We start from the raw sequence: 115343 nt of genomic DNA on the forward strand, positions 1-115343 counted from the left end.
TCAGAGCCGGGTTCCTAGACAGCTCCCACTCGACACGGAGGTCTCTCTTCACGTCAACAACGGTCCTGGTCAGTACATCTAGGCGCGGGAACCACCGTCCTGACGGGCTCACGAGCTCCGTCCGCCCCTTCCACCTGTCCGGACGCGTCGCATCGCCGTCGCGTCCTCATGTCCCGTGCCCGACGGGCAGACCAGAGAGTGATGTCCCATGAGCACCGACGTGACGAGCCTGCGGCGAGTCGACGAGCCGCCGTCGCAGACGGTCTCGACCGCCGGCACCCAACGCGCGGACATCCAGGGCTTGCGGGCGATCGCCGTCGCGGCCGTCCTGCTCTACCACCTCTGGCCTCACCGGTTGACCGGTGGGTTCGTCGGCGTCGACGTCTTCTTCGTGATCTCGGGCTTCCTCATCACCTCGCACCTGCTGTGTCGCCCTGTGCGGTCCGTCAAGGACCTCCTGGGGTTCTGGGCGCGCCGGGTGCGTCGGCTGATCCCGGCAGCGAGCGTCGTCCTGCTCGCGTCTCTCGTCGCCACGGTCGTCTGGCTTCCCGCGACCGTGCACACGACGGTCGCGCGCGAGGTCCTCGCCTCCACGTTCTACCTGGAGAACTGGGTGCTCGCGTGGTCGTCGACGGACTATCTCGCCGCGGAGGGAGATGGCCTCACCGGTGCAGCACTACTGGTCCCTGTCCGTGGAGGAGCAGTTCTACATCCTGTGGCCGATCCTGCTGGGGGCCGGCGCCTGGTTCGTCGCCAGGCGCCGGTCCAGCCTCCGGTGGTTCCCGCTGGCGGTCGTCGGGACCGTGGTGCTGGCGTCGTTCGCCTGGTCGGTCCACCTGACGGGCACGAACCCGCCCGCCGCGTACTTCGTCTCCACGACGCGCTTCTGGGAGCTCGGCATCGGAGCGGTGCTCGCCGCGTTCGTCGCCTGGCGGCCGCTACGGCTCCACCCCACGGCTCGGGTGGTCCTGGCGTGGTCGGGGCTGGGGATGATCGCCGTGGCCGTCTGGTCCTTCTCCGCCTCGACGCCCTTCCCCGGTGCTGCCGCCGCCCTCCCGACGCTCGGTACCGCGATGGTCATCGCCGCGGCTCCCGACGACCTCCGGTACGGCCCGGGGCGCGGCCTCGCCCACCGCTGGGTGCAGTGGCTCGGTGGGGTCTCCTACTCGCTCTACCTGTGGCACTGGCCGCTGATCGTCGTCGCGCCGTTCGTGCTGGGACACCCGTCGACCTGGTCGGAGAAGGTGGTCCTCGTGCTGGTGGCTCTGCTGCTGGCAGAGCTGTCGAAGCGGTGGGTCGAGGACCCGCTGCGCGACGACCCCTGGATCAAGGGGCGCCTGCGCAGGACCTTCGCGCTGCTCGTGGTGTCGGCCCTGGTGGTCGGAGGCGCCGCGGTAGCGCTCCACGTCAAGACCGTGGCCGACGCACGGTCGGCGGCCGCGGCGGCGCAGGCCGCGGCGGAGCGCGCCCAGCAGTGCCTGGGCGCAGGTGCCGCACGAGACAGGACGTGCGAGCTCGAGGGGGAGGAGCTGGTCACCTCGCCCACGTTCGCCAAGACCGACAAGCCGATCGTCTACGCCGACGGGTGCTGGAACAGCCCGCCCTTCGAGCTGCACAGGACCTGCACCTACGGGAGCTCGGCGCCGTCCGCACGCGTGGCGGTCGTCGGCAACTCGCACGCTGGACACTGGGTCCCGGCGATGCTCCCTGCCGTCGAGGAGAACGGGTGGCAGCTCACGACCTACCTGCAGTCAAGCTGCTACACGGTCGACGTACCGGTCGTCTTCGACGACCAGCGGGCGACCGACGGGTGCCTCGAGACGAACCGGTGGGCGGTCGACGAGGTGTCCGACGGCACGTTCGACCTCGTCGTGATGTCCGACCGGACGTACGCCGAGCTGGTCGGGGTGCCCGCCGACCAGAAGGGCGACGTCGCTCGCGCCTCGTACGCGACGGTGCTGGGCCGGATCACGGCTTCAGGCACCCCTGTCCTGGTGGTCCGCGACACCCCGGTGGCCAAGGTGGACGTCCCGACGTGCCTCGAGACGGCCGAGGGCGACACGAGCGCGTGCGGCATGGACCTCGCCGACGGGATCGAACGTGACCCGCTGGCCGAGGCAGGTGCCGCCGACGCCTCCGGCCTCGTCAGCGTCCTCGACGTCAACGACCTCGTCTGCCCCGACGGCTACTGCGCGCCGGTGCTCGGAGGGGTCGTCACCTTCTTCGACCACGGGCACCTGTCGGCGACCTTTGCCGCGACGCTCGAGCCCGAGGTCACGGCCGCCATGGAGCAACGCATCGCGGGATGATCGACGAGGGGCCCGCTCAGCGTCCGGTGCCGCCGAGCATCCTCGTCGCCCGCGCGCGCACCCGCCCGGCGAGGGACCTCTTGATGATCCGCGGCGCGGCGTCCCCCTCGTCCTCCGTGAGGTCCCAGTAGGCAGACTTGGTGACGGTCGACGCGTCGGGCTTGTAGTACGGCTTGACGAACCCGAGGTGGGGCCGTTCCCAGGCGATGTCGCGTCGCAGGACGCGGGCGGGGGTCCCGGCCGCGATGACGTTGTTGGGGATGCGTCCCTTGACCAGCGAACGGAAGCCGATCACCGACCCGCGGCCGATGTCGGCACCGCCCAGCGCCACGGCCTCGCGCCCCATCCAGACGTGGTCGCCGACCGTGATGTCCCGGGCAGGGTTGACGCGGAGCCCCGTGCGGATGTCGAAGATGGGGTGCCCGTCGTCGCCGCGCAGCTGGTTGCCGCTCGCGAACATCACGTCGTTCCCCACCGCCACCGTGGTCCCCTCGACCGCGGAGATCAGCACGGTCGTCGTCGTCGTGACCCCGTCGCCGATCCGCACCGTGGAGTCCTCCGCGATCCGGACGTTGTAGTCGGTCCAGCTCTGCCGGGGGTTGGCCCCCAGGTAGAACGTGCCGTTGTTGGCATCGAAGGTGAGCTGCAGCCTGCTGACCATCGCACCGGGAGCCACGACCACACGGTTGTTCTTGCCCCGGATGACGATCTTGACTGTTCCGTGCTGGCCGGAACCCGAGGACTCGACACGGTTTCCTGCCTCGTCCTCGTAGGGTTCCAGGGAGGTGAGGGTGATCGGCATGGGTGGCAGTCTAGGGCCTGTCCGGAGGCCGGTCGCCGCGGCCGTAGACTACCGCGCAGCGCACGACCGCAACGAAGGAAGACATGGAATCGCGAAGAGCTGCCGACCCCGCCCACCTGCTCGTCGGAGTGGTCCTGGGGGCCGACCCCGCGACCGTGGCGACGTTCCTGGCCGGTATCGAGCCGGACCTCGAGGGGCTGGGGGATCGGGCACGGGTCCTCCTCGTGAGCTCGGACGCGGAGGTCCGGGCTCTGGCCACGCGCTGGGCCGCGGCGCACGCCCCGACCGTCGAGCTCGTCGACGGGCCTGACGACCTGATCGAGGGGCGGAACGCCGTGCTCACGGCCCCGCTGCCGACGGGATGGCCGGCCGCGCAGACCTGGGTCCACGTCCCCGACGTCCGAGACCTGCCTCTTCCCGGGGCATGGAAGCGATACCTGGAAGGAGCGACGGCCTTTCCGGAGGCAGCGGTGCTCCGCGGGGTGTCGGCCGAAGACGCCGGCTCGGAGGCTCTGCACCTCGTGGACCTGCGCCGGCAGCCCGAGCTCGCCCCGACCCTCCTGCGCGACTCGGCGGTCCGTGCCGACCTCCTGGGCTCCGCCGGGCCGCGCCTGGACGCGCGCCTCGCCGCGGGATTCGCCGACGCGCGGCTGCTGGCCGGGGCGCTGCGGGCAGCGTCGGCTCCCACCGTCGCGTGGGTGCCAGGGGCCGCCTACGTGTTCGGGGAGCGGGACGACGAGCTGACGGGCGGACGGTCGTCGTTCGCCGACCCGCGACGGTTCGTCGAGTCGCTCCGGGACGGGCACCTCGTCGTCCTGGGGGACGACGCCCCGCCGTGGGCGCAGCACATGGTGCTGTCGGACCTGCAGTGGTACTTCCGGGCCGACGAGGCGCTGAGCGGGCAGATGAACGCTGAGATGCACCATCTCTCGACCGAGTTCCACGCGTTGCTGTCCCAGGTCTGCGCCCGGCTGAGCACCGACGTCCTCGACGAGGCCCAGGTCCCGCCCGTGCGACGGGCGGCGATCGAGCACGGGCTCCGGGGAAGGACCTGGCACGAGGAGACCGCCCTGCTCGAGGCACGTGACCGACCGCGGAGACTCGTGCGCCTCGCGTACCTGTTCACGGGCGACCTCCCGGCCGAGGAGGTTCTCGTGGACGGGGCGCCCTCGCGCCCTCGATGGGCCAAGACGCGGTCCCACGCCTACGCGGGCCGCACCCTCGTCAGTGAGCGCATCCTGTGGGTGCAGCACGGGCAGGACGTGCGGCTGGAGCTCGACGGAGCCACCGTCCGGGTGGCGCGGACGCGACCGCGCGAACCGCGGCGTCGGTGGACGGCCGCAGCCGTCGCGGCGGCCTTCGCCCCGAGGAAGGAAGCGCCGAGCCTGACGCCCGGGCAGCAGGCACGCAAGCTCGCGAGCCCGTCGTGGTGGCGCGAGAAGCTCGTGCTGATGCTGGCCGGGACAGGTGCCGTGCGCCGGCGCTTTGCCGGGGCCTGGGTCCTGCTGGACCGGGTCGAGAGCGCCAACGACAATGCCGAGCACCTGTTCGCCCACCTGCGCCGGACCAGGCCGGACCATCGGGCGTTCTTCGCCGTCGAGCGGGGGACCGCGGACTGGAAGCGTCTTCGCGCGGACCACGGCGCGCAGGTCCTCGCCTACGGCTCCCTCCGGTGGAAGCTCGTGTGCCTCAACGCGACGCACGTCCTGTCCTCGCAGGCCGGCCCGTACGTCTCGAACCCCGAGGCGCTCCGGCCCTTCGGACGGCGGTCGTGGAAGTTCGTCTTTCTCCAGCACGGGGTCATCGCGACCGACCTGTCGCGCTGGCTCAACCGGCGCACCTTCGATCTCTTCGTCACCTCGACGCCCGCGGAGTTCGCGTCGATCGCGGGGGACGGAGGGTTGTACAGGTACACGCCCCGCGAGGTGGTCCTGACGGGTCTGCCTCGGCACGACCGGCTCGTCTCGCTCGACCGGTCGGGGTCCGTCCGCCAGGACCGTCTGCTCCTGGTCCCGTCGTGGCGGGAGTACCTCCTGGTGGGCCAGGCGGACGCGACCGGACGGCGCGCGCTCCGGGAGGACTTCGAGCAGACGCACTACGCCCGCGCCTGGTGGGGGCTGCTGCGCTCCGAGGAGCTGCGCGCCTTTGCGTCCGACCACGGGCTACGGATCGCCTTCATGCCGCACCCCAACATCCAGCCCTACCTCGCCAGCCTCGACGTGCCTGACCACGTCGAGGTGCTCACCTACGCCGGCAACGACATCCAGGAGGTGCTCGTCAGCGCGCGCGTGGTCGTCACGGACTTCTCGTCCATCGTCTTCGACACCGCGCTGATCCGCAGGCCCATGGCGTACTACCAGTTCGACCAGGCCGAGGCGTTCGGGGGGACCCACACGGTCCGCCAGGGGTACTTCGGCTATCCGGAGGACGGGTTCGGCCCGGTGGTCGAGACCGAGGAGGCACTTCTCGCCGCTCTGCGCGACATCGCCCAGGACGGGTTCGAGCTCTCCCCGCTCTACCAGGAGCGGGCCGCAGCGGCGTTCCCCGCCCCGGACGACGGGGCGTGCGAGCGCGTTCTGCACGCCGTCCACGAGCTGGATACGCCGACGAGCGATGCCCCTGTCGCGGTCCCCCCGTCGCCGCCCAACCGACCGACCCCACGTGTTCCTGCCGTCCCCGGGACCGGGGGGCGAGAGGCCGCCGGAAGGGCCTTCGGCAGCCTCTAGGATGTCCTCGACGTCCGATGCGAGACGCGAGTACTCGAACATGGGGAAGACCGAAGTGATGCAAGCAGTGGGGAGCGCGGTCGAGACGGACCCCGCTGGGGAGTCGCACCAGATCGACCCTGACAGATCCCTCCCGTGGCTGACCGTGGTCACGGCGGTGTACGGAGCCGAGGACTACCTGGCCGACTTCATCCACTCCCTGGAGCAGCAGGGGGAGGACCTCGCGGGCGTCCGCGTCGTCGCCGTCGACGACGGGTCGCCCGACTCGAGCGGCGCACTCCTCGATGCGTGGGCGGAGCGGTCGCCAGGACTCGTCCAGGTGATCCATCAGGAGAACGGGGGAGCGGCGGCGGCGCGCAACGCGGGTCTGGCCCTGGTCGAGACCCCGTGGGTGACCTTCGCCGACCCGGACGACATCCTGGAGAGCGGCTACTTCCGCTCGGTCCGCGCCTTCCTCGAGGCGAACGGTGAGGTGTCCATGGCGGTGACCAAGCTGGTCTTCCTCCACGAGGCGACCGGGCAGCTCACCGACTCGCACCCGCTCCGGTTCCGGTTCGAGCGCGGCAACCAGGTGGTGGACATCTCCCGGTTCCCCGACTACTTCCACCTGTCGGCAGCCACCGGGTTCTTCCGGCGCGAGGTGATGGAAGGCCTCGACCTCCGTTTCGACGAGCGGATCCGCCCGAACTTCGAGGACGGGCACTTCATCGTGCGCTACCTGCTCGGAGCGCGGTCGTCGGCCGTCGGGTTCGTGGCCGACGCCCGCTACAGGTACCGCAAGCGAGCCGCCGGCTCGTCCCAGATCGACACCGCGCTCACGCACCCCGAGCGCTTCACGAACGTTCTCCGGTTCGGCTACCTGGACGCAGCGAAGCGCGCCGTCGAGGCGACGGGAGAGGTCCCGCGCTGGCTCCAGACGCTGCTCGTCTACGAGCTCCAATGGTTGCTCTCGGCCGACGAGGGGATGTTCGGGCGCAGCGCAGCCACCGTCGGGGTGGCAGACGAGTACATCGATCTCATGTTCGAGATCCGCAGGTACATCGGCACGGACGCCATCCGCTCGTACGCGATCACGCCGATGCCCCTGATCCGGCGGCTCGTGCTCGAGCGCGGGCTGGTGGCCGAGGACTGGGTCACGCCGAGGGTGACCCTCCAGACCGTCGACACGACGGAACGCTGGGTCCGGCTGACCTATCACTTCGTGGGTCGACGGCCCACCGAGGAGATCCTCGTCTCAGGCCGGGTCGCGACGACGACCAAGGCGAAGTACCGCAGGATCGAGCACGCCGAGCGACCGATGATGTGGGAGCGCATCATATGGTTGCCCATGCGGGGGACGATCGAGATTCGGCTCGACGGGGTGGCCATGCCGCTCGTCCGGCAGGGTCAGCACCTCGTGCCGACCGTGATCCGGGCCGGGGACGTCGACAAGCTCTTCGGGAACATCCCGAGGTTCCGCAAGCCCAAGGCGGGCGTCAAGAACCCCAAGCGTTCGACCGGATGGTGGGAACGCACCTTCGGTGAGAAGGCACGAACGGCTCGCGGAGCCGCCCGGACCCAGCGGATCGCGGAGTCGAGGCTGGTCCGTCGGTTCTTCGCCGACGCCTGGGTCCTCATGGACCGTGACAGCAATGCGTCCGACAGCGCCGAGCACCTGTTCAAGCACCTGCGGGCGAAACACCGTGAGATCAACGGGTGGTTCGTGATCCGGAGGGGGACGGCGGACTGGAAGCGTCTTCGTCGCGAGGGCTACAAGCGCGTCGTGCCGTACGGGTCCTTCGCATGGAAGCTCCTCGCGCTCAACGCCACGTTCATGGTCTCGTCGCACGCCGACGCGTTCGTGTACCGCCCTCCGGAGATGAAGGACCTCGGGCCGCTCCGCTGGCGCTTCGTGTTCCTCCAGCACGGCGTGACCAAGGACGACATCTCGAGGTGGCTGCGGGGGAAGCCGATCCGTCTCCTGGTCACCACGACGACGGGCGAGCACGAGTCGTTCGTGGGCGACGGCAGCTCCTACGACCTGACGGCACGCGAGGTCGTGCGGGCCGGACTCCCGCGACACGACCGGCTGGTGAAGCTCGGGAAGGAGTGGGACGGTCGTCGCGACACCATCCTCGTCATGCCGACGTGGCGTCACTACCTGGTCGGAGAACGCGACGTGACGGGGGCGCGCGCGGCCGACGCCTCCTTCGGGTCGTCGGACTTCGCGACCGCGTGGCGCGCCCTGCTGACGTCGGACACGCTCCGTGAGCTCGCGGTCCGTACCAGGACCAAGGTCGTCCTCATGCCTCACCCCAACCTCTCGCCCTATCTCGGGGCCTGGGGCCTGCCCGACTGGGTCACGGTCGGCAGCTACGAGAGCGTCGACGTCCAGGAGATGATCGCGCGGGCGAAGGTCCTCGTGACGGACTACACGTCGGTCGCTTTCGACGCCGCGGTCATCAGGCGACCGAGCGTCTACTACCAGTTCGACAGGGACCGGGTCTTCGGAGGTGGGCACACCATGCGGGTGGGGTACTTCGACTACGCCCGCGACGGGTTCGGACCGGTGCACACGGACGCCGAGTCGGTCCTCTCCTCCGTGGAGACGATCGTCGGCGACGGCGGCAGGCCCCAGGACGAGTACCTGGCCCGGATGGAGCAGGCCCTTCCCCACCGCGGCGGCAGCAACAGCGAACGCGTCGTGAAGGCGATCGCGAAGATCGAGAAGGACATGCGCTGGGTCTGAGGCGCGGACATGACGACGGGCCCGACTCCTGCAGGAGTCGGGCCCGTCGTCATGTCGGCAGCGTCACCGGTGCGGCGAGCGGAGTCCCGGCCCGACGTGGGTGCACGTCGGGCAGGGCAGGCTCACCGCAGCGAGGTGGGCGGGCAGGTCAAGACCTTGCCACGTACTGGATCGAGACGTACTCCCAGGACGAGGTGTCCCGAACCCGCCACGTGCCACCTGAGATGTAGGCGCTCGGCACGACGGCGACTGCCGTGAACTCTGCGCACTCGTCGTATCCGATCGCCGGCGTTTCCCAGATGCTCCCCGGGACGTAGGCGTCGCCGTCGTCGTAGACGACGCCGTTCGACCCGACGAACTCCACGTCGAGGTCCAGCCACGGATAGGCGGTGCCCTCGCCCGAGTAGCAGACGGCGGCAGGAGCCGTCAGGAGGTGGGAGCTGCCTGCGTAGGGGGTGTTGCTCGTGCTCCCGAACACGCCGATCCACGACGTCAGCGGGAACAGGTGCCCGGGACGGTAGGGGTCGGTCCGCGTCGAGTCGACGAAGAGGAACACCGGCGTCGAGTACCTCGTCCCGGCGACGTTCGAGACCTTGACACGGTACTGCTTGCTCCCGTGGACGGTCTTCGCCGTGAAGGACAGGGTGGACGTCGTCCTGCCGACCATGTTCGTCCAGGTCGTCCCGTCGTCGCTGACCTGCCACTGGTAGCTCAGGCCACCCCCGGTAGCGGTGACGGTGAACTTCGCGTTCTGACCGGTGCTGACCCATGACGCCTGCGGCTGGCCCGTGATCCTCGGGGTCGCGATGCCGACCGGCCAGGCGACCTTGGCGGTGGGGGTGCTGGTGCGGGTGGCGGTGATGTAGGCGGTGCGCTTGCCGGTGGTGGTGACGGTGATGGTCTTGCCGTGGTGGGCGGTGGTGAGGGTGAGGGTGTTGCGGGTGGCTCCGGTGATGGGGGTGCCGTTGGCCTTCCACTGGTAGGTCGTGGTGGTGGCGGCGGGGGTCCAGGTGGGTGCGGTGGCTCGGAGGGTGGAGCCGACGCGTGCGGTGCCGGTGATGGTGGGGGCCTTGGTCGTGGTGAAGGGCTTGACGACGGTGGCGGTGGCGGTGCTGGTGCGGGTGGTGGTGGTGTAGCCGGTGCGCTTGGCGGTGACGGTGAACGTGATGCGCTTGGCGTGGTCGGCGGTGGTGAGGGTGTAGGTGGAGCGGGTGGCGCCCTTGATGGCGATGCCGTTGCGCTTCCACTGGTAGGTGTAGGTCGCGGTGGGGGACCAGGTGCCGCGTGAGGCGGTGAGGGTGGAGCCGACGCGTGCGGTGCCGGTGATCTTGGGTGCGGGGGCGGTGGTGAAGATGCCGGCGGTGACGGCGGTGGTGGCGGTGCTGGTGAGGGTCTTGGTGGTGTAGCCGGGGCGGGTGGCGGTGACGGTGAGGGTCAGGCGCTTGCCGAGGTCGGTCGCGGTGGGGGTGTAGGTCGCGGTGGTCGCGCCCTTGATCGCGAGGTTGTTGGCCTTCCACTGGTAGCTCAGGGCCGCTCCGGGGGCCCAGGTCCCGGGCTGGGCGGTGAGGGTGCTGCCCACGCGTGCCGTCCCGGAGACCACCGGGACCGGCGACGCCGAGAACACGGCCAGGGCCACCTTGGCGGTCGAGGCGCTCACGACGGACTGCGTCGCGTAGCCGGGGAGGGACCCGGTGACGCTCACGCTGAAGGAGGCTCCGGCGTCGGAGGCGCCCAGGACGATCGACGGGCCGGTGGCACCGAGGATCGGCTGGCCGTCACGCAGCCACTGGATCGAGAGCGCTGCCGCGGGCGACCAGGAGGGGATCGTGACCGTGAGGGTCGACCCGACGGCCGCAGAGCCGCTGATGACCGGGACGGTGGTGACGAGCGTCCCGTCGGAGACGGGTGCCGTCGGGGCGCTCGAGACCGTCACGGGAGCTGCGCCGTCGAGCGTGCCGGTCACGTCGGCGCGGAGCACCACGCCGGCGAGGGTCGCGGGGATCGAGAGGGTGGCCTCGGTCGCACCCTCGATCGCGATCTCGTCCGCGAACCACTGGTACGTGAGCGCCGTGGCGGCCGGGGTCCAGCCGTCGCTCGTGACCGTGACGGTGGCACCGACCTGCGGTGTCCCCGTGACAGCGGGAGCCTGCTCCGGTGCGACGACGGTCGGGGTCTCGTCGACCGCCGGCTCGGTGGGAGCGGCCTCGCCCGGTCCTCCTGCGGCAGGCGGCTCAGGAGCGGGAGGGGCCTCGACGGCAGTCTCGACCGCCGCGGGCTCGGCGGTCGGCTCTGCCTTCGCGGCGCCGGCAAGGGCGACGGGACCGACGAACAGCGACAGGGCCGTGACCGTCGCCGTGAGGATCCGCGCGCGGTGGCGCGCGGAGGAGGTTCGTGACATGCGGGCTCCACTTCGAGTAGCCGCCCCACCGTGGGTCGGCGACCAGAGACTAGTGGTACTGGAGTGCCTGCGGATACCGAAATGTCCCTTCTGGGCGAGCAGGGGCGGGTGAATTATCCGGTGGTCGACACCCGGCCCGCACAGGGCGGCAGGCCCGCCGGACGAAAGAGGGGCCGACTCCCGACGGAGCCGACCCCTCTTCGAGCCCAGGACGGGCGAGCAAGCGCTACCGCTTCGACTTGCGGTAGCCCGCCGCGACGGCCTGCGCCTCGGTGTCGAAGCACGCCTCAGGGATGGTCACGGCGTAGAACTGGCCTCCCGGTACGTGGTAGATCCACTCGCCCGAGCTGGAGTGGTTCCCCTTGACACGGCAGCTGCTGACCTTCGCGGTCGGAGCGCTCACGCGGCTCGCCGTCGCGTAGGTGGAGCGCGATCCCGTGACGGTCACGGTGATCCGCTTGCCCACGTCGCTCGCGGTCAGGCGGTAGGACGTGCTGCGCGCGCCGGGGATCGTGACGCCGTCCCGCTTCCAGGTGTAGGTCAGCGACGCGCTGGGCGACCATGCCGGGGTCCACGCCGAGAGCGTGGTGCCCAACCAGGCGTTGCCGGAGACCACCGGAGCGGACGTGGACGCGAACGCACGGGTCACTGCCGCGGTGGGGGTGCTGGTGCGGGTGGCGGTGATGTAGGCGGTGCGCTTGCCGGTGGTGGTGACGGTGATGGTCTTGCCGTGGTGGGCGGTGGTGAGGGTGAGGGTGTTGCGGGTGGCTCCGGTGATGGGGGTGCCGTTGGCCTTCCACTGGTAGGTCGTGGTGGTGGCGGCGGGGGTCCAGGTGGGTGCGGTGGCTCGGAGGGTGGAGCCGACGCGTGCGGTGCCGGTGATGGTGGGGGCCTTGGTCGTGGTGAAGGGCTTGACGACGGTGGCGGTGGCGGTGCTGGTGCGGGTGGTGGTGGTGTAGCCGGTGCGCTTGGCGGTGACGGTGAACGTGATGCGCTTGGCGTGGTCGGCGGTGGTGAGGGTGTAGGTGGAGCGGGTGGCGCCCTTGATGGCGATGCCGTTGCGCTTCCACTGGTAGGTGTAGGTCGCGGTGGGGGACCAGGTGCCGCGTGAGGCGGTGAGGGTGGAGCCGACGCGTGCGGTGCCGGTGATCTTGGGTGCGGGGGCGGTGGTGAAGATGCCGGCGGTGACGGCGGTGGTGGCGGTGCTGGTGAGGGTCTTGGTGGTGTAGCCGGGGCGGGTGGCGGTGACGGTGAGGGTCAGGCGCTTGCCGAGGTCGGTCGCGGTGGGGGTGTAGGTCGCGGTGGTCGCGCCCTTGATCGCGAGGTTGTTGGCCTTCCACTGGTAGGTGAAGGTGGCTCCGGGGGTCCAGGTCCCGGGCTGGGCGGTGAGCTTGCTCCCGACCCGGACCGCTCCCGCGACGACCGGGACCGGCGACGCCGAGAACACGCCCGCGGCGACGACCTGCGCGGCGCTCGTCCGGGCCACGGTCTCGTACCCGTACCTGGATGCCCTCAGCGTGACGGCGAGCTTCTTGCCGTGGTCCGCAGCGACGGGAGTGTAGGTGGAGGCGGTGGCCCCGGGGACGGGCTTGCCGTCGACGAGCCACTGGTAGGTGAAGCTCGCGCCCTCGGTCCAGCGACCGGTCATGGCGTCCACGCGCGAGCCGACCCGGACTGTCCCGGCGAGCGTGGGATCGGGTGAGGTCGTGAACGCGGCGAGGGTCACGGGTGTCGTGGGGGTGCTGGCAGCGGTCACGGCCTCGTACCCGGGACGGGACGCCGTGACCCTGACCGAGATGCGGGCGCCGACGTCGGTCAGGAGCGGGCGGTACGTCGGTTCGCCGTAGGCCGTCGACACACCGTCGCGGAACCACTCGTACCTCAGGTCGACGGGAACGGGCCAGGTGGGGGTGGTGACCGACAGGGTCGAGCCGAACGCTGGCTTCCCGACGATCGTCGGGACGAAGTCGCCCAGGACCCTCGCGCTGACCGGGGGCGTCGGGGCGGTCCTCACGGTGACCGGGTCGGCGCCGGTCGCGGAGCCCGTGACCTCGGCGAGGAGCGTCGCGCCCATCAGGTCGTCGGTCACGAGCAGGTCGGGGCCGGTGGCGCCGGCGACCGGAACGGTGGTGCCCTCGTGCTCGGCGAACCACTGGTAGGTGAGCGTCACGTCCTCCGGCAACCACGGCAGGGTGTAGACGGTGACCGTCTCGCCCGGGACCGGGATCCCGCCGATCACCGGTCGGTCGGTGGGCGGCACCACGACGGGGGCCGGCGGGGGGACCGGGTCCGCAGCGGACGAGACCTGTGCGCTGCCGACAGGTTCGGGGCCGGCAGGTGCCGCGACGGCCGCGGGGGCCACGAGGATCGACAGTGCCGTGACGGCCGCTGTCAGCAGCCCGGGGAACCGGCGGGAGGACGAGGGACGAGACATGCGGGCTCCACTTCGTGTGGCCGTCCCACCGTGGGTCGGCGACCCGAGACTAGCCGTCGCCCACCGCCCGTGGGCGCCCGTGGACGGGATCGGCCCGCCTCGAGCGGGTGAAGTTCTTCCGCGGGCCCGACGGCGGAGCCCGGCCCGCGCACGGGAGGTCCCCGCCGCCGTCGGGCCTGGACGCACGACAGGCCGGCACCCCCGTGGGGTGCCGGCCTGTCGCGAGGCGGGGAGCGGAGGTCAGGCCTTCGCGGCGGCCTTGAGGTCGTCGACGAACGTCGGGTTCGCCTCGAGCCACTCACGCACCGAGGCGTCGTTGTCGGAGCCGCCGTTCTCGTTGAACATGATGTTCTCGAGCGAGAAGAGCTGCTCGTCGGTCAGGGTCAGCGCGGAGATCCAGGACGCGACGTCGGGGTGGTCCTCGGTGAAGCCGGTGCGTGCGACCGTGTGGATCTTCTCGGCCTCGCCCATGGCGCCCTTCGGGTCCTCGAGGTCCTTGACGGGGAACGCGTCGTAGGCCCAGTGGGGACGCCACAGCGTCACGGCGACGTTCTCGCCCGCGTCGGTCTTGCTCTTGAGCTCGGCAAGCATGGCGGGCGTCGAGGAGATGACGAAGTCCATCTCGTCGAGTCCGTAGCCCGGGATGGCCTCGTCCTGGGTGATGCGGGTCAGGCCCGCGCCGGACTCGATGCCGACGAGACGGTTGTCGAACTGGTCGGCGTTCGCGGCGAGCTCCTCGAGGCTGTCGACCGGGGCGTCCTCGTTGACCGCGATGGTCAGCTTGGCGTCGTCGTACCAGTAACCGAGGTCCTCGAGGTCGTCGCCGTACTGCTTCTTGTAGTCGGCGTGCGTGAGCGGGAGCCACATGTCGAAGTTCAGGTCGAAGTCGCCCCCGGCCATGCCCGTGTAGACGATCCCGGGGTCGGCGGTCTCGGTGCTGACGTCGTAGCCCTCGTCCTCGAGGATCGCCTTGAACAGGTGGGAGACGGCGATGCCCTCGTCCCAGCCCGAGTGGATCGCGATGGTGATGTCCTTGTCGGCCTCGCCCGAGCCGCCGGCGTCGGTGCCCGAGGCGCAGGCCGAGAGCCCGAGGCCCAGGGCCAGCGTGGAGGCGACGACCGCGGTGCGACGACGGGCCTGGTGGTGACGTGCGGGAGACATGGTGTCCTTCCTTCGCGGGCAGGCCGCTGGCGCGGCGAGACCCGTCTGGGTGGTGGTGGTGCAGGGAGTGCGGGGCCGCCCGGGCGGGACCGGGCGGGCGGAGGCTCAGACGGCCGTGGCGGCGAGCGCCTTGGCGACGGGCGAGCGGGTGCTGAGCGCTGCGGTGACACGGTCGAGGAAGACCGCGAGGATCACCACGGACAGGCCCGCCTCGAAGCCGAGCGAGATGTTGATGCGCTGGAGCGCCGCGACGACGTCGCCTCCGAGGCCGCCCGCGCCGACCAGGCCGGCGAGCACGACCATCGAGAGCGAGAGCATGATGACCTGGTTGACGCCGGCCATGATGGTCGGCATGGCGAGGGGGAGCTGGATCTGGCGCAGGATGCGCCCGGGGGTGGAACCGAACGCGTGGCCGGCCTCGACGACCTCGGAGTCCACCTGCCGGATGCCCAGCTCGGTGAAGCGGACGCCGGGGGCGAGCGCGAACACGACGGTCGCGACGATGCCGGGGACGGCGCCCGTGAGGAAGATCATGACCATGGGGATGAGGTAGACGAACCCCGGCATGGTCTGCATGAAGTCGAGCACCGGGCGCACGACGCGTGAGACCTTGTCGTTCCGGGCGGCCCAGATGCCCAGCGGGATGCCGATCGCGAGCGCGATCACGCTGGCCACGAGCACGAGGGCGAGCGTCGCCATCGCGTTGTCCCACTGGTCGACGCTCGCGATGACGACGAACCCGACGAGGGTCGTGACGGCGAGCCGCCATCCCTTGGCGAAGAACGCGAGGGCGGCCAGGACGAGCGCGACGACGACGAACGGCGGCCCCTGGAGGACCGACGCGAGGGCGTCGTAGCAGGTCAGCAGGACGTCCTTGACGACCGCGAAGAAGGGCTTGAACGTCGCGATGAGCCAGGTGACGAACACGTCGACCCAGTCACCGAGCGGCAGGCGGGGGATGAACGTGTCGGTGGCGCTCACGCGTCCGCTCCTTCCGTGGTGGGGACGTCTCCTGCGATGGTGTCGCCTCCGGTCGTCGGGGACGGTTCGTCCGTCCCGTCGGCGTCGGGCACGTCGGGCTCGTCGAGCGTGGGCGGCACCATGGCCTCGAGCAGGGTCACGCGCGGGATGACGCCCACCAGGCGGTTCTTGTCGTCCGTCACGGCGATGGGCAGCGGTGACTCGGCCGCCGGTGCGAAGAGCTCCGAGAGGGGGGTGTCGACGCTCACGGGCGCGACGCCGTCGTGCACGATCGACTCGATGCTCGTGGCGTGGTCGCCGCTCGACTTGAGGAGCGCGACCGCGTCGTCGTCACGGACGACGCCGCGCAGGACCCGCTGACGGTCGACGACGAAGGCCGCCGACACCTGCGCCTCGCGCATGGTGCGGCTCGCGACGCGGGGGCCGCCGCCGAGGGGGACGACGGCCGTGGGCCGGACCATGAGGGAGGCGGCCGTCAGGACCCGGGTGCGGTCGACGTCGGCGACGAACTGCGCGACGTAGTCGTTCGCGGGGTCGGACAGGATCTCCTCGGCCGTGCCGATCTGGACCGTGCGGCCGTCGCGCATGACCGCGATCCGCTCGCCCAGGTGCATGGCCTCGTTGAGGTCGTGCGTGATGAAGATGATGGTCTTGCCCAGGGTCTGCTGCAGGTCCAGGAGCTGTTCCTGCATCTCGCGCCGGATGAGCGGGTCGAGCGCGGAGAACGCCTCGTCCATGAGCAGGATGTCGGTGTCGGCGGCGAGCGCGCGGGCGAGGCCCACGCGCTGGCGCATGCCGCCGGAGAGCTGCGAGGGCAGGGAGTCCTGCCAGCCGCCCAGGCCCACGAGGTCGAGGGCCTGCTGGGCCTTCTCGCGCCGCTCGGCCTTGCCCATGCCCTGGATCTCGAGGGGGTACGCGGCGTTGTCGAGCACCGTGCGGTGGGGGAGCAGCGCGAAGTGCTGGAAGACCATGCTGACGCGGCTGCGGCGCAGTGCGCGCAGCTCCTTGGCGCTCACGGTCGCGAGGTCCGCGTCGCCCAGCAGGACGTGGCCCGCCGTGGGCTTCCACAGCCCGTTGAGCATGCGGATCAGGGTCGACTTGCCCGAGCCGGACAGGCCCATGACGACGAAGATCTCGCCCTGCTTGACGTCGAAGCTCGCGTCGATGACGGCGGCCGTCCCCAGGGGCTTGACGTCGGCGCGGCTCGCACCGTCCTTGAGGCGCCGGACCGCTTCCTGGGGGCGGCGGCCGAAGACCTTGTAGACGCCCTGGACCCTCACGGCCACGGGCCGGTCGTCAGGCAGGGGGTCGGCGCCGTGGGCGCCGGGGAAGGGCTCGGTGTCGACCGGGATGAGGACGGGTGCGGTCGACGTGGGTGGCTCGGTGCTCGTGCTCGTGCTGGTGCTGCTTGCGGTCATGCTGGCGGGTCTCGCCACCTTCCAGGTGTCGTGGCGGGTCCGGAACGCTCCGCGGAGGGCGCCAGGGTGACCTGGCTGCGACCTCCCGGTGCGCTCAGCGCCGTCAGGCGCGTCACGGTCCACCGGATCGAGGCCTGCTGCCGGGGGCCGCCCGGGTGGGTGGCCACCGCACGTCGCAGCGGGCTCTGACCCGTCGAGGAGCGGCGTGGGGCCGCACCTCGTCGAGTCGATCTGTCTCCAGCACCCTGCCCGATCCGAGGTCGAATTGCTACCGAGCAGCAGGCGTGCATGGCGGATTCGAGGGAGATCCTTTGCTGACTTATCGTTGCAACCGCGCGGCTTTGACCAATTCTGGGATCGTTATCGCTTCGTGACCTTGATTTGGTCAAGCAGATCTGCTACCGCGAGCGGGTGGACCGCGTCGTCGGGATGGCCGAGGTCGCCGCTCTCGAGTCCGGCGCACGGGGCATCCGCGCTGACCGGCGCCGCTCACCGCGCCACCTGCCCGGCGGCGCGGTGAGCACCCCCCGACGGCGCGGTGAGCACCCCCGGCGACGTGCGAGGTGCCCCCGGTAGTCTGGAGCGACACCGTCGGAACCGTCGTTCGGAGCACCATGTCTTCTGCCACGCCCGCCGCCCAGGCCTCGTTCGACGAGGTCCCCGGCCGCTACAAGGTCCGCGACCTGTCCCTCGCCGAGGCGGGTCGCCACCAGATCCGCCTCGCGGAGCACGAGATGCCCGGGCTCATGGCGCTGCGGGCCGAGTTCGGTGCGTCTCAGCCGCTGGCCGGCGCACGCATCGCGGGCTCGCTCCACATGACCGTCCAGACGGCCGTCCTCATCGAGACCCTCGTCGCGCTCGGTGCGCAGGTGCGCTGGGCGAGCTGCAACATCTTCTCGACGCAGGACGAGGCCGCCGCGGCGATCGCCGTCGGTCCGCACGGCACGCCCGAGGACCCGCAGGGCGTCCCGGTCTTCGCCTGGAAGGGCGAGAGCCTCGAGGAGTACTGGGACTGCACCGAGCAGATCCTGCTGTGGCCGGGCGACGAGGGCGCGAACCTCATCCTCGACGACGGCGGTGACGCGACCATGCTCGTCCACCTGGGCCTGCAGTACGAGCGCCTCGGCACGGTCCCCCCGGACACCCTGCCGGGCGAGCCGGACCACACGCACGAGATGAACGTCGTGCGCGCCGTCCTGCGCCGCGCGCTCGCGGCCGACCCGCTGCGCTGGACGGGCATCGCCGAGCAGCTCCTCGGCGTGACCGAGGAGACCACCACGGGCGTGCACCGCCTGTACCAGCTCGCCGAGTCGGGCGAGCTGCTGTTCCCGGCGATCAACGTCAACGACTCCGTCACCAAGTCGAAGTTCGACAACAAGTACGGCATCCGGCACTCGCTGCCCGACGGCGTCAACCGTGCGACCGACGTCCTCATGGGCGGCAAGGTCGCGTTCGTCGCGGGCTACGGCGACGTGGGCAAGGGCGCTGCCGAGGCGTTCCGCGGCCAGGGCGCGCGCGTCATCGTCTCGGAGGTCGACCCGATCTGCGCGCTGCAGGCCGCGATGGACGGCTACCAGGTCGCGCGCATCGAGGACGTCCTGGGCGAGGCCGACTTCTTCATCACGACCACGGGCAACAAGGACGTGGTCACGGCCGAGCACATGGCCGCGATGAAGAACAAGGCGATCGTCGGGAACATCGGTCACTTCGACAACGAGATCGACATGGCGGGGCTCGCGCAGATCCCGGGCATCACGCGCACCGAGATCAAGCCGCAGGTCCACGAGTGGACCTTCCCCGCAGCCGACGGCGAGGAGCCGCGCTCGATCATCGTCCTGTCCGAGGGGCGCCTGCTCAACCTGGGCAACGCGACGGGGCACCCGTCGTTCGTCATGAGCAACTCGTTCTCGAACCAGGTCATCGGCCAGATCGAGCTGTTCGAGGACAGCAAGCGCCCGGAGGGCGAGCGGACGTACGAGCGAGAGGTGTACCGCCTGCCCAAGGTCCTCGACGAGAAGGTCGCGCGCCTGCACCTCGACGCGCTGGGCGTGCGCCTGACCGAGCTCTCGAAGAGCCAGGCCGACTACCTCGGCATCCCGGTCGAGGGGCCGTACAAGCCGGAGCACTACCGCTACTGAGCGGACCCGCGCGCCCCTGAGGGGGCCCGACGGCGCAGGGCCGGGTTCCAGGAGGAGCCCGGCCCTTCGTGGTGGTCGCCCCGGGTGGGGTCGATGCGTCGCCCGGGCCCCGGAGCGTCGCCGCCGGCGGTTCACCCTGTCACCCTGAGCGCTTTCAGGGGTCCTGCGCGACGATGGTCCCAGCAGCGCCGACAGGAGAAGACGATGGCGACGGTCCCGAGCGAGCCCACGATCAGCGACTCCGAGCGAGCAGAGCTCGAGGCCCTGCGTGCCGAGGTCCGGCGTCTGCGCGCCGATCGCGCCGCGCCGCCGGTCGAGCCCTCCGGTCCGGTCGGTCGGCGTCGGGGCGGGTGGCTGCGGTGGACGTCCGTCGCGGTGCTGCTGGTCCTGGCGGGTGTCCTGATGCTCGGCTCGGTCCTGGCGCGGTACGTGCGCGCGGAGATCATGGACACCGACCACTACGTGGCGACCGTGACGCCGCTCGGCGCGGACCCTGCGATCCAGGCCGAGGTCAGCTCCAAGGTCAGCGCGGCGATCCTGGACCGGATCGACCTCGAGACCCTCACGACGCAGGCGCTCACGACGCTCACCCAGAACGCCGAGCGTCTCCCGCCGCAGGTCATGGGGCTGGCGCCGCTGCTCGCGAGCCAGGGCGAGTCGTTCGTGCGCTCGACCGTGGACCGCCTGGTCACGTCCCCGCGGTTCGAGGAGCTGTGGATCGTCGCGAACCGTCAGGCCCACAAGAACCTCGTCTCGGTGCTCACGGGGGAGGGGGACACGTCGGTCACGGCCGACGCGAACGGGCAGGTCACGCTCTCGCTCGGCCCCATGATCGACGAGGTCACGCAGCGGCTCTCGGCGCGCGGCTTCACGTTCGTGGAGAACCTGCCGTCGATCAACCCGCAGTTCGTGCTGTTCACCTCGGACGACGTCGTCACCGCCCAGCGTGCGGTGGCGTTCCTGAACAAGGCGGCGAACGTGCTGCCGTGGCTCTCGCTGCTCGTCGCGGCCGGGGCGGTGTGGGCGGCGCCCCGTGGCCGTCGCCGTCGTGCCGTGGTGCTCGCCGGCGTCGCGTACGTCGTCGCGATGGCGCTCCTCGCGATCGGGGTCACGGTCGGCCGCTCGCTGTACCTGGGCGCGGTGCCCTCGGACACCCTGTCGCCCGCGGCCGCGACGGCGCTCATCGACGCGGTCCTCGTCCCGCTGCGCACGTCGCTGCGCGCGGTGTTCGCGTTCGGGCTGGTAGTCGCGCTCGCCGCGTACCTCACGGGTCCGAGCCGGTCGGCCGTGGCCGTGCGCGGCGGCTTCAACCGGCTCGTGCGCGCCGCGAGCCGAGGGCACGCGGGGGACGGCGGCCGGGCCCCGCACCCGTACGAGGTCTGGGTGGCGAGGCTGCGCTGGCCGCTGATCGGACTGGTCCTGGCCGGTTCGCTGACGGTGCTGGTGTTCTCGCGCTACCCGAGCGGCAGCACGATCCTCGTGATCGCCCTGGTCGCGGCCGTCCTCGTGGTCGCGATCCAGGTGGTGTCCGCGCCCGCCCGCGGTGCGGCGGCGGTGAGCGGACCGGACGAGCCGGGCGGCGCCGTCGGGCAGGAGGGGCCCGCCCCGGAGGAGTCCCGGACGCCCGCCGCGCCGTAGCGCGGCCCGGGACATGGGGGACAACCCCCCTGCACGACGGCGGCGCGCACCCTGGGCACGTGCGCCCCGACCGGGAAGACTGGTGGGACCGCTCGAACCACATCCAGGAGTCCTGCCACCATGTCTGCTGTGACATCCCCCCAGCCGCCGTCCGGCGATGCCGCCCCCGCACGCGAGCCCTCGCCGGGGTACCCGACTCCGCCCACCGGTGCTACCGAGCCGCTGCCCGCCTCGCCGACCAGCGGCTCGTCGCCCCGTCTCGGACGCGTCGCCGCCGACCTCGACCCCCGCTACGTCGACCTGCGCGAGCCCGTGGGCTTCCTCCAGGCCCCGTTCGCCGGCCAGACCTGGCGAGAGTTCGGCTACCTGTGGCTGTCGCTGTTCATCACCCCGTTCGCGTTCACGTACGTGGTCTTCACCGTGAGCTTCACCGCGGGCATCCTGGTCACGGTCGTCGGGCTCCTGGTCTCGGGGGGCCTGGTCCTCGGGGCGCGCGGCTGGGGCGGGATGTACCGCTCGATGGCACGCTCGATGCTCTCGGTCGACGTGCTCGCCCCCGCACCGCACGAGCTCCGCAGGGGCTTCTGGCGCTCGCTCTGGTCGAACCTCTCGGACGGCCCCGGGTGGCGCGCCATGACGTTCATGTTCGTGACGTTCCCGCTCGCACTCACCGCGTTCGTGGTCACGGTCACGTTCTTCTTCGTGTCGCTCGGGGCCGCGACGCACTGGCTCTGGTCGCAGTACCTGCCCGAGCAGCTCGGCGCCGACGGCGAGTGGCACCGCGGTGCCCAGATGGCGCCCGACTGGTACGTCGACACGCCCCTGCGGCAGTCGGCGCTCGCTGCGGTGGGGATCGCGCTGTGGTGGCTGTGGCCGCAGCTCGTGCGCGGCTTCGCCCAGCTCTTCCGCCTCCTGACGATCAACCTGCTCGGTCCCACGCGCGCGAGCCTGCGCGTGGCGGACCTCGAGAAGTCCCGCGGCAAGACCGTCGAGGACGCCGACGCCAAGCTGCGCCGCATCGAGCGCGACCTGCACGACGGCACCCAGGCCCGGCTCGTGGCGGTCGCGATGCAGCTCGGCGAGGCCAAGGAGCAGCTCGCGTCCGGGGGCGACGCGAACGAGGCGCTCGAGCTGGTCGACAACGCGCACGCCTCGACCAAGGAGGCGCTCGTCGAGCTCCGTGAGCTGGCCCGGGGCATCCACCCGCCCGCGCTCGACAACGGCCTCGCGGTCGCCCTGGAGACGCTCGCAGCCAGGTCGCCGCTGCCCGTGACGGTCGACGTCGACCCGCGCATCGACCCGTCGCCCGCCGTCGAGACCATCGCGTACTTCTGCGTCGCCGAGCTCGTGACGAACGCCGCGAAGCACGCCCGCGCCACGGGCGTCTACGTGCTCGTCGAGGAGCAGGGGTCGCGGCTGCGCCTGCGGGTGCGCGACGACGGCCAGGGCGGTGCACGCGTCTCGACCCCCGACGCGCGCGGGCACCGGTCCGGGCTCGCGGGGCTCGAGGAACGGGTTCGCTCGGTCGACGGCACGTTGGACCTCGTGAGCCCGATCGGTGGGCCTACGGTGGTCACGGTCGTCCTGCCGAGCAGGGTCTGACCGCCCCCGTCCGTCGCCGGCCCGGGTGCCTCGACCGAGGCGCTCGGGCCGACCCCTCGACACAGAAGAGGTACCACCGTGCGGCTCGTGATCGCCGAGGACTCCGTCATCCTGCGCGACGGCCTCGTCGCCCTCCTCACCCGTCGTGGCCACGAGGTCGTCGCGGCCGTGGGCGACGGCGACGCCCTCGTCGCGGAGGTCGCGCGGCTCGCTGCCCTCGGCGAGCTGCCCGACGTCGTCATCATCGACATCCGCATGCCTCCGACGTTCACCGACGAAGGGCTGCGCGCGGCGCTCTCCCTGCGCGCCGCGTCGCCAGGGCTGGGTGTGCTGCTGTTCTCGCAGTACGTCGAGACCCGGTTCGTGAGCGAGCTCCTCACGGGCGGCGCGGAGGGGGTCGGGTACCTCCTCAAGGACCGCGTCGCGGACGTGAGCGAGTTCCTCGACGCCCTGACCCGCATCGCCGCAGGTCAGACCGTGCTCGACCCCGAGGTCGTGAGCCAGCTCATGGGCGCCTCGCGCTCGGACGACGGCCTGGCCCGCCTCACGCCGCGCGAGCGCGAGGTCCTCGGGCTCATGGCGCAGGGGCGCTCGAACACCGCGATCGCCGAGAACCTGTTCCTGTCCTACGGGGCGGTCGAGAAGAACGTCACGGCGATCTTCGGCAAGCTCGGCCTGCCGCAGGACGCGGGGGACCACCGCCGGGTGCTCGCGGTCCTGAGGTACCTGCGGGACTGAGCCGCCCGCGGCGCCGCCGGGCACCGGGGGGACATCCCCCGGGGCGATGACCGGCGCGCCGCCCGGCCCTCGGGGGAGGGTCCCATTCCGGGACGTACCGGGATTTTCGAGACTGGTGGGGAACCTTTCCCCCGTTCCCGAGGAGCACCCGTGGCCGTCGTCGACGTCCCTCAGACCCCCGTCCGACCCTCGCGGCCGAGCGTCCCGACGCGCGTCTCGCGCGCCCGCCCGACCGGCCCCGCCGCCCGGGCGAGGAGACCGCACGAGCCGGCGCTGCGCCGTCGGGACCCCGCACCGACCACGGCCCGGCGCGACGTGTTCGTCGACGCCGTCCGCGCCCTCGCGACCCTCGCGGTCCTGAGCGTGCACTGGCTCATGCCCGAGGTCACGTGGGACGGCGAACGCCTGGGCATCGGCAACGCCCTGGCCTACGGCGGCGCGTGGACGCTCACCTGGGTCCTGCAGGTCCTGCCCTTGCTGTTCTTCGCGGCCGGGGCCTCGGCCGCGTACCAGCTCTGGCGCCGGCCCGACGGCGCCGCCCGCCTCCCCGGAGCCCGCCACCAGGGCGACCGGGCGGGCTCCGACGCACCCGGCCTCGTCGCGGCCGGGTGGGACGTGGTGCGGCGCCGCATGCCACGCATCTGGAAGCCCGTCGCGGCGTTCGTCGGCGCCTGGGCCGTGGCCGTCGTCGCACTGCCCCTGCTGGGCGTGCCCGAGGGCGCGGTGCGGCAGGTCGCGCGGATCGCGCCACAGCTCCTGTGGTTCCTCGGGGTCTACCTGCTGCTGCTCGCGATCACCCCGGCCCTGCTGCGCGCCTACCGGGCATGGGGGTGGCGTGCGGTCGCGGCCGTCGTCGCCGCGCCCCTGGTCGTGGACGTGCTGCGCTTCGCCGCGGGCCTCGAGCAGGTCGCCGTGGCCAACGTGCTGCTCGGCTGGGCCGTGCCGTACGTCCTGGGCATCGCCTACGTCGACCTGGTCCGGCGCGACGCGCTGCCCGCGCGCCGCACGCTCGCCCTCGTGGCCGGCGCCGCGCTCGCCGCCATGGTGGCCCTGGTCGTGCTCGGTCCCTACCCCCCGAGCCTCATCGGGATGCCCGGCGACGCGATCTCCAACCTCGGCCCGCCCACGGCGCTCGCCGTGGTCCACGCGGTGCTCCAGGTGAGCGTCGCGCTCGCGGTGCGCGACGCCGTCGTGCGCTGGGCGGGCGGGCGCGGGGCCGCGCTCGTGACCTGGGTCGCGGCCCGGTCCATGACGCTGTACCTGTGGCACCTGACCGCGATGTTCGTGGTGCTCGGCGTCGTCCTCCTCGGGCTCGGGACACCGCTGCCCGCCTCGTGGAGCGCCGACTGGTGGGCCGCTCGTCCGCTGTGGTTCGGGGCCGCGGGCCTCGTGCTCGCAGGGCTCGTGCGCGTCTTCGGACGCCTCGAGACCCCGGCGACGGGACGGGTGACGGTGCCCGTCAGTGCCGAGGGTCGGGCACCGAGTACGGCAGGCGGTGCAGCATCTCGCCCTGCTCGCGAGCCAGCTCGCGTCCCCGCTGGGCGCTGACCCAGTCGCGGCTGCGCCGCTCGGCCAGGACCGCGCACAGGAAGTCCTCGGCAGGAGTCCCGGGCGGCGGGCCCGGGGCCACGAACCGCTCGATCCGGCCCGCGAGGTCCTGGCCCACCCGCACGCGCGAGGCCGGGTTGAGCCCCGCGGCGCGACCGAGGAACTGGCGGACCGCGAGGGCCAGCCCGTCGGGGAGCCGGCGCATGTCGGCGTGCGCGGCCCACCCGGCCAGGTAGGGCGGCATCGCGATCGCCGCGTACGTGGGCCTGCCGCCGCGCACCCGGATCGCGTACGTCCCGGCCAGCATGTCGCCGACCCGCTTGCCCTTGTCGTTCGACAACGACGCCACGACGGCCACCGAGCCGAACGTCATCCACAGCTCACCCACCCCCACGAGCGCACGGATGAACGCGTGCCGGAAGCGGACCGGGCCGCCGTCGTCGCGCACGACCCGGATGCCCATGGCCAGCTTGCCGAGCGAGCGGCCCCGGGACAGGGTCTCGACGGTCGTCGGGATGCCGACCATGACCAGGACCGTGAGGACGATCCACACGGCCGGGGCGAAGTCGATGCTGACGGCGTTGAGCGCGGCCCCCGCGACCGCGAACACGAGGCTCAGCAGGACCGCACCGATCGCCACCAGGTCGATCACGGCCCCCAGGGCCCGCGTCACGAACGACGCGGGTCGTGCGTCGAGGACCACGCCCTCGCCGGTCAGGATGCCGTCTCGCACGCGTGCTCCTCCATGGTCGTCGACAGGGTCGAGGGGTCGTCGTGGCCACACCTTGCCCCACAGCGGGCCGGTGCCCGGGGCGCCACGAGGGGGTCCGGCCCACTGTAGGGCAAGGTGTGGCAGGGTAGCCGCGTGGACCTCGATGCCTTCAACGCCGTGCACAGCGACGAGTGGTCGCGGCTCGCCGAGCTGACCAGGAAGCGCACGCTCGACGGCGCGGAGGCCGACGAGCTGGTCCGCCTCTACCAGTCGGTCGCGACCCACCTGTCGACCATCCGCTCGTCCGCTCCCGACCCGGTCCTCATCACGCGGCTCTCCGACCTGCTCGGGCGCGCGCGGGGACGCATCGCGGGCGCCCACGAGCCCGCGTGGCGTGACGTGACGCGCCTCGCGGTCGTCTCGGTGCCCGCGGCCCTGTACCGGATCCGGTGGTGGACCGTGACCGTCATGGTCCTGTTCCTCCTGGTCGCCGTCGTCTCCGGCTGGTGGGTCGCGACCACCCCGGACGCGCTCGCCTCGATGGGCACGCCCAGCGAGCGCGAGGCCTACGTCAACGAGGCCTTCGCGAGCTACTACGACCCCGGCGCCGACTTCGCGGCGATGGTCTGGACGAACAACGCCTGGATCGCGGCCCTGTGCATCGCGTTCGGGATCACCGGGGTCTTCACGGCCTACCTGCTGTTCACGAACGCCGTGGCGATCGGGTCGACGGGCGGCATGATGGCCTCGTACGGCGAGCTCGACACGTTCCTCACGCTCATCGCCCCGCACGGGCTGCTCGAGCTCACCGCGATCTTCGTCGCGGGGGCTGCGGGGCTGCGGCTGTTCTGGACCATGGTCGACCCCGGCCCGCGACCGCGCCTGCGGGCCCTCGCGGAGGAGGGGCGCGCGCTGTTCACCGTCGTGATCGGGCTCGTGGTCGTGCTGGGCGTCTCGGGACTGATCGAGGGGTTCGTCACCGGGTCGGGCATGGCCTGGTGGCTCAAGATCGTGATCGGGGCCGTCGCGCTCGCCGCCTTCTGGACCTACACGCTCCTGCTCGGTCGACGCGCAGTCGAGGCGGGGGAGACGGGCGACCTCTCGGCCGACCTCGCGGGGGACGTCGCGCCGGTCGCGGGCTGAGCACGGCCCGCCGTCAGCCGGGCGCCACGACCACCTCGTGCGCCGACGCGTCGGGCGCGACGAACCGCAGCAGCTCGCCGCCGCGCTCGTCGAGCGCGGCCCGCTGCGCGCGGGTGAAGGCGTGGCCGAGCGGGGTCACGTCGAGGCGCGCGACGGCGTCGGGCGTCGTCGCCGGTCGCAGGCCGGACCGCCGCACCTTCCACGTCGCGGCCACGTAGCCGTCCACCAGGACCGTCCCGGGCACCTGGCCGTTGACGGTCGTGATCGCCCTGCGCCGCACGTCGTCCACGACGCGCGTGCGGTTCGCGTGGCCCAGCACGAGGTTGTCGAACTCGGCGACGAGCACGAGGGGGGCGACGGCGTCCGCGCCGGGCCGCGGGGCGTCCGGCAGGTCCAGGTGCTCCTTGCCGTCAGGGCCGGTGAACGTCACGAGCTCGGGCCGCAGCCGCCCGACGACGTCGCGCAGGCCCGTCAGTCCCGACCACCTCTGGGCGTCCATGACCGTGGCCGGGCCGAACGCCGCGAGGTAGCGGCGGACGAGCCGGGCGAGCGCCTCGGACCGTTCGTCGGGGTCGCGGAGCCCGCGGCTCGGACGCCCGAACCAGGCGTCGGCCGTGGTCCAGGTCGTCGTGGTGCCGGGGCCGGTCGCGCCCCACAGCCCGCGCGGCGTGACCTGGACGAGGGGGAGGAAGCAGCGTGCGGTGTACGCCAGGTGCTGGGGGTCGACGTCGGGCCAGCGCTCACCGAGGAGCCGGCCCAGCTCGCCCGAGGTGAGCGGGCCGTCGCCCAGCAGGTCCTCGGCAGCCGCGGCGACGTCGTCGAGGTCCGTGCCCACCAGGGCCTTCGCGTGCGCGCTGCCCACGCGCACCCCGGACTCGAGCAGCGGGCGGAGCACGCCGGGGAGCTCCAGGGCGTCCTCGGCCGTGACGAGGTGGACAGTGCCCCGCAGGAGGGCGATGCGGGTCACGGAGCGGTCCAGGAACCGGTCCGCGAGGTCCTCGGTACGGAACCCGTCGAGCCGTGACCACAGTCCCGGGTAGGGCGTCGTGGGGACCTGCGACTGGAGCCCGACCAGGTGGTCGACCTCGGCGACGGCCGGGGTCCGGGCTCCGGCGCTGCCGGTACGGGGCTCCGGCGCGGAGGCCGGTGCGAGCAGGTGCTGGCGCGCCAGCAGGGCCCGGTTGAGCTCGGCGAGGCTGAGCGAGGGCCCGTGGCGGCCGGCAGCGGTCATGGGGTCATCCTGCCGCGCGGTGCCGACAGCGCGCCCCCCGACGGGTCGGGACCCGGTGGGGGCCAGGCCGGTCGGGTTCCTGCCGGTGCGACCGGTCGGTGCCCGTCGGTCGGCGCGGGCGCCTCAGAAGACCAGGAAGCCGAGCGCCGGGATGACGAACGTCGCGGAGAGCGCGAAGATCACGATGATCGCGACGCGCCTGTTGCGGGCTTCGCGGTCGCGCGGGGTGGCCGGTCGGGTCACGGTGGGGCTCCTCGGGAGATGGGGGTTTCCACCCACCAGCCTAGGCGGTGGGGTGGGAGCATCTCGACGGGCCCTGTGACGGAGCGGTGAGGACCAGGGCGCGCCCTGTCCGGACGAGCGCGCCCCGGGGCGGTCTCGTCCGGACGGAGCGGCTAGAGCCGCCCTGCGGCCTTGAGCGCGAGGTACGTGTCCGCGAGCCGTGGCGCGAGCTCCTCGGGCAGGCCCTCGACCACCTCGACCCCCTTCTGGGAGAGCACGGTCCGCACCGCGGTGCGCTCGAGCTCGACGCGGGCGGCGGCCGCGGCGTCGTAGACCTCGGCGACGCCGTCCCGTGCTTCCCGCAGCGCCGCGACCTCGGGGTCCGCGACCGAGGCGACGACCACCTGGTGCTTGGCGGTGAGCTGCCCGACGACGGGCAGCAGGCCCGTCTCCACGGCCGCCGGGTCGAGCGTCGTGAGCAGCACCACGAGCGCACGCTGCGACAGCCGCTGGTGGACCGAGCCGACCAGCCCGGGCCAGTCGGTCTCGAGCAGCGCGGGCTCGATGGGCGCGAGCGCGTCGGCGAGGGCCGGCATGAGCCGGGGACCTGCGGCGCCCGCGACCCTGGCCCGCACGCTGCGGTCGTAGGCGAACAGCTCGACACGGTCCCCGGCTCGCCCTGCGAGGGCGGAGAGCAGCAGCGCGGCCTCGATGCTCGCGTCGAGCCGCGGCTCGTCGCCCACGCGGGCGGCCGAGGTGCGCGACGTGTCCAGGACGAGCAGGACGCGACGGTCACGCTCGGGCCGCCAGGTGCGCACGACCATGTCGGCGCGCCGGGCCGACGCCCGCCAGTCGATCGAGCGCACGTCGTCGCCGATCACGTACTCGCGCAGCGAGTCGAACTCGGTCCCCTCGCCGCGGACCTGGACGGCGGAGCGCCCGTCCATCTCGCGCAGCCGCGCGAGCCTGCTGGGCAGGTGGCGGCGCGACGCGAACTCGGGGAGCACGCGCAGCCGCCCCGGGACGACGAGCGAGACCTGGCGTGCCGCCAGCCCGAGGGGGCCCGCCGAGCGGATCGTGACCCTGTCCGCGAGCCGGTCGCCCCGGCGCGTGGGCACGAGCACGGTCGTCAGGCGGGCCGACTCCCCGGGAGGGAGGTCGACGGCGTGCCGGTTGGCCTGCGCGCCCGCGGACGGGGCCCACGCGTCGCGCACCACGGCCCGCAGGCGTCGGCCGGTCAGGTTGGTCACGACGAGCTGCGAGGTGGCGCGACCCGTGAGGCGCACCGAGCCGGGGACGCGCCGCTCGACCGCGACCTGGCGCGGGGAGGCCGCGAGCATCACGTCGAGCACGCACAGCGCGACCACGACGAGCGCCCAGAGCAGCACGGTGCCGTACGAGGGCACCACGAGGACCGCGACCACGCCCAGGGCCGCCAGCGCGACCGCGCGCCACGTCAGAGCCATGTCATCCCTTCAGGCCGTCGGCGCTCAGCGGGGGACCGGCACGGAGGCCAGCACCGTGTCGAGCACGCTCTCGGCCGTGACGCCCTCGAGCTCGGCCTCGGGGCGGAGCTGGACGCGGTGGCGCAGCGTCGGGTGGGCCAGGGCCTTGACGTCGTCGGGCGTGACGTACCCGCGGCCGGACAGCCAGGCCCACGCACGCGAGGTGGCCAGGAGCGCCGTCGCGCCGCGCGGCGAGACGCCGAGCGAGAGCGAGGGGGAGTGGCGCGTGGCCCGGCACAGGTCCACGGCGTAGCCGAGGACCTCGCGCGAGACCTGCACCTGGGCGACCTCGGCGCGAGCACGGTCGAGGACCTCGCGGCCCGCGACGGGGCGCACGCCCGCGGCGGCGAGGTCGCGCGGGTTGAAGCCCGCGGCGTGCCGTGCGAGGACCTCGATCTCCTGGTCGCGCTCGGGTAGCGGCAGGACGAGCTTGAGCAGGAAGCGGTCGAGCTGGGCCTCGGGCAGCGGGTACGTGCCCTCGTACTCGACGGGGTTCTGCGTCGCGATGACGAGGAACGGGTCCGGCAGCATGCGCGGCGTCCCGTCGACCGAGACCTGGCGTTCCTCCATGGCCTCGAGCAGCGACGCCTGCGTCTTGGGAGGCGTGCGGTTGATCTCGTCGGCCAGCAGCAGGTTCGTGAACACGGGGCCTTCGCGGAAGGAGAACTCGGCCGTGCGGGCGTCGTACACGAGCGAGCCCGTGACGTCGCCGGGCATGAGGTCGGGCGTGAACTGGACGCGCTTGGTGTCGAGGTCGAGCGAGGCCGCGAGGGTGCGCACGAGCAGCGTCTTGGCGACGCCCGGCACGCCCTCGAGGAGCACGTGGCCCTTGCAGAGCATCGCGATGAGCAGGCTCGTCACGGCGGCGTCCTGCCCGACGACGGCCTTGCCGACCTCGGTGCGCACGGCCGCGAGGGCCGAGCGCAGCTCGTGCGACGGGCCCGACGGCGCGGCCTGCGCGGGTGCGTCGGGGACCGGCTGCGGCGTGGGGACCGTGGGCGGAGGGACGGGGGCACCGTAGGCAGGCTGCGGGCCGGGGGCCTGAGCGGGGGCCTGGGGCTGCGCGGGCTGCGGCGGCGCGTAGCGCTCGGCGGGCTGATAGGGGTTCGACCCCTCGGGGTGGTGCGTCACGGGTGGAAGACCTCGCTCTCCAACTGGTCAAGGTGACGCGCGAGCTCGAGCAGCGCTGCGTCGTCGGCGGGTGGTGGGCCGTACAGGAGGTGCGCGACCTGCTCGGCCGGGCGGTGCGTGGCACGGACGATCGCGTCGATCAGGGCCGGGGCCGCCGCGGAGCGGGGCAGACCCAGGCGCGAGGCGATCCGGTCGGCGCTGTGGGCGCGCAGCCCGGCCGCCGCGTGGCCGCGCGAGCGCGAGCGACGGTAGAGCCGCCCACGGCCGCGGGTGGTCTCCGCCGCGCGGACGACGACCGGGAGGTCCTCGGTCACGAGGGGGCCGAGCCGGCGCCCGCGCCAGAGCGCGGCGAGCAGCGCGACCACGAGGAGCTGCACGAGCACGACCGCGACCCACGGCGGCAGGACGGCCGCCCCGACCGCGGGGTCGCCGGTGGACGTCGTGTCGAGGAGGTCGGGCACGAACCACGTGAGGGTCTCGTGGCGGCCGAGGGCACGCAGCGCCAGGGCCGCGTTGCCGTCCTCGTCGATCCGGGCGTTGCTGAGGAGGCCCGCGTCGTCGAGGGCGACGACACGGCGGTCGCCCTCGTGGACGAGGTAGGCGCCGGTGTCCGGCGGGCTGTCGTCGCCCGGGAAGCAGACGAGCGAGCCGGGTCCGGTCGTCGTGAACCCGAACCCCGAGCTGCGGATGCTCTCGGCCGCGACGGCGTCGGGGTCGGTGCACTCAGGGGTCCGCAGGGCGTCGGGTGACGACCAGTCGTCGCCCAGGGTCGCGGACAGGTCGGTCGCGCCCTCGAGCAGGTCGTACCCCGGCTCGAGGAGCACCAGGTCGGCGTCGGTCGCCAGGAGGGCGTCGACCTGCTCGGGCAGGAGGTTGAGGTCGGACGTCACCAGGAGCGTCGTCCCGGCCCGGGCCCGGGAGACCGCGTCCGCGGTCGCGGTCACGTACTCGACCGTCACGCCCTGGTCGCCCAGCACCTGGGCCAGGGCGCGGGCGCCGCCCGGGCCGGCGTTGTCCGGGGCGAGCGGGGTGCTCGAGACGGCCGGACGGGACAGGGCCGCGAGCCCGGCGACGATCGCGACCAGGAGGAGGACGGCCAGGGGCCAGCGGGCGCTGCGCCAGCGTCGCGCGGCGCGGGAGCCTGCCGTGGTGCCGTCGCCCATCACGCGGACCGGGACGTAGGAGGTCGTGACGGGTGCGCCCGACGAGGCGGACGCGGAGACGGGCGGGGGCGGGGCGTCGAGGCGGGCGGTCATCGGGCGCCTCCGGTCGCGGTCGGCTCCTGGTCGGTGGGGAGCGGGGTCGTCACGGCGACCGGCGTGCCGGGGACCGCGGTTCCGGGGCCGGCCTGGCCGGGGCCCCCGGAGCCCGTGGGGCCGTCCGGGGGGACCAGAGGCGTCGGCCGCGTCGCGAGGACCGCGGCGTCGAGCTCGCGCAGGGCCTGGTCGGCGGCGGGGCCCACCGAGACCTTGCCGTACCGGACGTCGTCGAACAGGCGGGCCCCCGCGCCGAGCCGGTCGGTCAGAGCAGGCAGACGCAGGGCGGCGGCGGCGGCGGCCTCGTGGGCCGTGCGCCCCGGCCGCGGGTCCAGGAGCACGCGCTCCTCGAGCGAGCGGACGACCGCGCGGTAGCGCTCGACCACGGCGGTGCCCCAGTCCCCGGCCGCCGCGGCGGAGTCCGCTGCGGCGCGCAGGTCCGCGGCCGAGCGCTCGTCGTCCTCGAACACGGCGACGGACGCGCGGGCCCGGCGCGAGACGCGGACGGGACCGGCGACCACGTAGGCGATCGCCGCGACCACCAGGACGAGCCCGACGATCACGGCCGAGGCCACGACGGGGTTGACGTCCAGGACGCGGACGTCGTCGAACAGCCCGGACAGCCAGTCGAGGAACCGTGCGAGGAGCGAGGGGTCGTCGAGGTAGACGGGGTCGAGCAGCTCCTCCTTGAGCCAGAGGCGCGCGGTGTCGGCGTCGGGCTCGACCGGGACGTCCGCCAGGACGCCCCACCTGGCTCCCGGGGACGCGCCGAGGCTCACCGTGCCGGCAGCGGGCCAGGCGACGAGCGCCGCACCGAGCGTCCCGGTCACGCCGTGCCGTGCTCGTCGCGCTCGTTCGCCGCGGCGGTGAGCTCGACGTCGAGACCCTCGCGGCGCATGCGTACGTCGATGTAGAGCAGCGAGACGACCCCGGCGAGGAAGACCGCGCTGATGACGCCCGTGAAGACCGAGCCCACGGCGATGATCGCGTACATCGCGAACATGCTCATGACCGAGACCATGCCCCCGACGAGCCCGAACGGCTGCGCCACGATCGACGTGATGGCCCAGACCGCGAGGTACGCCAGCAGGTAGATCCCCAGCAGACGCCAGAACGAACCGCGGGAGACCGTCCAGCCGCGCTTGACCCCGCTCGCGAACCCCTGCCCCTCGAGGACCATGGCGGGCGGGACCAGGAGCGTGCGGACCACGAACCACGCGAAGAAGACCCCGACGCCCAGCAGGCCCAGGAGCGCGACCGCGACCCCCAGCCCGACGGAGGCCGTGAAGGCGAGGACCGTCAGGAGCAGGTACACGAACCAGACCGCCCCGACCGCGAGCGACCACAGGATCGAGAAGCCGAGCAGGGCCCAGACCTTGGACCGCGCCTGGTCCCAGACCTCCCGGGCGCTCGCCTTGCGACCGATCACGGACTGTCCCACCGACGTGATGAGGATGCCGTTGACGACGGGCATGGCCAGGCCCAGGACGAGCGAGGACACGAGCGTCGCCCCGAACAGCGGGAACATGTCGGTGAGGCCGACGGCCTCCGCACCGAGCTCGGCCTCGAGCTGTGCGATCTGGGGCGAGAAGATGCCGCTGACCAGCACGCCCAGTGCCAGCCCGACGACCGTCGCGACGGCGATCACGGTCGCGCTCATGCCGAGCATGACCTTGGGGTTGGCGCGGATCGCCCCGAACGCGCCGTCGAAGATCTCCCCGAGGGTCAGCGGGCGCAGCGGGATGATCCCGGGCTTGTTCGCGGGCGGCGCGTAGGGCTTGCCCGCGAACGACGGGGGACCGTACCCGGACTGCTGGGCGCCGCCGCCGTACTGCGAGGTGCCGTACTGGGGCGCGCCGTACTGGCCGTACTGCGGCTGCCCCCAGGCGTTCGGCGTGGGCTGCCCGTACCCGCCGGGCGCGCCGCCCGCGGGCGGCGTCGGACCAGCAGGGGGCGTCGAGCCCGCCGGGGGCTGCGGTGCGCGCTGGCCGTAGCGCGGGGTGTCGTCCGGTGCTGGCGTGCCGGCGTCGTCGGGCGTCGTCATCTGCTCTGCTGTCCCCGCTCGGTTCTGTCGGGCCCGTCGGGCTCGTCTGGGCTCGTGCTGGTGAGGCCGTGCGCGGCGCCTTCGACGGCGTCCGGCCCGGTAGCGGACCACCCTAGTACGGGGGGCTGTCGCCCGTGGCGGACGTGCGGTCCGGGTGAACCCTGGACGCCGTACGGAGGGTCGGCCCGACGACCCCTCCGTCAATGGCAAAATGGGGCCATGAAGGTACGTGTGCTTGTGGTCGACGACGACACCGCTCTCGCCGAGATGATCGGCATCGTGCTGCGGTCCGAAGGGTTCGACCCGGTCTTCTGCGCGGACGGGGACCTGGCGCTGGGGGCGTTCCGCAGCTCCCAGCCGGACCTCGTCCTGCTGGACCTGATGCTCCCCGGCAAGGACGGTACGGAGGTGTGCCGCCTGATCCGTGCGGAGTCGGGGGTTCCCATCATCATGCTCACGGCCAAGAGCGACACGGTCGACGTCGTCCTGGGCCTCGAGTCGGGGGCGGACGACTACATCTCCAAGCCGTTCAAGCCCAAGGAGCTCGTGGCGCGCATCCGCGCCCGGCTGCGCCGCTCGGACGAGCCCGCGCCCGAGCACCTCGCGATCGGCGACGTCGAGATCGACGTGACGGGGCACCGGGTCACGCGCGACGGCCGCCCGATCGCGCTGACGCCCCTCGAGTTCGACCTCCTGGTGGCGCTCGCCCGCAAGCCCTGGCAGGTGTTCACGCGCGAGGTCCTCCTCGAGAAGGTCTGGGGCTACCGGCACGCGGCGGACACGCGGCTCGTGAACGTCCACGTGCAGCGGCTGCGGTCCAAGGTCGAGCACGACCCGGAGAACCCGGAGATCGTCCTGACCGTGCGCGGCGTCGGGTACAAGGCGGGCTCGGCGCGCGGGTGAGCGCTCCGTCGCTGCGTGTGCGGGTGGGGCGGTCCTTCCGTCGCGCCCGACGGCGTGTGCGCGCCGCGGTCGGCCGCCTCACCTGGCAGGCCAGGTCGTCGATGCAGCTGCGGGTCGTCGGGACCGCGCTCGTGGTCGGGGTCATCACGGTCGCCGCCCTGGGCGCGTACCTGTCGAGCGAGATGCGCGACGGCCTGTTCGAGCAGCGGCTCGAGCAGATCAACGCGGAGAGCGCCAGCTCGATCCAGCAGGCGCAGAGCCTGTTCACGGCCTCCTTGTCCAAGACCAAGGAGTCCGAGATCCAGACGTTGCTGCTGGACGTCCACAACGCGCTGCGCACGAGCGGCAGCCCCGACCGCAAGATCTTCCTCATGCGCCCCGAGGGTGCTCTCTCGCGGCTCAACGACGTGAGCACCGACAACCAGCTCGCGAGCCTCGTCTCGGACGAGCTCCGGGCCGCGGTCATGGCCAGCGACGGTCGCGAGCTCCAGTCGGTCGCGATCCCGCGCGACCCCTCGGACCCGAGCTCGCCCGTCGACCCTGGCGTCCTCGTGGGGTCGAAGGTCCAGGTGCCGACCGTCGGCGCCTACGAGCTCTACTTCCTGTACTCGCTCGCGCCCGAGCAGGAGACGCTGTCGTTCCTCCAGCGGACCCTGGTCGTGGGTGCGGCCTTCCTCGTGGGCATCCTGGGGCTCATCACCTGGGTCGTGACCCGTCAGGCGGTGCAGCCTGTCCGCAACGCGGCCCGGGTCGCCGAACGGCTCGCGGACGGCCACCTGAGCGAGCGCCTCCCCGTGAAGGGGCACGACGAGCTCGCGACGCTCGCGCGCTCGTTCAACGAGATGGCGGAGAGCCTCCAGCTCCAGATCGGCCGGATGGAGGAGCTGTCGCTCCTGCAGCGTCGCTTCGTGTCGGACGTGTCGCACGAGCTGCGCACGCCGCTCACGACGATCCGGATGGCGGGTGAGGTCCTGCACGCCTCGCGCGACGACTTCGACCCTGCCTCGAGGCGGTCGGCCGAGCTGCTCCAGACGCAGCTCGACCGGTTCGAGGACCTCCTGGCCGACCTGCTGGAGATCAGCCGGTTCGACGCGGGGGCGGCGCAGCTCGACGCCGACCGCCGGGACGTCCGGGACGTGGTCAACGCGGCCGTCGAGCTCGCGGCGCCGCTCGCCGAGCGCAAGGGCGTGTGGCTGTCGGTGCACCTGCCGGAGGAGGCCGTGACCGCCGACGTGGACCCGCGGCGCGTCGAGCGGATCGTCCGCAACCTGGTGGTCAACGCGATCGAGCACGCCGAGGAGAGGCCGGTCGAGATCACGGTCGCCCAGGACCGCTACGCGGTCGCCGTCGTGGTCCGTGACCACGGCGTCGGGATGACGCAGGAGGAGGCGCTGCACGTGTTCGACCGCTTCTGGCGGGCGGACCCGGCGCGCGCCCGCACGACCGGGGGGACAGGGCTCGGCCTCGCGATCTCGCTCGAGGACGCGCACCTGCACGGCGGCTGGCTCGAGGTCTGGGGGCGCCCGGGCCTGGGGGCGGCGTTCCGGCTCACGCTCCCGCTGCGAGCCGGTATCCGGCTCGAGTCCTCCCCGCTGCCGCTGGTGCCCGAGGAACCGACCCGCGGCCGCGGGTCCCGTCCGCCGACGGGGCAGATCGAACGCGTCGAGGACCCGACCGAGGGGACCACGAGCCCTTCCGCGCTGCCCGTCCTGCACGACGGTCACCTCACGTTCGCCCGTCAGGGCGCGGTCGCCGAACGTCCGGACCGGTCCGCCGACCAGCCCGCCGACCAGCCCGCCGACCGGACGGACGACCGCGTGGTCGACCGGTCCGCCCACGAGGAGCAGCCACGATGACCGAACCACGGCGCAGGAGGCGGTCGGGCGCCCTCGGGGCGGGCACCGTCGCGGCGGCCCTCGCGCTGTCCGGCTGTGCGGCGATCCCGACGTCGGGTCCCGTGTTCCAGGGCGACACCGTGGTCCAGGGCTACAACGCCCCGGGGCTGCGAGCGCGGGGACCCGTGGCGGGCGACGACCCGCTGAGCATCGTGCAGGGGTTCCTGACGGCGCAGGCGGCGGGCCCGGCCGGCAGCTTCGACGTCGCGCAGGAGTTCCTCACGGGCAAGGCGACGGCGTGGGACTGGGAGTCGCAGGTGCTGGTCTACGACGGGGACCTCGACCTGATGATGGACGAGGAGGCCGTGAAGACGGGCCGGGTCACGGTCACGGGCAGCGCGACGGTGGTCGGGGCGCTGGACAAGCGGGGCGTCTACGCCGAGGACGCCCCCGACGGGGAGGGCACCGTCCCCGTGTCGTTCGGCCTGGTGCGCCAGGGCGACGGGCAGTGGAGGATCGAGACGGTCGAGGACGGGCTGCTGCTCACCGAGAGCGGCTTCCAGGCGGCGTTCCGGCCGACCCGCCTCTACTTCCCGTCGGCCGACCGTGAGGTCCTCGTCCCGGACGACCGGTGGTTCTCCAACCGGACCTGGCAGACGAGCGCCGTCAAGGAGACGCTGGTCGGTCCCGTGGAGTGGCTGCGGGGCGCGACGGCCTCCGTCGTCCCCGAGGGGACCGTGCTGAGCCCCGAGGCCGTGCTGAGCGAGGGCGGGGTGGTCGACGTCCGGCTCACGGACGCGATCTCGCTCGCGACCCCCGAGGACCGCGCGCTGCTCAAGGCGCAGCTCGAGGCGACGCTCTTCGACGCGCTCCCCCTGACGGTCAACCTCTACCGCGGTGAGGACCTGCTGAGCACGCCGACCAGCGGCGTGGTGCTCACCAAGGCCGGCGTGGAGGGGAACGAGATCGTCGCGGCGCAGGGCGAGGTCATGGTGCTCGACGGAGGTGTCGACGACGTCGTCCCGCTCTCCCCGGCGGTCCCGCTCGACGGGATCGCGGCCACGGCCCTGGCGCAGGGCAACGATGCCCGTCCCCTCGTGGTCCGTGACGGCACGAGCAGCATCGTGCGGCTCGCGACGAGGAACCTGCCCGAGGCGCTCCTGCTCACGGGGGAGGACCTCCTCGCTCCGAGCATCGACCGGTTCGGCGGGGTGTGGTCCGGGCCCGGCCGCCAGCTCGGGTCGCTCGAGGTCGTCCGCGCGGACCTGGCGGAGCCGGGCGCCCCGGTCGTGGTGTCGGCCCCCTGGCTGGCGGGGCGCTCGATCCAGTCGATCCGGGTAGCCCACGACGGTGCCCGGATCGCGGTGGTCAGCTCGGACGGGGTCAGCACCAAGGTCGACGTCGCGGGGATCCTGCGCGACGACAAGGACGTCCCGACCGGGCTGTCGGAGCCGTTCCGCGTCGGCGCCCCGATCACCTCGGCCTCGCAGGTCGTGTGGGCCGACGAGACGACGCTCGCGGTCCTGGGGACGGACCGCACGGACACCGCCGTCGCGGTGCACCTCGTCGCGGTGGGCGGCGACACCTCGCGGCTGCCCCCCGTGGCGGACGCGGTCGCCATCAGCGCGGGCGACGGCGAGCGCTCCGTCCAGGTCCTCACCCAGGACGGCACGCTGTTCGGCAGGAGCCGGTCGGGGGCCGTGTGGGAGAAGCGGATCGAGGGCGTCGCGCTGCCGACGTACCCGGGCTGACCCACCGCCCCGGCGGGCGCTCGGTGGGGCCCGTGCACAGGCCTCTGCCCGTGCCCGGCGTCCACACCCCGCGCGTGACGCGGACCGCGGGGTACGGGCCGTCCGGGACCATCGGTGCGTGCCGACCCGCCCGCCCGCCCGCCCGCAACCACTCCCTCTCCCGCACGCCCGGCTCCGGCCCGCGACCCGCGCGCCCGCCGTCGCGTGGTCGCGCGCGCTGGCCCGCCTGCTCGTGCCGGTCGAGTGTCCCGGCTGCGGAATGGCCGACGTGTCGCTGTGCTCCGCGTGCGCCCGCACCCTGACGGGGGCTCCGACCCGTTCCGAGGCCGACGCGCCGCGGCTCGACCGGATGGACGGGAGCCCGTCGCTGCCCGTGTGGGCGTCGGCCCCGTACGCCGGGCCGCTGCGTGGTCTGGTCGTGGCGTGGAAGGACAAGGGGCGCCTCGATCTCGCGACCGACCTCGAGGGAGCCGCGTACCGCGCGGGCCGCGACCTCGCGCCCTGGGTGCGTGCCGCCGTCGGGCCGGTGCGTGGCGCGACGGGTGGGCGCGCGCGGGTGCTCGTGGTGCCCGCGCCGTCGTCGTCCGCGGCGCGGCGCGCCCGGGGGCGCGAGCCGGTCCGCGGCCTCGCGCGGGCGGTCGCACGCGGCCTCGTCGACGGCGGGGTCGACGCCGTCCCCGCACCCGTCCTGGCGCAGCGCGGACGGGACCAGGTAGGGCTCGGGTCGAGGCGTCGGGGAGCCCGTCTCGGGGCCGTCCGCCTCGCCCGCAGCGTCCGGTCCGGGGCCCCGGGCCGGGGCCGGACACGCCGCCCCGGGCCCGGCGTCCCGTGCCTCCTGGTCGACGACGTCCTGACGACCGGGGCGACCCTGGCGTCGTGCCGACGGGTCCTGGAGGAGGCCGGCGCGCGGGTCCTGGGGGCGTTCGTGCTCGCCGCGACACCCCCTCCGCGACGACACGCCGCGGCGCGCCAAGTTCATCTGTCATAGATGCTGCCTTTACCTCCCCGCAGGGTTAACCTGGGGACCAGTCGTCACGGGGAACGGTTGGTAGGGGACCCGTGCGGCCGCAGAGCGATCGACCCGAGGCTAGGTCCTCGGGCAAGGAGGTGATAGGTACTCCGGATCCCCCTCGGGGGAACCAGACCCAGGACCACACGGGACGCTCTGGAGAACCGGGAGCGTCCGAGACCCTTTGCGGAGGCTCACATGGAGATCGTTGTCGTCGGCAGGCACACGGAAGTGGCTGACCGCTTCCGCCGACACGTGGAAGAAAAGCTCGCGAAGTTCGAGCAGCTCGCACCGACCGCCCAGCGGATCGACGTCGAGGTCACCCACGAGAACAACCCACGACTGTCCGAGGTGCGTGAGAGGGTCGAGCTGACCGTCCGCGCCAAGGGACCCGTCGTCCGCGCCGAAGCGGCAGCCGACGACCGGTTCGGGGCACTCGACCTGGCCATGAACAAGCTTCAGGAGAGGTTGCGGCGCGTCAGCGACCGTCGCAAGAACCACCGCAACAACAACCCGCAGCCGCCCGTCGACGTCCGGCCGTTCATCCCGGAGGACAAGCACACCGAGCCTGCGCCGGAGCACCCGGCCGCACCGGGCGACGCGGTCGAGACCCAGCTCGGCGACTCGCCCGTCGTGATCCGTCAGAAGCTCCACTCCGCAGAGCCCATGACGATCGACGACGCCCTCTACGAGATGGAGATGGTGGGCCACGACTTCTACCTCTTCGTCGACGTGGAGACGGCGCGCCCCTCGGTCGCCTACCGGCGCCGCGGCTGGAGCTACGGTGTCATCGCGCTCGACACGTCGTGCGCGGGCGGCATGAAGGCCGCCGCCGAGGCGAGCTGATCGCCGCAGACAACTGACCCGACGGGGTGGCGTCGCCGACCAGGCGGCGCCACCCCGTCGGCGCGTCCGGAGCCTGCGCCGGGGGCCTCACAGTCCGCCCGGCGCCGCTTGGAGAGGCCCGCCGTGGGGCGACGGATGATGTCGTCGTCGCCTGCCTCCCGCGGCACGAGGTGGAAGCCGTCCGGCGTCTGCGCGTCGTAGAGCACGACCGCGTCGCGCGAGGTCAGGTCCCGGCGCCAGGAGTCGAGGCGCCGGGCGTCCTCCGGGCCGAGCGGGGCCCCGGCGCGGCGCCGGGCCTCGAAGCGGAGCATCATGAGGGGGTAGGCCCAGCGGTGCGCCACGTCGACGGACCAGGGGATGAGCTGGTCGTCACGGACGATGCGACGGGAGAGCCCCCGTCGCCGACGGAAGTTCGACCACATGGACAGGGTGGTCTCCACGTCGTACTTCCTGAGGTACTCCTCGACGATCCACGCGTACGTGCGCCCTTCCTCGATCCATCGGACGGCTTCGGCTTCATCGCGAATCTTGGACACGGCGGGCACAGGAGGCTCCAGAGGCTCGAGGGATCGGGTATTTCATCCCATTTTGCCCCATCGCCGCGCGTGTCGGAGGCACGGTGCAGGATGGGTCCCGTGAAGACCGAGTCGATGTCGCTCGCCCAGGCCCGTCGTGTCGCCCTCGCCGCGCAGGGCCTGCACACCCCACGGCCCGACGCCGGCGCCTCGCCCCGGCAGGTCACGCTGCGGCACGTGCAGCGCACCGTGGACCGGCTGGGGCTGCTCCAGATCGACTCGGTCAACGTCCTGGCGCGGGCGCACCTCGTCCCGCTGTACTCACGGCTCGGCCCGTACGACGTGTCGCTGCTCGACCGCGCCGCAGGCCGCTCTCCCCGCCGCCTGGTCGAGTACTGGGCGCACGTCGCGTCCTACGTCCCACCCGAGACGTACCGGCTCCTCGAGTGGCGCCAGCGCGCGTACCGCACGGAAGCGTGGGGTGCGATCAGCGGGGTCGAGGCCTCGCACTCGGCCGTGGTGACCCGCGTGCGGGAGATCGTGGCCGAGCGTGGCCCCGTCACGGCCAGCGAGGTCCACGCGATCCTCGGGGACCAGGGCATGGGGGAGTCGCGCAGCACCACCGAGTGGGGCTGGAACTGGTCCCTCGCCAAGCGCGCCCTCGAGCTCCTCTTCTTCACGGGCGAGATCACGGCCGCGCGACGCAACGCCGCGTTCGAGCGCTGCTACGACCTGACCGAGCGCGTCCTGCCGCCCGCGGTCCTCGCCGCCCCGGCCGTGAGCGACGCGGACGCCGTCCGCCGGCTGCTCGAGATCGGGGCGCGGGCGCACGGGATCGGGACCCTGCGCTGCTTCCAGGACTACTTCCGCCTCAAGGGGCCCGCCCCGCGCCGCGCGCTGGCCGAGCTGGTCGAGGACGGGGTGCTGCGCCCGGTCGAGGTCCGCGGGTGGGGCGAGACCACCTACCTGCACCGGGACGCCGCGCTACCGCGTCATGCCCGGGGACGCGCGCTGCTCAGCCCGTTCGACCCCCTCGTGTTCGAGCGCACGCGCCTCGAACGGCTCTTCGGGACGCACTACCGCATCGAGATCTACGTGCCCGCCGCCCAGCGCGTCCACGGGTACTACGTCCTGCCGTTCCTCCAGGGGGACCGCATCACCGCGAAGGTGGACCTCAAGGCGGACCGTCGCGCCGGGCTGCTGCGCGTCCTGTCGGCGCACCGCGAGGAGCACGCCGACGCCGACACCGCGGCGGCGCTCGCGGCCGAGCTCCGCCTCATGGCGACGTGGCTCGGGATGGCGGACGTCGTCGTCGGGCCCGCGGGGGACCTCGCGCCGGCGCTCGCGGCCGAGGTCGGACGCGTGGACGTCCCGGCGGTCGGGTAGTCGCCCCGCCGGTCGGGTTTCGCCGCAGAGCGAAACCACCGCTACCGGACAGAAGCCCTTCCACCTGCTGGACTCGCCTACGATGGTCTGTGGTGTGATCCAGCCGACTGCCGAACGGTGGTCGCTGCGCATTCGCCCCGGACCGTCCGGCCCGGGGGCGCGATCGATACGGGAGTACTGCGTGCCTGCGATCCTCGAGAAGGTCCTGCGTTTCGGCGAGGGCCGGATCCTGAAGAAGTTGTCCGGCCTGGCTGACCAGGTCAACAAGCTGGAGCCCAGCTTCGAGGACCTCACCGACGAGGAGCTGCGCGAGGAGACCGACCGTTTCAAGGAACGGCTCGCCAACGGCGCCACGCTCGACGAGCTCCTCCCGGAAGCCTTCGCCGCAGTCCGCGAGGCGGCCCGTCGCACCCTGGGGCAGCGCGCCTACGACGTGCAGCTCATGGGTGGCGCGGCCCTGCACATGGGCAACATCGCCGAGATGAAGACCGGTGAGGGCAAGACTCTCGTCGGCACCTTCCCGGCGTACCTCAACGCGCTGACCGGCAAGGGCGTCCACGTCGTCACCGTCAACGACTACCTCGCGAAGTACCAGAGCGACCTGATGGGCCGCGTCTTCCGCGCCCTCGGCCTCACGACGGGCTGCATCATCTCGGGGCAGACCCCCGCGGTGCGCCGCGAGCAGTACGCCGCGGACATCACCTACGGGACCAACAACGAGTTCGGGTTCGACTACCTCCGCGACAACATGGCGTGGAGCACCGACGACCTGGTCCAGCGCGGTCACAACTTCGCGATCGTCGACGAGGTCGACTCGATCCTCATCGACGAGGCGCGGACGCCGCTCATCATCTCCGGCCCCGCCTCGGGGGACGCCAACCGCTGGTACGGCGAGTTCGCCAAGGTGGTCCGTCGCCTCTCGAAGGACACCGACTACGAGGTCGACGAGAAGAAGCGCACCATCGGCGTGCTCGAGCCCGGTATCGCGAAGGTCGAGGACTACCTCGGCATCGACAACCTGTACGAGTCGCTCAACACGCCGCTCATCGGGTTCCTCAACAACGCGATCAAGGCCAAGGAGCTCTTCAAGCGCGACAAGGACTACGTCGTGCTCAACGGCGAGGTCATGATCGTCGACGAGCACACGGGCCGTATCCTCGCGGGCCGTCGCTACAACGAGGGCATGCACCAGGCCATCGAGGCCAAGGAGGGCGTGCAGATCAAGGCCGAGAACCAGACGCTCGCCACGATCACGCTCCAGAACTACTTCCGTCTGTACGACAAGATCTCCGGGATGACCGGTACGGCCGACACCGAGGCCGCCGAGTTCCAGGGCACGTACAAGCTGGGCGTCGTCCCCATCCCCACGAACCGCAAGATGCAGCGCGTGGACCAGCCCGACCTCGTCTACAAGAACGAGGAGGGCAAGTTCGACGCCGTCGTCGCGGACATCGTCGAGCGCCACGCCGAGGGGCAGCCGGTCCTGGTCGGCACCACGAGCGTCGAGAAGTCCGAGCTCCTGTCCGCCAAGCTCAAGAAGCAGGGCGTCCCGCACGAGGTCCTCAACGCCAAGCAGCACGAGCGCGAGGCCGCGATCGTCGCCCAGGCGGGCCGCAAGGGCGCCGTGACGGTCGCGACCAACATGGCCGGCCGTGGCACCGACATCATGCTCGGTGGCAACGCCGAGTTCATGGCCGTCGCCGACCTCGCCGCGCGCGGCCTGGACGCCACGGAGAACCCCGACGAGTACGAGGCCGCGTGGCCCGAGGCCGTCGAGCGTGCCAAGGCCGCCGTCGCGGCCGAGCACGACGAGGTCACCGAGCTCGGCGGGCTGTACGTGCTGGGCACCGAGCGGCACGAGTCGCGACGCATCGACAACCAGCTCCGTGGCCGGTCCGGTCGTCAGGGCGACCCGGGCGAGTCCCGGTTCTACCTGTCGATGCAGGACGACCTGATGCGCCTGTTCAACTCGACGCTCGCCGAGAGCATGATGAACCGCGCGGGCTTCCCCGACGACGTGCCGCTCGAGTCCAAGATCGTCACGCGCGGCATCGCGAGCGCGCAGGGCCAGGTCGAGGCCCGCAACTTCGAGATCCGCAAGAACGTCCTCAAGTACGACGACGTCCTCTCGCGTCAGCGCACCGTCATCTACGACGAGCGTCGCCGCGTGCTGCAGGGCGAGGACATGCAGGAGCAGGTCCAGCACTTCATCACGGACGTCATCACGGCGTACGTCGACGGCGCCACGTCCGAGGGCAACCCGGAGCACTGGGACCTCGAGGGACTGTGGACGGCGCTGCGCGCGGTCTACCCGGTCTCGATCGAGGTGGACGAGGTCCTCGAGCAGGCCGGGGGAGCGACGCGACTGACGCGTGAGCTGATCCTCGAGGAGATCCTGTCCGACGCCCGCGTGGCCTACCAGGAGCGCGAGACGTCCCTGGGCAGCTCGAACATGCGCCAGCTCGAGCGCCGCGTGGTGCTCTCGGTGCTGGACCGCAAGTGGCGTGAGCACCTCTACGAGATGGACTACCTCAAGGAGGGCATCGGACTGCGCGCCATGGCGCAGCGCGACCCCCTGGTCGAGTACCAGCGCGAGGGCTTCCAGCTCTTCCAGGCCATGACCGAGGCCATCAAGGAGGAGTCGGTCGGCTTCCTGTTCAACCTCGAGGTCAAGGTCGCCGAGCCCGGGGAGTCGCCGGTCAACCCGGTGTCCGCAGCCGCTGCCGCGCAGTCGGTGGCCGGTCAGGCGTTCGGCGGCACGGCGGGTGCTGCGGGGGCCGCTGCCGCCGCGGGTGCTGCGGCCAAGGCCGCGGCGGACGCCAAGGCCGCTGCCGAGGTCCAGGCCGCCGCGCAGGCGCAGACCGACGCCGTCCAGGACGAGCCCGTCGAGGACGAGCTCGTGGACGCACCGGTCGCTCCTGCCCCGAGGGCCGAGCCGACGCTCATCGCCAAGGGCCTCGACGGCCCCGGCGAGCAGGTGCCGCTGCAGTACACGGCGCCGAGCGACGACGGCTCGGGCCAGGCCGTGGTCTCGGGTGACGGTTCGCGCCGCGCCCGCCGCGCCCTGCACGGCGAGGCGACCGCGGTCGAGGGCGACGGGCGCACGTTCCCCGGCACGCCCCGCAACGCCAAGTGCCCCTGCGGCTCGGGCAAGAAGTACAAGCTCTGCCACGGGCTGAACGAAGAGCAGTAACCATCCCCGGGGGGCACCCGCGAGCGGCGGTCAGCCGATCTCGAGGACCACGACGCGCCACACGCCGCGTCGGGCCTCGAGTCGGAGGGCCGCCGCTCGCACTCTGTCCATGTCCTCCAGGACGACCGTGGCCTCAGCCGTGGTGTCCCCGAGGCGCACGAGGCGGGCCCGGCGGACCGCGACGGGACGCGCGGCGCCGGTCGGCGCCGTCGTCCCCTGCATGAGCAGCGCGCGTCGCCCCAGAGCGTCGAAAACGTCCGGGGCCAGCCACCGCTGGAGCTGCCCCACCGGCCGTTCTCCCCGCAGGACCTCGACCGCCGCCCGGACGACCGAGCAGCAGATCGACGTCGGGTCCGGCAGCGGCAGGTCCTCGGCTGCCGACACCGGCCGGCCGTCGTCGGCGAGGTCCTCCGTGACGGGGAACTGCGGTGCGCGACCGAACGTCAGGACACGCGGAGCACGCGGCACGGCAGGCGGGAGCGTGGCCGGGGTCGCGAGGAGTGGAGCGGCGCCGGAACGGATCGGTCGGGCGTGGTGGCGGACGGTGGTGGTCGACATGACGTCTCCTGGGTTCGGCGAGGGCCGGTGCGTCGCGGGACGACCGGTCGGACGGTGTACGGCGTTCTTGGTGCGGCGGAAGGTGCCGCAGGCCGGTGCTGAGGTGGTCAGACGGTGCGAGGAGCGACCAGGACCTGACCCGGCCTGATGAGGTCCGGGTCCTGCCCGATGACCTCCGCGTTCGCCGCGAACCAGCGCTGCCACTCGACGGCGATCTGCGCGTCGGTCGCCCCCTGCCCGAGGGACCGCGCGGCGAGCGACCAGAGGGAGTCCCCGCGCAGGACCACGACCGAGACGGTCGACGCTGCGCTCTCCGTGGCCACGGACGCCCCGAGGGTGGGCGCGGGTCCCGGGCCGGGCCGAGGCGCCGCGGGCTGAGGAGGCAGCGTGCGCTGCTCTGCTCCCAGGAGCCCGTCCAGCGGGACGTGCACCGACTCCGGGCTCGCCCCCGCACGGGGCTGGCTCGTCGCGGGAGTCTCGACGGCCGGCGGGGCCGGGTTCCCGGCGCGGTCGGCCTGCGCGCCCGCCTCGGGCTCGGTCGACGCGGCGCGGTCGGCCTGCTCGGTCTGCGCGGTGCGCTGCCCGGAGTGGCCGACGCGCGCCTCGTCTGTGCTCGGCGTCGCTCCCTGCGGCGCCGGTACCGGCGCCGGCGCCGGCGTCGGCGTCGGCACCTGCGGCGGGGAGGGATGCCCGGTGTCCTGGACCGCAGGCGGGGCCGCGGGGCTCTCGGGGGCTGCCAGGCCGGGGGCGACGTCCGACGGGCCGGGGCCGGGAGGTTCGACGCTGGTCCGGTCGGACGGGCCCTGCGCGGTGGTCTGCCAGCCGAGGTCGACGACGGCCGGGCCCACGCGTGCGGAGTCGGCGGGCGGCTCGACCTCTGCCGCGTGCGCACTCCCCCCTCCGAGAGCCAGCCCGGTCCCGATCGAGACCGCGACGCCTGCGCTGGCCAGGCGTCGTACGACCGACGGGGCGTGCCGCAGGACGAGCTGCTCGCCGGCCGACCACCGGCGTCCTGCGGCGCGGGCGAGCACGCACGACGCGGCGAGCATCGAGGTGACCGCCACCCAGGTCGCGAGGAGCGCCCCTGCCCCGACGAGCGGCACCTCCAGGTAGGTCTCGAACCGTGGGCTCGGGAGATCGGCGAGGAGGTCCAGGGTGCGCAGCGTGAGGACGGCGGCGATGCCGCCGGTGGCTGCTGCCATCCCCAGGAGCGCGGCCAGCCGGGGCAGGCGCCGTCGGTCCCGGGGTGGTCGGGACGGGGCGGACCGTGGGTGCTGCGCCATGCTTCCCCCTGAAGATGGTCGACGACGTCTGCTCCGTCCTCGGAACGATCATCGCGTTTGATGCAGTTTGATGGTTCTACATCAAACTAGATCCTTCTGGTGTTGTCCAGAGGTGGCTCGCGGTGCGGACACCTCTGGACGAAACCCCCGGGCGAGCCGCTACCGTGTGGGCGTGCGCTGGGACCTGCTGTTCGCCGACCTCGTGGCGCAGCTCGATGCCGCGGACCTCCCGGCGGACGCCCACGCGCTCGCAGACCTCACGCGCGCCGAGCAGGCCACCGTCCACCTCACGGACCGGCTGCGAGCGAGCCTCGGGCGGCAGGTCGGCCTCGGGCTCGTCGACGGCTCACGCCTGACGGGGAGCGTCCGGGACGTCGGCGTCGACTGGCTCCTCGTGGGGGAGGGGGTGCGTCAGCACGCGGTGCCGCTCCAGGCGATCACCACGCTCGACGGGCTCTCGCAGCACGCGGTCCCGGCGCCCGCCGGGACCCGGGCAGGACGAGGGCTGCCCACCCTCCTGAGGGCTCTCATGCGAGACCGGGTCGTCGTCCAGGTGCACACCCTCGCGGGGCAGGCCGTCGGGCGTGTCGGCCGCGTCGGCAAGGACCACGTGGACGTCGAGCTCGTCGCGGGAGGGGCGCGTGCGAGCCAGGTGGTCCCCTTCTCCGCCCTGGTGTGCGTGAGCGAGACCTAGGCCGAGGGCGCGGAGGGGGCGAACGGGTGCGGGGGGAATCAGGGAACGTCGCGAGGTCACGCGCGCCCGGGGCCGGACGCGCCCGCGTGCGGACCGTGCGTCCTGCTCAGGACTCGAAGTCTCCTGCGTCGATGCGGGTCCGCGTCTGCTCGTACATGCGCTGGATGTACTCCTCGAGCTCTCGCGCCTCGACCCGCCACTGGCCTCTGCCGCCCACCTGTATCGCCGGCAGGTCGCCGCTGCGTACGAGTGCGTATGCCTGCGCCGCGGAGATGTTGAGCTCCTCGGTGACGTCCGCGAGGGTCAGGAAGCGCTGTGCCATGGCCCCAGTCTTTCACGGAGCCGCACACCGACCTGCTTGTCCACAGGCGCCGGGCCCACGGCCCACGCGTGGTGCTCCGGGTCGGCATGATGGCCTCCGGAACCGCCCGTCGGCGCACCGGCGAACCTCGCGCCCGCCCGCCCTCCTCCCACGACGAAACGGACACTCATGACGAGCACGACCGACCGGCTACCGACCCCGACTGTGGCGCGCCTGCGACGACCGGGGTGGCGCGACCCGCGCCTGATCCTCGGGCTCGTGCTCGTCGCGGCCTCGGTCGCGCTGGGGTCCTGGGCGGTGTCGTCGGCCGGCCGGACGGTCGCCGTCTACGCCGCGTCCGGCCCGCTGACCCCGGGGGAGACGGTCGACGCGAGCAGCCTCAGGACGGTCGAGGTGCGGCTCGGCTCCGGCGGCGGGAAGTACTTCCTCGCGAGCCGGCCCCTGCCCGACGGCCTGGTCGCGCTCCGCGTGGTGGGGGACGGTGAGCTGGTGGCCCGCAGCGCGGTCGGCACCGCCGCCGAGCTCGACACCCGCGCCGTGGCGATCCAGGTGGCCGGAGGGTTGTCGGACCGGGTCACGGACGGTGCGCTCGTCGACGTCTGGTTCGTGCCGACGAGCGACGGAGGAACGGTGGTGCGGACGGGCAAGGACGCGAAGGGCGGCGCGTCGGCCGACCCGCGCGAGCTCGCGACGCAGGTCGTGGTCGCCCAGGTCTCCGCCGCCGACGGTCCGTTGGTCTCGGGCGGGGGGACCACGCTCCACGTCCTCGTGCCCACGGACGTGCTCCCGGGCGTCCTCGCCGCCCTGGCCGCCGACGGCGAGATCGCGGTCGTGCCCGTCGCCGGGGGAGCCGCATGACGGCCGACTCGACGACTCCCCTCGCGTCCGTCCTGTGCGCGGTGCGGGGCAGCGGTGAGACGGCCGTCGTCACGGCCCTGACCATGCCGGGTTCAGGGGTCGCGGTGGCACGCCGCTGCGCCGATCTCACGGAGCTCCTGGCAGCGGCGGGTGCGGGCGCCGGGACGGCCGCGGTCATCTCCGGCGACCTGCCCGGGATCGACCGGGAGTCGGTCGCGCACCTGCACGGGTGCGGGGTGCGGGTCGTCGCGCTCGCCGAGGGGCAGGCCTGGCTCGGCGACAGGCTCCGCGCGATCGGCGTGGACGTCGTCCTCGACGAGGACACCCCGACCACGGTCCTGGTCGCGACCGTGCGCGACGAGGCGCACGGTCGTGGACGGGGCGCGGGGGCCGACGAGCCTCCGCCGGGGGACGGCACCGGCAGGGCGAGCGACGCCGACCAGCAGGGGAGCGCACCGCGGTCGGGGAAGGTGCTCGCGGTCTGGGGGCCGACGGGCGCCCCCGGACGGACGACCCTCGCCGTGAACCTCGCGGCCGAGCTGGCAGGGGTAGGCGACGGTCGCGGACGTCGCGGCGCGCGCCGTCGTCGACACGGACGGTCCTCGCCGTCGGGCAGGAGCAGCGCGAGCACCGACGAGGTCCTCCTGGTGGACGCCGACACGTACGCGGGCTCGGTGGCGCAGCACCTCGGTCTGCTCGACGAGTCGCCCGGCCTCGCCGCGGCCACCCGGAGCGCCGGCCAGGGCGCTCTCGACCTCGCCGGCCTGGCGCGTCTCGCCCCGGTCGTCGCGCCACGGCTTCGTGTGCTGACCGGCATCTCCCGGGCTGCCCGGTGGCCCGAGCTCCCGGCGACGTCCCTCGACGCCGTCTGGGAGGTCGGCCGTGCGCTCGCGGACTGGACCGTGATCGACTGCGGGTTCGGGCTCGAGCAGGACGAGCTGCTGTCGTACGACACGCGTGCTCCCCAGCGCAACGGGGCGACGCTCAGCGCACTCGCCGCGGCCGACGTCGTGCTGGTCGTGGGCGGGGCGGACCCGGTGGGTATCCAGCGTCTCGTCCGTGGTCTGGGAGACCTCGCCGATGCGGGTGCGACGACCGGCGCGTCGCGTCTCGTGGTCGCCAACCGCGTCCGGTCGTCCGCAGCCGGGCCGCGTCCCGAGGCCGCGGTCCGCGACGCGCTGGGACGGTACGGCGGGGTCACCGACGTCCACGTCCTCCCGGAGGACCGGGCAACCCTCGACGGGGCCCTCCTCGCCGGCAGGACGCTCGCCGAGCACGCGCCGGAGAGCCCGGTCCGGCGTGCCCTCGTCGACCTCGCCGACCGGGTCCGGGCGGCGGTCGGGGACCCCGCGGGCACGGTCGCGCCGGGCGGACCACGCGAACGCGTCCCGGAACCGGCACACTGATCCCATGCGCATCTACGTTCCCGCCACCGTCGACGAGCTCGACGCCGTCACCGTGACCGGCGACGAGGCCGTCTGGTCCCTCGCTCCGCGAGCGGCCCACGCCGTCACGTCCGCCCTCTCCCGCGAGCTGCCCGACGAGGACGAGGAGGGGCTGGAGTTCGCCGCAGCGCTCGAGGCCGCCGACGACTCGCTCGCGCTGCTCGCAGGCCGGGCGGGTGCCCCCCGTCAGCGCCTCGTCGTCACGGTCGAGGTGCCCGACGAGATGGTCGCCCTGACCCAGCCCGGCGACGGCGAGTCGCCCGACGACCTCGCGCCCAGCGCGGTCGACGTCACGGCGCCCATCCCCGAGGTGCGCATCGTGTGCGTCCACGTCGACGAGCCCGAGGCCGCGACGGACATCGCCGAGGTCTTCGCGGCCGCCGACGAGGACCGCGACGAGGACCTCGACGCCGCGCTCGACCGCGTGAGCGAGCGCGACCTGCTCTGGTACGACTGGTCGGAACTCAAGAGCGTCCCCCGAGCGAAGTGACCGTCACGAGGTAGCGGGCGCCCGAGAACGGGCCTGAGGTCGCCGTCCGCCGGATGACGACCTCAGGCCCGTTCTCGGCCGCCGAGCCTCGCCCCGGCGGGTGGGGTCAGCTCAGGCGGCCCAGGATCTCGTCGTGCAGCAGGCCGTTCGTGGCCACCGCGTTGCCGCCCCACGGTCCCGGCGAGCCGTCGAGGGACGTGAACGTCCCGCCGGCCTCGGTGACGATGGGGACCAGGGCCGCCATGTCGTAGAGCTCGAGCTCGGGCTCCGCGGCAGCGTCCACTGCGCCCTCGGCCACGAGCATGTAGGACCAGAAGTCGCCGTAGGCCCGCGTGCGCCAGGTCTCACGGGTCAGGTCGAGGAACGCGTCGAGCTGCCCGCGCTCCTCCCACCCCGACAGCGACGAGTACGACAGCGACGCGTCCTCGACCTTGGCGACCTTCGAGACGTGCAGCCGGTTCGCGGCCGCGAGCGAGCGTCCGCTCCATGCGCCCGTCCCCTTGGCGGCCCACCAGCGGCGGCCCAGCGCGGGGGCCGACACGAGCCCGACGACGACCTCGTCGCCGTCGGCCAGCGCGATGAGGGTGGCCCACACGGGGACCCCCCGCACGAAGTTCTTGGTGCCGTCGATGGGGTCGATGATCCAGCGCCGCGCGCCGTGGCCCGACTCGCCGAACTCCTCGCCGACGATCGCGTCACGCCCGCGGGCCCGCGAGAGGTGGCTGCGGATGATCTCCTCGGCGGTGCGGTCGGCGTCGCTGACCGGGGTGTTGTCCGGCTTGGACTCCACGGTCAGGTCGAGGGCCTTGAAACGGGACATGGTGTGCGAGTCGACCTGGTCGGCGATCACGTGAGCCAGGCGCAGGTCGTCGTCGTAGGTCGGCATGGCTCACACCGTACCGGTGCGTGCCGCCAGCAGGCGCCGGAACGACTCGACACGCGCCGTGCGCGCCGCCTTCTCCTCCTCCGGGGACGATTCCAGCCAGTCGTCGAGCGCGCAGTCGGGTGCGCCGTCGAGGTGCGTGCAGCCCCGCGGGCAGTCCTCGGCGACCACGTCGAGGTCGTCGAACGCCTTGAGGAGGTTCTCGACGTCGACGTGCGCGAGCCCGAACGAGCGGACGCCCGGCGTGTCGATGACCCACCCGGCGGGGTTGCCGTCGGCGTCGGGCAGGCGCAGCGCGACCGCCGACGTCGACGTGTGCCGGCCGCGGCCCGTCACGTCGTTGACGACGCCCGTGGCCCGGTACGCGTCGGGGACCAGGGCGTTGACGAGCGTCGACTTCCCGACGCCCGAGTGCCCCACGAGGACCGACGTGCGGCCCTCGAGCTCGGCGCGCACGGCGTCGAGCGGTTCGATGCGCCACGAGTCCTCGGAGGTGTCGGAGGAGTTGTGACCGGGCTCGTCGCCGTGCCCGGCCTGCCCGGCCGCGGCCCCGGTGACGTCGTGGACCCGGCGCGTCACCACGACCTTGACCCCGATGGGCTCGTAGAGCTCTCGCAGGTGCGTCGCGTCGGCGAGGTCCGCCTTGGTGAGGCACAGCAGGACGTCCATGCCCGCGTCGTACGCGGCCACGACGCAGCGGTCGATCATGCGCGTGCGGGGCTCGGGCTGGGCCAGGGCCGTGACGATCACGAGCTGGTCGGCGTTCGCGACGATGATGCGCTCGTACGGGTCGGTGTCGTCGGCCGTGCGGCGCAGGACCGAGGTCCGCTCCTGGATGCGGACGATGCGCGCGAGCGTCCCGTCCTCTCCCGACGTGTCGCCCACGATGTCCACCCGGTCGCCGCACACCACGCGGTTGCGGGTCAGCTCGCGCGCCTTCATCGCGAGGATGGTGCGCTCGGTCGGCTGGTCCTCGTCGAGCAGGAGCGTGTAGCGCCCGCGGTCGACGCCCGTGACGAGCCCGGTCTCGGCGTCCTCGTGCTCGGGACGCTGCTTGGTCCGCGGGCGCGAGTTCTTCTTGCTCGGCCGGTCGCGGAAGTCGGACTCGTCGCGGACGCGTCCGGCCATCAGCTCGCCGATCCCGTGGCGCTCAGCATGCGGTCCCACATGGCCGTGAAGCCGGGCAGGGTCTTGGCCGTGGTCTCGACGTCCTCCACGAGCACGCCGGGCACCCGCAGCCCGATGAGCGCGCCCGAGGTCGCCATGCGGTGGTCGTGGTACGTGCGGAACGTCGCGCCGTGCAGGGGGCGCGGGGTGATGACGAGGCCGTCCTCGGTCTCCTCGGCCTGCCCGCCGAGGCGCGTGATCTCGGTGGCGAGCGCGGCCAGGCGGTCGGTCTCGTGCCCGCGCAGGTGCGCGACGCCGCGCAGACGGCTGGGGGAGTCGGCGAGCGCGGCGAGGGCAGCGATGGTCGGGGTGAGCTCGCCCGCCTCGTGGAGGTCGACGTCGATGCCGCGGATCTCGCCCGTCCCGGTGACCGTCATGACGCCGTCGACGAGCTCGGCCGTCCCGCCCATCGCGATGAGGAGCTCAGCCATCATGGCGCCCGGCTGGGTCGTGACGGCGGGCCAGCCCGGGACGCGCACCGTGCCGCCGACCACGAGAGCCGCTGCGAGGAACGGCCCGGCGTTCGAGAGGTCGGGCTCGACGTAGACGTCGCGCGCAGCGACGGGGCCGGGGGAGACGGTCCACGTCAGGGGCACCGAGTCGTCGACCTGGACGCCCACCTCGCGCAGCACCTCGACCGTCATGTCGATGTGGGGCACGCTCGGCAGCGTGGGGCCCGTGTGGCGCAGCGTGACGCCCTCGTCGAAGCGTGCGGCCGCGAGCAGCAGACCCGAGACGAACTGGCTCGACCCCGACGCGTCGACGTCGACCTGCCCGCCGCGCACCGCGCCGTGGCCCGTGATGGTGAACGGCAGCGTGTCCTGGCCCTCGACGGGCACGCCCAGGGAGCGCAGGGCGTCGAGCACGGGACCCATGGGACGCACGCGCGCGCCCTCGTCGCCGTCGAACCGCACGGTGCCGTCCGCGAGGGCTGCGACCGCGGGCACGAAGCGCATGACCGTCCCGGCGAGGCCGCAGTCGATGTCGGCGGGGCCGCGCAGCGGCCCGGGCGTCACGTGCAGCTCGCTCGGGACGTCACCCTCGGTGACGCCCACGCCCAGGTCGCGCAGCGCCGCGGCCATGAGGTCGGTGTCGCGGCTGCGCAGCGCACCGCGCAGGACGCCCGGGCCGTCCGCCAGGGCCGCGAGCACGAGGAGACGGTTGGTGAGCGACTTGGAGCCCGGGACGGCGACGGTCGCGTCGAGCGGTGCGCCGGTCCGGGTGGGGGCGGGCCACGCGGCGTGGTCGGGGGCGGTCTCGTGGGAGCGGGCGGCGGAGAGGTCGCTGGTCACATGCCCCAGGCTATGGCACGGGGCCGGGGGAGGGGGCTCCGGTCCGGTCCTCGGCCGGCCCCGTCCACGGCCCGACGGCGCCGCGCACCCCCGTGGGCGGGCGGCACGGAGCGCCGGGCTCGTGCGGGGTCAGCGGGGGACGGCACCCTTGACCGTGTCGGCCGCAGCGCTCGCGGCCGAGGAAGCGGCGCGCCGGGCCTTGCGGGTCGCGCGGCGCGAGGTCTCCGCGACCGAGTCCGTGGCCTTGTGGGCCACGGACCCGACGCGGTGCTTGGCCGCGTCGACCTGGTGCTTGGCGTTCTTGGCCAGGTCGAGGTCCTTCCGGGCGCGGTCGACACGCCAGCGGACGCCCGGCCGTCCCTCGTAGTCGGCCCCGGCGATGAGGGCTGCACCGATCGCGCCCAGGTTCCCCACGAACTTGCGGGTGCGCTCGTCGCGCGGGACGTCGCTCGGGGTGAAGGGCTGGTTGACGATCGCGAGGGGCACGCTCAGGGCCGCGAGCGTGAGCGCCGCGGTGCGGGGGGCCTTGCCGACCGCGAGGAACAGACCGGCCACGGCCGTCGCGGCACCGTGGGCCCGGACGAGGGTCGCGACCTGCTTCTCGCTGAGCGGCTCCTCGACCCCGAACTGCTGACCGACGAGGCTCACGCCCCGACGGGCCGCGCGGACGTGCTCCGCGGGCTTGAGGGCGGCCTGCACGCCGTCGTAGATGAACCAGGAGGCCAGCATGGGCCTCGCGACGTGACGCAGCAGCATCGGTGGGTCTCCTTCGTCGAGCGGTTGCCGGTGAGAGCGGCGGACACCAGGGCGCTGGTGCGGCCCCGGGTGCGTCCAGCCTGTCCCATCGCTGCTCAGCATGCCACCGGGCGTGCACCGCACGGGTGACGCGCGCCGGTGTCGGATGATCAGGACCGTCCGCCGGTCGAGCGCACGGGGCGAGCGGCGCCGTCGGGCGTGCGCGGGCAGAGGCGCGGCGGGGGCGCAGCCGGGACCCGCCCGGCCCCGCCCCCGCCGGGGGGCCTCAGGTCAGAGCGCGCCGCCGGCGGCCTCGGGGGCGTCCGCGGACTCGCCGCCGTCCCCGATGGTCTCCCGTGCCACGTAGTTCTCGAGGTCGAACAGGTTCTCCCCGGCGCGCCGGGCGACCGTCAGCAGCGTCGTGGCCGAGGCGACCTCCTCGACCTGCTCCTTGAGGAACCACAGCAGGAACTGCTCGCCCAGGGCGTCGCCCTCCTCGCGGGCCGCGCGGAAGATGGCCTCGATCTGGTCGGTGACCTGCTTCTCCTGGTCGAGCGCGAGCTGGAGGGGCTCGAGGACGGAGTCGAAGTCGTTGCGGACGGCACCGGTGCCGGGGATCGAGATCTCGAGGTCCCGGTCCAGGTGGTACTGGACGATCATCATGGCGTGGTTGCGCTCCTCGACCGACTGGCGGTAGAAGTGCGCGGCGAGCTGGGGCAGGTCGTGGGAGTCGAACCACACGGCGATCGCGATGTACTGCTGGTGGGCGTCGAGCTCGTGGCCGACCTGCTCGCGCAGGAGCGTGCGGAACCGGGAGTCGGGAGTCGTGGTCGTCATGCGCCTCACGCTAGCGAGGAACGCGCCCGAGCACACCCCATGGTTGCCTGGCCTCACCGAGCCGAGGCTCACCTGACGCCCGCGCCTCCACGCGCCGCGCCGGGCTCGCCCGACGCGCGCACCGACCCGCAGGATCTCGCCCGGAGCGCGCCGTGCGTCCGGGGACGGGCCGCTGCGGGAATGTCGGACCGCGCCCGGCGGTTGTGCTGATCGTGACATGTGTACTGGAAGCAGAAGCGGACGTGAGCGTCCCCGTCGCACCGAGCCTGGAGACGGTGCCCTTCGGTGCGATCGCTCCGTCTGCGCTCTCGGCGGACGCCCGACCGGCAGGAGGACTAGGCTCGTTGTCGATGACGGACCAGATCAGCAGCAGCAGCGCAGGCGACCTCTCGGGCGCCGACGACGCCGAGGACACGAACCGGGCCCCCTCCACGGAGGACGACGCGGCCCGCTCCGCGCGCTTCGAGCGGGACGCGCTGGTGTACCTCGACCAGCTCTACTCGGCGGCGCTGCGCCTGACGCGCAACCCCACCGACGCCGAGGACCTGGTCCAGGAGACCTTCACCAAGGCGTTCGCCGCGTTCCACCAGTACCGCCCGGACACCAACCTCAAGGCGTGGCTCTACCGGATCCTCACCAACACGTTCATCAACAACTACCGCAAGAAGCAGCGTGAGCCGCTGCAGTCCGCGGCAGAGGACGTCGAGGACTGGCAGATCCACCGCGCGGCGTCGCACACGTCGCAGGGGTTGCGCTCGGCCGAGGCCGAGGCGTTGGACCGGCTTCCGGACTCCGACGTGAAGAAGGCTCTCCAGGAGCTGCCGGAGGACCGTCGGATGGCCGTGTACTACGCGGACGTCGAGGGCTTCCCGTACAAGGAGATCGCGGAGATCATGGGCACGCCGATCGGGACCGTGATGTCGCGGCTCCACCGTGGTCGGCACCAGCTGCGTGACCTCCTGAGCGATTACGCGAAGGACCGAGGACTGGTGGGGGCCAAGACCCCCGGAGGTGAGTCGTGAGTCAGCAGAACGTGGGCACGGAGGCGCAGGACGACGTCATCGTGCCGATCCCTCACTCGACCGAGGGCGAGACCGAGTGCGAGCACGCGCTCAAGCACCTGTACGAGTACCTCGACTCGGAGATGACCTCCGACGACGAGGTGCGCATGCGTGCGCACGTCGCCCACTGCTCGCCGTGCCTGGCCGAGCTGAGCGCCGAGGAGCTGGTCAAGCAGCTCGTGCGCCGTTCGTGCCACGAGCAGGCTCCTGCCGAGCTCCGGCTGCGCATCCAGGCGCAGTTCACCGTACTGCGTACGACGACGGTCGTCGAGGGCGTCTGAGGCCCTCGCGCCCGGGTGCGTGACGCCGTCGGGCGGTCACGTGCCCGCACGCTGGACCGACGCCCCCGTCCGGGTCGGAGCAGTCGCCGGAACCACGAAAGGGCCCGTCCTCACCGAGGTGAGGACGGGCCCTTTCGTCGCACTCGCCCGCTGGGCGCGTGATCGCGGCCCTGGCGGGCTCGTGATCAGGCGTTGGGGCGCTTGCCGTGGTTCGCTGCGCTGCCCTTGCGGCTGCGACGCTTGCGTCCGCGCTTGCTCATGATTGCTCCTCACGCCGGATTCTGTCTGCTCCATGTTCCCACATCTGGGGCTTGTCCTGGTCCAAGACGCGATATATCGTGTGAACAGAAACGCGATACATCGCGTTCATGGAACAGGGCGGGACACCGCCGGAGCGCGAGGAGCGACATGGCGACCGAGAACTGGACCGTGACCGGCCCGCAGACCATCGACGTCGGGCCCGTGGGCCGCCTCGACGCGAACCTGCTCAACGGGCGCATCGACGTCGTCGTCCACGACGAGCCCGGCGTCCGCGTCGAGGTCCACTCGCTCGAGGGGCGCCCGCTCGAGGTCCGCCTCGACGGCGACAGGCTCACCGTCGGGTACTCGCCCACCGGTGGGTGGCAGGGCTTCCTCGACTCGTTCCGCAACTACCGGGGCAAGGACCGGGCCGACGTCTACGTCGGCGTGCCCGCCCACGTCCGGGTCAAGCTCGCGACCGTGCAGGGCGACGGGCTCGTCGCCGGCACCCAGGCCAAGGTCTCGGTCGCCACGGTCGGGGGCTCCGTGATGACGACGCAGACGGCCGGCGCGGTGCGCGTGGACACCGTCACGGGCGAGGTCACGGTGCGCGACCACGTGGGTACCCTCGTCATGGACTCGATCTCGGGCGACCTCACCGCGTCCGGTGCGCTGAGCGACGTCAAGCTCAACACCGTCTCCGGCAACGTCACGCTCGACTCGAGCTCCACGCCCGACGCGATGAACGTCAACGCCATCTCCGCCGACGTCCTGGTCCGCGTCCCCGAGCCCGACGAGCTCGACTACACCCTGCGCTGCGTCAGCGGGCGCCTCGTGGTCGACGGCGTCGAGCACCGCGGGACGCCCGGCGGGGCCTACCGTCAGGCCGGCCCGGCCGGGACGACCGGCAAGAAGCTCCAGGTCAACTCCGTGTCCGGGAACGTCACGGTCCTGCGCGGCGAGCCCGCCGACGCCTGGGGCGGCTCCGCGCCGCACCGGGGCACCCACCCCGTGACGCCGCAGGACGCCTGGTCCTACGACGCCCCGACCGGCGCCGACCCGGCCGCCCCGTGGGGTTCCGCGGACAGCCGCACGACCTGGACGGGCGAGGGCCCCGCGGACGGACCGGCGGACCGCTGATGGCCTCCGTCTTCGCCCACGGTGAGCTCCGCCTCTACCTCCTCGCCCTGCTCGAGTCCGGACCCAAGCACGGGTACGAGCTCATGACCGAGCTGAGCGACCGCTTCGGCGGCACCTACCGACCCAGCGCGGGCACCATCTACCCGCGCCTCGCCCGCCTCGAGGGCGAGGGGCTCGTGCGGCGCAGCGACAGCGGACGCAAGTCCACCTACGAGCTCACGCCCGCGGGCCGCGCCGAGGTCGCGGCGCGCCGCGCCGACGTCGCAGCCCTCGAGGACGGGATCGCCCAGACCGTGCGCACGCGCGCCCAGGCGCTGCGCGCCGACATCGAGGGCTCCATGCAGGGGCTGCGCGCCGAGCTCGCGGCCGCAGCCCAGGAGGCCCGCGTCCGACCCCGGCCCGCGGCCACCCCCGACCCTCGCCGCGGCGAGTCCTACGCCCGCCGTGTCGAGGCGGAGGCCATGGTGCAGCGCTTCCGCGACGACGTGCGCGCCGACCTCCGCCGGGCCGACGCGAGCAGCGCGGTCAGCGAGCTGACGCTCGAGACGCTGCGCACCGTGCTCGACTCGGCACGACGGGCGGTCCGGGGGACGCTGCCGTGACGTCCCCGCCGCACACCGCAGGACCGCACGACCAGCACGACCACATCCAGCACGACGACCGGCACGACACGCACAGCGAGAAGGAGAACGACATGGGCACCGAGTCCTGGGTCATCGCAGCACCGCAGCAGATCGAGGTCGCCGACGTGGCGTCGCTCGTCGTGGGCCTCACGAACGGCGCGATCGAGGTCGTGAGCGACCCGGGCCGCGAGTCCGGCGCGACCGTCGACGTGACCGAGGTGAGCCCTCGGCCGCTGCGGGTCACGACGCACGCCGGCGAGCTCAAGATCGCCTACGACTTCGACGGTGTCGAGGGCGTCGTGGACCGCGTCCGCGGCCTGAAGGACAAGGACACCGCGACCGTGCGCGTCGTGCTCCCGGCCCACCTGCCCGTCAAGATCGCGACCGCGCGTGCCGCGGCGACCGTCAGCGGGACCCGTGCCCCCGTGTCCGTGACCACGGCCGACGGCGCGGTCACCGTGACCGACACCGTGGGTCCGCTCTCCGTCAAGACCGTCGCGGGCCGCGTCGCCGTGACCTCGCACGACGGGGACGTCAAGGTCGGCACGGCCTCCGGCCGCGTCGAGGCCGAGGGCGGGCTCGGGCGGGTCACGATCAGCACCGTCACGGGGGACGTGGTCGTCGAGGCGCGCGAGACGACGCCGCTCGTGACGGCCAAGACCGTCTCCGGGGACGTCACGTTGCGCCTGAGCGAGGGCGCGGGCGTCAACCTCAAGGCCCGCGCGGTCACGGGCAAGGTCGTGCTCGACGGCGCCCCCGTCCCCAGCTCGCAGTCCCGCACCACGTCGGTGGACCACTCCGAGGGCACGAGCGGCGCCTACGTGTCCGTCAGCACGGTCTCGGGGAACCTGACGGTCTCTCGGGGCTGACCCGGCCGGGACGTCCGACCTGCAACGGCCCGTGGCCCCCCCCCCGGGGGGGGGGGCCGGGGCGGTCGTCGTCAGGCAGGCGACCCGCCGGGGCGGCAGGCGTCGGCGCCCGGTCCCGGCGGCCGGCGCCGCACCCGTGGCGGGCCGGACGCCGGACCTACGTGACGTCGTCGGGCAGGCCGAGCCACGCGTGCCACCCCGTGTGCAGCACGAGCCACGCCATGAGGCCGTAGCCCGCCTGGCCGGGGTAGCCGCCGCTGCTCGTCGCGAGGTCGGCGAGCCACTGCTCGTGCGTCACCAGGGGCGTGAACGTGTCCACATAGGGGACCCGGCGGCGGTTGGCGACGTCCGCGAAGGCAGCCGACAGCTCGCCCAGCCGGTCGTTGTCCTCGGGTCGGCCCGGGGGCGGACCGACGACGAACGTGGGCAGCCGACGGTGCTCGGCCACGTCCAGGACGTTCGCCAGGTTGAGTCGTGACCGGGCCACGGAGAGACCGGCGTCCAGGTCGTGGCGGCCCAGGGCGAGGACGAGGCGGTTGTCGGCCTCGGGGTCGTGGTCGAAGCGCCGGGCGGTCTCGGCCTCCCAACGCTGGCTCATCGCGGTCGTCGTCTCGCCCGGGATCGCGAGGGGGAAGACCATCGCCGTCCCCGGAAAACGGGTGCGTGCCACCACGCGGCCCGCCCAGCCGAGGCTCTTGGCGTCGCCGACACCCGCGCTCAGCTCGTCGCCGACCACGCAGATCCGTACTTCAGGTTCTCCCACGGTGATGTGCTCCTCGTTCGCTCGCGCACCATTGTCTGTCACGACGGGCCTCCCGTGCGGGATGTCCGTCGTGACAGACAGGATCCGGATCGCGCGCCGACCCGGGAGCACCCGTCGGTGCCCGCCGTGCGCAGCCGTGCCCCAGGGCCCCGTCCCGGGCTCTCGCGCCCTCTCCCCGGGGGGAGGGGGAAGAACGCCGGGACGGACAGGATGTGGCGAGCGCCACGCCGCGTCAGAGGAGGTTCGCGCCCCACGTGACCTCGTGCGAGGCCCCCGGCGCGAGGCGCACGAGGCGCTCGCCCGTCCGGAACGCGTCCGCGATGCAGGTCATGGGCTCGGCCGCGACGCCGGTGCGCCGGTACGCGGGCGTGACGTGGTCGCCCGTGCAGACCTGCCACGTGTCCATCGACGAGTCCATCCACACGGCGGCCGTGCGACCGTCGGGGGCGCTCAGGCGCATCCACGACAGGCCGTCCTCGTCGCGCAGGACGTCCACGTACGCGTCGTCGAGGTCGATCCCCGCGAGCAGCCGGGGCTCGCGCAGGTCGTGGTCGCCCGCAGCGGGCTCGGTGCCCGTGGGCAGCAGGCGCTCGTCGGTCGTGACGCGCGTGCCGGCGTCCAGCCGCAGGGTGCACTCGTCGAGCGACGCGCCACCGGGGGAGAGCCACGGGTGGAAGCCGACCCCGTAGGGGGCGTCGACGCCGCCCACGTTGGTCGTGCGGGTCACCACGCGCAGACCCGCGTCGCTCAGCGCGTACGACACGCGGGCCACGAGGTCGAACGGGTAGCCCGGGACGGGGACCAGGTGCAGCTCGAGCGTCACGGCCGACGCCGACTGCTCGACGACGGTCCAGCGCTCCCAGCACGCGAGACCGTGCAGGGCGGTGTTCCGGGGGACCTCGGTGATCGGGAGCTGGTACTCGGTACCGTCGAACGTGTAGCGGCCGTCGCGCAGACGGTTGGGCCAGGGGAGCAGCACCGCTCCGTGCGAGGCCGGGGACAGCTCCGACTCGTCGAAGGGCGTGAAGACGTCGCGCCCCCCGACCGAGTACTCGCGGACGGACGCGCCGACCTCGGTGACGGTGGCACGGTGCTCACCGTGCTCGATGCGGACCTGGATACCGGAAGGTGGTGTGATGTTCACGATCACACACGTTACTGCGTGCGGAACGACGCACGAGCAGGGACAGTAGAACCCGGTCGTGCCGCCCGCCCGGGCCCGCGACGCAGCGACGCACCGCCCCCGGCCACCGGGGACGGGAGCACCACCCGCAGGACGAGGAGAAACACATGGAACGACGAGTGCTCGGACGCACCGGCAGGCTGGTCTCGGTCGTCGGGCTCGGCACGTGGCAGCTCGGGGCGGACTGGGGCGAGGTCAGCGAGGCCGACGCCCGCGCCGTCCTCGACGCCTCGGCCGAGGCCGGAGTCACGTTCTTCGACACCGCCGACGTCTACGGCGACGGCCGCAGCGAGGAGATCATCGGCTCCTACCTCGCCGACAACCCCGGCTCCGGGATCACGGTCGCGACCAAGATGGGACGCCGAGCCCCCCAGGAGCCCGAGAGCTACACGCTCGCGAACTTCCGCGAGTGGACCGACCGGTCGCGCCGCAACCTGCGCACCGACCGGCTCGACCTCGTCCAGCTCCACTGCCCGCCGTCCGCGGTCGTCAAGGACGACCAGGTGTACGACGCGCTCGACACCCTCGTGTCCGAGGGCGCGATCGCCGCCTACGGCGTGAGCGTCGAGACCGTCGACGAGGCGCTCGCGGCCATCGCACGGCCGGGCGTCGCGACGGTGCAGATCATCCTCAACGCGTTCCGCCTCAAGCCGCTCGACGAGGTGCTGCCCGCGGCCTCCGAGGCCGGCGTGGGGATCATCGCCCGCGTCCCCCTGGCCTCGGGCCTGCTGTCCGGGAAGTACACGCGCGAGACGACGTTCGCCGAGAACGACCACCGGTCCTTCAACCGCGACGGGTCCGCGTTCGACGTCGGCGAGACGTTCTCCGGAGTCGACTTCTCGACCGGGCTCACCGCAGCGGGGGAGTTCACCGCGCTCGTCCACGACGTGCTCGGCCCGGACGTCACGCCCGCGCAGGCCGCGATCGCGTGGATCTGGCAGCAGCCCGGGGTCTCGACCGTGATCCCCGGCGCCCGCAACGTCGAGCAGGCGCGGGCCAACGCCGAGGCCGGGTCCGCGGAGGTGCTCGGGCCCCTCTTCGCGTCGGGCGTCCGCGAGATCTACGACCGCTACCTGCGCGAGCAGGTCCACGGCCGCTGGTAGGCCCGAGGCCGGGCTGGGCCCGGCCCGGCTGGGCCCGGCCCGGCTGGGCCCGGCCCGGCTGGGCCCGGTCCGGGCGACCGACGACGAAGGCCGCCTCCCCTGCGCGGGGAGGCGGCCTTCGTCGTCAGTCGGTCAGCGCGACCGTGCTGCTCAGCGGGCGAACGCCTGCTCGATCAGGACGGCCTGCTGGGCCTGGTGCTTCTTGGCGGTGCCGGCAGCCGTCGAGGCCGACGCCGGACGCGAGACGACCCGGACGCGAGGCAGGTCCTCGGGCAGGTTGACGTGGATGAACGACCACGCCCCCTGGTTCTCCGGCTCGTCCTGGACCCAGACCACGTCAGCGCCCTCGTACCTGGCGAGCTCCGCACGGATGCCGTCCACGTCGAGCGGGTAGAGCTGCTCGAGCCGGACGATCGCGGTCTTGTCGTCGCCGCGCTTGGCGCGCTCGGCGATCAGGTCGTAGTAGACGCGACCCGTGCAGAGCAGGACGCGGTCGACGTTCGCCGGGTTCGTCGTCGTGTCCCCGATGACGGGCTGGAACGTGCCGGTCGTGAAGTCCTCGACGGCCGACGCGGCCGCCTTGAGGCGCAGCAGCTGCTTGGGCGTGAAGACCACGAGCGGGCGACGCGGGCGGGCGTACGCCTGCTGACGCAGCAGGTGGAAGTACGACGCGGGCGTCGAGGGCTGCGCCACCGTGAGGTTGTTCTCCGCGCAGAGCTGGAGGAACCTCTCGATGCGGGCCGACGAGTGGTCCGGTCCCTGGCCCTCGTAGCCGTGCGGCAGCAGCATGACGACCGAGGAGTTCTGGCCCCACTTCTGCTCGGCCGACGAGATGAACTCGTCGATGACCGTCTGGGCGCCGTTGACGAAGTCGCCGAACTGCGCCTCCCACAGCACCAGGGCGTCCGGGCGCTCGACCGAGTAGCCGTACTCGAACCCGAGCGCCGCGTACTCGCTGAGCGAGGAGTCGTAGACCCAGAACTTGGCCTGGTCCGCCGACAGGTACAGCAGCGGCGTCCACTCGGCACCCGTCTCGCGGTCGTGCAGGACCGCGTGGCGCTGCACGAACGTGCCACGACGCGAGTCCTGGCCGGCGAGGCGCACCGGGGTGCCCTCGACGAGCAGCGAGCCGAACGCGATCAGCTCGCCGTAGCCCCAGTCGATGCCGCCGTTGGTCGACATCTGGTGGCGCTTCTCGAGGAGCTGCGCGAGCTTGGGGTGGACCGTGAAGCCCTCGGGCGGGGAGACGTGCACCTGGCCCACGCGCTCGATGATCGACTGGTCGACCGCGGTCTTCCACCCGACCATCGTGCCGGCGTCCTCACGCTGCGACTCGGGTCGCTCGAGGCCCGCGACGGGCTCCGAGGCGGGCGACGGCGTGAAGCCGCCTTCCTTGGTCTCGGTGAACACGCGCTCGAGCTGGGCCTGGTAGTCCTGCAGGACGTGCTCGGCCTCCTCGAGCGTGATGTCGCCGCGCGCGACGAGGTTCTCGGTGTACAGCTTGCGCACCGAGCGCTTGGCCTCGATCAGGTTGTACATGAGCGGCTGCGTCATCGAGGGGTCGTCGCCCTCGTTGTGCCCGCGGCGGCGGTAGCAGATCATGTCGATGATCACGTCGCGGTCGAACTGCTCGCGGAACGCGAAGGCGAGCTCCGCGACGCGCACGCACGCCTCGGGGTCGTCGCCGTTCACGTGGAAGATCGGGACCTGGTAGCCCTTGGCGACGTCGGTCGAGTACAGCGTCGAGCGCGACGAGGACGGGCCCGTGGTGAAGCCGACCTGGTTGTTGATGATGACGTGGATCGTGCCACCGGTGCGGTACCCGCGGAGCTGCGCGAGGTTCAGGACCTCGGGCACCACGCCCTGGCCCGCGAACGCCGCGTCGCCGTGGATGAGGATCGGCAGCACCGAGAAACCGTCGCCGCCCAGGTCGATGCGGTCCTGCTTGGCGCGCACGATGCCCTCGAGGACGGGGTCGACCGCCTCGAGGTGGGACGGGTTGGCCGCGAGGTAGACGCGCGTCTGCGCACCGGACTCGGCCGAGAACGTGCCCTCGGTGCCGAGGTGGTACTTGACGTCGCCGGAGCCCTGGACGCTCTTGGGGTCCTGGTTGCCCTCGAACTCCGCGAAGATCTGCGCGTAGCTCTTGCCGGCGATGTTGGCCAGGACGTTGAGGCGGCCGCGGTGCGCCATGCCGATGCAGACCTCGTCGAGGCCACCGTCGGCCGCCTTGGACAGGACGGCGTCGAGCAGCGGGATGACGGACTCGCCGCCCTCGAGCGAGAAGCGCTTCTGGCCCACGAACTTGGTCTGCAGGAACGTCTCGAACGCCTCGGCGGAGTTCAGGCGGCGCAGGATGCGCAGCTGGTCCTCGCGCGGCGTGCGGGCGTACCCGGACTCGAGACGCTCCTGGAGCCAGCGACGCTGGGCGCGGTCGGCCAGGTGCATGTACTCGATGCCGATCGAGCGGCAGTACGAGTCGCGCAGCAGCCCGAGGATGTCGCGCAGCGTCGACTTGGTCTTGCCGCCGAAGCCACCGGTCGGGAAGGTGCGGTCGAGGTCCCAGAGCGTGAGGTCGTGGGTCTGGACGTCGAGGTCGGGGTGCTTGCGCTGACGGTAGGCCAGCGGGTCCGTGTCGGCCATGAGGTGGCCGCGCGAGCGGAACGAGTGGATGAGCTCGGCGATCTTGGCGGGCTTGGCCGCCTCGATCTCGGCGTCCGTCGTGTTGTCGCGGGTCCAGCGGACCGGCTCGTAGGGGATGCGCAGCGCGGCGAAGACGCGGTCGTAGAAGCCGTCCTCGCCGATCAGCTTGGTGCCGAGGATGCGCAGGAACTCGCCCGACTGGGCGCCCTGGATGATGCGGTGGTCGTAGGTCGACGTGATCGTCAGGACCTTCGAGACGCCGAGGCGGGCGAGCTGCTCGACCGAGGCGCCCGCGAACTCCGCGGGGTAGTCCATGGCGCCGACGCCGATGATCGTGCCCTGACCCTGCATGAGGCGCGGGACCGAGTGCACGGTGCCGATGCCGCCCGGGTTGGTGAGCGAGATCGTGGTGCCCGCGAAGTCGTCGACCGTGAGCTTGTTGCCACGGGCCCGGCGGACCAGGTCCTCGTAGGCCGCCCAGAACTGGGCGAAGTCCATCTGGTCGGCCTTCTTGACGCTCGGCACGAGGAGCTGGCGGGTGCCGTCGGGCTTGGCGAGGTCGATCGCGAGGCCGAAGTTGACGTGCGCCGGGTTGTTCACGGCGGGCTTGCCGTCGAGCTGCGTGTAGCTCGCGTTCATGGCCGGCATCTCGCCGAGGGCCTCGACGAGCGCGTACCCGATGAGGTGCGTGAACGAGATCTTGCCGCCGCGCCCGCGGGCGAGGTGGTTGTTGATCACGATGCGGTTGTCGACCATGAGCTTGGCGGGCACGGCGCGCACGGAGGTCGCCGTGGGGACCTCGAGGCTCGCCTCCATGTTCACGACGACGCGCGCGGCGGGGCCGCGCAGCTTCTGGACGTCGTCCGCGGTGTCGGGAGCGTCGGTCTTGGACCTCGAGGCGGCGACCGCCGCGTAGGGGGCCGTGGCGGGCTGCGCGGTCGCGACGGGCCGGTTGGCCTTGACGGCTGCGATGGCTGCGTTGACGGACGGGTCCGCGGGGACCACGGGGGACTTGGGGCGCTGCGCCGACTCGCCGGCGGCGGAGCCGTCGGTCGCGGGGACGCCGGCGGCCGTGCGGGCCGGCGGCGCTGCCGGGCCGGCGGCGGGGATCTGGACGGCGGGCGACGGCGTCGCGACCGCGGGCGTCGTGGCGCCGGCGGCGGGGGCCTGGCTCCCGTTCGCACCGGCGGTCTTGTCACCGGGACGGTAGTCCGCGAAGAACTCCCACCACGCGGGGTCTACCGCGTTCTTGTCCTTGAGGTATTGCTCGTAGAGCTCGTCGACGAGCCATTCGTTGGCGCCGAACACAGAACTTGCTGCGCTGATCGACTCTGACTCAGCCTTCGGGGACACGCGAGGATCGCCCACTTTCACCACTGATCGTCATTGGATATCGGGTACCTAGTCCGGAGCCGGACCCGTCAAGCGTAGGCCCTCCGGTCCTCGGAGCGGTGCCCTGGGCACAGGAAGTGCGCGGGGTGTCGGCACCATCCTCACGGGACGTCTGCGCGAGGCAAACGGGGGGGCAACAGCGACCTGTTCGCTGACCAAAGGTCAGGTCGTTTAGCCCATCGCCGGGTATGCCCCGTGCAGAGTGTGACGAACGTCTCACGTCCCGAGGGTGGGGGACCGGCCCTCCTGCGGGTCCGGCCCGGACCCGCCGGTGTGCCCGACGATCTCTGGCAGGTCGTCCGGCAGCCCGGGCGCCTGCGGCCTGGGGTGAGCCGGGAACGTCAGGCGCATGGTCGCCCCCTGCTGCGAGTCCGCGACCTCGATCCGACCGCCGTGCAGGTCGACCGCCCACCGGACGATCGCCAGGCCGATCCCCGTCCCGCCGGTCGAGGAGTGCCCCTGGGACGGGGCGTTGCCCCGGGCGAAGCGCTCGAAGATCCGCTCGCGGTCCTTCTTCGCGATGCCCGGCCCCTGGTCGATGACCTCGATCACCACGTCGTCGTCCACGGGGTAGGCCTCGAGCCGGATCTCGCCGTGCTGGGGGGAGTGGCGGATCGCGTTCTGCAGGAGGTTGGTGATGATCTGGCGCAGCCGCTCGGGGTCCGCGGGCAGCGTCAGGTCCTCGGGCGTCACGTCGATCACGTACTGGAGGTGCTTGCCGGCCTCGACCATCGAGACCGCGTCGGCGTTCTCCTCCAGGAAGTCCCCGAGCGGGACGTCGGTGATGTTGAGGGCTGCGGCGCCGGCCTCTATCCGGGACAGGTCCAGCAGGTAGGTCACGAGGCGCGTGAGCCGCTCGGTCTGCGCGAGCGCCATCTCCATGGTCGCGGGGTTCGCCTCGCTCACGCCGTCGACGACGTTCTCGAGCTGGGCCTGGAGCGCCGCGATGGGGGTCCGCAGCTCGTGCGACACGTTCGCGATGAGCTCTCGCCGCATCTGGTCGGACGACGCGAGGTCCTCGGCCATGATGTTGAAGGCGACCGCGAGCTGGCCCACCTCGTCCCGGCTCGTCGCGCGGACGCGCCGGGTGTAGTCGCCGTCGGCCATGGACTGCGCCGCTGCCGTCATCTCGCGCAGGGGGGACGTCATGCCGCGCGCGAGGATCTGGGTGAGCAGGAGCGAGAGCACGATCGCCAGGGGGAACGTGCGGGTCGGGCCGAGCTTGTTCTGCTGACCGAGCCAGGTGATGAGGACCGCGAGCGTGACGGTCGCGAAGACCAGGACGCCGAGCTTGATCTTGAGCGACCGGAACGAGTCGAGGGGCCGGACGTCCGGGAGGTGGGGGCGGATGGTCCGGTGGCCGGAGGTCACGCGACGGGGGGCTCGAACGCGTACCCGACGCCGTGGACGGTGCGGATCAGGTCCGGCCCGAGCTTGCGCCGCAGAGCCTTGATGTGGGAGTCGACGGTGCGGGTCCCGCTCGCGTCGGCCCAGTCCCACACCTCGGCGAGCAGGCGCTCGCGCGTGAGGACGGTCTTGGGAGAGCTGGCCAGCATGACGAGCAGCTCGAACTCGGTGGGGGTCAGGTGGACCTCCTCGCCCGCGCGGTGCACGCGCCGCTGGGCTCGGTCGATCACGACGTCGCCCACGACCATGGGCGGGTCCGTGGGGGTCGACGTCGCGGCCTGGGCCGCGCGGTCCACGCGGCGGAGCAGGGCCTTGACCCGGGCGACCAGCTCGCGCATGGAGAAGGGCTTGGTCATGTAGTCGTCCGCGCCGACGCCCAGCCCGATGAGCATGTCGGTCTCGTCGTCGCGGGCGGTCAGCATGAGGATCGGCACGGGCTGCTCGGCCTGGATGCGGCGCGTGACCTCGAGCCCGTCGATGCCGGGCAGCATGACGTCGAGCACGATCACGTCGGGTCGCAGGCGGGTCGCGGCCTCGACGCCCGAGAGCCCGTCGCGGGCGACCTCGACGCGCCAGCCCTCGGCGCTCAGGCGCTGGGCGATGGCCGTGGCGATGGCAGGCTCGTCCTCGACGACGAGGATGTTCGCGGCCTGAGCCGGGGTGCCGGCGGGTCCACCGGCGCTCGTCGCGCCGGTGCCGGTGGGGAATGCGCTGGCTGTCATGGCACCAGCGTGGCACAGACGGGGCGACGATGGTCGCACGACGGCGGGAGTCGTCGCCGGATGTCGCGGCGCCCGGGGATCGCGGAGGAGCCGTGCGCCGGCGGTCCGGATGGCTGCCGGGCTCTCGCCCGATAACATCGTTGCCACGATGAAGAGCACATCCCGATATCCGTGGAGCACCCCGTGGTAGGCGACTGGTTGATGGTCGCGCTGGGGGTGCTCCTGACCGCAGGTACAGCAGTCTTCGTGGCGAGCGAGTTCTCCCTCGTCACTCTCGATCCCGCCGTGCTGTCCAGGCCGGGGGACGACGACGTCCCCGACGACGAGGCGGACGGCGCACCGCCGGGTGGCGCTCGCCAGGCCGGGGCCGGGGGCGACCGGAGGCGCAGCAGCCGACGCGACCGCAGCGTCCGGGCGGGCCTCAAGCACCTGTCGACCGAGCTGTCGTCGGCGCAGGTCGGCATCACCATCACGACGATCCTGCTCGGCTACACGGCCCAGCCGGCCCTGCAGAACCTGCTGGGCGACGCCCTGGGCGGCACGGCTCTGGGTGCCGGTGCGGCGACGGTCGTCGCGGTGGTCCTCGCGCTCGTGGTCGTGAACCTCTTCTCGATGCTGTTCGGCGAGCTCATCCCCAAGAACTTCGCACTGTCCGCGCCGTACGGCACGGCGCGGCAGGTCGTCCCCGTCCAGCGGCAGTTCACCAAGCTGTTCCGCCCCGTCATCTCGGCCCTCAACGGCTCGGCGAACGCGATCCTGCGTCGCATGGGTGTCGAGCCCCGCGAGGAGCTGTCGGGTGCCCGCTCGGCGTCCGAGCTCGCGGCGCTGGTCAAGCGGTCGGCGCAGGAGGGCACTCTCGACACGTCGGTGGCGACGCTCCTGACCAACTCGATCGAGCTCGACGAGCTCAGTGCGGTCGACGTCATGACGGACCGGATGCGCATGGTGGTCCTGCGCCGCGACGACACGGCCGAGGACGTCGTGGCGCTCGCCCGGACCTCGGGGCACTCGCGCTTCCCCGTGATCGGCGAGGACCGGGACGACGTGCTCGGCCTCGTCCACCTGCGGCGGGCCGTGGGGGTGCCGCACGAGCGGCGCGCCGAGGTCCCCGCGGCGGCGCTCATGGTCGACGCCCCGCGCGTCCCGGAGACGGTCGCGCTGGGCCCGCTGCTCGTCGAGCTGCGCGGGTTCGGCCTGCAGATGGCCGTGGTCGTGGACGAGTACGGCGGCACGTCCGGGGTCGTGACCCTGGAGGACGTCGTCGAGGAGCTGGTCGGGGACGTCGCGGACGAGCACGACCCGCGCCGTGCGGGGGTGGCGCGGGGCACGGACGGTTCGTGGATCGTGCCCGGGGTCGTCCGTCCGGACGAGCTGAGGGAGTCGACGGGGCTGGTGGTGCCCGAGGACGGCGCGTACGAGACGCTCGGCGGTCTGGTCATGGCCGACCTCGGGCGGGTGCCCCGGGTCGGTGACGAGGTCCGGGCAGGGGACGTCGTGCTGCGCGTCGAGGCCATGGAGGGGCGCCGGGTCGAGCGGCTGCGGGTCCGCGTGCTCGCGCCGCAGGGCGAGGGTGACGGGTCCGTGCCCGGCGCGGGCGGGACGCACGCCCCGGGCGTGCCGCGCCGGCTCGTGCACGAACGCCCACCGGGTGGGGCCCCGGGCCCGGACGGCACGCAGACGCCGGGAGGTGCGCGATGAGCTCGACCGCCGCACTTCTCCTGGGGCTGTTCCTGCTGGCCGCCAACGCGTTCTTCGTGGGGGCCGAGTTCGCGATCATCTCGGCCCGGCGCAGCGCGATCGAGCCGCTCGCGGCGCAGGGCATCCGTCGGGCGCAGACGGTCCTGTGGGCCATGGAGCACGTCTCGCTCATGCTCGCGTGCGCCCAGCTCGGCGTCACGGTCTGCTCGGTGGGCCTGGGCGTCGTCGCCGAGCCGGCGGTGGCGCACCTCATCGAGGTGCCGCTGCACGCGCTGGGCGTCAGCCCGTCCCTCACGCACCCGATCGCGTTCGTGGTCGCGCTGGCGATCGTCGTCTACCTGCACGTGGTCCTCGGGGAGATGGTCCCCAAGAACCTCGCGGTCGCGGGGCCGGAGAAGGCCGTGATGTGGTTCGGTCCTCCGCTCGTGGTCCTGGGGCGTGTCCTCAAGCCGATCATCGTGTCGCTGAACTGGCTCGCGAACCACGTGGTGCGCTGGACCGGCGTCGAGCCCAAGGACGAGGTCGCCTCGGTCTTCACGGCCGAGCAGGTGCAGTCGATCGTGGAGCACTCGCAGGCCGAGGGCATCCTGCAGGACGAGCAGGGTCTGCTCTCGGGGGCCATCGAGTTCTCGGAGCGCACGGCGGCCGAGGTCATGGTGCCGGTCGACCGGTTGGTGACGGTGGTCGAGGGCTGCACCCCGGACGAGATCGAGCGCCTGGTCGCGAAGACGGGCTTCAGCCGCTTCCCGGTCGCCGACGCGCACGGCGAGCTGGTCGGGTACCTGCACCTCAAGGACGTGCTGTACGCGAGCGGCGAGGACCGCTTCCGACCGGTGCCGTCGTGGCGCGTGCGCGCGCTCGCGACGGCCGAGCCGGGCGACGAGATCGAGGACGCCCTGCGGGCCATGCAGCGCTCGGGCGCGCACCTGGCGCGGGTGGACGAGGGCCCGGCGGATCGCGCGGTCTCGTCGGCAGCGGGTGCCGTGCCGCCTGGTGGGCCCGCGTCGTCGGGGCCCGACGGCGTCGCTCCGGACCGCGAGCCCGGGGCCCTGGGCGTCGTCTTCCTCGAGGACATCCTGGAGGAGCTCGTCGGCGAGGTGCGGGACGCGATGCAGCGGCGGGTGCACTGACGCCGTCGAGCGTCGCGTGCCGCCCGCACCGTCCTGCCTGGGCCTGGGCCTGGGCCTGGGCCGCTGCCGCCCGAGACGCCCCGACCCACGCCCACCCCACGCCCGGTCCCTGGCGTGGGGTGGGCGTGGGTGAACGGGCCGTCGGGCCGTTGAGCAGGGGACTTGGCTTCCCTGGCGCCCGCCGATATCGTGTCCGATGCTTCGTCTCGCACGGTTCCTCCCGCATGGGAGGCTCGTCCGTTCTGCGCGGTGCAGCGTGTTCCTGTTCGTCTGTGCCGCTCCGGTCACCTGTGGTGCCCCGCGGTTCTCGGTAGTGGAGGTCCGGTGGAGACGACGCCCTCGTCCTCTGACTCCCGTCGCGCGCGACGCGAGGCGGAGACCGGGCACAGGGGACGCCGTCGGACGGAGATCCCCTCCCACCAGCGCTGGGCGCCGCGCATGGCGGTCCTCGGGACCCTCGCGGTCGCGACCATCGCGATGCCCCTGTCGGCCGGCGCGCAGGACGGTCCCGCCGCACCGTACGGTCCGGACGGGCGGCCGATCGGGCCGAGCGCCCTGGACCTCGTGAACAACCCGACCGCCTCCGAGCCCACGTCGGAGTACGTGGCCTCGGCCCCCAAGATCGACGGGCGGGTGCAGGCGGCGAGCCGTTCGGTCGAGCGCGCGCCCCTGCCGAACTGCGACCCGGCGGTCGTGACGACGAGCACCAACGGCAACCTCTCGGCCCACGAGCTGTGCGACCTGTGGCAGGCGGGCGAGTCCCTGCGCCCGGACGCCGCGGTGGCGCTCTCGGCCATGAACGAGGCCTTCCGCGCGACCTTCGGGCGCGACATGTGCCTGGTCTCGAGCTATCGGACGCTGGCGTCGCAGGTCTCTCTCAAGGGGTCGCGCGGCGCGTTCGCGGCCAAGCCCGGGACGTCCTTCCACGGTTGGGGCCTCGCGATCGACCTGTGCTCGATGGAGACGGGGAACCGCGAGGTCTACACGTGGATCAACCAGAACGGCGTGCTGTACGGCTGGGCCAACCCGGCGTGGGCCAAGCGCGGCGGCGGCGGCGCGTACGAGCCGTGGCACTTCGAGTTCACCGAGGGTGTCATCGAGCACGGCGGCCTGCTCTGACGGGTCTCGTCAGATCCGGTTGACCCAGGACTCGGCCAGCGCCTCGGCCTCGATGTCCAGCTCGCGCAGGACGCGGCGCATCACGGTCTCGTTCAGGCGGCCGGCGTCGCGCTCGTCCACGAGGACCTGACGCTGGGCCCTGTTCATGTCGGCGCGCAGCGCGTTGAGCCGTCGCAGGTCCTCGGGCTGGTCGCCGTGGCGTGCCACGGGGAAGGCGCGCCCTCCCGTGGGCCGCGCCCGGGCGTGGGGCGGCTCGGGCGGGTCCTCGATCTCGGACTCGGGGGAGATGAGGCGTGCCGCGGCGCTCGCCCGGGCGACGAGGGCCGCGGACATGGCCTCTCGTGTCGCCTCGGCCTTCTCCTCGCCGATCACAGGGGCCCACTCCCTGGTCGCGCGGGCGATCTCGTGGGCCTGCGCCTCGGCCATGAGCCGTCTGACCCGCGCCTCCTCGACGGCGTCGCTCGCTGCCTCGTCCTCACCGCCGACGCCGAGCCGCCGGATGACCCAGGGGAGGGTCACGCCCTGCAGCAGGAGCGTCCCGATCGCGACCGTGAAGGCCGCGAGCTGGATCGTGGCCCGGCCGGGGAACTCGGCGCCGCCGAGCGTCACGGGGATGGCGGCCGCGGCGGCGAGCGTCACGACACCGCGCATCCCGGCTGCCGAGACCACGAGGGACTCGCGCCAGCCGAGCGCGTCGGCGCGCGAGCGTCGCGACCCGGGCAGGTGCACGCGGTCGAGCCAGGACGTGGCGAAGACGTACACGGGTCGGATCGCCATGGTGACCGCGAGGGCGGCGAGGGAGACCCAGACGGCCGTGCGGAGCCCTTCGTCGGACGTCACGACCGTCTCGACCACGAACTTGAGCTGGAGGCCGATGAGCGCGAACGTGATGGCCTCGAGCAGCAGGTCGAGGCTGTCCCACAGCGGCTCCTCGACGAGTCGGGTCTCGAAGCCCGCGGTCGGTGCGGTGTGCCCCAGGTAGAGGCCTGCGGCGACGACCGCGAGGACGCCCGAGCCGCTGAGCTCCTCGGCGATCCAGTAGGCCGCGAACGGGAGGATGATCCCCGCGACGCTCGTCAGGAGCGGGTCGGCGAGCCGGAGCCTGGCGGCGTGCATCCCGATGCCCATGACGAGCCCGATCCCCACGCCGACCACGACCGCGAGCGCGAAGACCCCGATGCCCTCGGTCCAGACCCAGGCGCCCGTCGCGACCCCTGCGAGCGCGACCTTGTAGAGCGTGAGCGAGGTCGCGTCGTTGATGAGGCTCTCGCCGCCCAGGAGCGTCATGACGCGGCGGGGCAGGCCGAGCCGCCGGCCGACCGCGGCGGCCGAGACGGCGTCGGGCGGGGCGACCACGGCGCCCAGGACGAGCGCCGCGGCGAACGGGAGGTCGGGGAGCAGCATCGTCGCGACCCAGGCCACGGCGAGCGCCGTGACGACCACGAGCCCGACGCCCAGGCGCACGATCGCGTTGAGCGACGTGCGGAAGTCCTGGTAGGAGCTCCCGGTGGCCGCCGAGAAGAGCAGCGGCGGCAGGATGATGCCGAGCAGCACCTCGGGGGGAAGCTCGATGTGCGGGACCACCGGGATCAGCGAGACGCCCAGTCCCACCACGACGAGCAGGAGGGGGGCGGGCAGGTCCCAGTGCCGGGCGACGGCCGTGACGGCCAGGGCACCGGTGATGACCAGGAGTACGACGGCCTCGTCCATGACCTGCATTCTCCGTCGCACCGGCCGGGACGGCGCGGTGGAGCCCGACGGCGTGCTCCCCGCGGGGTGCGCGCCGCACCCCGCGTGTCAATCAGTTCTTGACAGGCGCGTAGTGTCAAGCCAGAGTTGACGCATGAGGACCTGGTGGCGAGACGCGACGGACGCTCCGGCGTCGGGCATCGACGAGAGGGGCGGACGATGAGCGACGTGCCCGCCTGGGGGAGCATCGAGCCGGGCGACGCCCGGCGCTCGCTCGACGACCTGCTCGCCGAGGCCGTGACCGCCGCAGACCCCGGCATCGGCGACCGCATCACGACGGACCCCGGAGCGCACCTCGAGCTCGTCGCGCTCACGGCGCGTGCGAGCGCCGCGGCCGAGTCGCTGCTCGCGACGGCCGTGTCGTCCGCGCGTTCGGCAGGGCACAGCTGGGAGGCGATCGGGAAGACCCTCGGGATCTCGAGGCAGGCCGCGCAGCAGCGTTTCGGCCGGCCGGTCGGGCCCGGAGCGCCCGGCACCGTCCAGGACCTCGCCGCAGGGGCGGAGGTCGGCGACACCCGGATCCTCTCGCCCGTCACGGCCGTGACCGAGATGGCCGCGCTCGAGGCCTACGGGCGCAAGGGCTGGCGCTCGACCGGGTTCGGGGCGGGCTTCCACCGGCTCGTGCGGACCACGACGCAGTGGGAGCACACGCGCGTGTACGTCCTGGGGGCGAGCAGGTTCGGTCTCGAGGCCGACGGGTGGGAGCGGATCGGGACGTGGTTCCCGTGGGTCTACTACGCGCGCAGCCTGGGGGTCGCCCCTGCCGGGGGAGACCGGGTCGTCGTGGACGGCCCGCACCTCGTGGGGGACGGGACCTGAGCGGTCGCGCCCCTGCCCGGGCTACTCCCCGGGCAGGTGCGCGTTGTGCCCGAAGTCCTGGCGGAACCGCGGCCCGGAGACCGCGAGCTCCGCGGCGAAGGACCCGGCCCAGGCCGAGTACGGGGTGTGCGAGAGAGAGTCGTTGGAGAAGCGACGGTCGTCGGTGATCTCGGTGACGCAGAACGACGGGATCTGGAGGTCCACGACCGGACCCGACCGCTCGCACTCCGCGATCACGAGCGGGTGGTTCGCGCCCCCGAAAACGTCGATGACCCAGCCGTCCGCCCCGAGCCACGCCGAGTAGCGGTTCTTCACGACGCGTCCGCCGCCCCGCCGGATCATCTCGACCCCGACGTTCACGTCGATCTCGCGCTCGGCCTCGTACCGGGTGCCACCGACCTGCGGCCCCTTGACGGTCAGGGCGCAGAAGTCGAACGCGTACCGGTCCAGGACGCTCAGGGGAGACGTCCTGCCGCTGAGCTCGGCGGCCGTCGCGCTCGCCTGGGCGCGCAGGCGCAGCGCATAGCCGTCCTCGGCCAGGAAGTAGCTCTGCACGATGAGCGCGGGCGCGTCGAGCAGGTCCACCGGGACGTCCTTCACCAGGAAGCGCCGCTCGAACTCGAAGTCTCCGTTACCGCCGTCCGTCATGGGACATACGGTACGCGTCCGCGCACGTCACGGCCGGATCTGGGCGTGCGGGTACGCGGCCTCGCGGTGCTGGAACTCGAGCACCGCGGGGTTGACGACCACGCCGTCGCGGATCTCGATCGCACGGCGGACCGTCTCGTTCTCCTCCCACCCGGCCGGGCCCGCCATGACCACCGGGAGGAACGGCAGGACGGCCGAGCTGATCTCCCACGTCGCCGAGTTCCACAGGTAGGACGGGCTGTGGTCGACCGCGTAGTAGCTGACGTTCTCACCGACCGTGACGAGGGGCTCGGCGAACGTCGTCGAGCGCGCCCAGTCGAACGCCATGCCCTCGTCGCACGAGACGTCGACGATCAGGCTGCCCGGTCGGAACGCGCCCAGGTCCGAGGTCCGCAGGTACAGCAGCGGCGCGTTGGGGTCCTGGAGCGTGCAGTTGACGACGACGTCGCTCTCGGCGAGGAACGGCGCCAGCGGGAGCCTCCCCTCGTCGGTGATGACCTCGCTGAGGTAGGGCGCGTCGTCGTGGTCGAACTGGACGATCTGCGCCGAGTGGATGGGGGCGGCGACCGCGGCGACGCGGCGGTTGGTCAGCACGCGGACGTCGTGGATCCCGTGCGCGTTGAGCGCGGTGACCGCGCCACGGGCCGTGGCGCCGAACCCGATCACGACGGCCGTCAGGCGCCGGCCGTAGTCGCCCGTCGACCCGCACAGCTCGAGCGCGTGCAGGACCGAGGAGTAGCCGGCCATCTCGTTGTTCTTGTGGAAGACGTGCAGGCCGAACCCGCCGTCGGAGGCCCAGTGGTGCATGGCCTCGAACGCGACGAGCGTGAGCCGCCGGTCGATCGCGACCTGGGTCAGGGCCTCGTCCTGGACGCAGTGCGGCCAGCCCCACAGGGTCTGCCCGGGGCGAAGGTCGAGCAGGTCCTCGACCTGGGGCTTGGGCAGCAGGACCACGTCGGCGGCCTCGACGACCTCGGCCCGGGAGCCGAGGGCGCGCACCCAGGGGGCGATCTGCTCGTCGCTCACCCCGAAGCGCTCGCCGTACCCGCGCTCGACGACGATGCGCGCCCGGAGCTCCGGTGCGATGCGTTCGAGGTGGTCCGGGTGCAGGGGGAGCCTGCGCTCGTCGGGCTTCCGCGACGCTCCGAGGAGGCCCAGGATGGTGTCGTTCGATGCTGTTGTCACGCTTGTCCCGTCAACGAGACCACGGTGGCCCAGTACTGCGGACGCTACACGGGTGCGGGGAGCACCCCGACCAGCCCCCCGGCCCCGGGGCCCCGACGACGCCGTCCCGGGCACGACGAAGCCCCTGGACCGAAGGGTCCAGGGGCTTGGTCTGCGGTGCCCTCGATAGGACTCGAACCTACGACCTTCTGCTCCGGAGGCAGACGCTCTATCCACTGAGCTACGAGGGCAGCATGCGTTCGCTCTGACGAGCATCCGGCACGGTGCACGAGACTACCAGTCTCCGGAGGGTTCGTGCTCCCACCTGTTCCCACCTGCCGCGATCCGCACGCGACACCCGGGCCCGGTGGGGGCGGGGTGACCGGACTCACCAGTCCGGGGAGCGCTCCGGGACCGGTGCCCGGGGCGACCGGTGCGTACCCTCCTGGAGTGGATCGCCAGGACTCGAGCTCGACCCCCGACAGCACCCTCCGGCCGTGGAAGGGGAGGTTCGTCGTCCTTGCCGGGATCGTCCTCGCGGCCTTCAACCTGCGGATCGCGGTCGCCTCGGTCTCCCCGATCCTGGACGTGGTCCGGACCGACATCGACCTGAGCGACCAGGTGGCCGGGCTGCTGGGCACGGTCCCCGTGATCGCGTTCGCGGTCTTCGGCTCCCTCGTCCCCGTCCTCTCGCGGAGGTTCGGCCTCGAGCCCACGCTCGTGGCCGCGCTGGTCGTGAGCTCGGTCGGGGAGATCCTGCGGTCGCTGTCGAGCACGGCCCCGTCCTTCCTGGTGTGGACCGCGGTGGCGCTGGCGGGCATGGGCATGGGCAACGTGCTGCTACCACCCCTGGTCAAGCGGTACTTCCCGGACCGGATCGGTGCGGTGACAGCGGCGTACACCGTGACGCTGTCGCTGAGCACGGCGATCCCGCCGCTCCTCGTGGTCGGCATCGCGTCCTCGCTCGGCTGGCGTCCTGCCCTGGGCGGGTGGGCGCTCGTGGGGCTGCTCGCGGCCGTGCCGTGGACCGTGGTGATCGCCCGATCGGCGCGCGCCCGGGCCGAGCTCGCGTCGGTGCTCGAGCACTCACCCGAGCACACCGCGGGCCTGGACGGCCGCCACCGCCACGAGGGTCGCGCCTGGCGCAGCCCGCTCGCGTGGGGCATCGCGGTCATGTTCGGTCTCAACTCGCTCAACACCTACGTCATGTTCGCGTGGCTGCCGCACGTCCTGATCGACGCGGGGATGTCGGAGCCCGTCGCGGCGAGCGCGCTCGCGCTGTACGCGTTCGTCGGCATGCCCATGTCGATCGTCACGCCGCTGCTCGCGGCCCGGATGCGCAACCCGTACCCGCTCGTGGTGCTCTTCGTCGCGATGCTCGCGGTCGGCTACGGCGGGCTCATGGGCGGCCAGGCCGGCCCCGCGACGTGGGTGTGGGTCGTGCTCGCCGGGCTGGGGGCCTCGACGTTCCCGCTCGGGCTCGCGCTCATCAACCTGCGCAGCCGCACGTCGGCCGGGGCCGTCGCGCTGTCCGGGTTCGTGCAGGGCGTCGGGTACCTCCTCGCAGGGGCCGGGCCCCTGACCGCGGGCATCCTCTACGGGCGCAGCGGTTCGTGGGACAGCACGTTCGTCTTCCTGTTCGGCACGCTCGTCGTGATCCTCGTCGCGGCCGTCGCGGGCTGCCGTCCGGTGATGATCGAGGACACGTGGGCTCGGCGCGCCCGCCGGGGGCGCCCCTCGACCACGGCTGCGGACGTCGACACAAAGCCCTAGCGTCCCTCGCTAGAATCGTCGGGTGACCCCGAACGAGCTCTCCCAAGCGCTCAGCGCTGCCCTGGCCTCCGCCGTCGCCGACGGCACCCTCGCCCTGCCTGCCGACGCGGTGCCCACGTCGGTCCACGTCGAGCGACCCCGCCAGCGCGAGCACGGCGACTGGGCCACGAACGTCGCCCTGCAGCTCGCGAAGAAGGCCGGCGTCGCCCCGCGCGTCCTGGCCGAGGACCTCGCGCAGCGTCTCGCCGCGCACCCGGGCATCAAGTCCGTGGACATCGCGGGACCGGGCTTCCTGAACATCACGCTCGACGCGGCCGCCGCGGGCGAGCTCGCCCGCACGATCCTCGCGCAGGGCGCGACCTACGGGAACAACGACTCCGAGGCCGGCACGCGCATCAACCTCGAGTTCGTCTCGGCGAACCCCACGGGCCCCATCCACATCGGTGGCGTGCGCTGGGCCGCGGTGGGGGACTCGCTGGCCCGCGTGCTGCAGGCGTCCGGCGCCGAGGTCACGCGCGAGTACTACTTCAACGACCACGGCGCGCAGATCGACCGCTTCGCGCGCTCGCTGCTCGCGCGTGCCAAGGGCCAGGAGGCTCCCGAGGACGGCTATGGCGGCCAGTACATCTCGGAGATCGCGGAGGCCGTCATCGCCGACGCGGTCGCGGCGGGAGACCCGGACCCGCGCACGCTGCCCGACGACGAGGCCCAGGAGGTCTTCCGGGCGCGCGGCGTCGAGCGGATGTTCGACGAGATCCGGGCCGCGCTGCACGACTTCGGCGTCGACTTCGACGTGTACTTCCACGAGGACTCGCTGCACGAGTCGGGCGCGGTCGAGCGCGCGGTCCAGCGTCTGCGCGAGGGCGGTCACGTGTTCGAGGCCGACGGCGCGACGTGGCTGCGCACGACCGACTTCGGCGACGACAAGGACCGCGTCATCATCAAGTCGGACGGCGAGGCGGCGTACATCGCGGGCGACATCGCGTACTACCTCGACAAGCGCGATCGCGGCTTCGACGACGTCATCATCATGCTCGGTGCGGACCACCACGGGTACGTGAGCCGCATGATGGCGGTGTGCGCGGCGTTCGGCGACCAGCCGGGCAAGAACCTCCAGATCCTCATCGGCCAGATGGTCAACCTGGTCAAGGACGGCCAGCCGGTCCGCATGTCCAAGCGTGCCGGGACCGTCGTGACGCTCGAGGACCTGGTCGACGCCGTGGGCGTGGACGCCGCGCGCTACTCGCTCGCCCGCTCCTCGACCGACTCGAGCATCGACCTGGACCTCGACCTGCTGTCCAGGGCGACCAACGAGAACCCGGTCTTCTACGTGCAGTACGCGCACGCCCGCACGGCGAACGTCGCGCGCAACGCGCAGGCGCACGGGGTCTCGCGCTTCCGTGAGGACGGGAGCGAGGCGTTCGACCCGTCGCTCCTGACGCACGAGACCGAGTCGGTCCTGCTGGGCGCGCTCACCGAGTTCCCGCGCGTGGTCGCCCAGGCGGCCGAGCTGCGCGAGCCGCACCGTGTCGCGCGCTACCTCGAGGCGCTCGCGGGCGACTACCACTCCTGGTACCACGAGTGCCGCGTGACGCCGCTGGGCGACGAGGAGGTCACGGACGTGCACCGCACGCGCCTGTGGCTCAACGACGCGACGCGTCAGGTGCTCGCCAACGGCCTGGGTCTGCTCGGGGTGTCTGCGCCGGAGCGCATGTGAGCGCGGCGGCCGCCGCCGGCCCGACGACGTCGCCCACCTTCTCGCCGACCGGCACGTTCGTGCCGGGCGAGCCGTGGTCGAGCGGCGTGCGCCGCGGGCCGGACGGCGCGCTGAGCGTCGGGGGGGTCGACGTGCGTGAGCTCGCGGCTGCCCAGGGCACGCCGGCGTACGTCCTCGACGAGGCCGACCTGCGCGAGCGGGCACGGTCCTACCGGCGGGCTTTCGAGACCGCGTTCGCCGAGGTCGGTGCGGGCGTCGACGTCTACTACGCGGGCAAGGCGTTCCTGTCGGTCGCGGTGGCACGCTGGCTCCACGCCGAGGGGCTGCGGATCGACACCGCGACGGGCGGAGAGCTCGCGGTCGCGCTGCGTGCGGGGGTGCCCGGCGAGCACGTCGGACTGCACGGCAACAACAAGTCGGACGCGGAGATCGCGCGTGCGCTCGACGCGGGCGTGGGCCGGATCATCGTGGACTCGCTCGTCGAGGTCGAGCGCGTGGCGGCCGCGGCCAGGGCGCGCGGCGGGGCTCCGGCCCCGGTCATGCTCCGCGTGACCACGGGCGTGCACGCGGGCGGGCACGAGTACATCTCGACTGCGCACGAGGACCAGAAGTTCGGGCTCTCGCTCGCGACGGCCCCTGGTGCGCAGGACGAGGACAGCCCGGCCATGACCGCGCTCCTCGCGGTGCTCGCGCACCCCGAGCTCGAGCTGCTGGGCATCCACTCGCACATCGGGTCGCAGATCCTCGACCCGTCGGGCTTCGAGGTCGCGGCGCGCAAGGTCCTCGAGCTGCGGGCAGCGCTCGCAGCGCGCACGGGCTTCCTCGTCCCCGAGGTGGACCTGGGCGGCGGGTACGGCATCGCCTACCTGCCGGGCGAGGTCTCGCTCGACCCCGACCGCATCGCGAAGGACATCGCTGCCTCGGTCGCGGCCACGTCGGCGGAGCTGGGGACGCCGTTGCCACGCTTCTCGATCGAGCCTGGTCGGGCGATCGTCGGTCCCGCGGGGCTGACGCTCTACACGGTCGGCACGGTCAAGCCCGTGCGCGTCGCGGGGGGCGGTGCCGGGCCGGAGGCCGAGACCTTCGTCCGCACGTACGTCTCGATCGACGGCGGCATGAGCGACAACATCCGCCCGGCCCTGTACGGCGCGGACTACCACGCCGAGCTCGCGAACCGTCTCTCGGACGCGGCGCCCGTGCTCGCTCGGGTGGTCGGCAAGCACTGCGAGAGCGGCGACATCGTGGTCCACGAGGTGCTGCTCCCGGGCGACGTGCGGGCCGGCGACCTGCTGGCCGTCCCCGCGACGGGTGCCTACGGCCGTTCGATGGCCTCGAACTACAACCACGTGCCCCGGCCCCCGGTCGTGGCCGTGGCGGAGGGTGAGACCAGGGTCCTGGTCCGGCGCGAGACGGAGGACGACCTGCTCGCGCTCGACCTGGGCTGACGGCGCGGGGCCTCGGCGCGCGCACCGTGGAACGGTGCTCACGCACTCGTATCCTGAGACGAGCGCCCAGGATCCGGGCAACCGGGCGAGGATCGACAGGCTCGGACCGACGGGTCGGGACGTGCGGCACGGGGTGCCGCGGTCCGCCAGGGTCAGGCAGTCCCTCCGACGCGACCGCGTCCGGCAGGGACCCGAGAACGACGGCACCGCTGACCGTGCGGGCCGGGTGATGGAGGAGGAGCTTCGTGGGAGCCAGCCAGCAGGAGCAAGGTCCGCTGCGCGTCGCGCTGCTCGGGTGCGGCGTCGTCGGGTCCGAGGTGGCCCGGCTGCTGACGCAGCAGAGCGCCGACCTCGCCTCGCGCGTCGGGGCGCCGCTCGAGCTCGTGGGGATCGCGGTGCGCGACGCGTCGGCCCCGCGCCCCCTCGCGGAGTCGGTCGACCGCTCGCTGCTCACCGAGGACGCCGAGGGGCTCGTCACGCGCGCCGACATCGTCATCGAGGTCATGGGCGGGATCGAGCCGGCCCGCTCGCTGCTCCTGCGGGCGATCGAGGCGGGTGCCGCCGTCGTGACCGCGAACAAGGCGCTCCTGGCCGAGGACGGCCCCACCCTCTACAAGGCCGCGGACACCGCGGGCGTCGACATCTACTTCGAGGCCGCCGTCGCGGGTGCCATCCCGATCGTCCGCCCGGTCCGCGAGTCGCTCGCGGGCGACCACGTGCGACGCATCCTGGGCATCGTCAACGGGACCACGAACTACGTCCTGGACCAGATGGCGAGCACGGGCATGTCGTTCGACGACGCCGTGAAGCAGGCCCAGGACCTGGGCTACGCCGAGGCAGACCCGACCGCCGACGTCGAGGGCTTCGACGCAGCGGCCAAGGCCGCGATCCTCGCGAGCCTCGCGTTCCACACGCGCGTCTCGCTCGAGGACGTCGCGCGCGAGGGCATCACGGCCATCACGGCCGACGACGTCGCGTGGGCCGCGCAGACCGGTCACGTCATCAAGCTGCTCGCCATCGCGGAGGCCGTGACGGGGGACGACGGTGCGCACGGGGTCTCGGTGCGCGTGCACCCGGCCCTCGTCCCGCTCACGCATCCCCTCGCCGGGGTCCGGGGGGCCTTCAACGCGGTCTTCGTCGAGGCCGACGCCGCGGGCGAGCTCATGTTCTACGGTCGCGGCGCGGGAGGCTCGCCCACGGCCTCGGCGGTCCTGGGCGACGTCGTGTCGGCCGCGCGTCACCGGGTGCTGGGGGGCAAGGGCCCCGAGGAGTCGATCTACGCCGCGCTGCCGATCCTGCCCGCCAGCACAGCGGTGACGCGCTACCAGGTCCGCCTCGCGGTCGACGACCGCCCCGGCGTCCTGGCCCAGGTGGCGCAGGTGCTCGCCTCGAAGGGCGTCTCGATCGAGGCCGTCCGCCAGCCGTCCGAACCGTCCGACGGCACCCAGGGCGACGGGCCGACCGGCGTCGCGCACCTCGTCATCACGACCCACGCCGCAGCGGAGGCCGCGCTCGCCGCGACGGTCGACGCGATCGCGGTGCTCGAACCCGTCCGAGAGATCACGTCCGTCCTGAGAGTCGAGGGAGCCTGATGGCCCACCAGTGGCGAGGCATCATCGCCGAGTACGCCGACCGCATGCCCGCCCACGTCACCGAGCGCATCGTGACGCTCGGCGAGGGCGGCACGCCCCTCGTCGAGGCGCCCGCGCTCTCGGCCCGGACCGGGGCCCAGGTCTTCCTCAAGGTCGAGGGCATGAACCCGACCGCGTCGTTCAAGGACCGCGGCATGACCGCCGCGATCTCCTCGGCCGCGGGCCGGGGGGCGAAGGTCGTGGTGTGCGCCTCGACGGGCAACACGTCGGCGTCGGCCGCCGCGTACGCGACCAAGGCCGGCATGGTCTGCGCCGTCCTCGTCCCGGACGGCAAGATCGCGATGGGCAAGCTGAGCCAGGCCATCGCGCACGGCGCCAGGCTGCTCCAGGTCGACGGCAACTTCGACGACTGCCTGGTTGCGGCACGCAAGCTCGCCGAGGCCTACCCGGTCGAGCTCGTCAACTCGGTGAACCCGGACCGCATCGAGGGCCAGAAGACCGGCGCGTTCGAGATCGTCGACGCCCTGGGCGACGCCCCCGACATCCACGCGCTGCCCGTGGGCAACGCAGGCAACATCACGGCGTACTGGAAGGGCTTCCGCGAGTACGCGGGCCTGGGCGACCCCGACGCCCCCGGCGCGCACCTGCCCGCGGTCTCCACGCGGACCCCGGTCATGTGGGGCTTCCAGGCTGCCGGCGCGGCACCGATCGTCGCGGGCCACCCCATCACGCACCCCGAGACCATCGCGACCGCGATCCGCATCGGCAACCCCGCGTCGTGGGCCCAGGCAGAGGCCGCGCGCGACGAGTCGGGCGGCGTCATCGAGGCCGTGACCGACGAGCAGATCCTCGCGGCGCACCGCATCCTGTCGGCCGAGGCCGGCGTGTTCGTCGAGCCGGGCTCCGCGGCCGGCGTCGCGGGCATCCTCTCGCGCGCCGAGCGCGGCCTCGTGCCCGCCGGTGCGCGCATCGTCGTGACGGTCACGGGGCACGGCCTCAAGGACCCGCAGTGGGCGCTCAAGACGCTCGACGGCGCCGACGTTGCCCCGGTCCGGGTGAGCGCCGACGTCGTCTCGATCGCCGACGCGCTCGAGCTCGGCTGACCCGGCCGCCGCCAGACCCGACGCCCGTCCCGTCCGGCCCCGGCGCCCCAGCGGCGCGGGGGCGGCACCCGTCCCGGGCCCGCCCGCCCGTCCCTGAAGAGAGGTCCGCGAGATGCAGCTCGGAGCCGACCATGTGCGCGTGCGTGTGCCCGCGACGAGCGCGAACCTGGGGCCGGGCTTCGACGCCCTGGGGCTCGCGCTCGCCCGCTACGACGTGCTCGAGGTCCAGGCGCTCGGCAACGGCGACGTGGTCGTCGACGTCCAGGGCGAGGGCGCCGGGGAGGTCCCGGGCGACGAGCGGCACCTGGTCGTGCGCGCGCTGCGCGCGGCGCTCGACCTGGTCGGCGCCCCGCAGACGGGCCTGCACCTGACCTGCACCAACGCGATCCCGCACGGGCGCGGCCTCGGATCCTCCGCGGCGGCCGTCGTCGCGGGGATCGTCGCGGCGCGCGCGCTCGTCGCCGACCCCGCCGCGCTCGACGACGCGACCGTCCTGCGGCTCGCGACCGAGTTCGAGGGGCATCCCGACAACGCGGCCCCCGCAATCTACGGGGGAGCGACGATCGCGTGGACCAGCACGGTCGAGGGGCAGGAGGGCGCGCACGCGGTGCGTCTCGACGTCCACCCCGACATCGAGGCCACGGTCCTGGTCCCGACGATCCGGCTCGCGACGAGCCGGGCCCGTGGCGTCCTGCCGGAGACGGTGCCCCACGCCGACGCCGCGCTCAACGCCGGCCGGGCCGCGTTGCTCGTCGAGGCCCTCACGCGTTCTCCCCAGCACCTGTTCGAGGCGACCGAGGACAGGCTCCACCAGGAGTACCGGGCGGGCGTCATGTCGGCGTCCTGGGAGCTCGTGCGGGCGCTGCGCGCCGACGGGCTGGCCGCGACCATCTCGGGTGCGGGGCCGACCGTCCTGCTCCTCGGGAGCGTCGCGGACCGGGAGCGGGCGGACCGGGTGCTGCGCGACCTGCTGCACGGCTCCGACCGGTGGCGTGCCTACCGTCCCGGGATCGACCTGGGCGGTGTGCGTTCGGAGCGCGTCCTGGGCACGACGCACGCGACGGGCGCGCCCCGCCGAGAGGTGCGCTGACCGCTTCTCGGGGCGCGACGCCGACCCGTGGGAGGACTGGTCCGCACGAGGTCCACGGATGGTAGAATCCATTGAGCCTTCGCAGGTTCATGATGATGCCTCGGTGATTCCCTCGACGAGTACCCGCCGAGTCCCCGGGCATCGGCAGAGCAACCACTGACTGCGACTCAGACCCCGCGAGAAGGCAATCCAGCCCACGTCAGCTGACGTCGTCGTACCACTGACGCGTGGTTCCACTGCGTTCCGGCCGTCACGTGCCGAGCGTCGATCACCCGCGGCCCACCCCTCGAACCGAGACAAGTGGGCGCAAACGAGGGGAAGGGTCCTTCGTGACAGACACCACCGACACCGCCCGTGCAGGCGCACTCTCGACGCTGCGCCTCCCCGAGCTGCAGGCACTCGCCTCGCAGCTCGGTGTGAAGGGCACGTCCAAGATGCGCAAGAGCGATCTTGTCGACGTCATCCGTACCACCTCCGGCGAGAAGAGCGCTTCCGAGCGCCCCGCCGGCGGGTCCGACTCCGCGCGCCGCGCGCCGGAGAGGGACACCCGGACCGAGAAGGTCGTCGTGCAGCCGGCCGTCGAGGTGCCCGCGCGTGCAGCGACCGAGAGCGTCGAGCGCCCGCGTCGGGAGCGGGGCGAGCGTTCCGCCCGCGCCGACCAGGCCGCCGACATCGTCGCCCCGCTCCTCGAGCAGGGCGGGCGTGCCGCCCGGACGGACGGCGAGCACCGCGCCGCCGGGGGAGAGACCCCGGACGAGCGTGCCGCGCGTGCCGCGGCGGCGGTCGGCCTGGTGACCGGCGCGGCTCCCGAGCGCGGCTCGCGTCGTTCCGGTCGGGGCGCCGGTGCCCCGCGCGGCGGCGACGTCGAGGCCGGTCGCGAGCCCGCACCCGAGGGCGCGAGCACCCACCGCGGTGAGCGTCAGGGCCAGCAGGGCCAGCAGGGCCCGCAGGACCGCCAGAGCGGCCAGCAGGAGCGACAGGCCGACCGCCAGGGCGGCCAGCGCCAGCGCGACCAGCAGGGCCAGCGCGACCAGCAGGGCCAGGGCGCCCGCCAGGGCGAGCAGTCGCAGGGCGGCCAGCGCGACCAGCAGGGCCAGGGCAACCGCCAGAACGACGAGTACGACGAGCGCGGCGGCCGCCGCCGTCGGGGTCGTGACCGCAACCGCGACCGGGACCGCAAGCGCGGACGCAGCCGGGGCGGGAACATCGACGTCGCGGGCCTCGACGACATCGAGGTGACCGAGGACGACGTGCTGCTGCCCGTGGCGGGCATCCTCGACGTGCTCGACCAGTACGCGTTCGTGCGCACGAGCGGCTACCTGCCCGGGCCGAACGACGTCTACGTCTCGCTCGGCCAGGTCAAGAAGTCGGGGCTGCGCCGCGGAGACGCGATCGTCGGTGCGGTGCGTCAGCCCCGCGACGGCGAGTCGTTCCAGCAGACCGGTCCGCGCAACCAGAAGTTCAACGCGCTGGTCCGGCTCGACTCGGTCAACGGCATGTCGCCGGAGGCCGCGCGCAACCGCGCCGAGTTCAACAAGCTCACGCCGCTCTACCCGCAGGAGCGCCTGCGCCTCGAGACGGGCGAGGTGGGTCGTCTCACGCCGCGCGTGATCGACATCGTCGCCCCGATCGGCAAGGGCCAGCGTGGTCTGATCGTCGCCCCGCCCAAGGCGGGCAAGACGATCATCATGCAGCAGATCGCGAACGCGATCACGACGAACAACCCTGAGGTCCACCTCATGGTCGTGCTCGTGGACGAGCGACCTGAAGAGGTCACGGACATGGAGCGGACGGTCAAGGGCGAGGTCATCGCCTCGACGTTCGACCGCCCCGCGTCCGACCACACGATCGTCGCCGAGCTCGCGATCGAGCGCGCCAAGCGCCTCGTGGAGCTGGGCCAGGACGTCGTCGTGCTGCTCGACTCGCTCACGCGTCTGTCGCGCGCCTACAACCTGGCTGCCCCGGCCTCCGGGCGCATCCTGTCGGGTGGTGTCGACGCCTCGGCGCTGTACCCGCCCAAGCGCTTCTTCGGTGCCGCTCGCAACATCGAGAACGGCGGGTCGCTCACGATCCTCGCCTCGGCGCTCGTCGAGACCGGCTCCAAGATGGACGAGGTCATCTTCGAGGAGTTCAAGGGCACCGGGAACATGGAGCTCCGGCTCTCCCGCTCGCTCGCGGACAAGCGCATCTTCCCGGCCGTGGACGTCAACGCGTCCGGTACGCGGCGCGAGGAGATCCTCATGCCGCAGGACGAGCTCCGCATCGTCTACAAGCTGCGTCGCGTGATGGGAGCGCTCGACCAGCAGCAGGCGATCGAGCTGCTGCTCGGCAAGCTCAAGGAGACCAAGTCCAACGTCGAGTTCCTGCTCCAGGTGCAGAAGACCACACCTGGCGGCATCAGCAACGACGAAGAGGTCGGTCGCGCCGTCTGATCCACCGTGGGCCGTCCGCCCCCGTCCTCGCGGGCGGGCGGCCCACGAGTTTCCCTTGTGCCGGACCCGTCTGGCACAATGTCCTGTTGGTTTCCCCGTCCCCGGTTCACGGCTGCTGTCCGCAGGCGACCCGGGGGCACCCCATTGAGGAGAGTCCTGTGAAGGCTGATATCCACCCCGAGTACGTCGTGACCGAGGTGACCTGCACCTGCGGTTCCACGTTCGTCACGCGCAGCACCGAGAAGTCCGGGCGCATCTCGTCCGACGTCTGCTCGGCCTGCCACCCGTTCTACACGGGCAAGCAGAAGATCCTCGACACCGGTGGCCGCGTGGCCCGCTTCGAGGCTCGTTACGGCAAGAAGGCCGCCGACAAGTAGCGACTCTCCAGCGCCGGTGGTCCGGGCGTCCGTCAACCTCTCCAGGGGCAGGCGGAGCGCTCGTTCCACCGGCGCTGTCGTCTTGTCCGGTGCCGACGTCCGGCGCCACGGCCCCGACCGACGGTGCCGGACGTGCCGGACGGACCGGACGCACCGGACCGAGCCGCGCTCGGCCGGACAGCCCCACCACCCACCCTCTCGTCAGGACACCCTCGTGACCGAGTCCTTTGCCGCCGTCGAACACCTGCTCGCCGAGCACGCCGAGATCGAGACGCTGCTCGCCGACCCCGCGGTCCACGCGGACGCCGGCCGGGCGCGCACGCTCGGGCGCCGGTACGCCGAGCTGGGCCAGGTCGTCGCGGCCTACCGCGCGTGGCGCGACGCGACCGACGACGTCGAGGCCGCGGCCGAGCTCGCTGCCGAGGATGCGTCCTTCGCCGCCGAGCTGCCCGCGCTCCAGGCGACGGCTGCGGCCGCGACCGAGAAGCTGCGCAGGGTCCTCGTGCCGCGCGACCCCGACGACGGACGCGACGTGATCCTCGAGATCAAGGCGGGCGAGGGCGGCGAGGAGTCCGCGCTGTTCGCGGGGGACCTGCTGCGCATGTACCTGCGCTACGCCGAGCGCCGGGGCTGGAAGACCGAGGTCATCGAGGCCACGGAGTCGGACCTCGGCGGCTACAAGGACGTCCAGGTCGCGGTCAAGGCGCGAGCGGGCTCCACGGACCCCGCGGACGGCGTGTGGGCCAACCTCAAGTACGAGGGCGGTGTCCACCGCGTCCAGCGCGTGCCCGTGACCGAGTCGCAGGGCCGCATCCACACCTCGGCCGCGGGCGTGCTCGTGTTCCCCGAGGTCGAGGACGCGGGCGAGATCGAGATCGACCAGAACGAGCTCCGCATCGACGTGTACCGGTCGTCGGGCCCCGGCGGGCAGTCGGTCAACACGACGGACTCCGCGGTGCGCATCACGCACCTGCCCACGGGGATCACGGTCTCGATGCAGAACGAGAAGTCCCAGCTCCAGAACCGCGAGCAGGCCATGCGCGTGCTGCGCGCGCGGCTCCTGGCCGCGCGCCAGGAGGAGGAGGCGGCCGCCGCGAACGACCTGCGCCGCTCCCAGGTGCGCACGGTCGACCGTTCCGAGCGCATCCGGACCTACAACTACCCGGAGAACCGGATCGCGGACCACCGCACGGGCTACAAGGCGTACAACCTGGACCAGGTCCTCGACGGCGACCTGGAGCCCGTGATCCGGTCGGCCATCGACGCCGACGAGGCGGCGCGCCTCGCCGCCGCGGCGTCGTGACCTCCGCGGAGGTCCCGCCCCGGACCCCCGGCTCCTCGTCCGTCGACCTGCCCGACGACGTCTCGCGCCTCGTGCGCGAGGCTGCGGCCAGGCTGGGGCGAGCCGGGATCGACACGCCCCGCGTGGACGCCGAGCTGCTGCTCGCGCACGCCGCGGGCGTCCCGCGCGAGCGGGTCGTGTCGGCTGCGGTCCTGGGTCGACCCGTGGGGACCCTGCTGCCCGACCCCGTGGACGGGGACCCGGCGCCCCGCACCTCGGCCGACGTGCTCGGCGACCTCGCGCGCCTGCTCGACGCCCGCGCCGCGCGCGTCCCGCTCCAGCACCTCACGGGCACCGCTCCGTTCCGCCACCTCGACCTCGTCGTGGGCCCCGGCGTGTTCGTCCCGCGCCCCGAGACCGAGCAGGTCGCGCAGGTAGCGGTCGACGAGGCTCTCGCGGTCGCCGCCCGCAGCTCGCGGGCCCCCGTCGTCGTGGACCTGTGCACGGGGTCGGGCGCGATCGCCCTGGCCGTCGCGACCGAGGTCCCCGGGGCGCTCGTGCACGCCGTCGAGCTCGACCGCGCCGCCCACGCCTGGGCCGAGCGCAACGTGGCCCGCGTCCGCGAGGCGAGCGGCGCCGTCGTGCAGCTCGTCCGGGGGGACGCCCGGACCGCGCTCACCGCGCTCGACGGGTCGTGCGACGTCGTCGTCTCCAACCCGCCCTACGTGCCGCCCGACGCGGTCCCGCACGACCCCGAGGTCGCCCTGCACGACCCGCAGGTCGCGCTCTACGGGCTCGGCGAGGACGGCCTCGAGGTGCCGCGCGGCGTGACCCGTGCGGCCGCGCGGCTGCTGACCGACGGCGGTCTCTACGTCATGGAGCACGCCGAGGTCCAGGCGGCTGCCGTGCGAGAGATGGTCGCCGCGGTCGGTGGTTTCGAGGACATCAGGACCGCCCACGACCTCACGGGCAGACCCCGCATGGTCGTGGCCCGCCGCTCGCGGGCGACGACGGGCACGACCGCCGCACCAGCGGACCCTTCGGACATGGAAGACTGAGAAGCGTGAGCTCTGTGCACCCCGTCACCGACCCGAACACCTGGGGACCGTCGATCGACGAGGCGGTGAACGCCGTCTCGCGCGGCGGCCTCGTGGTCCTGCCGACCGACACCGTCTACGGGATCGGGGCCGACGCGTTCGACGCCGACGCCGTCGCGGCCCTCCTCGCCGCGAAGGGGCGCGGGCGGCAGATGCCTCCGCCCGTCCTGGTCCCGGACCTGCGGACCCTCGACGGCCTCGCGACCGACGTGCCCGACGACGCGCGCGCCCTCGTCGAGGCGTTCTGGCCCGGTGGCTTCACCGTCATCCTGCCCGCGCAGCCCTCGCTCATGTGGGACCTCGGCGAGACGCACGGGACCGTCGCGCTGCGCATGCCCGACCACCCGGCCGCGCTCGCCCTGCTGCGCCGTACGGGACCCCTCGCGGTCTCGAGCGCCAACTCCACCGGACGTCCGGCCGCGCTCGACGTCGAAGACGCCCAGGAGCAGCTCAGGGACTCGGTCGCGGTCTACCTCGACGGCGGCACGGCGCCCGGGGGAGTGGCCTCGACCATCGTCGACGCGACCGGTCCGCACCTGCGGGTCGTGCGCGAGGGTGCGGTCTCGCTCGAGCGTCTGCGCGAGATCGCCCCTGTCCTGGGCATCGGGGAGGAGCCCGCCGAGGTCCCCGCGCCCGGCGACGAGGTCGCCCCGGGGGCCGACGGCTCGTCCGAGGCGCCCGGCGAGGGCGTGGACGGCCTCGACGGGACGGTTGTCGACGAGGCCGCCGGAGAACGCCGCGCTGACCGCGACGAGACGACGAGCACCCCGGGGGCGAACGGCGGGTGAGGGTCTATCTGCTCGTCCTGCTGATCGCAGCGGCCGTCACCTACCTGCTGACACCGCTGGCCTACTGGATCGCCGCGAGGACGGGAGCCATCACGGCCGTCCGGGACCGTGACGTGCACACCATCCCCACGGCCCGGCTGGGCGGGCTCGCGATGACCGCGGGCCTCGTCGTGGCCGTGGCGTTCGCCTCGCAGATGCCGTTCCTCGAAGGGGTCTTCGAGATCGACCACCGGGCCTGGGCGATCGTCGGGGGAGCGCTGATCGTCTGCCTGCTGGGCGTGGCCGACGACATCTGGGACCTCGACTGGATGACCAAGCTGGCCGGGCAGGTCCTCGCGGCCCTGTTCATCGCGTGGCAGGGCGTGCAGCTCACGACGTTCCCCATCAACGGGCTGGTGATCGGCTCGTCGCGGCTCTCGCTCATCGTGACGGTGCTCGTCGTGGTGGTCGCGATGAACGCCGTGAACTTCGTCGACGGCCTCGACGGGCTGGCCGCCGGGCTCATCGCGATCGGAGGCTCGGCCTACTTCGTGTACACGTACAGCCTCACGGTCGCGGCGAGCCCCACGGACTACTCCAACCTCGCGACCCTGGTCATGGCGGCCCTCGTCGGGATCTGTCTGGGGTTCCTCCCGCACAACTTCCACCCGGCCCGGATCTTCATGGGGGACTCGGGATCCATGGTCCTGGGCCTCGTGCTCGCGTCCGCGGTGATCGTGGTGACGGGGAGCATCGACATGGGCACCGCCTCGGACCCGAGCAAGCAGCGCGAGCTCATCCCGATCCTGCTGCCGCTCGCCGTCATCCTCCTGCCCCTGCTCGACATGGTCCTCGCGGTGGCCCGCCGGGTGGGCACGGGCAAGTCGCCCTTCCACCCCGACCGGCTCCACCTGCACCACCGGCTGCTGGCGCTCGGTCACTCGCACCGCCGCGCCGTCATCATCATGTACCTGTGGACCGCGGTCTTCGCGTTCGGCGCGGTCGCGCTCGTGCGCTGGCCCGCGGAGAACGTCGCGATCGGGCTCGGCGTCGCGGTGGTCGTGGCCGCGATCCTCACGCTCGGACCGCTACGGACCCGGGGCAGGTTCCTCGACGACGACGCCGTGACCGCGCCCGAGGGCATCCCGACGGCGGTGCCCCGGCGGGCCGCCGGGGCCAGCGGCGCGTCACCGGTCGTCCCCGCACCGACGCCGGGCCCCCCGACGGGCCCCACCGACCCCCACCGCGCTCACCCCGAAGGAACCTCCCGATGACGACTCCTGCACCGCAGACCCCCGACGAGCCGACGACGCCCGCGGCGGCGGCTGAGCCGACGGCCGCGGACGCGGCCCGCGCGCCGTCGACGTCCGGGGCCCCCGTGGCCCTCCCGGCCGAGGGCGTGTCCGCCCCCGACCCGGCCGACGTCGTGGCCGAGGCCGTGAGCGCGGTGTTCCGCCGCGCCCTGCGCGACACCCTGCTCCTGCTCGGCGGCCTCCTGGTGCTCGGTGTCGGGCTCGGTGCGCTCCTCGCCGGCACGGCGGGCGTCTGGGGCGCGCTCATGGGCGTCGCGATCGCGCTGGTCTTCTCCGGCACGACGATCGTCGCGATGGCCCGCACCGCGCGCTCGACCCCGACCACGACCGCAGCGGTCGTCCTGGGGAGCTGGCTCGTGAAGATCGTGCTGCTCGGGATCGTCCTGGCCGTGCTGCGGAACTACGAGTTCTACGACCGGATCGTCTTCGCGGCCGTGCTGCTCCTGGGCGTGATCGGCTCCGCGCTGCTCGACTACCGTGCGGTCGACCGTGGCCGTATTCCGTACGTCACACCGAAGTCCTGACGGGTCTTCCGGGCTCGGCCCGGCTCGTGCGCGCCCACGAGCGGCGCGAGCCGGGCCGTGGGCCGGGGCATCATATCCCCGCGACCGCCAGGATGCCCGGACCGTGACATGTGAAGGCGTGAACATGCGTTAGGCTATCGGCGAATCCATGAAGGCCTGGTCCGACGGCGTGCCTGAGAGCACCCGGCCCTGGCAATCGACGACCACCGGGAGTCCACCCTGTTCACGCTCGCGACCCCCTCTTCCTTCGTTGCCGCAGCAGAAGGCGAGGGCTTCCACGCGCCGACGATCGGTGAGTTCTTCCCCGACGCGATCTTCTTCGGCGACACCCCGTTCGAGTTCAACCGGCTGCAGCTCATCCGCGTGATCGCCACGATCGTGATCCTGACGATCTTCGTGCTCGCGGCCCGGCGTGCCAAGCTCGTCCCCGGCAGGTTCCAGAACGGTGTCGAGATGGTCCTCGACTTCGCTCGGGTGAACATCGTCGAGGAGATCATGGGGACCGAGCGGGCTCGCCGCTACGTGCCGATGATCACGACGATCTTCGTGACGATCCTCGCGTTCAACCTCACGGGCGTCGTGCCGGGTCTCAACCTCGCGGGCACCTCGGTCGCCGGCGTGGCGATCCTCCTGGCGCTGTGGGTCTTCGTGGCCTACTGGGCCGCGGGCATCAGGCAGCACGGCCTCTGGGGCTACATCCGGGCGAACCTGTTCCCCCCGGGCGTGCCGTTCCCGATCTACTTCATCCTGGCGCCGATCGAGCTGCTCCAGCTCCTGATCATCCGCCCGGCCTCGCTCGTCATCCGACTCACGGCGAACATGGTCGCGGGCCACATCATGCTGGTCCTGTGCTTCGCCGCCACGAACTTCCTGCTCCTCGAGGCAGCGCCGGCCCTCAAGGCGATCAGCGCGCTGACCCTCGCGGGCGGCATCGCGATCACGCTCTTCGAGGTGTTCGTCGCGGGCCTGCAGGCGTACATCTTCGCGCTCCTCGCCACGGTCTACATCAACATGTCGATCGAGGAAGAGCACTGACCCGCACCACGCACCTGGTCCCGGGCCCTCGGTCCCGGAACCGCCCCTGAGCCCCACCTGACGCATCGCACCTGACGCCCGTTCGCACGACCGGGCGCCCAACGGAAGGAAACACCGTGGACGTCACCACCCTCGCCGCTGTCGAAGGCAGCATCAACACCATCGGCTACGGCATCGCCGCGATCGGCCCGGGCATCGGCCTCGGCATCCTGATCGGCAAGACGGTCGAGGGCATGGCCCGCCAGCCCGAGGTCGCCGGCCAGCTCCGCGGCACCATGTTCATCGGTCTGGCGTTCGTCGAGATCCTCGCGCTGCTCGGCTTCGTCGCTGGCTTCATCTTCTGATGTCGACCATCGGCCCCCAGGCGGTCCTCGCCGCAGAGTCTGGCGAGGTCGACCCCATCAAGCTGTTCCTCCCGCCGTTCTACGACCTGTTCTGGTCGGCGATCGTCCTGATCATCATCGCGGTCGTCTTCTACAAGATGGTCCTGCCCAAGTTCCAGGCGGTGCTCGACGAGCGCACGGCCAAGATCGAGGGCGGTCTGGCCAAGGCGGAGTCGGCTCAGGCCGAGGCCGCCGCGGCGCTGGCGGAGTACCACCAGCAGCTGCAGGAGGCCCGCACCGAGGCCGCGAAGATCCGTGAGGACGCGCGTGCCGAGGGGTCGGCCATCGTCGCCGACCACAAGGTCAAGGCCGGTGAGGAGGCCGCTCGCATCGTCGACACCGCCCACCGCCAGATCGAGGCCGAGCGTCAGCAGGCCGCGATCTCGCTGCGCAACGACGTCGGGACGCTCGCGACCCAGCTCGCCTCGAAGATCGTCGGCGAGTCCCTCGAGGACTCCGCCCGTCAGTCGCGGGTCGTGGACCGGTTCCTCGACGAGCTCGAGGCAGCGGGAGCCGGGGCCGCCAGCGCGGCGGCCAACGGCAAGGAGGGCTGATGCGCGGGACGAGCGGAGCCTCCCTCGCGCAGGCTCAGGAGCGCTTCGAGCCGGTGCTGCGTGCTGCCGGTGAGGGCGCCTTCACCCTGGGCGAGGAGCTCCTCACCGTGGCCGCGGCGCTCGACGGCTCCGTGCCGTTGCGCCGCGCCCTCGCCGACCCGTCGCGGTCGGGCGAGGACAAGGCCGCCCTGGCGGCCGACGTGCTGCGCGAGGGCTTCGACGGTCGCGTCGTCGACCTGGTCTCCGGGCTCGCCCGGGACCGCTGGGCGCACGACGGCGACATCGCCGACGCCGTCGAGCACCTCGGCGTCGACGCGGTCCTGGCCTCGGCCGAGGCCCGCGGGGCGCTCGAGCGCGTCGAGGACGAGCTGTTCCGCATCACGCGGTCGCTCGTCGGCGAGCGCGAGGCCCGCCGCGTGCTGACGGAGACCTCGACCGACCCCGCTCGTCGCAAGGCGTTCGTCGACACTCTGCTCGCGGGCAAGGTCGACCCGGTCACCCAGTTCCTCGCGGAGCGGGCGACCGTCGCACCTCGCGGTCGCCGCTTCGTGGCCACCCTGGTGTGGCTCGGGGACGTCGCCGCACGTCGCCGCCGTCGCCTCGTCGCCTCGGTGACGTCGGGCACGGTGCTCAGCCAGGCACAGCAGGACCGTCTGTCCGCGCTCCTCGAGCGCGCGTACGGCCGGGCAGTCCAGCTGAACGTCACCGTGGACCCCGAGGTCCTCGGCGGCCTGCGCGTCCAGGTCGGGGCGGACGTCGTCGACTCGACGGTCCTCTCGCGCCTGGCCGACGCACGCAGACGACTGGTCAGCTGACCTGTTCGCCCGAACACTGAGGTCCTCGCGGCCCCCGGTGTCGTCGACACCCCGCCGGCTCCCGAGCCGGCGAACTGACAAGAACGTTCGACCGCTCCCGCACATCGCGGGGTGGCCACGACAGGAGAAGAGCAATGGCTGAGCTGACGATCCGGCCCGACGAGATCAGGGCCGCGCTGGACAGCTTCGTGAAGTCCTACGAGCCCGGGGGCGCGGTGACCGAGGAAGTCGGTCGCGTCACCCTCGCCGCTGACGGCATCGCCCAGGTGGAAGGCCTTCCGGGCGCAATGGCCAACGAGCTGCTGCGCTTCGAGGACGGCACCCTCGGCCTTGCCCTGAACTTGGACGTTCGCCAGATCGGTGTCGTCGTCCTGGGTGAGTTCACCGGCATCGAGGAGGGCCAGGAGGTCCGTCGGACCGGAGAGGTCCTCTCCGTCGCGGTCGGCGACGGCTACCTGGGTCGCGTCGTCGACCCGCTGGGTCAGCCGATCGACGGCCTCGGGGAGATCGAGACCGAGGGCCGTCGTGCCCTCGAGCTGCAGGCCCCCGGCGTCATGGACCGCAAGTCGGTCCACGAGCCGCTGCAGACCGGCCTCAAGGCGATCGACTCGATGATCCCCGTCGGTCGTGGTCAGCGTCAGCTGATCATCGGCGACCGCCAGACGGGCAAGACGGCGATCGCGATCGACACGATCATCAACCAGAAGGCGAACTGGGAGACCGGCGACCCGACCAAGCAGGTCCGCTGCATCTACGTCGCGATCGGCCAGAAGGGCTCGACCATCGCCGCCGTCCGCGGCGCGCTGGAAGAGGCCGGCGCGCTGGAGTACACGACGATCGTCGCGGCTCCGGCTTCCGACCCGGCCGGGTTCAAGTACCTCGCGCCCTACACCGGCTCGGCCATCGGCCAGCACTGGATGTACGGCGGCAAGCACGTCCTCATCGTGTTCGACGACCTGTCGAAGCAGGCCGAGGCCTACCGTGCCGTGTCGCTGCTCCTCCGCCGCCCGCCGGGCCGCGAGGCGTACCCCGGTGACGTCTTCTACCTGCACTCCCGTCTGCTCGAGCGTTGTGCGAAGCTCTCGGACGAGCTGGGCGCGGGCTCGATGACCGGCCTGCCGGTCATCGAGACCAAGGCGAACGACGTGTCGGCGTACATCCCGACCAACGTCATCTCGATCACCGACGGACAGATCTTCCTCCAGTCGGACCTCTTCAACGCCGACCAGCGTCCCGCCGTGGACGTCGGAATCTCCGTCTCCCGAGTCGGTGGTGCCGCGCAGGTCAAGGCCATGAAGCAGGTGTCGGGAACGCTCAAGCTCGAGCTGGCCCAGTTCCGCTCGCTCGAGGCCTTCGCGATGTTCGCCTCGGACCTCGACGCCGCCTCGCGCGGTCAGCTGACCCGTGGCGCTCGCCTCATGGAGCTCCTCAAGCAGGGTCAGTACTCGCCGTACCCGGTCGAGGACCAGGTCGCCTCGATCTGGGCCGGCACCAAGGGCAAGCTCGACGACGTGCCCCTCGAGGACGTGCGTCGCTTCGAGACCGAGCTGCTCGACCACCTGCGCCGCAACACCGAGGTGCTCAGCACGATCGCCTCGACCGGCAAGCTCTCGGACGAGACCGAGGCTGCACTGGCTCAGGGCGTCGACGACTTCCGCAACGGCTTCCTCACGGGCGACGGCACCCCCCTCGTCGGTGGCGAGTCCGACGAGGAAGAGGGCGTCGTCGTCGAGCAGGAGCAGATCGTCCGGCAGAAGAAGGCCTGACATGGCCGGATCCCAGCGCGTCTACAAGCAGCGGATCAAGTCGACGCAGTCCCTCAAGAAGATGTTCCGCGCGCAGGAGCTCATCGCTGCGTCCCGGATCGGCCGGGCTCGCGCCCGGTCGTCCGAGGCGGGCCCCTACGCCGAGGCGATCACCACCGCAGTGTCGGCCGTGGCGACGCACTCGACGACCCAGCACCCGCTGACGTCCGAGCGCACCGACACCAACCGGGTCGCGGTGCTCGTCGTCGCGTCGGACCGCGGCATGGCCGGCGCCTACTCGGCGTCGATCATCCGTGAGACCGAGCGTCTGGTCGAGCGCCTCACGCACGAGGGCAAGGAGGTCGCGCTCTACGCCGCAGGGCGTCGCGCGGTGACCTACTACACCTTCCGTCACCGCGAGCTCGCCGGTTCGTGGACCGGCGGCTCGGACTCGCCCTCGGCGGACACGGCGGGCGAGATCGCCGACACGCTGCTCGGCGCCTTCCTCGCCCCCGCGGACGAGGGTGGCGTCGGCGAGCTGCACATCGTGTCCACGCAGTTCGTGAACATGGTGACGCAGCGTCCCCGCGTCGTCCGGATGCTTCCCCTCGAGGTCGTCGAAGGGGTCGCGCCGGTCGGTCAGAACGACGTCCTGCCCCTGTACGACTTCGAGCCGTCGCCCGAGGCCGTCCTGGACGCACTGCTGCCGCGCTACGTGCGCAGCCGCATCTACAGCTGCCTGCTGCAGGCGGCCGCGTCGGAGCTGGCTGCCCGCCAGCGCGCGATGCACACCGCGACGGACAACGCCGAGGACCTGATCCGCATGTACACGCGACTTGCGAACCAGGCACGACAGGCCGACATCACCCAGGAGATCAGCGAGATCGTCTCCGGTGCCGACGCCCTCGCGGCGTCGTGAGGCGCCGCATGACGACACCGACGATCTCCACCACCTGCACCGAACCTGCCGGAGCTGTCTCCGGCCCTGCGAAGCGAGGCCAGTAATGACCGCCACCACCGTGGAAGCCCAGGTCGAGCACCAGAGCGGACCCGGCGTGGGCCGTGTCGCCCGCGTGATCGGCCCCGTCGTCGACATCGAGTTCCCGTCGGACGCGATCCCCGAGATCTACAACGCGCTGACCGTCGACATCGACCTGTCCAGCCAGGGCGAGGGGGAGAAGTCCTTCCGCCTGACCCTCGAGGTCGCGCAGCACCTGGGCGACTCGCTCATCCGTGCGATCGCCCTCAAGCCGACCGACGGCCTGGTCCGCGGCGCCGTCGTCACCGACACCGGCTCGCCGATCAGCGTCCCCGTGGGCGACGTCACCAAGGGGCACGTGTTCAACGTGACCGGTGACGTCCTCAACCTCCAGGAGGGCGAGAAGCTCGAGATCACCGAGCGCTGGCCCATCCACCGCAAGCCCCCGGCCTTCGACCAGCTCGAGTCGAAGACCACCATGTTCGAGACCGGCATCAAGTCGATCGACCTCCTGACGCCGTACGTGCTCGGTGGGAAGATCGGCCTCTTCGGGGGTGCGGGCGTCGGCAAGACGGTCCTCATCCAGGAGATGATCCAGCGTGTGGCCCAGAACCACGGTGGTGTCTCGGTGTTCGCCGGTGTCGGCGAGCGCACCCGTGAGGGCAACGACCTGATCGTCGAGATGGAGGAGGCGGGCGTCTTCGACAAGACGGCCCTCGTCTTCGGCCAGATGGACGAGCCGCCGGGCACGCGTCTTCGCGTCGCGCTCTCCGCGCTCACCATGGCGGAGTACTTCCGTGACGTGCAGAAGCAGGACGTGCTGCTCTTCATCGACAACATCTTCCGCTTCACGCAGGCCGGTTCCGAGGTCTCCACGCTGCTCGGGCGCATGCCCTCCGCGGTGGGCTACCAGCCGAACCTGGCCGACGAGATGGGTCTGCTCCAGGAGCGCATCACCTCGACGCGTGGTCACTCGATCACGTCGCTCCAGGCGATCTACGTCCCTGCCGACGACTACACCGACCCGGCGCCGGCGACGACGTTCGCCCACCTGGACGCGACCACCGAGCTCTCGCGTGAGATCGCCTCGAAGGGTCTGTACCCGGCGATCGACCCGCTGACGTCGTCCTCGCGCATCCTCGACCCGCGCTACGTGGGCCAGGAGCACTACGACGTCGCGACGCGCGTGAAGTCGATCCTGCAGCGCAACAAGGAGCTGCAGGACATCATCGCGATCCTCGGTGTGGACGAGCTGTCGGAGGAGGACAAGACGGTCGTGGCGCGTGCGCGCCGCATCCAGCAGTTCCTCTCGCAGAACACCTACATGGCCGAGAAGTTCACGGGTGTCGTCGGGTCGACGGTCCCGCTGACGGAGACCATCGAGGCCTTCAAGAAGATCGCGGACGGCGAGTTCGACCACGTCGCCGAGCAGGCGTTCTTCAACATCGGTGGCCTCGAGGACCTCGAGCGCAACTGGGCCCGTATCCAGAAGGAGTACGGCGTCTGACACGCCGTGAGCGCGCCGCGGGCCCGGCCGACAGGCTGGGCACGCGGCGCGCTTCGTCAGACCCGCGCACCGACATGAAGGAGTTGAAGTGGCACAGCTGAACGTCGACCTCGTGGCGGCGGACCGCAAGATCTGGTCCGGGGACGCGCGCGCGGTGAGCGCGCCGGCCGCCGACGGTGAGATCGGTATCCTCGTGAACCACTCGCCCGTCCTGTCCGTCCTCGGTGAGGGCACCGTGCGGATCACCGGCACGAACGGCGAGAAGGTCGCCGTGCGGGTCACCGGCGGGTTCCTGTCGGTGGACTCCAACCAGGTCATGCTCGTGGTGGACGACGCCGAGGTGCTCGACGGCGCCGGCGTCTCCGGCCACTGACGGACCCGGGTATCTCACGTGCCGCTCCCCGCCTGGATCGCGATCGCACTGCTTCTCGCAGTGGCGCTCGTGGCCGGGCTGGGAGCGTTGCGTCTTCGGGCCATCGCCCACCGGGTGGGGGCCTTCGAGTGCAGTGCCCGCCCCGTCGGGGCCGGTCAGTCCTGGTCGCTGGGCATCGCGCAGTACGGGGTCGGCCGGATCGACTGGTGGCGTTGCTGGTCCCTGTCGCTGCGCCCGGCCCGTACGTGGCGCCGGACCGACCTCGAGATCGTGTCCCGGCGTCCGCTCGACGCGGACCGCGACCTGTTCCTCGTGGAGTGCTCGTACGAGGGCGTCCGCTTCGAGCTGTCGATGTCGAGCGGCGCGTACGCCGGCCTGGCGTCGTGGCTCGAGGCCGCCCCGCCGGGCCGCCGCGGCGTGGTGGTCTGAGCCGGCCGGCGTGCCGTGGCCGGGTGCTACGGTCGCTCGTGGGGTCCCTGCCGGCGCTGTCCGGTGCTCGCCCCAGCGGCGGTTAGCCGCCGCGGTGACACTCCGGTCCCACCGCCCCATCGTCCCTTCTGAGGAGTTCTTCGTGCGTCTCGTGGTTGCCCGGTGCTCGGCTCACTACACGGGCCGGCTCTCGGCCCACCTCCCGCTCGCGACGCGCGTGCTGCTCGTCAAGGCTGACGGCAGCGTGCTGCTGCACTCGGACGGCGGCTCGTACAAGCCGCTCAACTGGATGAGCCCGCCGTGCTCGATGGCGGTCTCGGAGCCCGACGAGGCTGCGCGGGAGCGCGGGGTGACCCAGCTCTGGGCGGTCCAGCACGCCAAGAGCGACGACCGGCTCGAGATCGAGCTGTACGAGGTCCTGCACGACTCGGCCCACGACCTGGGTGTCGATCCCGGCCTGATCAAGGACGGGGTCGAGGCTCATCTGCAGGAGATGCTCGCGGCGCAGATCCAGCTGCTGGGGACGGGGCACACGCTGATCCGTCGTGAGTACCCGACGGCGATCGGTCCGGTCGACATCCTGGCGCGTGACAAGGACGGCGCGACGGTGGCGGTCGAGATCAAGCGTCGCGGCGACATCGACGGCGTGGAGCAGCTCACGCGCTACCTGGAGCTGCTGAACCGGGACCCGCTCCTGGCGCCGGTGCGGGGTGTGTTCGCGGCGCAGGAGATCAAGCCGCAGGCCCGCGTCCTGGCGACGGACCGGGGGATCGGGTGCCTGGTCCTGGACTACGACGCGATGCGCGGCGTCGACGACGTGGACTCCCGGCTGTTCTAGGAGCAGCAGGGGGCGTGGGACGGCCCGTCCGGCCGTGGCGGCCGGGCGGGCTCTTCTCGTGCTAGGTTTTTGAACATGTTCAAAACGAGGCCCGAGCGGGTCGCGCCGACCGTGCCCACGACGCGCACCGCCAAGTCGGCGCACACCCGGGCCACGGTCCTCGACACGGCGCTGGCCATGCTGCGTGAGCAGGGCTACGAGGCCACGACCATGCGGGCGATCGCGCAGCGCGCCGGGGTGAGCACGGGCAACGCGTACTACTACTTCCCGTCCAAGGACCACCTGGTGCAGGAGCTGTACCTCGACGTCCTGCGCGCTCACCGGGCGGCGGCGGACGAGGTCCTGGCGCGCGGCGGGACGCTCACGGAGCGGCTGCGCGGGGTGCTCGACGCGTCGGTCGACGTCTTCTCGCCGTACCACTCGTTCGGTGCCGAGTTCGTCTCGGTCGCGATCCGTCCGGGCGCCGCGGCCAACCCGTTCAGCGAGGCCTCGCGCGAGGCTCGAGAGCTGTCGCTCGGGATCTTCGAGGACGTGGTCGCGGGGGCCTCGCCCGCCGTCCCGTCGGCCCTGCGGGCCCGGTTGCCCGAGCTGCTGTGGCTGGCCCAGCTCGGGGTGACGCTCTTCTGGGTCCAGGACTCGTCGGCAGGCACGGTGCGCACGCGGCGCCTCGTGGCGGGGGCGAGCCCGATCGTGGGCACGCTCGTCCGTCTCTCGCGCCTGCCGGTGGCGCGCGGCGTCGTCGACGACGTCCTGCGTCTGACCGCCTCGCTCAAGGCCTGACGTGAGCCCGGCGACCGCGCTCCTCGTCGACGTCGTGGTGGCCGTCGGGCTCGTCGTCGTCCTCCCGCTGGGGCTGTCGCTGCTGGGGCCGCGGACCGTCCCGGGGGCGGGAGGTCCGTGGTGGCCTGCCGCCGGTGCCGTCGCGGCGGCCGGCGCGTGGCTCCCGTCGGGTCCCCTCGCCCAGGGGGCGACCGTCCCGTTCCTGGTGGGCGCGGTGGTCCTGCTCGGCGCCGCGGTCCGCCTGGTCCTGCCCGGCCCGACGCCGCCGCTCCCACCCGAGGTGCGGCTCGCCGTCGGGGTCGCTCTGGTGATGCCGGGGGTCGGTGCCGCGGCCATGCTCGCCGACCGCGGCGGCTGGGGACTGCTCGGGTTCTCGGGGACGTACCTGACGCTGACGGTCCCGCACATGCTCTTCGCGGGCTTCGCCGCGGCGCTCGTCGCGGGGCTGACGGTCGTGGTCGACCGCGACACCCCGGCACGGGGAGCCGGTCGACCGGCTGCCGCCCGTCTCGGTGCGCTCGGGGTGCCGCTGGGGACGGGGACGGTCCTGGTGGGCTACTTCGTGAGCGACCTGGTCGAGCTCCTGGGGGCGCTCGTGCTGACGGGCGCGCTCTGGTGCACCGCCTGGGCCGTCCTGGGGATCCCGGCACGGCGGGGAGCGCGGGTCCTCCTCGCCGTGGGCTCGGTCGCCCTCGGCGCCTCGATGCTGCTCGCGGTGTGGTGGGCGGTCGGTGAGCTCACGGGGGCGCCGCACCCGGGCATCGGGCTCATGGCGGCGACGCACGGCCTCGCGAACGCGCTCGGGTTCGCGCTGTGCACGCTGCTCGGGCTGGGGCGGGTCGCGCGCGAGGCGCAGCGGCGCCCCGGTCCGCCGGGTCGGTCGCCGCGCACCGGCACGCTGCTGCAAGAAAGACCACGCCCGGCACATACACCCAGCAGGAGCCCAGGACGGAGACAGGCATGACGACCCTCAGCCGCACGACGTACCCCGAGGTGGGGGCCACCCTGGCCGCCGAGCTGCCGGAGGGCTACGGCCACCTCCGCCTGCGGCACCGGCTCTCCGAGCGACCGTACTCGGTCGACGAGCTCGGACGTCTGGGCGAGCAGCTCCTGACCTGGCAGGTGCACCGCGCCGCCCGCGTGCGGATCGAGACGTCGGCGCCCGTCGCCGCGCCGGGCGGGCTCGTGACGACGCTGCTCGGCCTGGGGTGGCTGCGCCTGAGCGAACCGTGCGAGATCGTGTGGGTCGAGCGTGAGGAGCAGCGGATCGGGTTCGGGTACGGGACGCTGCCGGGACACGCGTTCGTGGGCGAGGAGTCGTTCGTGCTCGAACGTGACGCGTCCGGGGACGTGTGGTTCGTCGTGGACGCCTTCAGCAACCCGGCCGCATGGTGGGTGTCGGCCCTGCGGCCCCTGGTCCCGACGTTCCAGCGGCTGTACGTCGCCCACCTCGCCCGGGCCGCGCGCCGCCTGCTGCGCGACCTGTGAGCGCGAGCTCGTCCTGGCGCGTGCTGCGGAGCCGGGGGTGCGCGCGGTCTCACTCCTCGACCGCGGCGCAGCGGTGGTCGTGAGCCTTCGTGCACCGTCCGAACGAAGTGCGCAAGAATGTGGCCCATGACGTCGAACACCGCACCGTTACCGTCCGAGGCCCAGCCCGCCGCATCGTCCAGCCCCCCGTCCGGTGAGACGCCCGGCGCCGGGCGGACCGCCCTGCGTGGCCGGGTCGTGACGCCCCGGGAGGTCGTCGAGGACGGTGTCGTGGTCCTGGACGGGCCGGTCATCACGTGGGTGGGGGACCGGCGCGACGCGGCGGCCGCCGGGTACGCCGCGGAGGTCGAGGCCGCTGCGGAGCCTGCCGCAGGCCAGGTCGTCCTCCCCGGTCTCGTCGAGCTGCACAACCACGGCGGCGGCGGCGCGAGCTTCCCCGACGCGCAGGACGCCGAGCAGGCGCTCGTCGCGGTGCGCGAGCACCGTCGGCACGGGACCACGAGCCTGGTCGCCTCGCTCGTGACCGCCGAGCGCGAGACCCTGCTGCGCCGGGTCGCGACGCTGGCCGAGCTCGGCGACGCGGGCGAGATCGCGGGCATCCACCTCGAGGGCCCCTTCCTGTCCGAGGCGCGGTGCGGTGCGCAGAACCCGCACGACATGCTCGCGGGGGACCCGGACCTGGTGCGTGCGATCGCCGAGGCGGGCCGCGGGCACGTCCGCACCATGACCTTCGCCCCGGAGGTCCCGGGCAACACCGGGCCCGGTGGGGTGGTCGAGACGCTGGTCGAGGTCGGCGCGGTCCCGTCGGTCGGGCACACCGACGCGTCGTCGGAGCAGACCGACGCGGCGATCGCCGAGGGCGTCGCGGCGCTCGCGGCACGCCGGGCGGCGCTCGAGGCGACGGGGGAGCCCGTGGGGCCGGCACCGCGCCTGACCGCGACGCACCTGTTCAACGGCATGCGCCCCCTGCACCACCGTGCGCCCGGTCCCGTCGCGTCGTGCCTCGCGGCCGCGGCGCGCGGGGAGCTCGTGGTCGAGCTCGTCGCGGACGGGACGCACCTCGCGGCCGGGACGGTGCGCAGCGTGTTCGAGCTCGTCGGGCCGGACGCGATCGTCCTCGTCACGGACGCCATGGCGGCCGCGGGGATGGCCGACGGCACGTACCAGCTCGGCCCCATGGCCGTGACGGTCGCGGACGGGGTCGCGCGCCTCGACGACGGCACGCCCGAGGGGTCGATCGCGGGCGGCACCTTCCACCTGCTCGACGTGGTCCGTGCGACGGTCGGGTTCGGCGTCCCGTTGGTCGATGCGGTCACGGCTGCCACGCTGACCCCGGCAGGGGTCCTGGGGCGCGCGGACATCGGCGCGCTCGAGGCCGGTCGTCGTGCCGACCTCGTCGTGACCGACGCGGACCTGCGCCCGCTCGGTGTGTGGCGCGGGGGAGAGCGTGTCACCGACTGACCTCGGTTGACCTGCAGAGATACCTGACCGGCGGCCCGGTCCCGAGCGAGAGCCCGGGGCCGGGCCGTGCTGCGTCCCGCGTCGGGGGTTGACGGATCGCAATAGTTCAGTCAATACTCGTATTCATTCGAAGCGCTTCGACGAAGCGCTTCGACAACGGATCCCCGGTGGGGCCGACCACGAGGAGGTGGCGAGATGGTGACCATGCAGGACGTGGCCGCACGAGCGAACGTGTCGCTCAGCACGGTGTCCTACGCGCTCAACGGGACGCGCAAGATCTCCGACGAGACGCGTGCCCGCATCGAGGCCGCCATAACGGACCTCGGCTACCACCGCAACGCCATGGCCCGCGGGCTCGCCTCGCGCCGCAGCCACGTCCTCGCCCTGATCTTCCCCGCGACCGAGACCGGGATCGGCGGGACCGTCTCGGAGTTCGTGACCAGTGCCGCTGCGGCGGCGCGGGAGGCGGGCTACCACCTGGTGCTGTGGCCCTTCGCCACGAACGAGGCCGAGGAGATCCGTGACCTGAGCCAGCAGGGCATGGCCGACGGGGTCCTCCTCATGGAGGTCCGGCTCGACGACCCGCGCGTCGAGGTGCTCCACGCGGCCGGGGTGCCGTACACGATGATCGGCCGCACGCGAGAGCTCGACGGGCGGCCCTACGTGGACATCGACTTCGCCGCGACGACCGAGGCCGCCGTGGAGCACCTGTACGCGCTGGGGCACCGCCGCATCGCGTTCCTCAACCACTCGGCCGAGAGCGCCGCCTCGGGCTACGGCCCGACGCTGCGGGCCGGCGAGGGGTTCGCGGAGGCCATGGGCCGGCGTGGCCTCACGGGCCCCAGCCTCCTGTGCGACGAGACGGCCGCGGCCGGCCGGGCCGCGGTCGGCGAGCTGCTCGGGCAGGACCCGTCGCTCACCGCGTTCGTCACGATGAACGAGATCGCGACGTTCGGGGTCATGTCGGACCTGCAGGCCCGCGGGCTCGCGGTCCCGACCGACGTCTCGGTGCTCGGCATCGTGACCTCCCCCGGCGTGGGCGCGATGAGCACGCCGCCCCTGACCACCATGCACGCACCGGGGGCCGCGCTCGGGCGGCTCGGTGTGCAGTCCCTGGTCGCACGGATCGACGATGCGGGACGGGCGCACGCGCCCGCCCTGGTCCCGTGCGACCTCGAGGCCGGCGCGAGCGTCGGCCCGGTCCGGGGCCCGTAGCCCCGGACGCCCGACCCCGGTCCCGGCGCGTCCACGACGCGCCGGGGCGCGAACGCCGGACCTGTCCGGTGTCACGACCGCCGGCCTCGCCGGTGCAGTACCCGACGTTCGGCGCAGACGCCGACGCTCAATGATGAGGAGAGAGTCATGTTGCGTACACGGAAGCCTCTTGTCGCTGCTCTGGTAGCGCTCCCACTCGCCCTGGCCGGGTGCGCGGGAGGAGGGAGCGGCGGAGGGGACTCCGACGACCAGACCCTGACGATCTGGCACTACGAGAACGACGAGTCCGCCATGGGCCAGGCGTGGGCCAAGGCCATCGAGATCTTCGAGGACGAGAACCCCGACGTGGAGGTCGTCGTCGAGAAGCAGACCTTCGAGCAGATCCAGAAGAACGCCAAGATCGTGCTCACGGGCGACGACGTGCCCGACGTCATGGAGTACAACAAGGGCAACGCGACCGCGGGCCAGCTCGCGTCCCAGGGCCTCCTGACCCCGCTGACCGACGCGGCGACCGAGCGCGGCTGGGACACGACCCTCAGCGCCTCCCTCCAGACGACCGCGACCTACGACGAGAACGGCCTCATGGGGTCGGGCGAGTGGTACGGGGTGCCGAACTACGGCGAGTTCGTCGGCGTCTACTACAACAAGGACATGTTCGCCCAGCACGGCGTCGAGGTCCCGACGACGCTCGCGGAGCTCGAGACCGCCATGGCGACGTTCCAGGCCGCGGGCGTCACCCCGCTCGCCGAGGCCGGGGCCGAGTACCCGCTGGGGCAGCTCTGGTACGAGCTGGTCCTCGCGAACGCCGACCAGGAGTTCGTCGACGCGTACCAGCTCTTCGACGGTGAGGTCGACTTCCAGGGCCCCGAGATGACCAAGGCCACGGAGACCCTCGCCGACTGGATCGACAAGGGGTACATCGCCTCCGACTCGGCCGCGCTCACGGCCGAGGACATGGGCGTCTCCTTCATCAACGGCACCTACCCCATGATGGTCTCCGGCTCGTGGTGGTTCGGCCGCCTCGTCGAGGAGATGAACGCGGACTGGGGCCAGTTCAACTTCCCGGGCAACACGCTCCAGGTGGGCTCGTCGGGCAACCTGTGGGTCGTCCCCACGAACGCCGACTCGAAGTCGCTCGCCGAGGAGTTCATCGACATCACGCTGCGCCCCGAGGTCCAGAACATCCTGGGCGAGGCGGGCGGGCTCCCCGTCGCCGGTGACGTCTCGGCGATCACGGACGAGCGCACCAAGACGCTGACCCAGAACTTCGACGACATCCTGGCCGCCGACGGCCTGGCGTTCTACCCCGACTGGCCCGTCGCGGGCTACTACGACGTGATCGTGAGCCAGCTCCAGTCGCTCGTCAACCAGTCCAAGACCCCCGCCGAGGTGCTCGACGGGCTGTCGGGCCCGTACGAGGAGGGCAAGGCGGACCTGCTCGAGGGCTGACCCGCAGCTGAAGGATCCCGGTGGGCGGGTCACCGCCCGCCCACCGGGACCGAGGACTCCGACGACGAGGAAAGACCATGAGCACTGTCCAGACTCCGGCCCCCGCGGTCGAGCGAGCACGAGCCACGCGCTCACGGCGCGCCCGGCCCCGCTGGGTGGCGTACCTGCCCTACCTGATCCCGGGGGCGCTCGCCTTCACGGTGGTCATCCTGATCCCGTTCGGCATGAACGTGTACTACAGCCTCTTCAAGTGGAAGGGCGGCCTGGCCCCGATGAAGTTCGTCGGGCTCGAGAACTACGCCGCCCTGATGGCCGACGAGCAGTTCTGGACCTCGTTCCGGAACTCGATCGCGATGATCCTCGCGATGGTCGTGGTCCCGACCCTGATCGGCCTCGTGCTGGCCGCCGTCCTGTTCGACTACCTGGGGCGCCGGTTCGGCGGGGGCGTCGCGGCGTTCCTGCGGGCCACGTACTACCTTCCGCAGATCCTGCCCGTCGCGGTGGCGGGCGTGCTGTGGAACTGGATCCTCAACTCCCAGACGGGCGCGCTCAACGTCGTCCTGCGCTCGGTCGGGTTCGAGAACCCGCCCAACTGGCTCGGGTCGACCTCGACCGCGCTGCCGACGGTCATGGCCGTCCTGGTCTGGGTCCAGATCGGCTACCCGGTCGTGATCTTCATGTCGGCGCTCCAGCGGGTCGACCCCGAGCTGTACGAGGCGGCCGAGCTCGACGGCGCCGGGTGGTGGCGCCGGTTCGGCGCGATCACGATGCCGCAGATCCGTCCCGAGACGTTCGTCGTGGTGCTGACCTGCACGGTCGCGGCGCTCAAGGTGTTCGGCCCGATCTACGTGCTGACCCGCGGCGGCCCCGAGAGCTCGACCCTCGTGCCCAGCTACTACTCGTACCTCAACTTCTTCGACAAGTCGAAGGTCGGGTACGGCGCCGCCGTGGCGACCGTCCTGACGCTGGTGATCGTCGTGGTCGCCCTCGTCATCCTTGCCCTGCAGGCCCGGGCCGAGCGCCGTGAGGAAGGAGGCCGCTGATGGCCACCGACACGCTGACCACGTCCGTCGACGAGTCCACCGCAGGCCAGGTCCTGCGCGCCACACGTCCCGACGAGCGCCACCGCCGCGGCGTCGCCCGCTGGTTCGTGCTCGCGGCAGCGGGGCTCTTCGCGCTCCTGATGCTCGCGCCGTTCGTCATCATGCTCCTCAACGCGTTCAAGTCTCCCGCGGAGTACTCGCAGGACGGGCCCCTGAGCTGGCCCACGCACCTGTACCTCGACGGCGTCGTCGCGTTCTGGGAGCGGGTCGACTTCCCGCAGAAGCTGCTCAACTCGATCTGGATCTCGGCCGCGGTCGCGGTGGGCGGCACGCTGCTCTCGCTGCTGAACGCCTACGCGATCGGCGTCGGGAGGGTCAAGGGCCGGCTGTGGATCATCATGCTCTTCCTGCTCGCGAACATGCTGCCCCAGGAGGCGCTGGTCTACCCGCTCTTCACCATGGCGCAGCAGGTGGGCCTGTCCAACTCGCAGTGGTCCGTGATCATCATCTTCACGGTCATCCAGTCGGCGTTCGGCACGTACCTGCTGTCGTCGGTGCTGGGGACGTTCCCGCCCGCGCTCCTGGAGGCTGCGGCCCTCGACGGCGCGTCGCGCTGGCAGATCCTGTGGAAGATCGTCTTCCCGGTCGTGCGCCCGACGCTCTCGGTCCTGATGATCTTCTTCTTCATCTGGACGTGGAACGAGTTCTTCATCCCGCTGGTCATGCTGACGACCAACGACACCCAGACGATCCCGATCGCGCTGGCCTCGCTCCAGGGCGACCGGATGATGGACGCCACGACGACCAACGCCGGCGCGCTGGTCTCGCTCGTCCCGGCCGTCATCTTCTTCCTCATCTTCCAGCGCACCCTGACGCGAGGCGTCACGGCCGGCGCCGTGAAGTGACCGCACCTACCCCGAAGGAACCGAGCACCCATGAAGTTCACCGACGGCTACTGGCAGGTCCGTGACGGCTTCTCGCCGCTCCACCCCGCCCAGGTCGACGACGTCCGCGCGGACCACGCGGCGGGCACCATGACGGTGTACGCACCGACCGCCGTGATCCGGCGGCGCGGCGACACGCTCAACCGGCCGCTGTTGACGGTCACGTACTCCTCGCCCGCACCGGGCGTGATCGGCGTGCGGATCGAGCACCACCGCGGCGGGATCGAGCGCGGCCCGCACTTCGAGCTCCACCACGAGGAGGGGTTCCGCCCCGACATCTCGGTCGACGGGTCCGCGGGGGTGCTGCGGTCGGGTCCGCTCGCGGTGCGGGTGCACCGCGACGGCGGGTGGCGCGTCGACGTCGAGCAGGACGGGCGGGTCGTCACGTCGAGCCTGCACAAGGCGGTCGGCTCGGTGCAGGCCGACGCTGCGCACGGGGGCGCCCACTACGTGCACGAGCAGCTGAGCCTCGCGCCGGGGGAGCAGCTGTACGGGCTGGGGGAGCGGTTCGGTCCGTTCGTCAAGAACGGGCAGTCGGTGGACATCTGGAACGCCGACGGCGGCACGTCGAGCGAGCAGGCGTACAAGAACGTGCCGTTCTACGTGAGCAGCCGGGGCTACGGCGTGTTCGTCGACCACCCCGAGCTGGTGTCGTTCGAGGTCGCGTCGGAGACGAACACGCGTGCGCAGTTCTCGGTCGAGGGCCAGTCGCTCCAGTACTACCTGGTCGCGGGGCCCACGCCCAAGGAGGTGCTGTCGCGGTACACGGCGCTGACGGGGCGTCCGGCGCGCGTCCCGGGCTGGTCGTTCGGGCTGTGGCTCACGACGTCCTTCACCACGAGCTACGACGAGCAGACCGTGAGCGGGTTCATCGACGGCATGGCCGAGCGCGACCTGCCGCTGTCGGTCTTCCACTTCGACTGCTTCTGGATGCGGGAGTACCAGTGGGTCGACTTCGAGTGGGACCCGCGCACGTTCCCGGACCCGGAGGGCATGCTGACGCGCCTCAAGGACAAGGGGCTCAAGATCTGCGTGTGGATCAACCCGTACGTCGCGCAGCGCTCGCCGCTGTTCGAGGAGGCGCGCGAGGCGGGGTACCTGCTGCGCACGACGGACGGCGGCGTGTGGCAGTGGGACAAGTGGCAGGCGGGCATGGGCCTGGTCGACTTCACCAACCCCGAGGCGACCGAGTGGTACCTGGGCAAGCTCAAGGGGTTGCTGGACCAGGGGGTCGACTGCTTCAAGACCGACTTCGGGGAGCGCGTCCCGGTCGACGACGTGGTGTGGTCGGACGGGTCGGACCCCGCGAAGATGCACAACTACTACGCGCAGCTCTACAACGAGGCGGTCTTCCGGCTCCTCGAGCGTGAGCGTGGCGAGGGGGACGCGGTCCTGTTCGCGCGGTCGGCGACCGCGGGCGGGCAGCAGCTCCCGGTGCACTGGGGCGGTGACTGCGACTCGACGTACGCGTCGATGGCCGAGTCGTTGCGCGGTGGGCTCTCGCTCGCGATGTCCGGGTTCGGGTACTGGAGCCATGACATCGGTGGCTTCGAGGGCGTCCCGGACCCCGGCGTCTTCAAGCGGTGGCTGGCGTTCGGGCTCCTGTCCTCGCACAGCCGGCTGCACGGCTCGGACTCGGTGCGCGTGCCGTGGGCGTTCGACGAGGAGGCGGTCGACGTCACCCGGAGGTTCACGCGGCTCAAGCTCTCGCTCATGCCCTACCTGGCGGGGGTCGCGGAGGAGGCGCACCGGGACGGGATCTCGATGATGCGTCCCATGGTGCTCGAGTTCCCGCACGACCGCGGCGGGTACGGGGTCGACACCCAGTACATGCTGGGCGGTTCGCTGCTCGTGGCCCCGGTCTTCACGGCCGAGGGCGACGTCGAGTACTACGTCCCGGAGGGGCGGTGGACGAACCTCCTGGACGGGCGGACGGTCTCGGGGCCGCGGTGGGTGTCGGAGAAGCACGGGTTCGACTCGTTGCCGCTCCTGGTCCGCCCGGGCACGGTCCTGCCGGTCGGTGCGCGCACGGACCGGCCGGACTACGAGTGGGCCGACGGCGTCACGCTGCGCCTGTTCGAGCTGCCCGACGGTCACGACTCGACGACCACGGTCCCGTCCGAGACGGGGGAGCCGACGACGTTCCGCACGGTCCGTGACGGCTCGCTCGTCACGGTCACGTCCGACGACGCCCGCGCGCCGTGGGCCGTCCAGCTCGGTGACCGCGTGGTCCGTGCCGAGGGCCGGACCAGCGTCACGCTGTCCGTCTGACGCGGTGCCCGTGCTGCCGCGGTGAGGTCGGCGGAGCGAGGTGAGCGACGCCGTCGGGCGGGGGAGAGGTCCCTGCCCGACGGCGCCCCGCACCTCGCCCTCGACGTCGTCCGGTGGCGTGGGTACGCTGATCGAATCGATACGTGAGAGCGCTCCCACGTTCCACGCCCCTTGGCCGCACGACCGAAGGAACTCCCGTGAGCACCGTCGCCACCCAGCAGGACCCCCAGCCCGCGCCGTCCCCGGCACAGCCGCCCGCACGTCGGACCTTCCCGACCGACTTCCTCTGGGGCTCGGCCACCGCGGCCTACCAGATCGAGGGCGCCGCCGCCGAGGACGGCCGCGGACCCTCCATCTGGGACACCTACTCCCACACCCCCGGCCGCACCCTGAACGGCGACACCGGGGACGTCGCCGACGACCACTACCACCGGTGGGCCGAGGACGTGCAGCACATCAAGGACCTCGGGCTCGGTGCCTACCGGTTCTCGATCTCCTGGTCCCGCGTCCAGCCCGGTGGCTCGGGCGACTTCAACCCCGAGGGCATCGCCTTCTACTCGCGCCTGGTCGACGCGCTCCTCGAGGCCGGCGTCAAGCCCGTCGTGACCCTCTATCACTGGGACCTCCCGCAGGAGCTCGAGGACCGCGGCGGCTGGGCGAACCGCGAGACCGCGTACGCGTTCGCCGCCTACGCGCGCCGCATGGCCCGCGAGCTCGGCGACCGCATCGACGTGTGGACCACGCTCAACGAGCCCTGGTGCTCGGCCTACCTCGGCTACGGCTCGGGGGTCCACGCCCCCGGGCGCACCGAGCCCGTCGCGGCGCTCACGGCCGTGCACCACCTCAACCTCGCCCACGGGCTCGCGTGCCGCGCGATCCGCGACGAGCTGGGCGAGGAGGCCAAGACCTCGGTGACCCTCAACCTGCACGTCATCCGCCCCGACGACCCCTCGTCCGCGGCGGACCTCGACGCCGTGCGGAAGATCGACGCGCTCGCCAACCGCGCGTTCCTCGGCCCGCTGCTCGACGGCGCCTACCCCGCGGACCTGCTCGCCGACACCGCGCACGTGACCGACTGGTCGTTCGTCCAGGACGGCGACCTGGAGCTCGTGCGCCAGCCGCTGTCGATCCTCGGCGTCAACTACTACTCGACCGTGCGCGTGCGGCACTTCTCCGGCGACGGCGAGCGCTCGGAGAGCGACGGTCACGGCGCGTCGAGCCACAGCCCGTGGATCGGGGTCGACGACGTCGAGTTCGTCCAGCAGCCCGGGCCGTACACCGCGATGGGCTGGAACATCGAGCCCGCGGGCATGACCGAGCTGCTGCTCTCCGTGCACCAGGCCTACCCCGACCAGCCGCTCATGGTCACCGAGAACGGCGCGGCGTTCGACGACGAGGTGACGGTCGACGCACAGGGGCACGCCCGGGTGCACGACGACCGGCGCGTCGCCTACCTCCACGACCACATCGACGCCGTCGGGGCCGCGATCGACGCCGGGGCCGACGTCCGCGGGTACTTCGCGTGGTCCCTGCTCGACAACTTCGAGTGGGGCTACGGCTACGACCGACGGTTCGGGATCATCCGGGTCGACTACGAGACCCTGGCACGGACCTGGAAGGACTCGGCCCACTGGTACCGCCGGCTCGCGACGACGTCGGTCCTGCCCGGGGTCGACGAGGTCTGACGCCGCGCGCCCCTGCGGCGCGCCACGACGGTCGGGTCGTCCCCGCGGGGGAGGCCCGACCGTCGTGCTCGCCACCGGTGACGTTCGTCGCACCCGGGCCGGTCCCCGCGCGACACGCCGGGGGCACACGACACGCCAGCAACTTCTCCGCCCGGGTTGTCCGGTTCGCCCGGTGGTGAGCACGGCCCGACGGCGGCTCTCACCACCCGTCCGCGC

General features: G+C 72.6%; 94 protein-coding genes, 1 tRNA gene and 1 pseudogene. 64 read left to right on the forward strand and 32 right to left on the reverse strand.

Going from position 1 to position 115343, the window contains the following annotated elements:
* Window positions 1–208: 208 nt before the first annotated feature.
* Together H9623_RS20185 and H9623_RS19800 are read left to right on the forward strand one after the other, a co-directional pair.
* Window positions 209–511 (forward strand): annotated as a pseudogene (locus tag H9623_RS20185) (acyltransferase family protein); the annotation flags it as partial.
* Window positions 512–656: 145 nt separating this feature from the next.
* Window positions 657–2309, forward strand: coding sequence for an acyltransferase family protein (locus tag H9623_RS19800; protein ID WP_265332936.1), 1653 nt, complete (start codon window positions 657–659; stop codon window positions 2307–2309).
* Between the two features lie 16 nt (window positions 2310–2325).
* Here the strand turns inward: H9623_RS19800 and H9623_RS10290 are convergent, their stop codons facing one another.
* Window positions 2326–3111, reverse strand: coding sequence for an acyltransferase (locus H9623_RS10290; RefSeq protein ID WP_193719960.1), 786 nt, complete (start codon window positions 3109–3111; stop codon window positions 2326–2328).
* A gap of 83 nt (window positions 3112–3194) precedes the next feature.
* Here H9623_RS10290 and H9623_RS10295 point away from each other — a divergent pair, with 83 nt between their 5' ends.
* Window positions 3195–5837: a CDP-glycerol glycerophosphotransferase family protein gene (locus tag H9623_RS10295; protein ID WP_193719961.1), complete on the forward strand. Its 2643-nt coding sequence runs from the start codon at window positions 3195–3197 to the stop codon at window positions 5835–5837.
* Between the two features lie 40 nt (window positions 5838–5877).
* Window positions 5878–8565 carry a bifunctional glycosyltransferase/CDP-glycerol:glycerophosphate glycerophosphotransferase gene (locus H9623_RS10300; protein WP_193719962.1) on the forward strand — a complete coding sequence of 896 codons (2688 nt, stop codon included), beginning with the start codon at window positions 5878–5880 and terminating at the stop codon, window positions 8563–8565.
* Window positions 8566–8713: 148 nt separating this feature from the next.
* Here the strand turns inward: H9623_RS10300 and H9623_RS10305 are convergent, their stop codons facing one another.
* The 5 genes from H9623_RS10305 to H9623_RS10325 form a co-directional block, all read right to left on the reverse strand.
* A complete protein-coding gene (locus H9623_RS10305) occupies window positions 8714–10963 on the reverse strand; it encodes a hypothetical protein (protein ID WP_193719963.1) in 2250 nt (749 codons plus the stop codon).
* A 226-nt stretch (window positions 10964–11189) separates the two neighbouring features.
* Window positions 11190–13397: a sunset domain-containing protein gene (locus H9623_RS19805; RefSeq protein ID WP_193719964.1), complete on the reverse strand. Its 2208-nt coding sequence runs from the start codon at window positions 13395–13397 to the stop codon at window positions 11190–11192.
* A gap of 240 nt (window positions 13398–13637) precedes the next feature.
* Complete coding sequence (locus tag H9623_RS10315) at window positions 13638–14558, reverse strand: glycine betaine ABC transporter substrate-binding protein (RefSeq protein ID WP_193719965.1); 921 nt, start codon at window positions 14556–14558, stop codon at window positions 13638–13640.
* Between the two features lie 105 nt (window positions 14559–14663).
* Entirely contained in the window at window positions 14664–15539 is an 876-nt protein-coding gene (locus H9623_RS10320; RefSeq protein ID WP_193719966.1) for an ABC transporter permease, read from the reverse strand.
* Window positions 15536–16957, reverse strand: a complete 1422-nt coding sequence (locus tag H9623_RS10325; protein ID WP_193719967.1) for a quaternary amine ABC transporter ATP-binding protein — start codon at window positions 16955–16957, stop codon at window positions 15536–15538. Before H9623_RS10325 ends, H9623_RS10320 begins: the two co-directional genes overlap by 4 nt.
* 614 nt (window positions 16958–17571) lie before the next feature.
* Between H9623_RS10325 and ahcY the strand changes: the two genes are divergently transcribed.
* The 5 genes from ahcY (at window position 17572) to H9623_RS10350 (ending at window position 24621) form a co-directional block, all read left to right on the forward strand.
* Window positions 17572–19095: an adenosylhomocysteinase gene (gene ahcY, locus H9623_RS10330; protein WP_193719968.1), complete on the forward strand. Its 1524-nt coding sequence runs from the start codon at window positions 17572–17574 to the stop codon at window positions 19093–19095.
* Between the two features lie 204 nt (window positions 19096–19299).
* A complete protein-coding gene (locus tag H9623_RS10335) occupies window positions 19300–20733 on the forward strand; it encodes a hypothetical protein (RefSeq protein WP_193719969.1) in 1434 nt (477 codons plus the stop codon).
* A 120-nt stretch (window positions 20734–20853) separates the two neighbouring features.
* On the forward strand, window positions 20854–22335 hold the full coding sequence (locus H9623_RS10340) for a sensor histidine kinase (protein WP_193719970.1): 1482 nt from the start codon (window positions 20854–20856) through the stop codon (window positions 22333–22335).
* 78 nt (window positions 22336–22413) lie between these two features.
* The gene (locus H9623_RS10345; protein WP_193719971.1) at window positions 22414–23073 is read left to right on the forward strand and encodes a response regulator transcription factor; all 660 of its coding nucleotides are present in this window, start codon (window positions 22414–22416) and stop codon (window positions 23071–23073) included.
* 150 nt (window positions 23074–23223) lie between these two features.
* Window positions 23224–24621 carry an acyltransferase family protein gene (locus H9623_RS10350; protein ID WP_321575385.1) on the forward strand — a complete coding sequence of 466 codons (1398 nt, stop codon included), beginning with the start codon at window positions 23224–23226 and terminating at the stop codon, window positions 24619–24621.
* On the opposite strand, the gene H9623_RS10355 is transcribed toward H9623_RS10350, so the two are convergent.
* Window positions 24533–25354 (reverse strand): RDD family protein, encoded by an 822-nt coding sequence (locus H9623_RS10355; RefSeq protein ID WP_193719972.1) that lies wholly within the window; start codon window positions 25352–25354, stop codon window positions 24533–24535. The two genes, H9623_RS10350 and H9623_RS10355, sit on opposite strands and share 89 nt — an antisense overlap.
* 132 nt (window positions 25355–25486) lie before the next feature.
* Between H9623_RS10355 and H9623_RS10360 the strand changes: the two genes are divergently transcribed.
* Complete coding sequence (locus H9623_RS10360) at window positions 25487–26476, forward strand: stage II sporulation protein M (protein WP_193719973.1); 990 nt, start codon at window positions 25487–25489, stop codon at window positions 26474–26476.
* A gap of 13 nt (window positions 26477–26489) precedes the next feature.
* Here H9623_RS10360 and H9623_RS10365 read toward each other — a convergent pair whose 3' ends face one another.
* From H9623_RS10365 to H9623_RS10390, 6 genes are all read right to left on the reverse strand, one after another.
* Window positions 26490–27707, reverse strand: coding sequence for a winged helix DNA-binding domain-containing protein (locus tag H9623_RS10365; protein WP_193719974.1), 1218 nt, complete (start codon window positions 27705–27707; stop codon window positions 26490–26492).
* 395 nt (window positions 27708–28102) lie between these two features.
* Window positions 28103–29395 carry a DUF58 domain-containing protein gene (locus tag H9623_RS10370; RefSeq protein ID WP_193719975.1) on the reverse strand — a complete coding sequence of 431 codons (1293 nt, stop codon included), beginning with the start codon at window positions 29393–29395 and terminating at the stop codon, window positions 28103–28105.
* Between the two features lie 24 nt (window positions 29396–29419).
* On the reverse strand, window positions 29420–30565 hold the full coding sequence (locus tag H9623_RS10375) for a MoxR family ATPase (RefSeq protein WP_321575386.1): 1146 nt from the start codon (window positions 30563–30565) through the stop codon (window positions 29420–29422).
* Complete coding sequence (locus H9623_RS10380) at window positions 30562–31821, reverse strand: DUF4350 domain-containing protein (RefSeq protein ID WP_193719976.1); 1260 nt, start codon at window positions 31819–31821, stop codon at window positions 30562–30564. Before H9623_RS10380 ends, H9623_RS10375 begins: the two co-directional genes overlap by 4 nt.
* Window positions 31818–32651, reverse strand: coding sequence for a DUF4129 domain-containing protein (locus H9623_RS10385; protein ID WP_193719977.1), 834 nt, complete (start codon window positions 32649–32651; stop codon window positions 31818–31820). The genes H9623_RS10380 and H9623_RS10385 overlap by 4 nt, the downstream gene beginning before the upstream one ends.
* On the reverse strand, window positions 32648–33865 hold the full coding sequence (locus H9623_RS10390; protein ID WP_193719978.1) for a hypothetical protein: 1218 nt from the start codon (window positions 33863–33865) through the stop codon (window positions 32648–32650). Before H9623_RS10390 ends, H9623_RS10385 begins: the two co-directional genes overlap by 4 nt.
* 219 nt (window positions 33866–34084) lie before the next feature.
* On the opposite strand from H9623_RS10390, the gene mtrA reads away from it, so the two are divergent.
* From mtrA to hpf, 5 genes are all read left to right on the forward strand, one after another.
* A complete protein-coding gene (gene mtrA / locus H9623_RS10395) occupies window positions 34085–34768 on the forward strand; it encodes an MtrAB system response regulator MtrA (RefSeq protein ID WP_193719979.1) in 684 nt (227 codons plus the stop codon).
* A complete protein-coding gene (mtrB, locus tag H9623_RS10400; RefSeq protein ID WP_321575387.1) occupies window positions 34765–36624 on the forward strand; it encodes an MtrAB system histidine kinase MtrB in 1860 nt (619 codons plus the stop codon). Before mtrA ends, mtrB begins: the two co-directional genes overlap by 4 nt.
* Window positions 36621–38354: an LpqB family beta-propeller domain-containing protein gene (locus H9623_RS10405; RefSeq protein ID WP_193719980.1), complete on the forward strand. Its 1734-nt coding sequence runs from the start codon at window positions 36621–36623 to the stop codon at window positions 38352–38354. Before mtrB ends, H9623_RS10405 begins: the two co-directional genes overlap by 4 nt.
* A 118-nt stretch (window positions 38355–38472) precedes the next feature.
* Entirely contained in the window at window positions 38473–39342 is an 870-nt protein-coding gene (locus tag H9623_RS10410) for a ComF family protein (protein WP_321575388.1), read from the forward strand.
* 219 nt (window positions 39343–39561) lie between these two features.
* Window positions 39562–40209: a ribosome hibernation-promoting factor, HPF/YfiA family gene (gene hpf, locus H9623_RS10415; RefSeq protein ID WP_193719981.1), complete on the forward strand. Its 648-nt coding sequence runs from the start codon at window positions 39562–39564 to the stop codon at window positions 40207–40209.
* On the opposite strand, the gene H9623_RS10420 is transcribed toward hpf, so the two are convergent.
* Window positions 40143–40745 (reverse strand): hypothetical protein, encoded by a 603-nt coding sequence (locus H9623_RS10420; protein ID WP_193719982.1) that lies wholly within the window; start codon window positions 40743–40745, stop codon window positions 40143–40145. The two genes, hpf and H9623_RS10420, sit on opposite strands and share 67 nt — an antisense overlap.
* A 90-nt stretch (window positions 40746–40835) precedes the next feature.
* On the opposite strand from H9623_RS10420, the gene H9623_RS10425 reads away from it, so the two are divergent.
* Together H9623_RS10425 and secA are read left to right on the forward strand one after the other, a co-directional pair.
* Window positions 40836–42110: a winged helix-turn-helix domain-containing protein gene (locus H9623_RS10425; protein ID WP_193719983.1), complete on the forward strand. Its 1275-nt coding sequence runs from the start codon at window positions 40836–40838 to the stop codon at window positions 42108–42110.
* Window positions 42111–42291: 181 nt separating this feature from the next.
* Window positions 42292–45303: a preprotein translocase subunit SecA gene (gene secA, locus H9623_RS10430; protein ID WP_193719984.1), complete on the forward strand. Its 3012-nt coding sequence runs from the start codon at window positions 42292–42294 to the stop codon at window positions 45301–45303.
* Window positions 45304–45333: 30 nt separating this feature from the next.
* Here secA and H9623_RS10435 read toward each other — a convergent pair whose 3' ends face one another.
* Both H9623_RS10435 and H9623_RS10440 read right to left on the reverse strand, forming a co-directional pair.
* Window positions 45334–45861 carry an Rv3235 family protein gene (locus H9623_RS10435; protein WP_193719985.1) on the reverse strand — a complete coding sequence of 176 codons (528 nt, stop codon included), beginning with the start codon at window positions 45859–45861 and terminating at the stop codon, window positions 45334–45336.
* 107 nt (window positions 45862–45968) lie between these two features.
* Window positions 45969–47063, reverse strand: coding sequence for a LysM peptidoglycan-binding domain-containing protein (locus H9623_RS10440; RefSeq protein ID WP_193719986.1), 1095 nt, complete (start codon window positions 47061–47063; stop codon window positions 45969–45971).
* Between the two features lie 253 nt (window positions 47064–47316).
* Here H9623_RS10440 and H9623_RS10445 point away from each other — a divergent pair, with 253 nt between their 5' ends.
* Window positions 47317–47838 carry a hypothetical protein gene (locus H9623_RS10445; protein WP_193719987.1) on the forward strand — a complete coding sequence of 174 codons (522 nt, stop codon included), beginning with the start codon at window positions 47317–47319 and terminating at the stop codon, window positions 47836–47838.
* Window positions 47839–47944: 106 nt separating this feature from the next.
* On the opposite strand, the gene H9623_RS10450 is transcribed toward H9623_RS10445, so the two are convergent.
* A complete protein-coding gene (locus H9623_RS10450; protein WP_193719988.1) occupies window positions 47945–48160 on the reverse strand; it encodes a helix-turn-helix domain-containing protein in 216 nt (71 codons plus the stop codon).
* 168 nt (window positions 48161–48328) lie between these two features.
* On the opposite strand from H9623_RS10450, the gene H9623_RS10455 reads away from it, so the two are divergent.
* The 3 genes from H9623_RS10455 to H9623_RS10465 are packed head-to-tail and all read left to right on the forward strand — an operon-like array spanning window position 48329 to window position 50953.
* A complete protein-coding gene (locus H9623_RS10455) occupies window positions 48329–49018 on the forward strand; it encodes a hypothetical protein (protein WP_193719989.1) in 690 nt (229 codons plus the stop codon).
* Entirely contained in the window at window positions 49015–50424 is a 1410-nt protein-coding gene (locus tag H9623_RS10460; RefSeq protein ID WP_193719990.1) for an AAA family ATPase, read from the forward strand. The genes H9623_RS10455 and H9623_RS10460 overlap by 4 nt, the downstream gene beginning before the upstream one ends.
* A 4-nt stretch (window positions 50425–50428) precedes the next feature.
* The gene (locus tag H9623_RS10465) at window positions 50429–50953 is read left to right on the forward strand and encodes a DUF6912 family protein (RefSeq protein WP_193719991.1); all 525 of its coding nucleotides are present in this window, start codon (window positions 50429–50431) and stop codon (window positions 50951–50953) included.
* Window positions 50954–51059: 106 nt separating this feature from the next.
* On the opposite strand, the gene hisN is transcribed toward H9623_RS10465, so the two are convergent.
* From hisN to H9623_RS10490, 5 genes are all read right to left on the reverse strand, one after another.
* A complete protein-coding gene (hisN, locus tag H9623_RS10470) occupies window positions 51060–51839 on the reverse strand; it encodes a histidinol-phosphatase (RefSeq protein ID WP_193719992.1) in 780 nt (259 codons plus the stop codon).
* Between the two features lie 3 nt (window positions 51840–51842).
* Window positions 51843–52964 carry a ribosome small subunit-dependent GTPase A gene (gene rsgA, locus H9623_RS10475; protein WP_193719993.1) on the reverse strand — a complete coding sequence of 374 codons (1122 nt, stop codon included), beginning with the start codon at window positions 52962–52964 and terminating at the stop codon, window positions 51843–51845.
* On the reverse strand, window positions 52964–54295 hold the full coding sequence (gene aroA, locus H9623_RS10480) for a 3-phosphoshikimate 1-carboxyvinyltransferase (protein WP_193719994.1): 1332 nt from the start codon (window positions 54293–54295) through the stop codon (window positions 52964–52966). The genes rsgA and aroA overlap by 1 nt, the downstream gene beginning before the upstream one ends.
* A gap of 129 nt (window positions 54296–54424) precedes the next feature.
* Window positions 54425–55051, reverse strand: a complete 627-nt coding sequence (locus H9623_RS10485; RefSeq protein WP_193719995.1) for a DoxX family membrane protein — start codon at window positions 55049–55051, stop codon at window positions 54425–54427.
* Window positions 55052–55321: 270 nt separating this feature from the next.
* A complete protein-coding gene (locus tag H9623_RS10490) occupies window positions 55322–55867 on the reverse strand; it encodes a ferritin (protein ID WP_030149991.1) in 546 nt (181 codons plus the stop codon).
* 350 nt (window positions 55868–56217) lie between these two features.
* Here H9623_RS10490 and H9623_RS10495 point away from each other — a divergent pair, with 350 nt between their 5' ends.
* On the forward strand, window positions 56218–56889 hold the full coding sequence (locus tag H9623_RS10495; RefSeq protein ID WP_193719996.1) for a sigma-70 family RNA polymerase sigma factor: 672 nt from the start codon (window positions 56218–56220) through the stop codon (window positions 56887–56889).
* Window positions 56886–57209, forward strand: a complete 324-nt coding sequence (gene rsrA / locus H9623_RS10500) for a mycothiol system anti-sigma-R factor (RefSeq protein WP_193719997.1) — start codon at window positions 56886–56888, stop codon at window positions 57207–57209. The genes H9623_RS10495 and rsrA overlap by 4 nt, the downstream gene beginning before the upstream one ends.
* A gap of 185 nt (window positions 57210–57394) precedes the next feature.
* Here the strand turns inward: rsrA and H9623_RS20190 are convergent, their stop codons facing one another.
* Window positions 57395–57469, reverse strand: a complete 75-nt coding sequence (locus H9623_RS20190; RefSeq protein WP_156968370.1) for a 50S ribosomal protein bL37 — start codon at window positions 57467–57469, stop codon at window positions 57395–57397.
* Window positions 57470–57617: 148 nt separating this feature from the next.
* On the opposite strand from H9623_RS20190, the gene H9623_RS10505 reads away from it, so the two are divergent.
* From H9623_RS10505 to H9623_RS10515, 3 genes are read left to right on the forward strand one after another with little or no spacing between them, the layout of a single operon-like run.
* Window positions 57618–58589 carry a DUF4097 family beta strand repeat-containing protein gene (locus H9623_RS10505; RefSeq protein WP_193719998.1) on the forward strand — a complete coding sequence of 324 codons (972 nt, stop codon included), beginning with the start codon at window positions 57618–57620 and terminating at the stop codon, window positions 58587–58589.
* Entirely contained in the window at window positions 58589–59191 is a 603-nt protein-coding gene (locus tag H9623_RS10510; protein ID WP_193719999.1) for a PadR family transcriptional regulator, read from the forward strand. The genes H9623_RS10505 and H9623_RS10510 overlap by 1 nt, the downstream gene beginning before the upstream one ends.
* On the forward strand, window positions 59188–60081 hold the full coding sequence (locus H9623_RS10515; protein WP_193720000.1) for a DUF4097 family beta strand repeat-containing protein: 894 nt from the start codon (window positions 59188–59190) through the stop codon (window positions 60079–60081). The genes H9623_RS10510 and H9623_RS10515 overlap by 4 nt, the downstream gene beginning before the upstream one ends.
* Window positions 60082–60238: 157 nt before the next feature.
* On the opposite strand, the gene H9623_RS10520 is transcribed toward H9623_RS10515, so the two are convergent.
* Both H9623_RS10520 and H9623_RS10525 read right to left on the reverse strand, forming a co-directional pair.
* Window positions 60239–60886, reverse strand: coding sequence for a GDSL-type esterase/lipase family protein (locus H9623_RS10520; protein ID WP_321575389.1), 648 nt, complete (start codon window positions 60884–60886; stop codon window positions 60239–60241).
* Window positions 60887–61076: 190 nt separating this feature from the next.
* The gene (locus H9623_RS10525) at window positions 61077–61988 is read right to left on the reverse strand and encodes an aldose 1-epimerase family protein (RefSeq protein WP_193720001.1); all 912 of its coding nucleotides are present in this window, start codon (window positions 61986–61988) and stop codon (window positions 61077–61079) included.
* A 146-nt stretch (window positions 61989–62134) separates the two neighbouring features.
* Here H9623_RS10525 and H9623_RS10530 point away from each other — a divergent pair, with 146 nt between their 5' ends.
* On the forward strand, window positions 62135–63130 hold the full coding sequence (locus H9623_RS10530) for an aldo/keto reductase (RefSeq protein WP_193720002.1): 996 nt from the start codon (window positions 62135–62137) through the stop codon (window positions 63128–63130).
* Between the two features lie 150 nt (window positions 63131–63280).
* Here H9623_RS10530 and H9623_RS10535 read toward each other — a convergent pair whose 3' ends face one another.
* The 3 genes from H9623_RS10535 to H9623_RS10545 all read right to left on the reverse strand — a co-directional run bounded on the left by H9623_RS10535 (window position 63281) and on the right by H9623_RS10545 (window position 69294).
* Window positions 63281–67126, reverse strand: a complete 3846-nt coding sequence (locus H9623_RS10535) for a multifunctional oxoglutarate decarboxylase/oxoglutarate dehydrogenase thiamine pyrophosphate-binding subunit/dihydrolipoyllysine-residue succinyltransferase subunit (RefSeq protein WP_193720003.1) — start codon at window positions 67124–67126, stop codon at window positions 63281–63283.
* A 255-nt stretch (window positions 67127–67381) separates the two neighbouring features.
* Complete coding sequence (locus H9623_RS10540; RefSeq protein WP_193720004.1) at window positions 67382–68536, reverse strand: sensor histidine kinase; 1155 nt, start codon at window positions 68534–68536, stop codon at window positions 67382–67384.
* Window positions 68533–69294 carry a response regulator transcription factor gene (locus H9623_RS10545; protein ID WP_227748492.1) on the reverse strand — a complete coding sequence of 254 codons (762 nt, stop codon included), beginning with the start codon at window positions 69292–69294 and terminating at the stop codon, window positions 68533–68535. Before H9623_RS10545 ends, H9623_RS10540 begins: the two co-directional genes overlap by 4 nt.
* Before the next feature lie 183 nt (window positions 69295–69477).
* Between H9623_RS10545 and H9623_RS10550 the strand changes: the two genes are divergently transcribed.
* The 3 genes from H9623_RS10550 (at window position 69478) to H9623_RS10560 (ending at window position 73241) form a co-directional block, all read left to right on the forward strand.
* Window positions 69478–70992: a hemolysin family protein gene (locus tag H9623_RS10550; RefSeq protein WP_193720005.1), complete on the forward strand. Its 1515-nt coding sequence runs from the start codon at window positions 69478–69480 to the stop codon at window positions 70990–70992.
* A complete protein-coding gene (locus H9623_RS10555) occupies window positions 70989–72122 on the forward strand; it encodes a hemolysin family protein (protein ID WP_193720006.1) in 1134 nt (377 codons plus the stop codon). Before H9623_RS10550 ends, H9623_RS10555 begins: the two co-directional genes overlap by 4 nt.
* Before the next feature lie 438 nt (window positions 72123–72560).
* On the forward strand, window positions 72561–73241 hold the full coding sequence (locus tag H9623_RS10560) for a M15 family metallopeptidase (RefSeq protein ID WP_193720007.1): 681 nt from the start codon (window positions 72561–72563) through the stop codon (window positions 73239–73241).
* Between the two features lie 9 nt (window positions 73242–73250).
* On the opposite strand, the gene H9623_RS10565 is transcribed toward H9623_RS10560, so the two are convergent.
* A complete protein-coding gene (locus tag H9623_RS10565; protein WP_193720008.1) occupies window positions 73251–74951 on the reverse strand; it encodes a cation:proton antiporter in 1701 nt (566 codons plus the stop codon).
* Window positions 74952–75149: 198 nt separating this feature from the next.
* On the opposite strand from H9623_RS10565, the gene H9623_RS10570 reads away from it, so the two are divergent.
* The gene (locus tag H9623_RS10570; protein WP_227748493.1) at window positions 75150–75809 is read left to right on the forward strand and encodes a hypothetical protein; all 660 of its coding nucleotides are present in this window, start codon (window positions 75150–75152) and stop codon (window positions 75807–75809) included.
* A 21-nt stretch (window positions 75810–75830) separates the two neighbouring features.
* Here H9623_RS10570 and H9623_RS10575 read toward each other — a convergent pair whose 3' ends face one another.
* The 3 genes from H9623_RS10575 to H9623_RS10585 form a co-directional block, all read right to left on the reverse strand.
* On the reverse strand, window positions 75831–76457 hold the full coding sequence (locus H9623_RS10575) for a CYTH domain-containing protein (protein WP_193720009.1): 627 nt from the start codon (window positions 76455–76457) through the stop codon (window positions 75831–75833).
* A 27-nt stretch (window positions 76458–76484) separates the two neighbouring features.
* Complete coding sequence (locus tag H9623_RS10580; protein ID WP_193720010.1) at window positions 76485–77642, reverse strand: N(5)-(carboxyethyl)ornithine synthase; 1158 nt, start codon at window positions 77640–77642, stop codon at window positions 76485–76487.
* Between the two features lie 157 nt (window positions 77643–77799).
* Window positions 77800–77872, reverse strand: a tRNA-Arg gene (locus tag H9623_RS10585).
* Between the two features lie 199 nt (window positions 77873–78071).
* On the opposite strand from H9623_RS10585, the gene H9623_RS10590 reads away from it, so the two are divergent.
* The 33 genes from H9623_RS10590 (at window position 78072) to H9623_RS10750 (ending at window position 115127) form a co-directional block, all read left to right on the forward strand.
* The gene (locus H9623_RS10590; protein WP_193720011.1) at window positions 78072–79394 is read left to right on the forward strand and encodes an MFS transporter; all 1323 of its coding nucleotides are present in this window, start codon (window positions 78072–78074) and stop codon (window positions 79392–79394) included.
* 22 nt (window positions 79395–79416) lie between these two features.
* Entirely contained in the window at window positions 79417–81111 is a 1695-nt protein-coding gene (argS, locus tag H9623_RS10595) for an arginine--tRNA ligase (RefSeq protein ID WP_193720012.1), read from the forward strand.
* Entirely contained in the window at window positions 81108–82556 is a 1449-nt protein-coding gene (gene lysA / locus H9623_RS10600; RefSeq protein ID WP_407671897.1) for a diaminopimelate decarboxylase, read from the forward strand. Before argS ends, lysA begins: the two co-directional genes overlap by 4 nt.
* A 245-nt stretch (window positions 82557–82801) precedes the next feature.
* Window positions 82802–84148: a homoserine dehydrogenase gene (locus H9623_RS10605; protein WP_193720013.1), complete on the forward strand. Its 1347-nt coding sequence runs from the start codon at window positions 82802–82804 to the stop codon at window positions 84146–84148.
* The gene (gene thrC / locus H9623_RS10610) at window positions 84148–85251 is read left to right on the forward strand and encodes a threonine synthase (RefSeq protein ID WP_193720014.1); all 1104 of its coding nucleotides are present in this window, start codon (window positions 84148–84150) and stop codon (window positions 85249–85251) included. Before H9623_RS10605 ends, thrC begins: the two co-directional genes overlap by 1 nt.
* A gap of 112 nt (window positions 85252–85363) precedes the next feature.
* Window positions 85364–86341, forward strand: coding sequence for a homoserine kinase (gene thrB, locus H9623_RS10615; protein WP_193720015.1), 978 nt, complete (start codon window positions 85364–85366; stop codon window positions 86339–86341).
* A 329-nt stretch (window positions 86342–86670) separates the two neighbouring features.
* The gene (gene rho / locus H9623_RS10620; RefSeq protein ID WP_193720016.1) at window positions 86671–88773 is read left to right on the forward strand and encodes a transcription termination factor Rho; all 2103 of its coding nucleotides are present in this window, start codon (window positions 86671–86673) and stop codon (window positions 88771–88773) included.
* Between the two features lie 158 nt (window positions 88774–88931).
* The gene (gene rpmE / locus H9623_RS10625; RefSeq protein WP_030149966.1) at window positions 88932–89150 is read left to right on the forward strand and encodes a 50S ribosomal protein L31; all 219 of its coding nucleotides are present in this window, start codon (window positions 88932–88934) and stop codon (window positions 89148–89150) included.
* Between the two features lie 214 nt (window positions 89151–89364).
* Entirely contained in the window at window positions 89365–90453 is a 1089-nt protein-coding gene (gene prfA, locus H9623_RS10630; RefSeq protein WP_193720017.1) for a peptide chain release factor 1, read from the forward strand.
* Between the two features lie 47 nt (window positions 90454–90500).
* Window positions 90501–91490 (forward strand): peptide chain release factor N(5)-glutamine methyltransferase, encoded by a 990-nt coding sequence (gene prmC / locus H9623_RS10635; RefSeq protein WP_193720047.1) that lies wholly within the window; start codon window positions 90501–90503, stop codon window positions 91488–91490.
* A 14-nt stretch (window positions 91491–91504) separates the two neighbouring features.
* Window positions 91505–92317 carry an L-threonylcarbamoyladenylate synthase gene (locus tag H9623_RS10640; protein ID WP_193720048.1) on the forward strand — a complete coding sequence of 271 codons (813 nt, stop codon included), beginning with the start codon at window positions 91505–91507 and terminating at the stop codon, window positions 92315–92317.
* A complete protein-coding gene (locus tag H9623_RS10645; RefSeq protein ID WP_193720018.1) occupies window positions 92314–93570 on the forward strand; it encodes an MraY family glycosyltransferase in 1257 nt (418 codons plus the stop codon). Before H9623_RS10640 ends, H9623_RS10645 begins: the two co-directional genes overlap by 4 nt.
* Complete coding sequence (locus H9623_RS10650) at window positions 93567–94133, forward strand: hypothetical protein (RefSeq protein WP_227748494.1); 567 nt, start codon at window positions 93567–93569, stop codon at window positions 94131–94133. The genes H9623_RS10645 and H9623_RS10650 overlap by 4 nt, the downstream gene beginning before the upstream one ends.
* Before the next feature lie 363 nt (window positions 94134–94496).
* Window positions 94497–95168, forward strand: coding sequence for a F0F1 ATP synthase subunit A (gene atpB / locus H9623_RS10655; protein WP_407671898.1), 672 nt, complete (start codon window positions 94497–94499; stop codon window positions 95166–95168).
* Between the two features lie 116 nt (window positions 95169–95284).
* Window positions 95285–95512, forward strand: a complete 228-nt coding sequence (atpE, locus tag H9623_RS10660) for an ATP synthase F0 subunit C (protein WP_030149959.1) — start codon at window positions 95285–95287, stop codon at window positions 95510–95512.
* Window positions 95512–96105: a F0F1 ATP synthase subunit B gene (locus H9623_RS10665; protein ID WP_193720019.1), complete on the forward strand. Its 594-nt coding sequence runs from the start codon at window positions 95512–95514 to the stop codon at window positions 96103–96105. Before atpE ends, H9623_RS10665 begins: the two co-directional genes overlap by 1 nt.
* The gene (locus H9623_RS10670) at window positions 96105–96920 is read left to right on the forward strand and encodes a F0F1 ATP synthase subunit delta (protein ID WP_193720020.1); all 816 of its coding nucleotides are present in this window, start codon (window positions 96105–96107) and stop codon (window positions 96918–96920) included. The genes H9623_RS10665 and H9623_RS10670 overlap by 1 nt, the downstream gene beginning before the upstream one ends.
* A 134-nt stretch (window positions 96921–97054) precedes the next feature.
* Window positions 97055–98686: a F0F1 ATP synthase subunit alpha gene (gene atpA / locus H9623_RS10675; RefSeq protein WP_193720021.1), complete on the forward strand. Its 1632-nt coding sequence runs from the start codon at window positions 97055–97057 to the stop codon at window positions 98684–98686.
* 1 nt (window position 98687) lies between these two features.
* The gene (locus H9623_RS10680; RefSeq protein WP_193720022.1) at window positions 98688–99584 is read left to right on the forward strand and encodes a F0F1 ATP synthase subunit gamma; all 897 of its coding nucleotides are present in this window, start codon (window positions 98688–98690) and stop codon (window positions 99582–99584) included.
* Between the two features lie 85 nt (window positions 99585–99669).
* Window positions 99670–101151, forward strand: coding sequence for a F0F1 ATP synthase subunit beta (gene atpD / locus H9623_RS10685; RefSeq protein ID WP_193720023.1), 1482 nt, complete (start codon window positions 99670–99672; stop codon window positions 101149–101151).
* 88 nt (window positions 101152–101239) lie between these two features.
* Window positions 101240–101524, forward strand: a complete 285-nt coding sequence (locus H9623_RS10690) for a F0F1 ATP synthase subunit epsilon (RefSeq protein WP_193720024.1) — start codon at window positions 101240–101242, stop codon at window positions 101522–101524.
* 18 nt (window positions 101525–101542) lie between these two features.
* Complete coding sequence (locus tag H9623_RS10695) at window positions 101543–101953, forward strand: DUF2550 domain-containing protein (protein ID WP_193720025.1); 411 nt, start codon at window positions 101543–101545, stop codon at window positions 101951–101953.
* A gap of 142 nt (window positions 101954–102095) precedes the next feature.
* The gene (nucS, locus tag H9623_RS10700) at window positions 102096–102791 is read left to right on the forward strand and encodes an endonuclease NucS (protein ID WP_193720026.1); all 696 of its coding nucleotides are present in this window, start codon (window positions 102096–102098) and stop codon (window positions 102789–102791) included.
* Window positions 102792–102866: 75 nt separating this feature from the next.
* Window positions 102867–103571, forward strand: coding sequence for a TetR/AcrR family transcriptional regulator (locus H9623_RS10705; protein ID WP_193720027.1), 705 nt, complete (start codon window positions 102867–102869; stop codon window positions 103569–103571).
* A gap of 1 nt (window position 103572) precedes the next feature.
* On the forward strand, window positions 103573–104535 hold the full coding sequence (locus H9623_RS10710) for a YndJ family protein (protein WP_193720028.1): 963 nt from the start codon (window positions 103573–103575) through the stop codon (window positions 104533–104535).
* Window positions 104532–105059, forward strand: a complete 528-nt coding sequence (locus H9623_RS10715) for a DUF1990 family protein (protein ID WP_193720029.1) — start codon at window positions 104532–104534, stop codon at window positions 105057–105059. The genes H9623_RS10710 and H9623_RS10715 overlap by 4 nt, the downstream gene beginning before the upstream one ends.
* A gap of 126 nt (window positions 105060–105185) precedes the next feature.
* On the forward strand, window positions 105186–106520 hold the full coding sequence (locus tag H9623_RS10720; protein ID WP_193720030.1) for an N-acetylglucosamine-6-phosphate deacetylase: 1335 nt from the start codon (window positions 105186–105188) through the stop codon (window positions 106518–106520).
* A gap of 195 nt (window positions 106521–106715) precedes the next feature.
* Window positions 106716–107735, forward strand: a complete 1020-nt coding sequence (locus tag H9623_RS10725) for a LacI family DNA-binding transcriptional regulator (protein WP_193720031.1) — start codon at window positions 106716–106718, stop codon at window positions 107733–107735.
* Window positions 107736–107882: 147 nt separating this feature from the next.
* Window positions 107883–109184, forward strand: coding sequence for an ABC transporter substrate-binding protein (locus tag H9623_RS10730; RefSeq protein WP_193720032.1), 1302 nt, complete (start codon window positions 107883–107885; stop codon window positions 109182–109184).
* A 77-nt stretch (window positions 109185–109261) separates the two neighbouring features.
* Window positions 109262–110227: a carbohydrate ABC transporter permease gene (locus H9623_RS10735; RefSeq protein WP_193720033.1), complete on the forward strand. Its 966-nt coding sequence runs from the start codon at window positions 109262–109264 to the stop codon at window positions 110225–110227.
* Complete coding sequence (locus H9623_RS10740) at window positions 110227–111132, forward strand: carbohydrate ABC transporter permease (RefSeq protein ID WP_193720034.1); 906 nt, start codon at window positions 110227–110229, stop codon at window positions 111130–111132. The genes H9623_RS10735 and H9623_RS10740 overlap by 1 nt, the downstream gene beginning before the upstream one ends.
* 30 nt (window positions 111133–111162) lie before the next feature.
* Window positions 111163–113442 (forward strand): alpha-xylosidase, encoded by a 2280-nt coding sequence (yicI, locus tag H9623_RS10745; protein WP_193720035.1) that lies wholly within the window; start codon window positions 111163–111165, stop codon window positions 113440–113442.
* Between the two features lie 197 nt (window positions 113443–113639).
* Complete coding sequence (locus H9623_RS10750; protein WP_193720036.1) at window positions 113640–115127, forward strand: GH1 family beta-glucosidase; 1488 nt, start codon at window positions 113640–113642, stop codon at window positions 115125–115127.
* Window positions 115128–115343: the final 216 nt, after the last annotated feature.

The sequence above is a fragment of the Oerskovia douganii genome, from assembly GCF_015142735.1.
GTDB classification, from domain to species: domain Bacteria; phylum Actinomycetota; class Actinomycetes; order Actinomycetales; family Cellulomonadaceae; genus Oerskovia; species Oerskovia douganii.

What these genes read in the sequence shown, in the direction of transcription:
- H9623_RS19800 (WP_265332936.1), top strand. Translation starts at nt 657, where the DNA reads ATGGCCTCACCGGTGCAGCACTACTGGTCCCTGTCCGTGGAGGAGCAG.
- H9623_RS10290 (WP_193719960.1), bottom strand. Translation starts at nt 3,111, where the DNA reads ATGCCGATCACCCTCACCTCCCTGGAACCCTACGAGGACGAGGCAGGA.
- H9623_RS10295 (WP_193719961.1), top strand. Translation starts at nt 3,195, where the DNA reads ATGGAATCGCGAAGAGCTGCCGACCCCGCCCACCTGCTCGTCGGAGTG.
- H9623_RS10300 (WP_193719962.1), top strand. Translation starts at nt 5,878, where the DNA reads ATGGGGAAGACCGAAGTGATGCAAGCAGTGGGGAGCGCGGTCGAGACG.
- H9623_RS10305 (WP_193719963.1), bottom strand. Translation starts at nt 10,963, where the DNA reads ATGTCACGAACCTCCTCCGCGCGCCACCGCGCGCGGATCCTCACGGCG.
- H9623_RS19805 (WP_193719964.1), bottom strand. Translation starts at nt 13,397, where the DNA reads ATGTCTCGTCCCTCGTCCTCCCGCCGGTTCCCCGGGCTGCTGACAGCG.
- H9623_RS10315 (WP_193719965.1), bottom strand. Translation starts at nt 14,558, where the DNA reads ATGTCTCCCGCACGTCACCACCAGGCCCGTCGTCGCACCGCGGTCGTC.
- H9623_RS10325 (WP_193719967.1), bottom strand. Translation starts at nt 16,957, where the DNA reads ATGACCGCAAGCAGCACCAGCACGAGCACGAGCACCGAGCCACCCACG.
- ahcY (WP_193719968.1), top strand. Translation starts at nt 17,572, where the DNA reads ATGTCTTCTGCCACGCCCGCCGCCCAGGCCTCGTTCGACGAGGTCCCC.
- H9623_RS10335 (WP_193719969.1), top strand. Translation starts at nt 19,300, where the DNA reads ATGGCGACGGTCCCGAGCGAGCCCACGATCAGCGACTCCGAGCGAGCA.
- H9623_RS10340 (WP_193719970.1), top strand. Translation starts at nt 20,854, where the DNA reads ATGTCTGCTGTGACATCCCCCCAGCCGCCGTCCGGCGATGCCGCCCCC.
- H9623_RS10365 (WP_193719974.1), bottom strand. Translation starts at nt 27,707, where the DNA reads ATGACCGCTGCCGGCCGCCACGGGCCCTCGCTCAGCCTCGCCGAGCTC.
- H9623_RS10370 (WP_193719975.1), bottom strand. Translation starts at nt 29,395, where the DNA reads ATGGCTCTGACGTGGCGCGCGGTCGCGCTGGCGGCCCTGGGCGTGGTC.
- H9623_RS10380 (WP_193719976.1), bottom strand. Translation starts at nt 31,821, where the DNA reads ATGACCGCCCGCCTCGACGCCCCGCCCCCGCCCGTCTCCGCGTCCGCC.
- H9623_RS10390 (WP_193719978.1), bottom strand. Translation starts at nt 33,865, where the DNA reads ATGACGACGCCCGACGACGCCGGCACGCCAGCACCGGACGACACCCCG.
- mtrA (WP_193719979.1), top strand. Translation starts at nt 34,085, where the DNA reads ATGAAGGTACGTGTGCTTGTGGTCGACGACGACACCGCTCTCGCCGAG.
- H9623_RS10405 (WP_193719980.1), top strand. Translation starts at nt 36,621, where the DNA reads ATGACCGAACCACGGCGCAGGAGGCGGTCGGGCGCCCTCGGGGCGGGC.
- hpf (WP_193719981.1), top strand. Translation starts at nt 39,562, where the DNA reads ATGGAGATCGTTGTCGTCGGCAGGCACACGGAAGTGGCTGACCGCTTC.
- H9623_RS10425 (WP_193719983.1), top strand. Translation starts at nt 40,836, where the DNA reads ATGGGTCCCGTGAAGACCGAGTCGATGTCGCTCGCCCAGGCCCGTCGT.
- H9623_RS10435 (WP_193719985.1), bottom strand. Translation starts at nt 45,861, where the DNA reads ATGTCGACCACCACCGTCCGCCACCACGCCCGACCGATCCGTTCCGGC.
- H9623_RS10440 (WP_193719986.1), bottom strand. Translation starts at nt 47,063, where the DNA reads ATGGCAGCAGCCACCGGCGGCATCGCCGCCGTCCTCACGCTGCGCACC.
- H9623_RS10450 (WP_193719988.1), bottom strand. Translation starts at nt 48,160, where the DNA reads ATGGCACAGCGCTTCCTGACCCTCGCGGACGTCACCGAGGAGCTCAAC.
- H9623_RS10455 (WP_193719989.1), top strand. Translation starts at nt 48,329, where the DNA reads ATGACGAGCACGACCGACCGGCTACCGACCCCGACTGTGGCGCGCCTG.
- H9623_RS10460 (WP_193719990.1), top strand. Translation starts at nt 49,015, where the DNA reads ATGACGGCCGACTCGACGACTCCCCTCGCGTCCGTCCTGTGCGCGGTG.
- H9623_RS10465 (WP_193719991.1), top strand. Translation starts at nt 50,429, where the DNA reads ATGCGCATCTACGTTCCCGCCACCGTCGACGAGCTCGACGCCGTCACC.
- hisN (WP_193719992.1), bottom strand. Translation starts at nt 51,839, where the DNA reads ATGCCGACCTACGACGACGACCTGCGCCTGGCTCACGTGATCGCCGAC.
- rsgA (WP_193719993.1), bottom strand. Translation starts at nt 52,964, where the DNA reads ATGGCCGGACGCGTCCGCGACGAGTCCGACTTCCGCGACCGGCCGAGC.
- H9623_RS10485 (WP_193719995.1), bottom strand. Translation starts at nt 55,051, where the DNA reads ATGCTGCTGCGTCACGTCGCGAGGCCCATGCTGGCCTCCTGGTTCATC.
- H9623_RS10490 (WP_030149991.1), bottom strand. Translation starts at nt 55,867, where the DNA reads ATGACGACCACGACTCCCGACTCCCGGTTCCGCACGCTCCTGCGCGAG.
- H9623_RS10495 (WP_193719996.1), top strand. Translation starts at nt 56,218, where the DNA reads ATGACGGACCAGATCAGCAGCAGCAGCGCAGGCGACCTCTCGGGCGCC.
- H9623_RS10505 (WP_193719998.1), top strand. Translation starts at nt 57,618, where the DNA reads ATGGCGACCGAGAACTGGACCGTGACCGGCCCGCAGACCATCGACGTC.
- H9623_RS10510 (WP_193719999.1), top strand. Translation starts at nt 58,589, where the DNA reads ATGGCCTCCGTCTTCGCCCACGGTGAGCTCCGCCTCTACCTCCTCGCC.
- H9623_RS10530 (WP_193720002.1), top strand. Translation starts at nt 62,135, where the DNA reads ATGGAACGACGAGTGCTCGGACGCACCGGCAGGCTGGTCTCGGTCGTC.
- H9623_RS10545 (WP_227748492.1), bottom strand. Translation starts at nt 69,294, where the DNA reads ATGACAGCCAGCGCATTCCCCACCGGCACCGGCGCGACGAGCGCCGGT.
- H9623_RS10555 (WP_193720006.1), top strand. Translation starts at nt 70,989, where the DNA reads ATGAGCTCGACCGCCGCACTTCTCCTGGGGCTGTTCCTGCTGGCCGCC.
- H9623_RS10560 (WP_193720007.1), top strand. Translation starts at nt 72,561, where the DNA reads ATGGCGGTCCTCGGGACCCTCGCGGTCGCGACCATCGCGATGCCCCTG.
- H9623_RS10565 (WP_193720008.1), bottom strand. Translation starts at nt 74,951, where the DNA reads ATGGACGAGGCCGTCGTACTCCTGGTCATCACCGGTGCCCTGGCCGTC.
- H9623_RS10570 (WP_227748493.1), top strand. Translation starts at nt 75,150, where the DNA reads ATGAGCGACGTGCCCGCCTGGGGGAGCATCGAGCCGGGCGACGCCCGG.
- H9623_RS10575 (WP_193720009.1), bottom strand. Translation starts at nt 76,457, where the DNA reads ATGACGGACGGCGGTAACGGAGACTTCGAGTTCGAGCGGCGCTTCCTG.
- thrC (WP_193720014.1), top strand. Translation starts at nt 84,148, where the DNA reads ATGGCCCACCAGTGGCGAGGCATCATCGCCGAGTACGCCGACCGCATG.
- thrB (WP_193720015.1), top strand. Translation starts at nt 85,364, where the DNA reads ATGCAGCTCGGAGCCGACCATGTGCGCGTGCGTGTGCCCGCGACGAGC.
- H9623_RS10650 (WP_227748494.1), top strand. Translation starts at nt 93,567, where the DNA reads ATGACGACTCCTGCACCGCAGACCCCCGACGAGCCGACGACGCCCGCG.
- H9623_RS10665 (WP_193720019.1), top strand. Translation starts at nt 95,512, where the DNA reads ATGTCGACCATCGGCCCCCAGGCGGTCCTCGCCGCAGAGTCTGGCGAG.
- H9623_RS10670 (WP_193720020.1), top strand. Translation starts at nt 96,105, where the DNA reads ATGCGCGGGACGAGCGGAGCCTCCCTCGCGCAGGCTCAGGAGCGCTTC.
- atpA (WP_193720021.1), top strand. Translation starts at nt 97,055, where the DNA reads ATGGCTGAGCTGACGATCCGGCCCGACGAGATCAGGGCCGCGCTGGAC.
- H9623_RS10680 (WP_193720022.1), top strand. Translation starts at nt 98,688, where the DNA reads ATGGCCGGATCCCAGCGCGTCTACAAGCAGCGGATCAAGTCGACGCAG.
- atpD (WP_193720023.1), top strand. Translation starts at nt 99,670, where the DNA reads ATGACCGCCACCACCGTGGAAGCCCAGGTCGAGCACCAGAGCGGACCC.
- H9623_RS10705 (WP_193720027.1), top strand. Translation starts at nt 102,867, where the DNA reads ATGTTCAAAACGAGGCCCGAGCGGGTCGCGCCGACCGTGCCCACGACG.
- H9623_RS10715 (WP_193720029.1), top strand. Translation starts at nt 104,532, where the DNA reads ATGACGACCCTCAGCCGCACGACGTACCCCGAGGTGGGGGCCACCCTG.
- H9623_RS10720 (WP_193720030.1), top strand. Translation starts at nt 105,186, where the DNA reads ATGACGTCGAACACCGCACCGTTACCGTCCGAGGCCCAGCCCGCCGCA.
- H9623_RS10725 (WP_193720031.1), top strand. Translation starts at nt 106,716, where the DNA reads ATGGTGACCATGCAGGACGTGGCCGCACGAGCGAACGTGTCGCTCAGC.
- H9623_RS10730 (WP_193720032.1), top strand. Translation starts at nt 107,883, where the DNA reads ATGTTGCGTACACGGAAGCCTCTTGTCGCTGCTCTGGTAGCGCTCCCA.
- H9623_RS10735 (WP_193720033.1), top strand. Translation starts at nt 109,262, where the DNA reads ATGAGCACTGTCCAGACTCCGGCCCCCGCGGTCGAGCGAGCACGAGCC.
- H9623_RS10740 (WP_193720034.1), top strand. Translation starts at nt 110,227, where the DNA reads ATGGCCACCGACACGCTGACCACGTCCGTCGACGAGTCCACCGCAGGC.
- yicI (WP_193720035.1), top strand. Translation starts at nt 111,163, where the DNA reads ATGAAGTTCACCGACGGCTACTGGCAGGTCCGTGACGGCTTCTCGCCG.